General features: G+C 48.1%; 104 protein-coding genes, 2 pseudogenes and 1 other annotated feature (1 of these 107 only partly in view). Of the genes and pseudogenes, 48 read left to right on the plus strand and 58 right to left on the minus strand.

All coding sequences use genetic code 11. From position 1 onward, the window contains the following. The first annotated feature begins 536 nt into the window (after positions 1-536). The 18 genes from thrS to arnF all read left to right on the plus strand — a co-directional run bounded on the left by thrS (position 537) and on the right by arnF (position 17,777). Positions 537-2,474 (plus strand): threonine--tRNA ligase, encoded by a 1,938-nt coding sequence (gene thrS, locus CPY98_RS09830; protein WP_025801264.1) that lies wholly within the window; start codon positions 537-539, stop codon positions 2,472-2,474. Continuing rightward, positions 2,470-3,012 carry a translation initiation factor IF-3 gene (gene infC, locus CPY98_RS09835; protein WP_025801265.1) on the plus strand — a complete coding sequence of 181 codons (543 nt, stop codon included), beginning with the start codon at positions 2,470-2,472 and terminating at the stop codon, positions 3,010-3,012. The genes thrS and infC overlap by 5 nt, the downstream gene beginning before the upstream one ends. A gap of 98 nt (positions 3,013-3,110) precedes the next feature. Next, the gene (gene rpmI, locus CPY98_RS09840; protein WP_025801266.1) at positions 3,111-3,308 is read left to right on the plus strand and encodes a 50S ribosomal protein L35; all 198 of its coding nucleotides are present in this window, start codon (positions 3,111-3,113) and stop codon (positions 3,306-3,308) included. A gap of 42 nt (positions 3,309-3,350) precedes the next feature. After that, positions 3,351-3,707 carry a 50S ribosomal protein L20 gene (rplT, locus tag CPY98_RS09845; RefSeq protein ID WP_004089950.1) on the plus strand — a complete coding sequence of 119 codons (357 nt, stop codon included), beginning with the start codon at positions 3,351-3,353 and terminating at the stop codon, positions 3,705-3,707. A gap of 125 nt (positions 3,708-3,832) precedes the next feature. Beyond that, positions 3,833-3,957, plus strand: a sequence feature (Phe leader region). Then, the gene (gene pheM, locus CPY98_RS20845) at positions 3,838-3,882 is read left to right on the plus strand and encodes a pheST operon leader peptide PheM (protein ID WP_121626058.1); all 45 of its coding nucleotides are present in this window, start codon (positions 3,838-3,840) and stop codon (positions 3,880-3,882) included. It overlaps the preceding feature by 45 nt. Before the next feature lie 216 nt (positions 3,958-4,173). Continuing rightward, a complete protein-coding gene (gene pheS, locus CPY98_RS09850) occupies positions 4,174-5,157 on the plus strand; it encodes a phenylalanine--tRNA ligase subunit alpha (RefSeq protein ID WP_025801267.1) in 984 nt (327 codons plus the stop codon). Between the two features lie 14 nt (positions 5,158-5,171). After that, on the plus strand, positions 5,172-7,559 hold the full coding sequence (pheT, locus tag CPY98_RS09855; protein WP_096387509.1) for a phenylalanine--tRNA ligase subunit beta: 2,388 nt from the start codon (positions 5,172-5,174) through the stop codon (positions 7,557-7,559). A gap of 4 nt (positions 7,560-7,563) precedes the next feature. Next, a complete protein-coding gene (gene ihfA, locus CPY98_RS09860) occupies positions 7,564-7,860 on the plus strand; it encodes an integration host factor subunit alpha (protein ID WP_004089944.1) in 297 nt (98 codons plus the stop codon). 83 nt (positions 7,861-7,943) lie between these two features. Next, the gene (gene dsrB / locus CPY98_RS09865) at positions 7,944-8,141 is read left to right on the plus strand and encodes a protein DsrB (RefSeq protein WP_025801269.1); all 198 of its coding nucleotides are present in this window, start codon (positions 7,944-7,946) and stop codon (positions 8,139-8,141) included. 58 nt (positions 8,142-8,199) lie between these two features. Next, positions 8,200-9,225 carry a vitamin B12 ABC transporter permease BtuC gene (gene btuC / locus CPY98_RS09870; RefSeq protein WP_096387511.1) on the plus strand — a complete coding sequence of 342 codons (1,026 nt, stop codon included), beginning with the start codon at positions 8,200-8,202 and terminating at the stop codon, positions 9,223-9,225. Beyond that, positions 9,225-10,013 (plus strand): vitamin B12 ABC transporter ATP-binding protein BtuD, encoded by a 789-nt coding sequence (gene btuD, locus CPY98_RS09875; RefSeq protein WP_226929856.1) that lies wholly within the window; start codon positions 9,225-9,227, stop codon positions 10,011-10,013. The genes btuC and btuD overlap by 1 nt, the downstream gene beginning before the upstream one ends. A gap of 283 nt (positions 10,014-10,296) precedes the next feature. Next, the gene (gene arnB / locus CPY98_RS09880) at positions 10,297-11,445 is read left to right on the plus strand and encodes a UDP-4-amino-4-deoxy-L-arabinose aminotransferase (protein ID WP_025801272.1); all 1,149 of its coding nucleotides are present in this window, start codon (positions 10,297-10,299) and stop codon (positions 11,443-11,445) included. Beyond that, entirely contained in the window at positions 11,438-12,454 is a 1,017-nt protein-coding gene (gene arnC / locus CPY98_RS09885; RefSeq protein ID WP_046449407.1) for an undecaprenyl-phosphate 4-deoxy-4-formamido-L-arabinose transferase, read from the plus strand. The genes arnB and arnC overlap by 8 nt, the downstream gene beginning before the upstream one ends. Further along, a complete protein-coding gene (gene arnA / locus CPY98_RS09890; protein WP_096387513.1) occupies positions 12,454-14,436 on the plus strand; it encodes a bifunctional UDP-4-amino-4-deoxy-L-arabinose formyltransferase/UDP-glucuronic acid oxidase ArnA in 1,983 nt (660 codons plus the stop codon). The genes arnC and arnA overlap by 1 nt, the downstream gene beginning before the upstream one ends. Continuing rightward, a complete protein-coding gene (gene arnD, locus CPY98_RS09895; protein WP_096387515.1) occupies positions 14,433-15,353 on the plus strand; it encodes a 4-deoxy-4-formamido-L-arabinose-phosphoundecaprenol deformylase in 921 nt (306 codons plus the stop codon). The genes arnA and arnD overlap by 4 nt, the downstream gene beginning before the upstream one ends. Then, entirely contained in the window at positions 15,350-17,005 is a 1,656-nt protein-coding gene (gene arnT / locus CPY98_RS09900; protein WP_043493142.1) for a lipid IV(A) 4-amino-4-deoxy-L-arabinosyltransferase, read from the plus strand. Before arnD ends, arnT begins: the two co-directional genes overlap by 4 nt. After that, the gene (arnE, locus tag CPY98_RS09905) at positions 17,002-17,349 is read left to right on the plus strand and encodes a 4-amino-4-deoxy-L-arabinose-phosphoundecaprenol flippase subunit ArnE (protein ID WP_025801277.1); all 348 of its coding nucleotides are present in this window, start codon (positions 17,002-17,004) and stop codon (positions 17,347-17,349) included. The genes arnT and arnE overlap by 4 nt, the downstream gene beginning before the upstream one ends. Then, positions 17,349-17,777, plus strand: coding sequence for a 4-amino-4-deoxy-L-arabinose-phosphoundecaprenol flippase subunit ArnF (arnF, locus tag CPY98_RS09910; protein ID WP_025801278.1), 429 nt, complete (start codon positions 17,349-17,351; stop codon positions 17,775-17,777). Before arnE ends, arnF begins: the two co-directional genes overlap by 1 nt. On the opposite strand, the gene CPY98_RS09915 is transcribed toward arnF, so the two are convergent. Next, positions 17,774-18,037 carry a DUF3811 domain-containing protein gene (locus CPY98_RS09915; protein ID WP_025801279.1) on the minus strand — a complete coding sequence of 88 codons (264 nt, stop codon included), beginning with the start codon at positions 18,035-18,037 and terminating at the stop codon, positions 17,774-17,776. The genes arnF and CPY98_RS09915 overlap by 4 nt on opposite strands. 227 nt (positions 18,038-18,264) lie before the next feature. Here CPY98_RS09915 and CPY98_RS09920 point away from each other — a divergent pair, with 227 nt between their 5' ends. From CPY98_RS09920 to CPY98_RS09930, 3 genes are all read left to right on the plus strand, one after another. Beyond that, positions 18,265-18,729, plus strand: coding sequence for a C40 family peptidase (locus CPY98_RS09920; protein ID WP_025801280.1), 465 nt, complete (start codon positions 18,265-18,267; stop codon positions 18,727-18,729). Positions 18,730-18,893: 164 nt separating this feature from the next. Then, positions 18,894-19,910, plus strand: coding sequence for a lipoate--protein ligase A (locus CPY98_RS09925; RefSeq protein ID WP_096387517.1), 1,017 nt, complete (start codon positions 18,894-18,896; stop codon positions 19,908-19,910). A gap of 87 nt (positions 19,911-19,997) precedes the next feature. After that, the gene (locus tag CPY98_RS09930) at positions 19,998-21,440 is read left to right on the plus strand and encodes a YdiU family protein (RefSeq protein WP_096387519.1); all 1,443 of its coding nucleotides are present in this window, start codon (positions 19,998-20,000) and stop codon (positions 21,438-21,440) included. A gap of 164 nt (positions 21,441-21,604) precedes the next feature. Here CPY98_RS09930 and CPY98_RS09935 read toward each other — a convergent pair whose 3' ends face one another. From CPY98_RS09935 to CPY98_RS09980, 10 genes are all read right to left on the minus strand, one after another. Further along, positions 21,605-22,426, minus strand: a complete 822-nt coding sequence (locus CPY98_RS09935; protein ID WP_046449403.1) for a heme ABC transporter ATP-binding protein — start codon at positions 22,424-22,426, stop codon at positions 21,605-21,607. Continuing rightward, on the minus strand, positions 22,419-23,420 hold the full coding sequence (locus CPY98_RS09940; protein WP_096387521.1) for an iron ABC transporter permease: 1,002 nt from the start codon (positions 23,418-23,420) through the stop codon (positions 22,419-22,421). The genes CPY98_RS09935 and CPY98_RS09940 overlap by 8 nt, the downstream gene beginning before the upstream one ends. After that, positions 23,417-24,256, minus strand: coding sequence for a hemin ABC transporter substrate-binding protein (locus tag CPY98_RS09945; protein WP_096387522.1), 840 nt, complete (start codon positions 24,254-24,256; stop codon positions 23,417-23,419). The genes CPY98_RS09940 and CPY98_RS09945 overlap by 4 nt, the downstream gene beginning before the upstream one ends. Beyond that, positions 24,253-25,290, minus strand: a complete 1,038-nt coding sequence (locus CPY98_RS09950; protein WP_096387523.1) for a hemin-degrading factor — start codon at positions 25,288-25,290, stop codon at positions 24,253-24,255. Before CPY98_RS09950 ends, CPY98_RS09945 begins: the two co-directional genes overlap by 4 nt. A 119-nt stretch (positions 25,291-25,409) precedes the next feature. After that, positions 25,410-27,527, minus strand: a complete 2,118-nt coding sequence (locus CPY98_RS09955; RefSeq protein WP_046449400.1) for a TonB-dependent hemoglobin/transferrin/lactoferrin family receptor — start codon at positions 27,525-27,527, stop codon at positions 25,410-25,412. Positions 27,528-27,642: 115 nt separating this feature from the next. After that, positions 27,643-27,846, minus strand: a complete 204-nt coding sequence (gene hemP, locus CPY98_RS09960; protein WP_025801288.1) for a hemin uptake protein HemP — start codon at positions 27,844-27,846, stop codon at positions 27,643-27,645. A gap of 113 nt (positions 27,847-27,959) precedes the next feature. Then, positions 27,960-28,577 carry an NAD(P)H-binding protein gene (locus CPY98_RS09965; protein WP_096387524.1) on the minus strand — a complete coding sequence of 206 codons (618 nt, stop codon included), beginning with the start codon at positions 28,575-28,577 and terminating at the stop codon, positions 27,960-27,962. After that, positions 28,574-29,098 (minus strand): heme utilization cystosolic carrier protein HutX, encoded by a 525-nt coding sequence (hutX, locus tag CPY98_RS09970; RefSeq protein ID WP_096387526.1) that lies wholly within the window; start codon positions 29,096-29,098, stop codon positions 28,574-28,576. Before hutX ends, CPY98_RS09965 begins: the two co-directional genes overlap by 4 nt. After that, positions 29,095-30,432 carry a heme anaerobic degradation radical SAM methyltransferase ChuW/HutW gene (gene hutW / locus CPY98_RS09975; RefSeq protein ID WP_043493155.1) on the minus strand — a complete coding sequence of 446 codons (1,338 nt, stop codon included), beginning with the start codon at positions 30,430-30,432 and terminating at the stop codon, positions 29,095-29,097. The genes hutX and hutW overlap by 4 nt, the downstream gene beginning before the upstream one ends. Positions 30,433-30,609: 177 nt before the next feature. Then, the gene (locus CPY98_RS09980) at positions 30,610-31,656 is read right to left on the minus strand and encodes a 3-deoxy-7-phosphoheptulonate synthase (protein ID WP_043493365.1); all 1,047 of its coding nucleotides are present in this window, start codon (positions 31,654-31,656) and stop codon (positions 30,610-30,612) included. Between the two features lie 405 nt (positions 31,657-32,061). On the opposite strand from CPY98_RS09980, the gene CPY98_RS09985 reads away from it, so the two are divergent. Genes CPY98_RS09985 through pnuC form a run of 3 tightly spaced genes read left to right on the plus strand, consistent with a single transcriptional unit; the run spans position 32,062 to position 34,258 of the window. Beyond that, positions 32,062-32,763, plus strand: coding sequence for a Crp/Fnr family transcriptional regulator (locus tag CPY98_RS09985; RefSeq protein ID WP_096387528.1), 702 nt, complete (start codon positions 32,062-32,064; stop codon positions 32,761-32,763). A gap of 23 nt (positions 32,764-32,786) precedes the next feature. After that, the gene (locus CPY98_RS09990; protein WP_043493158.1) at positions 32,787-33,539 is read left to right on the plus strand and encodes a nucleoside phosphorylase; all 753 of its coding nucleotides are present in this window, start codon (positions 32,787-32,789) and stop codon (positions 33,537-33,539) included. Beyond that, positions 33,539-34,258 carry a nicotinamide riboside transporter PnuC gene (gene pnuC, locus CPY98_RS09995; protein ID WP_043493160.1) on the plus strand — a complete coding sequence of 240 codons (720 nt, stop codon included), beginning with the start codon at positions 33,539-33,541 and terminating at the stop codon, positions 34,256-34,258. The genes CPY98_RS09990 and pnuC overlap by 1 nt, the downstream gene beginning before the upstream one ends. A 184-nt stretch (positions 34,259-34,442) precedes the next feature. Here the strand turns inward: pnuC and CPY98_RS10000 are convergent, their stop codons facing one another. From CPY98_RS10000 to CPY98_RS10075, 17 genes and pseudogenes are all read right to left on the minus strand, one after another. After that, positions 34,443-34,742, minus strand: coding sequence for a hypothetical protein (locus CPY98_RS10000; protein WP_096387530.1), 300 nt, complete (start codon positions 34,740-34,742; stop codon positions 34,443-34,445). A gap of 266 nt (positions 34,743-35,008) precedes the next feature. Beyond that, positions 35,009-35,338 (minus strand): hypothetical protein, encoded by a 330-nt coding sequence (locus CPY98_RS10005; protein ID WP_096387532.1) that lies wholly within the window; start codon positions 35,336-35,338, stop codon positions 35,009-35,011. Next, a complete protein-coding gene (locus tag CPY98_RS10010) occupies positions 35,338-35,592 on the minus strand; it encodes a hypothetical protein (RefSeq protein WP_096387534.1) in 255 nt (84 codons plus the stop codon). The genes CPY98_RS10005 and CPY98_RS10010 overlap by 1 nt, the downstream gene beginning before the upstream one ends. 119 nt (positions 35,593-35,711) lie before the next feature. After that, positions 35,712-35,999, minus strand: a complete 288-nt coding sequence (locus CPY98_RS21095) for an RHS repeat-associated core domain-containing protein (RefSeq protein WP_096387536.1) — start codon at positions 35,997-35,999, stop codon at positions 35,712-35,714. Positions 36,000-36,047: 48 nt separating this feature from the next. Beyond that, positions 36,048-36,350 (minus strand): hypothetical protein, encoded by a 303-nt coding sequence (locus CPY98_RS10020; protein ID WP_096387538.1) that lies wholly within the window; start codon positions 36,348-36,350, stop codon positions 36,048-36,050. Then, positions 36,350-37,993, minus strand: coding sequence for an RHS repeat-associated core domain-containing protein (locus CPY98_RS10025; protein ID WP_096387540.1), 1,644 nt, complete (start codon positions 37,991-37,993; stop codon positions 36,350-36,352). Before CPY98_RS10025 ends, CPY98_RS10020 begins: the two co-directional genes overlap by 1 nt. Positions 37,994-37,996: 3 nt before the next feature. Beyond that, a pseudogene (locus CPY98_RS21100) lies at positions 37,997-38,101 on the minus strand (hypothetical protein); the annotation flags it as partial. Positions 38,102-38,190: 89 nt separating this feature from the next. Further along, complete coding sequence (locus tag CPY98_RS10030) at positions 38,191-38,409, minus strand: hypothetical protein (RefSeq protein ID WP_096387542.1); 219 nt, start codon at positions 38,407-38,409, stop codon at positions 38,191-38,193. A gap of 212 nt (positions 38,410-38,621) precedes the next feature. Next, on the minus strand, positions 38,622-38,951 hold the full coding sequence (locus CPY98_RS10035; RefSeq protein ID WP_231899457.1) for a hypothetical protein: 330 nt from the start codon (positions 38,949-38,951) through the stop codon (positions 38,622-38,624). Then, positions 38,948-42,865: an RHS repeat-associated core domain-containing protein gene (locus CPY98_RS10040; protein ID WP_096387546.1), complete on the minus strand. Its 3,918-nt coding sequence runs from the start codon at positions 42,863-42,865 to the stop codon at positions 38,948-38,950. The genes CPY98_RS10035 and CPY98_RS10040 overlap by 4 nt, the downstream gene beginning before the upstream one ends. Positions 42,866-42,933: 68 nt before the next feature. Then, positions 42,934-44,076, minus strand: coding sequence for a hypothetical protein (locus CPY98_RS10045; RefSeq protein ID WP_157743843.1), 1,143 nt, complete (start codon positions 44,074-44,076; stop codon positions 42,934-42,936). Between the two features lie 4 nt (positions 44,077-44,080). Next, positions 44,081-44,830 (minus strand): DUF4123 domain-containing protein, encoded by a 750-nt coding sequence (locus CPY98_RS10050; RefSeq protein ID WP_096387551.1) that lies wholly within the window; start codon positions 44,828-44,830, stop codon positions 44,081-44,083. Continuing rightward, on the minus strand, positions 44,831-47,206 hold the full coding sequence (locus tag CPY98_RS20945) for a type VI secretion system Vgr family protein (protein WP_197704305.1): 2,376 nt from the start codon (positions 47,204-47,206) through the stop codon (positions 44,831-44,833). A 266-nt stretch (positions 47,207-47,472) separates the two neighbouring features. After that, a complete protein-coding gene (locus CPY98_RS10060; protein ID WP_096387553.1) occupies positions 47,473-48,045 on the minus strand; it encodes a hypothetical protein in 573 nt (190 codons plus the stop codon). 100 nt (positions 48,046-48,145) lie between these two features. Then, a complete protein-coding gene (locus tag CPY98_RS10065) occupies positions 48,146-48,580 on the minus strand; it encodes a hypothetical protein (protein ID WP_096387555.1) in 435 nt (144 codons plus the stop codon). Between the two features lie 290 nt (positions 48,581-48,870). Next, positions 48,871-49,692, minus strand: a complete 822-nt coding sequence (locus tag CPY98_RS10070; protein ID WP_025801296.1) for a pyruvate, water dikinase regulatory protein — start codon at positions 49,690-49,692, stop codon at positions 48,871-48,873. 117 nt (positions 49,693-49,809) lie between these two features. Then, complete coding sequence (locus CPY98_RS10075; RefSeq protein ID WP_025801297.1) at positions 49,810-50,157, minus strand: DUF3024 domain-containing protein; 348 nt, start codon at positions 50,155-50,157, stop codon at positions 49,810-49,812. A gap of 528 nt (positions 50,158-50,685) precedes the next feature. On the opposite strand from CPY98_RS10075, the gene ppsA reads away from it, so the two are divergent. Continuing rightward, entirely contained in the window at positions 50,686-53,061 is a 2,376-nt protein-coding gene (gene ppsA / locus CPY98_RS10080; protein WP_096387557.1) for a phosphoenolpyruvate synthase, read from the plus strand. Positions 53,062-53,590: 529 nt separating this feature from the next. Here the strand turns inward: ppsA and ydiK are convergent. Next, complete coding sequence (gene ydiK, locus CPY98_RS10085) at positions 53,591-54,691, minus strand: AI-2E family transporter YdiK (RefSeq protein ID WP_025801299.1); 1,101 nt, start codon at positions 54,689-54,691, stop codon at positions 53,591-53,593. Between the two features lie 698 nt (positions 54,692-55,389). On the opposite strand from ydiK, the gene CPY98_RS10090 reads away from it, so the two are divergent. The 3 genes from CPY98_RS10090 (at position 55,390) to zntB (ending at position 60,004) form a co-directional block, all read left to right on the plus strand. After that, a complete protein-coding gene (locus CPY98_RS10090; protein ID WP_096387559.1) occupies positions 55,390-58,446 on the plus strand; it encodes an FAD-binding and (Fe-S)-binding domain-containing protein in 3,057 nt (1,018 codons plus the stop codon). Further along, entirely contained in the window at positions 58,443-58,862 is a 420-nt protein-coding gene (gene menI, locus CPY98_RS10095) for a 1,4-dihydroxy-2-naphthoyl-CoA hydrolase (RefSeq protein ID WP_025801301.1), read from the plus strand. Before CPY98_RS10090 ends, menI begins: the two co-directional genes overlap by 4 nt. Before the next feature lie 134 nt (positions 58,863-58,996). Then, on the plus strand, positions 58,997-60,004 hold the full coding sequence (gene zntB / locus CPY98_RS10100; protein WP_369828321.1) for a zinc transporter ZntB: 1,008 nt from the start codon (positions 58,997-58,999) through the stop codon (positions 60,002-60,004). Between the two features lie 384 nt (positions 60,005-60,388). Here zntB and ttcA read toward each other — a convergent pair whose 3' ends face one another. The 4 genes and pseudogenes from ttcA to CPY98_RS10115 all read right to left on the minus strand — a co-directional run bounded on the left by ttcA (position 60,389) and on the right by CPY98_RS10115 (position 63,632). After that, the gene (gene ttcA / locus CPY98_RS10105; protein ID WP_046459534.1) at positions 60,389-61,327 is read right to left on the minus strand and encodes a tRNA 2-thiocytidine(32) synthetase TtcA; all 939 of its coding nucleotides are present in this window, start codon (positions 61,325-61,327) and stop codon (positions 60,389-60,391) included. Positions 61,328-61,467: 140 nt separating this feature from the next. Next, positions 61,468-61,536 (minus strand): annotated as a pseudogene (locus CPY98_RS21000) (hypothetical protein); the annotation flags it as partial. A gap of 558 nt (positions 61,537-62,094) precedes the next feature. After that, the gene (locus CPY98_RS21105) at positions 62,095-62,352 is read right to left on the minus strand and encodes a DUF1883 domain-containing protein (protein ID WP_071842627.1); all 258 of its coding nucleotides are present in this window, start codon (positions 62,350-62,352) and stop codon (positions 62,095-62,097) included. A 1,025-nt stretch (positions 62,353-63,377) separates the two neighbouring features. After that, a complete protein-coding gene (locus CPY98_RS10115) occupies positions 63,378-63,632 on the minus strand; it encodes a CsbD family protein (RefSeq protein WP_227658299.1) in 255 nt (84 codons plus the stop codon). A 538-nt stretch (positions 63,633-64,170) separates the two neighbouring features. Here CPY98_RS10115 and CPY98_RS10120 point away from each other — a divergent pair. From CPY98_RS10120 to CPY98_RS10145, 7 genes are all read left to right on the plus strand, one after another. Then, positions 64,171-64,608: an isochorismatase family protein gene (locus tag CPY98_RS10120; RefSeq protein WP_096387563.1), complete on the plus strand. Its 438-nt coding sequence runs from the start codon at positions 64,171-64,173 to the stop codon at positions 64,606-64,608. A 23-nt stretch (positions 64,609-64,631) separates the two neighbouring features. Beyond that, positions 64,632-64,769, plus strand: coding sequence for a hypothetical protein (locus CPY98_RS20850; protein ID WP_155397554.1), 138 nt, complete (start codon positions 64,632-64,634; stop codon positions 64,767-64,769). A 401-nt stretch (positions 64,770-65,170) separates the two neighbouring features. After that, a complete protein-coding gene (locus tag CPY98_RS10125) occupies positions 65,171-65,581 on the plus strand; it encodes a hypothetical protein (protein ID WP_025801308.1) in 411 nt (136 codons plus the stop codon). 742 nt (positions 65,582-66,323) lie between these two features. After that, entirely contained in the window at positions 66,324-66,845 is a 522-nt protein-coding gene (locus tag CPY98_RS10130) for a GNAT family N-acetyltransferase (RefSeq protein ID WP_046449344.1), read from the plus strand. Between the two features lie 141 nt (positions 66,846-66,986). Next, entirely contained in the window at positions 66,987-67,748 is a 762-nt protein-coding gene (locus tag CPY98_RS10135) for a transcriptional regulator (protein ID WP_096388742.1), read from the plus strand. Further along, positions 67,748-68,548 carry a PhzF family phenazine biosynthesis protein gene (locus tag CPY98_RS10140; protein WP_046359087.1) on the plus strand — a complete coding sequence of 267 codons (801 nt, stop codon included), beginning with the start codon at positions 67,748-67,750 and terminating at the stop codon, positions 68,546-68,548. Before CPY98_RS10135 ends, CPY98_RS10140 begins: the two co-directional genes overlap by 1 nt. Positions 68,549-68,575: 27 nt before the next feature. Further along, the gene (locus CPY98_RS10145) at positions 68,576-68,950 is read left to right on the plus strand and encodes a RidA family protein (RefSeq protein WP_043493169.1); all 375 of its coding nucleotides are present in this window, start codon (positions 68,576-68,578) and stop codon (positions 68,948-68,950) included. A gap of 56 nt (positions 68,951-69,006) precedes the next feature. Here CPY98_RS10145 and CPY98_RS10150 read toward each other — a convergent pair whose 3' ends face one another. The 6 genes from CPY98_RS10150 to CPY98_RS10175 all read right to left on the minus strand — a co-directional run bounded on the left by CPY98_RS10150 (position 69,007) and on the right by CPY98_RS10175 (position 78,668). Next, positions 69,007-69,423 (minus strand): DUF2000 domain-containing protein, encoded by a 417-nt coding sequence (locus tag CPY98_RS10150; protein WP_096387565.1) that lies wholly within the window; start codon positions 69,421-69,423, stop codon positions 69,007-69,009. A 213-nt stretch (positions 69,424-69,636) separates the two neighbouring features. Then, positions 69,637-69,918 carry a hypothetical protein gene (locus CPY98_RS10155; RefSeq protein ID WP_046359089.1) on the minus strand — a complete coding sequence of 94 codons (282 nt, stop codon included), beginning with the start codon at positions 69,916-69,918 and terminating at the stop codon, positions 69,637-69,639. Positions 69,919-70,181: 263 nt separating this feature from the next. Continuing rightward, entirely contained in the window at positions 70,182-71,324 is a 1,143-nt protein-coding gene (gene ompC / locus CPY98_RS10160) for a porin OmpC (protein ID WP_096387567.1), read from the minus strand. A gap of 349 nt (positions 71,325-71,673) precedes the next feature. Beyond that, positions 71,674-73,725 carry a formate-dependent uric acid utilization protein AegA gene (gene aegA, locus CPY98_RS10165; protein ID WP_096387569.1) on the minus strand — a complete coding sequence of 684 codons (2,052 nt, stop codon included), beginning with the start codon at positions 73,723-73,725 and terminating at the stop codon, positions 71,674-71,676. Between the two features lie 434 nt (positions 73,726-74,159). Then, the gene (nifJ, locus tag CPY98_RS10170) at positions 74,160-77,693 is read right to left on the minus strand and encodes a pyruvate:ferredoxin (flavodoxin) oxidoreductase (protein WP_096387571.1); all 3,534 of its coding nucleotides are present in this window, start codon (positions 77,691-77,693) and stop codon (positions 74,160-74,162) included. 318 nt (positions 77,694-78,011) lie between these two features. Then, positions 78,012-78,668 (minus strand): MgtC/SapB family protein, encoded by a 657-nt coding sequence (locus CPY98_RS10175; protein ID WP_043493174.1) that lies wholly within the window; start codon positions 78,666-78,668, stop codon positions 78,012-78,014. Positions 78,669-78,974: 306 nt separating this feature from the next. Between CPY98_RS10175 and CPY98_RS10180 the strand changes: the two genes are divergently transcribed. After that, positions 78,975-79,238, plus strand: coding sequence for a DUF333 domain-containing protein (locus CPY98_RS10180; protein WP_040044979.1), 264 nt, complete (start codon positions 78,975-78,977; stop codon positions 79,236-79,238). Between the two features lie 88 nt (positions 79,239-79,326). Here CPY98_RS10180 and CPY98_RS10185 read toward each other — a convergent pair whose 3' ends face one another. Then, positions 79,327-79,755, minus strand: a complete 429-nt coding sequence (locus CPY98_RS10185) for an META domain-containing protein (protein WP_096387573.1) — start codon at positions 79,753-79,755, stop codon at positions 79,327-79,329. A gap of 248 nt (positions 79,756-80,003) precedes the next feature. Here CPY98_RS10185 and CPY98_RS10190 point away from each other — a divergent pair, with 248 nt between their 5' ends. Continuing rightward, positions 80,004-80,543 carry a GNAT family N-acetyltransferase gene (locus CPY98_RS10190; RefSeq protein WP_043493176.1) on the plus strand — a complete coding sequence of 180 codons (540 nt, stop codon included), beginning with the start codon at positions 80,004-80,006 and terminating at the stop codon, positions 80,541-80,543. A 107-nt stretch (positions 80,544-80,650) separates the two neighbouring features. Next, entirely contained in the window at positions 80,651-80,872 is a 222-nt protein-coding gene (locus tag CPY98_RS10195) for a glycogen synthase (protein WP_040044977.1), read from the plus strand. Positions 80,873-80,983: 111 nt separating this feature from the next. Here CPY98_RS10195 and CPY98_RS10200 read toward each other — a convergent pair whose 3' ends face one another. After that, positions 80,984-81,976, minus strand: coding sequence for a 2-hydroxyacid dehydrogenase (locus CPY98_RS10200; protein WP_043493177.1), 993 nt, complete (start codon positions 81,974-81,976; stop codon positions 80,984-80,986). A gap of 225 nt (positions 81,977-82,201) precedes the next feature. Between CPY98_RS10200 and CPY98_RS10205 the strand changes: the two genes are divergently transcribed. The 3 genes from CPY98_RS10205 to CPY98_RS10215 are packed head-to-tail and all read left to right on the plus strand — an operon-like array spanning position 82,202 to position 85,344. Beyond that, positions 82,202-84,826: a YdbH family protein gene (locus tag CPY98_RS10205; RefSeq protein ID WP_096387575.1), complete on the plus strand. Its 2,625-nt coding sequence runs from the start codon at positions 82,202-82,204 to the stop codon at positions 84,824-84,826. Then, positions 84,813-85,007: a YnbE family lipoprotein gene (locus tag CPY98_RS10210; RefSeq protein WP_025801325.1), complete on the plus strand. Its 195-nt coding sequence runs from the start codon at positions 84,813-84,815 to the stop codon at positions 85,005-85,007. The genes CPY98_RS10205 and CPY98_RS10210 overlap by 14 nt, the downstream gene beginning before the upstream one ends. Before the next feature lie 10 nt (positions 85,008-85,017). Beyond that, a complete protein-coding gene (locus CPY98_RS10215; protein ID WP_025801326.1) occupies positions 85,018-85,344 on the plus strand; it encodes a YdbL family protein in 327 nt (108 codons plus the stop codon). 122 nt (positions 85,345-85,466) lie between these two features. Here the strand turns inward: CPY98_RS10215 and CPY98_RS10220 are convergent, their stop codons facing one another. Next, positions 85,467-86,072, minus strand: a complete 606-nt coding sequence (locus tag CPY98_RS10220; RefSeq protein WP_043493181.1) for an FMN-dependent NADH-azoreductase — start codon at positions 86,070-86,072, stop codon at positions 85,467-85,469. A 353-nt stretch (positions 86,073-86,425) separates the two neighbouring features. On the opposite strand from CPY98_RS10220, the gene hrpA reads away from it, so the two are divergent. Next, on the plus strand, positions 86,426-90,313 hold the full coding sequence (gene hrpA, locus CPY98_RS10225) for an ATP-dependent RNA helicase HrpA (RefSeq protein WP_096387577.1): 3,888 nt from the start codon (positions 86,426-86,428) through the stop codon (positions 90,311-90,313). Here hrpA and CPY98_RS10230 read toward each other — a convergent pair. After that, positions 90,291-91,139: a serine protease gene (locus CPY98_RS10230; RefSeq protein ID WP_231899458.1), complete on the minus strand. Its 849-nt coding sequence runs from the start codon at positions 91,137-91,139 to the stop codon at positions 90,291-90,293. The genes hrpA and CPY98_RS10230 overlap by 23 nt on opposite strands. A gap of 449 nt (positions 91,140-91,588) precedes the next feature. On the opposite strand from CPY98_RS10230, the gene CPY98_RS10235 reads away from it, so the two are divergent. Then, positions 91,589-92,359 carry a class I SAM-dependent methyltransferase gene (locus CPY98_RS10235; RefSeq protein WP_096387579.1) on the plus strand — a complete coding sequence of 257 codons (771 nt, stop codon included), beginning with the start codon at positions 91,589-91,591 and terminating at the stop codon, positions 92,357-92,359. A 190-nt stretch (positions 92,360-92,549) separates the two neighbouring features. Here CPY98_RS10235 and CPY98_RS10240 read toward each other — a convergent pair whose 3' ends face one another. The 5 genes from CPY98_RS10240 to CPY98_RS10260 form a co-directional block, all read right to left on the minus strand. Further along, entirely contained in the window at positions 92,550-94,034 is a 1,485-nt protein-coding gene (locus CPY98_RS10240; protein ID WP_096387581.1) for a carboxypeptidase M32, read from the minus strand. 99 nt (positions 94,035-94,133) lie between these two features. Continuing rightward, positions 94,134-95,453: a two-component system sensor histidine kinase RstB gene (gene rstB, locus CPY98_RS10245; RefSeq protein WP_043493187.1), complete on the minus strand. Its 1,320-nt coding sequence runs from the start codon at positions 95,451-95,453 to the stop codon at positions 94,134-94,136. Positions 95,454-95,459: 6 nt separating this feature from the next. Beyond that, positions 95,460-96,173, minus strand: a complete 714-nt coding sequence (gene rstA / locus CPY98_RS10250; RefSeq protein ID WP_043493189.1) for a two-component system response regulator RstA — start codon at positions 96,171-96,173, stop codon at positions 95,460-95,462. 51 nt (positions 96,174-96,224) lie between these two features. Continuing rightward, a complete protein-coding gene (gene folM, locus CPY98_RS10255; RefSeq protein WP_096387583.1) occupies positions 96,225-96,947 on the minus strand; it encodes a dihydromonapterin reductase in 723 nt (240 codons plus the stop codon). 178 nt (positions 96,948-97,125) lie between these two features. Continuing rightward, the gene (locus tag CPY98_RS10260) at positions 97,126-98,103 is read right to left on the minus strand and encodes a nitronate monooxygenase family protein (protein ID WP_096387585.1); all 978 of its coding nucleotides are present in this window, start codon (positions 98,101-98,103) and stop codon (positions 97,126-97,128) included. A 176-nt stretch (positions 98,104-98,279) separates the two neighbouring features. Between CPY98_RS10260 and CPY98_RS10265 the strand changes: the two genes are divergently transcribed. Continuing rightward, entirely contained in the window at positions 98,280-99,173 is an 894-nt protein-coding gene (locus CPY98_RS10265; RefSeq protein ID WP_043493194.1) for a LysR family transcriptional regulator, read from the plus strand. A 614-nt stretch (positions 99,174-99,787) separates the two neighbouring features. Further along, the gene (locus CPY98_RS10270) at positions 99,788-100,207 is read left to right on the plus strand and encodes a hypothetical protein (protein WP_025801335.1); all 420 of its coding nucleotides are present in this window, start codon (positions 99,788-99,790) and stop codon (positions 100,205-100,207) included. 65 nt (positions 100,208-100,272) lie between these two features. On the opposite strand, the gene CPY98_RS10275 is transcribed toward CPY98_RS10270, so the two are convergent. Together CPY98_RS10275 and ydgH are read right to left on the minus strand one after the other, a co-directional pair. Then, complete coding sequence (locus tag CPY98_RS10275) at positions 100,273-101,664, minus strand: amino acid permease (RefSeq protein ID WP_025801336.1); 1,392 nt, start codon at positions 101,662-101,664, stop codon at positions 100,273-100,275. Between the two features lie 279 nt (positions 101,665-101,943). Then, positions 101,944-102,894, minus strand: a complete 951-nt coding sequence (gene ydgH / locus CPY98_RS10280; protein WP_096387587.1) for a DUF1471 family protein YdgH — start codon at positions 102,892-102,894, stop codon at positions 101,944-101,946. A 620-nt stretch (positions 102,895-103,514) separates the two neighbouring features. Between ydgH and pntA the strand changes: the two genes are divergently transcribed. Next, positions 103,515-105,044: a Re/Si-specific NAD(P)(+) transhydrogenase subunit alpha gene (gene pntA / locus CPY98_RS10285; protein WP_025801338.1), complete on the plus strand. Its 1,530-nt coding sequence runs from the start codon at positions 103,515-103,517 to the stop codon at positions 105,042-105,044. A 10-nt stretch (positions 105,045-105,054) separates the two neighbouring features. After that, positions 105,055-106,446, plus strand: coding sequence for a Re/Si-specific NAD(P)(+) transhydrogenase subunit beta (gene pntB / locus CPY98_RS10290; RefSeq protein ID WP_025801339.1), 1,392 nt, complete (start codon positions 105,055-105,057; stop codon positions 106,444-106,446). A 66-nt stretch (positions 106,447-106,512) separates the two neighbouring features. Here the strand turns inward: pntB and uspE are convergent, their stop codons facing one another. Both uspE and CPY98_RS10300 read right to left on the minus strand, forming a co-directional pair. Next, positions 106,513-107,472 carry a universal stress protein UspE gene (gene uspE / locus CPY98_RS10295; RefSeq protein WP_025801340.1) on the minus strand — a complete coding sequence of 320 codons (960 nt, stop codon included), beginning with the start codon at positions 107,470-107,472 and terminating at the stop codon, positions 106,513-106,515. Positions 107,473-107,661: 189 nt separating this feature from the next. Continuing rightward, a complete protein-coding gene (locus CPY98_RS10300) occupies positions 107,662-108,417 on the minus strand; it encodes an FNR family transcription factor (protein WP_038502821.1) in 756 nt (251 codons plus the stop codon). 562 nt (positions 108,418-108,979) lie between these two features. Here CPY98_RS10300 and cbl point away from each other — a divergent pair. Next, the gene (gene cbl, locus CPY98_RS10305; protein ID WP_096387589.1) at positions 108,980-109,930 is read left to right on the plus strand and encodes an HTH-type transcriptional regulator Cbl; all 951 of its coding nucleotides are present in this window, start codon (positions 108,980-108,982) and stop codon (positions 109,928-109,930) included. 81 nt (positions 109,931-110,011) lie between these two features. On the opposite strand, the gene CPY98_RS10310 is transcribed toward cbl, so the two are convergent. The 6 genes from CPY98_RS10310 to CPY98_RS10335 form a co-directional block, all read right to left on the minus strand. After that, the gene (locus CPY98_RS10310; RefSeq protein ID WP_040044957.1) at positions 110,012-110,662 is read right to left on the minus strand and encodes a methionine ABC transporter permease; all 651 of its coding nucleotides are present in this window, start codon (positions 110,660-110,662) and stop codon (positions 110,012-110,014) included. Beyond that, complete coding sequence (locus CPY98_RS10315; protein WP_231899459.1) at positions 110,646-111,821, minus strand: methionine ABC transporter ATP-binding protein; 1,176 nt, start codon at positions 111,819-111,821, stop codon at positions 110,646-110,648. Before CPY98_RS10315 ends, CPY98_RS10310 begins: the two co-directional genes overlap by 17 nt. Before the next feature lie 2 nt (positions 111,822-111,823). Continuing rightward, on the minus strand, positions 111,824-112,597 hold the full coding sequence (locus CPY98_RS10320) for a MetQ/NlpA family ABC transporter substrate-binding protein (RefSeq protein ID WP_096388745.1): 774 nt from the start codon (positions 112,595-112,597) through the stop codon (positions 111,824-111,826). A 78-nt stretch (positions 112,598-112,675) separates the two neighbouring features. Beyond that, positions 112,676-114,058, minus strand: a complete 1,383-nt coding sequence (locus CPY98_RS10325; RefSeq protein WP_043493197.1) for an LLM class flavin-dependent oxidoreductase — start codon at positions 114,056-114,058, stop codon at positions 112,676-112,678. Further along, entirely contained in the window at positions 114,058-115,263 is a 1,206-nt protein-coding gene (locus CPY98_RS10330) for an SfnB family sulfur acquisition oxidoreductase (protein WP_096387591.1), read from the minus strand. The genes CPY98_RS10325 and CPY98_RS10330 overlap by 1 nt, the downstream gene beginning before the upstream one ends. A 23-nt stretch (positions 115,264-115,286) precedes the next feature. After that, a protein-coding gene (locus tag CPY98_RS10335; RefSeq protein ID WP_096387593.1) for an SfnB family sulfur acquisition oxidoreductase crosses the window boundary here: on the minus strand, positions 115,287-115,343 show its end. 1,179 nt of this gene lie beyond the right edge of the window; only the last 57 of its 1,236 coding nucleotides appear in the window; the start codon falls outside the window, past its right edge; it ends in the stop codon at positions 115,287-115,289.

The raw sequence follows: 115,343 nt of genomic DNA on the forward strand, positions 1-115,343 counted from the left end.
TATCCCAAGGCTAATAAATACACAATTTCTCCGGTGTTATCTCATCGTATATATTACATACCCGTGCGTTATTTTTATTTGGCAGCATAAATATGCATCCAAGTTGCTACTGGTGCGTTAGTTTTCGGCCTATATGCAACTGTGCAACAGGCTTATCGGAATTTGATGGGGCTGTACGTACACAGTTGAACGGGGCGCTATCTACGTAAATTATCATGCGGTGTGATCTGTTTGAAAAATTTGGAAATGTCTTTTCTTTAACCGTCAGTTATTTGATCTAACGTAACATTTACCGGGGAGAGAGCAGGTAAGAATCGTTGGGTAGCCGTGTTTTTGTTTAACCCATTCTCTGTGGGTGTTAATATCGGCGGTAGTGGGTGTGAGTATTCAGGGGTGCATAGCGTTTTATGTATCACGCTGCGTACAGATCTTGCAAAGTACAGCAGGATGGCGCCCATAAAACGATGATTTTAAATACAAATTGTTTTCTATATGTGGCCTGTCGTGTGGGTCACCACTGTAGATAAGGAATATAAATGCCTGTTATTACACTTCCTGACGGTAGTCAGCGCCAGTTCGACAAACCTGTATCCGTAATGGATATTGCTATGGACATCGGACCTGGCTTGGCGAAAGCCTGCATTGCGGGTCGCGTTAACGGTGAGCTGGTTGATGCTTGCGATCCGATTACACAAGACGCCAATGTTTCCATCATTACCGCAAAAGATCAGGAAGGCTTGGAAATTATCCGCCATTCTTGCGCACATCTTTTGGGTCATGCGATCAAACAACTGTGGCCGAACACTAAGATGGCCATTGGCCCTGTGATCGACAACGGTTTCTACTACGATGTAGACCTTGACCATACCCTGACGCAGGAAGATCTTGAACTGCTCGACAAGCGCATGCATGAGCTGGCAGATAAAGATTACGACGTGATTAAGAAAAAAGTGAGCTGGCAAGAAGCCCGTGACGCTTTTGAAGCACGTCAGGAACCGTATAAAGTGGCGATTCTGGATGAGAACATCAGTCGCGATGACCAGCCAGGTCTGTATCACCACGAAGAATACATCGACATGTGCCGTGGACCGCACGTGCCGAATATGCGTTTCTGCCATCATTTCAAACTGCAGAAGTCGTCTGGTGCCTACTGGCGCGGCGATAGCAATAATACCGTTTTACAGCGTATCTACGGCACCGCATGGGCAGATAAAAAGCAGTTAAATGCTTACCTGCAACGTCTGGAAGAAGCCGCAAAACGCGACCATCGTAAGATCGGCAAGCAGCTCGACCTGTACCATATGCAGGAAGAAGCGCCGGGTATGGTGTTCTGGCATAACGACGGCTGGACAATCTTCCGTGAGTTGGAAGCGTTCGTACGCGTTAAACTGAAAGAATATGATTATCAGGAAGTAAAAGGTCCGTTCATGATGGACCGCGTACTGTGGGAAAAAACAGGACACTGGGAGAACTACAAAGATGCAATGTTCACCACGTCTTCTGAAAACCGCGAGTACTGCATCAAACCGATGAACTGCCCAGGTCACGTTCAGATCTTCAACCAAGGTCTGAAATCTTATCGTGATTTACCACTGCGTATGGGTGAGTTCGGTAGCTGTCATCGTAATGAGCCTTCGGGTTCACTGCATGGCCTGATGCGCGTGCGTGGATTCACTCAGGATGATGCGCATATTTTCTGTACTGAAGAGCAGATTCGCGATGAAGTTAACAGCTGTATCAAGATGGTATACGACATGTATAGCATCTTCGGCTTTGAAAAAATCGTGGTGAAACTGTCTACTCGTCCAGAAAAACGTATTGGCAGTGATGAAATTTGGGATCGTGCGGAAGAAGACTTGGCCGAAGCGCTGAAAGAAAACGGTATTCCGTTTGAATATCAGCCGGGTGAGGGCGCTTTCTACGGACCTAAGATTGAGTTTACTCTGCATGACTGTTTGGATCGTGCATGGCAATGTGGTACTGTGCAGCTCGACTTCTCGTTACCAGGCCGTTTAAACGCGTCTTATGTGGGTGAAAACAACGAACGTTTAGTTCCGGTGATGATTCACCGTGCTATTCTTGGTTCGATGGAACGCTTCATCGGTATCCTGACTGAAGAGTATGCTGGGTTCTACCCAACTTGGCTCGCACCAGTGCAGGTTCAGGTGATGAATATCACCGACGCACAGGCTGATTATGTCGATGAATTAACCAAAAAGCTGCAAGCTGCTGGTATTCGTGCAAAATCAGACTTGAGAAACGAGAAGATAGGCTTTAAAATCCGCGAACACACTTTACGTCGTGTCCCATACATGTTGGTTTGTGGCGACAAAGAGGTCGAATCTGGCAAAGTAGCCGTTCGTACCCGCCGCGGCAAAGACCTGGGAACCATGGATGTAAATGAAGTGATCGAAAAGCTGCAAAAAGAGATTCGCAGCCGTAGTCTTCACCAATTAGAGGAATCGAGTTATTAAAGGCGGAAAAAGAGTTCAACCGGCGCGTCCTAATCGCATCAACAGAGAAATTCGCGCCCAAGAGGTTCGCTTAACAGGCGTTGATGGCGAGCAGATTGGTATTGTCAGTCTGAATGAAGCTTTGGAAAAGGCTGAGGAAGCGGGTGTTGATTTAGTAGAAATCAGCCCAAATGCCGAGCCGCCAGTTTGCCGAATCATGGATTACGGCAAATTCCTCTATGAGAAGAGTAAGGCCACCAAAGAACAGAAGAAGAAGCAAAAGATTGTTCAGGTTAAGGAAATCAAATTCCGACCTGGAACCGACGATGGCGACTACCAGGTAAAACTCCGCAGCCTGGTTCGCTTTCTGGAAGATGGCGATAAAGCCAAAATCACTCTGCGTTTCCGTGGACGTGAAATGGCGCACCAACAGATCGGTATGGAAGTGCTTAACCGCGTGAAAGAAGATCTGAGTGAACTGGCAGTAGTCGAATCCTTCCCTACGAAGATCGAAGGCCGCCAGATGATCATGGTGCTCGCACCTAAGAAGAAACAGTAAGGCTCTCAAGTAATACTGCCAGCGATGGATTTCGGTCTGTCGCTGGCGTTATTCGCCTCACTGATTCATGTAATTAACAATGCGAAGTGGAAATCGAAATGCCAAAGATTAAAACTGTGCGTGGCGCTGCCAAGCGCTTCAAAAAGACCGCCGGTGGTGGTTTTAAGCGTAAACATGCTAACCTGCGTCATATTCTGACCAAAAAATCTACTAAGCGTAAGCGTCATCTGCGTCCAAAAGGTCTGGTTTCCAAAGGGGATCTGGGCTTGGTCGTAGCGTGCTTGCCGTACGCATAAGTAAACATTTTTTGAATCAAGATTAAGACTTAAGGAGAGCATATGGCTCGCGTAAAACGTGGTGTAATTGCACGCGCACGTCACAAAAAAGTAATGAAGCAGGCGAAAGGCTACTACGGTGCCCGTTCGCGCGTCTATCGTGTTGCCTTCCAGGCAGTAATCAAAGCAGGCCAGTACGCTTACCGTGACCGTCGTCAACGTAAACGTCAGTTCCGTCAGCTGTGGATTGCACGTATTAACGCTGCTGCACGTCAGAACGGCATCTCTTACAGCCGTTTCATCAATGGTCTGAAAAAGGCTTCTGTTGAAATCGACCGTAAGATCCTGGCTGACATCGCTGTATTCGACAAAGTAGCGTTTGCTGCTCTGGTAGAAAAAGCGAAATCTGCTCTGGCGTAAGCCATCAGATGAAAGAGGGAGCTTGCTCCCTCTTTTGCTTTTTGTTGTTTGACTTGTGTTTGGCTTGACATTCAGTCCGCTAAGTTTTTCAATAGAATCAGTTTTTTCACTTATTTAAGGTAATGCAAGCATGCACGCTGCTATTTTCCGTTTCTTTTTTTACTTTAGCGCCTGAATTCAGGAGGCTTTGCGCGTAAGAAAAGAAACGAAAAATAGCGCTGAAAGCCTCCCTCGTGGAGGCTTTTTTTTTGCTTTAACATGGTTTACCGATTCAGGTTTATTCATGAGCGCACTTAAGACGATCGATACCCCCAATGATTGAAGTTGCACCAGGGCAGCTTCAGGTATGAAGGGTATATACCCTGAGTATTTGAAGTGGCGGTTTCTACAGCGGCAACTTCAAGTGCGAAGGGGAGACTCTCAACATCGACAATCGGGCCTAACAGGCTGGAAGAAGAGGAAAGCAATGCCACATCTCGCAGAGTTGGTTGCCCAAGCAAAGGCAGCCGTAGAGAATGCTCAGGATATTGCCACGCTAGATAACGTGCGTGTTGAATATTTGGGTAAGAAAGGCCATTTGACGCTGCAGATGACGTCACTGCGCGAACTGCCAGCAGAAGAGCGTCCCGCTGCGGGTGCTGTGATTAACCAGGCTAAACAGGAAGTTCAGGAAGCTCTGAATGCCCGTAAATCAGATCTGGAATCAGCTGCGCTCAATGCCCGTCTGGCCGAAGAAACCATCGATGTGTCTATGCCAGGGCGTCGCATGGAAAACGGTGGTCTCCACCCAGTGACCCGCACGATTGAACGTATTGAAACGTTCTTTGGCGAATTGGGTTTTGCCGTTGAAACTGGCCCTGAAATCGAAGATGACTATCACAACTTCGACGCCTTAAATATTCCTGCTCATCATCCAGCGCGCGCAGATCACGATACTTTCTGGTTTGATGCAAAACGCCTGCTGCGCACCCAGACTTCGGGTGTGCAGATCCGCACGATGAAAGAGCAGCAGCCGCCAATCCGCATCATTGCGCCGGGCCGTGTCTATCGTAACGACTACGATCAGACCCACACGCCAATGTTCCATCAAATGGAAGGCCTGATTGTTGATAAAGATATTAGCTTTACCAACTTGAAAGGCACGCTGCACGATTTCCTGAATAACTTCTTTGAAGAAGACTTACAGATTCGTTTCCGTCCTTCTTACTTCCCGTTCACTGAGCCTTCCGCCGAAGTTGACGTGATGGGCAAAAACGGTAAATGGCTGGAAGTTTTGGGTTGCGGTATGGTGCATCCAAACGTGCTGCGTAACGTAGGTATCGATCCAGAAGTTTACTCTGGCTTCGCATTCGGGATGGGCATGGAGCGTTTAACCATGCTGCGCTATGGCGTAACCGATCTGCGTGCATTCTTCGAAAACGATCTGCGTTTCCTCAAACAGTTTAAGTAAGGCGGGATTATCACATGAAATTCAGTGAACTCTGGTTGCGCGAGTGGGTAAATCCTGCCATTAGCAGCGAAGCATTATCAGAACAAATTACTATGGCCGGTCTGGAAGTTGACGGTGTTGAACCGGTTGCTGGCGAATTTAACGGCGTTTTCGTGGGTGAAGTGGTTGAGTGTGGCCAGCATCCAAACGCCGACAAGTTGCGTGTCACTAAAGTTAACGTGGGCGGTGAGCGTCTGTTAGACATCGTTTGCGGTGCACCAAACTGCCGTAAGGGCCTGAAAGTCGCCGTTGCGACTATTGGCGCGGTATTGCCTGGCGATTTTAAAATCAAAGCGGCGAAACTGCGCGGTGAGCCTTCAGAAGGGATGCTGTGTTCGTTCTCTGAGCTGGGTATTTCCGAAGATCACGACGGCATCATTGAATTGCCAGTAGATGCGCCTATCGGCACCGATATCCGTGAATATCTGAAGCTGAATGATAACGCGATTGAAATTAGCGTAACGCCGAACCGTGCAGATTGCTTAGGGATTATTGGCGTTGCACGTGACGTTGCGGTGCTGAATAAGCTGACTCTGAACGTGCCAGCGATGGACGCGGTTCCTGCGGCAATTCATGACACTTTCCCAATTACGGTTGAAGCGACCGACGCTTGCCCACGCTATTTGGGCCGCGTGGTGAAAGGGATCAACGTTAAAGCCGCAACGCCATTGTGGATGCGTGAAAAACTGCGTCGCTGCGGTATTCGTTCTATCGACCCCGTCGTTGACGTAACCAACTATGTTCTGTTGGAGCTGGGTCAGCCGATGCATGCGTTCGATCTTAACCGCCTCGAAGGTGGCATCGTTGTGCGTATGGCGAAAGAGGGTGAAAAGCTGACTCTGCTGGACGGCAATGAAGCCACGCTGTCGGCTGATACCTTAGTGATTGCCGATCAGCAAAAAGCGCTGGCGATGGGCGGTATCTTCGGTGGTGAACACTCTGGCGTGAACGAAGAAACACAAGACGTTCTGCTGGAATGTGCGTACTTCAACCCGCTATCTATCACCGGTCGTGCACGCCGTCAGGGCCTGCATACCGATGCTTCTCACCGCTACGAACGCGGCGTGGATCCGGCATTGCAAGCTGCGGCGATGGAACGTGCGACGCGTTTGCTGATTGATATCTGCGGTGGTCAAGCAGGTCCAGTCATTGATGTCACCAACGAAGCAACGCTGCCTAAGCGCGCCACGATCACGCTGCGCCGTGAAAAACTGGATCGCTTAATTGGCCATCACGTTGAAGACTCACAGGTTACCGATATCCTTGAACGTTTAGGTTGCAAGGTTAGCTTTGCCAATGATACTTGGCAGGCTGTCGCGCCAAGCTGGCGTTTCGATATGGAAATCGAAGAAGACTTAGTGGAAGAAGTGGCCCGTGTTTATGGCTACAACAATATTCCTAACGTGCCGGTGAAAGCTGACCTGATCATGACGTCACACCGCGAAGCGAATTTGCCGCTTAAGCGCGTGAAAACAATGTTGGTCGATCGTGGCTATCAAGAAGCGATCACCTACAGCTTTGTAGATCCTAAGGTTCAGGCGCTGTTGCACCCGGCAGAAGAAGCGCTGATTTTGCCAAGCCCAATCTCGGTAGAAATGTCAGCGATGCGCCTGTCTCTGTGGAGCGGCTTGCTGTCTGCGGTGGTCTATAACCAGAACCGTCAGCAGTCACGTGTACGTTTGTTCGAAACGGGTCTACGCTTTGTTCCTGATACTGCTGCTAATCTGGGTATCCGTCAGGATGTCATGCTGGCCGGTGTGATCGCGGGTAACCGTTACGAAGAACACTGGAATTTGGAACGTCAGGTTGTTGATTTCTACGATCTGAAAGGTGATTTAGAAGCTATTTTAGATTTGACCGGTAAATTGGATGACGTCCAATTTAAAGCAGAAACTAACCCTGCTTTACATCCGGGGCAGAGTGCGGCAATTTATTTAGCAGGCAAACGCGTTGGTTTCATTGGTGTTGTTCACCCTGATCTGGAACGTAAACTGGATCTGAATGGCCGCACCGTGGTATTCGAAATCGAGTGGGAAGCCCTTGCAGAGCGCCGTATTCCGCAGGCTCGCGAGGTTTCACGCTATCCTGCAAACCGCCGTGATATCGCCGTTGTGGTGGCTGAAAATGTCCCTGCAGAAGATATTTTGGCAGAGTGTAAGAAAGTTGGCGTAAATCAGGTAGTTGGCGTAAACTTGTTTGACGTGTACCGTGGTAAGGGTGTTGCCGAGGGTTATAAGAGCCTCGCTATCAGTCTGGTATTGCAAGATACCACCCGTACACTGGAAGAAGAGGAGATTGCCGCTACCGTCGCAAAATGTGTAGAGGCATTAAAACAGCGATTCCAAGCATCCTTGAGGGATTGAACTTATGGCGCTTACTAAAGCTGAAATGTCTGAACACCTGTTTGAGAAGCTTGGGCTTAGCAAACGGGATGCCAAAGACCTCGTAGAAATATTTTTCGAAGAGGTTCGCCGCGCTCTGGAAAATGGTGAACAGGTTAAGTTGTCCGGTTTCGGTAACTTTGATCTGCGCGACAAAAACCAGAGACCGGGACGTAACCCGAAAACCGGGGAAGATATCCCGATTACGGCGCGCCGTGTTGTTACTTTCCGTCCGGGGCAGAAGCTCAAGAGCCGGGTCGAGAACGCGACACCGAAAGAGTAATACGCAAAACAAAAAGGCCGCCTGCGGGTGGCCTTTTTCTTATCTAACGTCCATCAACCCAAATATCGCGAGACAATGCATAGATGAAAGTGAATGACCTCGTTAGTGTTAAAACCGATGGTGGCCCACGCCGAATTGGTAAAATTGTTGAAGTTGAAGAATTTAGTGAAGGGGTGATGTATTTAGTCACGCTGGATGATTATCCTAATGGCGTATGGTTTTTTAACGAAATAGATAGCCATGATGGTACATTTGTTGAGCCTTATCACGGTGATGAATAGCCAAGCTTTATTATTGTACCCACACCTAATCTCTTATTAGATCTCTTCAATGAGTCTTATGCTAAACGCTGACACGTCAACACCTTCACATTTTTCCCTTTTGCAGCAGCGCCAGCAGCAGCGCGATCGCCGACGATTGTGGCTCCTGACGCTATTTTTGCTTTTTGCGGTGATAGTCAGTCTGTGTGCAGGCGATCTCTGGATGTGGCCCACGCAATGGTTGAGCGAAAGTGCCCAGCTTTTCGTGTGGCAACTCCGTTTGCCGCGGGTGTTAGCGGTGATGGCTGTCGGTGCTGCGCTGGCGATATCCGGTGCGGTGATGCAGGCTCTGTTTGATAATCAGCTGGCTGAACCGGGGCTTTTAGGGGTTTCTAACGGTGCGGGCGTGGCGTTAGTACTAGCGGTATTACTCGGCCAAAGTATGCTCCCCGTGTGGGTTCTCAGTACCTGTGCGATTATTGGTGCGCTGGCGATTACCGCTTTGCTGATGATATTTGCGCACCGTAAATCGCTGACAAATTCGCGGCTGTTATTAATTGGTGTTGCTCTAGGTATTGCCTGTAGCGCAGTGATGACGTGGGCGGTCTATTTTAGCTCCAGCTTAGATTTGCGCCAGCTGATGTATTGGCTGATGGGCGGATTTAGCGGCGTGGATTGGCGTCAAAAATGGTTGGTGCTAGCGCTCATCCCGGTATTTGTTTGGCTGTTGTATCAAGGTAAAGTGCTTAACCTGATGTCTCTGGGCGATATCCAAGCGCGCCAGCTCGGACTTTCGCTGGTGGTGTGGCGTAATTTACTTGTGGTGGCGATTGGCTGGCTGGTGGGGGTTAGTGTTGCGCTGGCCGGTGTGATTGGTTTTGTCGGATTAGTGGTGCCGCACATGCTGCGGCTGATGGGGATTACCGATCATCGTGCACTTTTGCCTGCCTGCGCGCTGGGCGGTGCCGGTGTATTGTTATTTGCCGATGTGGTGGCGCGCGTGGCGCTTTTCTCCGCTGAGTTGCCGATTGGTGTAGTGACATCCTCTCTCGGCGCGCCTGTTTTTATCTGGATGCTGTTACGGCCACGGAGTGTCAAAGCCTAATGATGAATCAAAACAGAGATTTTCTTGTGCAGAACTGCCTTTCGTTAAACAACGTTTCTGCAGGGACTCGTCTATTACCCTTTAGCGCACAGGTAAATCGTGGGGCGCTTATTCACATCATTGGTCCGAATGGCGCAGGTAAAAGCACGTTGCTATCGCGCATCGCCGGCATCTTACCCGGTGACGGCACGATTATGCTAAATCAGATCGATATTGAAAAACTCACTGCGACCGAGCTGGCACGCTATCGCGCCTATTTACATCAGCAACAACAGCCCAGCGCAGTGATGCCTGTTTTTCAGTTTCTTGCATTGCACCAACCTACAGGCTGTGATGTTGAGCTTGCTGATGGCGTGGTTGGCTATCTGGCAGAAACACTCAACTTAAGTGATAAACTTGCGCGGCCATTGACTCATCTTTCTGGCGGTGAGTGGCAGCGGGTGCGAATTGCCGCCGTGTGTTTGCAGGTATGGCCAACGTTAAATCCCCAGGCATCGCTTTTGTTGCTGGATGAGCCAATGAATAGTCTGGACATCAGCCAGCAGGCGGCTGTGGATCAGTTGCTCGGGCAGCTTACCCAGCTTGGGATTAGTGTCATCGTCAGTGCGCATGATTTGAATCATACGCAAAGACATGCGCAGCAGGTTTGGATGCTCAAGGCTGGGGTAGTTTCACAGCAAGGGGCCGCAAGGGACGTGATGACGGTGCAAAATCTCTCTACGTTGTTTGAAATAGATTTTCGTGAATTAGAAAGTGAGGGGCAGCGCTGGTTTGTATACCAGAGCTAATAATAAATATAGCCAAGAAAATTAATAGCAGGGTAATTAAATATTTAATAAACAATTTCGTTAAATTTTCGATTTAATTCACTTAAATCAATATTCCTTCAACCAATCCCAAACAAATTCGCCATCATCCGCTATGTTTAGACTGCGTTTATCTTAATGTTAAACTAAGCTTTTATACTTATTCTCAACATAGACAAGCGCAAGACACGCTTTGGTATTTGTAGTGACTTTGATTAGGTGCTTCAAATTGAATCATCAGCATAGAATAAATATAAGGTAACGGATGAAAGAGTTTCTCCCATTTTCTGTCCCCTCAATGGGGGAGGATGAAATCGCTGCGGTTGCTGAGGTATTACGTTCAGGATGGATCACCACGGGGCCTAAATGCCAGCAGCTCGAATCTGCTTTCAGTCAGTACGTTGGTGCGAAACACGCTATTGCCGTGAGCTCTGCAACCGGCGGAATGCACGTGACGTTAATGGCGCTGGGCATTGGTGCGGGCGATGAGGTGATTACACCATCTCAAACGTGGGTGTCGACGATCAACATTATTACTCTGCTGGGTGCGGAGCCGGTAATGGTTGACGTTGATCGGGATACCTTGATGGTTCAGCCAGCTCAGATTGAAGCGGCCATTACCGAAAAAACCAAGGCAATTATCCCGGTTCACTATGCGGGCGCACCTGCGGATTTAACGGCGTTAAGAGAGATTGCAGCGCGACATAATATCCCACTGATTGAAGATGCTGCCCACGCGGTAGGCACACGTTTTGGTGATGAAATGATTGGCTCGCAGGGAACCGCGATTTTCTCGTTCCACGCCATCAAAAATATGACCTGTGCCGAAGGTGGCATGGTGGTCACTGATGATGATGAGCTGGCGGATAAAGTGCGTTGTTTCAAGTTTCACGGGCTTGCGGTGGATGCCTTTGATCGCCAAGCGCTTGGGCGTAAACCTCAGGCTGAAGTTGTCGCTCCGGGCTATAAATACAACTTAGCGGATATCAATGCCGCGATTGCGTTAGTTCAGCTGGAAAAACTTCCTGCGATGAACGCGCGTCGCCAAGAGCTGGTTGCTCGTTATCGCAAGGCGCTTCAAGGTTCACCTTTGTTGCCGCTCACCGTTCCGGAATACCCGCATCATCATGCATGGCACCTGTTTATGGTGCGTGTGGATAAAGATCTGTGCGGTATCGATCGCAATACCATGATGGAAAAGCTGAAAGAGCATGGCATCGGCACCGGTCTGCATTTCCGCGCAGCACATACCCAAAAATATTATCGGGAAAAGTATCCCGATCTTCGTTTACCTAATACCGAATGGAACTCGGCGAGTTTGATGACCTTACCTTTGTTCCCTGATATGCAAGACAGCGATGTGGATCGCGTCGTGAAAGCAATATCTGACATTCTGGAGTCCTGTAGTGAGTAATAGTGAAGTGAATAAAAGTACGGATAACACAATAAAAAAAGTGTCCGTGGTTATTCCTGTTTTTAACGAGCAGGAAAGCTTGCCCATTTTAATTAAGCGTACCCATGCGGCCTGCGAGCTTTTAAATAAGCCGTATGAAATTATTTTGATTGATGACGGTAGTCATGATGCTTCTGCGGAAATATTAACTCAGGCAGCTGAGATCCCAGAAAACCATATTGTTGCTGTGCTTTTAAACCGTAACTATGGTCAACACTCAGCAATCATGGCGGGGTTCAATCAGGTTTCTGGCGATTTAATTATTACCCTTGATGCGGATTTACAAAATCCACCGGAAGAGATCCCGCGCTTGGTTGAAACGGCAGAACAGGGCTATGACGTGGTGGGCACCGTGCGTGCCAAACGTAAAGATACCTGGTTCCGTAAAACGGCCTCTAAGATGATCAACATGATGATCCAAAAGGCCACCGGCAAATCAATGGGAGATTACGGCTGTATGCTGCGTGCTTACCGTCGGCCCATCATTGAAGCCATGCTGCATTGCCATGAACGCAGCACTTTTATTCCTATTCTGGCTAATACCTTTGCGCGTCGAACCATTGAAATCGATGTTCGCCACGATGAGCGCGAGTTTGGGGAATCAAAGTACAGCTTCTTAAAACTCATCAATCTGATGTATGACCTCGTGACCTGTTTGACCACCACGCCATTGCGTCTTTTGAGTATTGTCGGCAGCGTGATTGCGCTTTCCGGTTTCACTCTGGCGGTCTTACTTATCGCGATGCGTTTGATTTTTGGTCCAACATGGGCCGCAGAAGGGGTATTCACGCTGTTTGCCGTGCTGTTTACCTTTATCGGCGCTCAGTTTGTTGGGCTGGGATTATTGGGCGAGTACATCGGACGTATCTATAACGATGTGCGCGCACGTCCTCGCTATTTTGTGCAAAAAATTGTCTCCGCAGACGCGTTGAAGACCCATGAATCTGTTGAACAACAGGAAGAAGAGTAATGAAAGCCATTGTATTTGCTTACCATGATATCGGCTGTGCAGGACTGAAAGCGCTGAAAGAGGCGGGTTATGAAATCTCCGCCGTATTTACCCACACTGACGAACCGGGTGAGAACCATTTCTATGGTTCAGTTGCGCGTGTTGCAGCCGAAATGGAGCTGCCTGTTTATGCACCAGATAATGTTAATCATCCACTGTGGATCGATCGCATTAAGGCGTTGAAGCCCGACGTTATTTTCTCATTCTACTACCGCAATATGCTGTGCCAGGACATTCTGGATATCGCGCCGCGCGGCAGTTGGAATCTGCATGGTTCACTGTTGCCTAAATATCGTGGCCGTGCACCGGTTAACTGGGCGCTGGTACACGGTGAAGCACAAACTGGTGTTACGCTGCATCAAATGACGCGTAAAGCGGATGCTGGTGATATCGCAGGGCAATTGGCGGTGGATATTGCTGCTGACGATACGGCGCTGACGCTGCACAGCAAAATTCGCGATGTTGCTGTGGCTTTGTTAGGCCAGCAGTTACCGTTAATCAAAACTGGTAATGTGAAAACCACGGCACAAGACGAGTCTCAGGCGACCTATTTTGGCCGTCGTACCGCGGCTGATGGCCTGATCGATTGGAACAAGCCCGCAACAGTGATTCACAATTTAGTACGTGCGGTAACCGAACCTTACCCAGGTGCATTTAGCTACCTAGGTGATAGAAAAATTACCGTATGGCGTAGCCGTGTGGTTGAAGACAAATCAGGCAGCAAGCCGGGTACGGTGCTGTCAGCCAAACCGCTGGTTATCGCTTGTGGTGAAAACGCGCTGGAAATCGTCACCGGTCAGAGCGATGCTGGTTTATATGCGCAGGGCTCTCAGCTGGCTAACGAGATGGGCATTGTGGCGAAAGTTCGCCTGTGGGATAAGCCGAACAGCCTGATCAAACGCCGCACGCGTGTACTGATTCTGGGCGTAAACGGCTTTATCGGTAACCATCTGACAGAACGTCTGTTGCAAGATGATAATTTTGATATCTATGGTTTGGATATCGGCTCTGATGCCATTGAGCGCTTTATCGGCAACCCGCGTTTCCACTTCGTTGAGGGCGATATCAGCATCCACAATGAGTGGATCGAATATCACATCAAAAAATGTGACGTGATCCTGCCGTTGGTTGCGATCGCTACGCCGATTGAATATACCCGCAATCCATTGAAAGTGTTCGAATTAGACTTCGAACAAAACCTGAAGATTGTGCGTGACTGCGTGAAATATCAAAAACGTATCGTGTTCCCATCCACTTCAGAAGTGTATGGCATGTGTAACGATAAAGACTTTGATGAAGATACCTCTAACCTGATTGTTGGCCCGATCAACAAACAGCGCTGGATTTACTCGGTGTCTAAGCAGCTGTTAGACCGCGTTATTTGGGCTTACGGTGCTAAGAATGAGCTTAACTTTACGCTGTTCCGTCCGTTTAACTGGATGGGGCCACGTTTAGATAACCTGAATGCCGCGCGTATCGGTAGCTCCCGTGCGATCACCCAGTTGATCCTGAATCTGGTTGAAGGTTCTCCGATTAAGCTGGTGGACGGCGGTGCGCAGAAACGTTGCTTTACTGATATCAGCGACGGTATCGAAGCACTGTTCAGAATTATTGAGAACAAAGACGACAACTGCAACGGGCAGATTATCAACATCGGTAATCCAGATAACGAAGCCAGTATTCGTGAGCTGGGTGAGATGCTGTTGGATTGCTTTGAACGTCATCCGCTGCGTTCTCACTTCCCGCCGTTTGCCGGTTTCAAAGAAATTGAAAGCAGCAGCTACTACGGTAAGGGTTATCAGGACGTTGAGCATCGTAAACCAAGCATAACCAACGCTAAGCGTCTGTTGCATTGGGCTCCAACGGTTGAAATGAAACAGACCGTTGAAGAAACGCTGGATTACTTCCTGCGTACCGTTGATCTCAGCGGTGAGGCACAATGAAACGGGTTGGCCTGAGAATTGACGTTGATACGTTTCGCGGTACCCGTGATGGGGTGCCGCAGTTATTAACCATGCTACAAAAGCATGATGTCTTAGGGAGCTTTTTCTTTAGCGTGGGGCCGGACAACATGGGACGCCATTTATGGCGTCTGCTGAAGCCGCGCTTTTTGTGGAAGATGCTTCGTTCTCAGGCCGCTTCGCTGTATGGATGGGATATTTTACTGGCCGGCACCTGCTGGCCAGGCAAATTAATTGGTAAACCTCACGAGCTTATCATTCGTCATACCGCGACGTCGGGGCATGAAGTGGGACTGCATTCATGGGATCATCACGGCTGGCAAAAGAACGTGGGTCGCTGGTCTGATGCTCGGCTCAAGCGTGAGTTTGAACGCGGTTTAGCGGAAATGCAGCGCATTTTAGGCTATGCGGTGGATTGCTCTGCGGTGGCAGGCTGGCGTGCCGATCAGCGCGTTGTGGATATGAAGCAATCTTACGGCATGCGCTACAACAGCGATTGTCGAGGAACGCAGCCGTTTATTCCTCAACTGAGTAACGGCCAATACGGCACGGTGCAAATCCCCGTTACGCTACCAACCTATGATGAAGCGGTAGGGACGTTAACTACTGACGCTCAGTTTAATGATTTCATCATTGATGCGTTCAAAAACGACAAAGGTACTCCGGTCTATACCATTCATGCCGAAGTTGAAGGGATCGTAAAAGCCGACATGTTTGAGCAGTTACTGATCCGATTAAAAGCCGAAAACATCGAATTTTGCCCGTTGTCTGCGCTGTTGCCAAACGATAGGGCACAGCTCCCAACGGGACGTATCGTTCGTTCATCATTTGAAGGGCGGGAGGGCTGGCTCGGTTGTCAGGCTCCTGCTGTAGAAAACCCAGCGGAGACGTCTTTGTGAGAGTGATTAAAACACTGTCCGGCTTATTGTTCGCCTTGCTGTACCTGTTACCTCTGAATTGGCGTCCACTTTGGCAGCCAGATGAAACCCGTTATGCAGAAATAAGCCGCGAGATGCTTGCTCGCGGCGATTGGACCGTGCCCCATTTACTGGGGCTTCGCTATTTTGAAAAGCCCGTTGCTGGGTATTGGATTAACAACATTAGTCAATGGCTATTTGGTGACAACAACTTTGCTGTGCGTTTCGGTTCAGTATTCTGTACCGCGCTAAGCACGCTGTTAGTCTATTGGCTGGCCATGCTGATTTGGAAAAACAGCCGCACGGCGATTTTGGCGGCGGTCATCTACTTCAGCATGTTCTTGGTATACGCGGTTGGCACCTATAGCGTGCTAGACCCGATGATCACGCTGTGGATGTCGGCGGCGATGGTGAGTTTCTATCTCACCTTGAAGGCAACGACGCCGAAAGCCAAAGTCGGTGCCTACGTGCTGCTCGGTATTGCCTGTGGCATGGGCTTTATGACCAAAGGGTTCTTAGCCTTAGCGTTGCCTGTTATCAGCGTTCTGCCGATTGTTATCCAACAAAAACGTGTAAAAGAGCTGTTTTTGTTTGGGCCCATTGCGGTGGTGGTGGCTGCGATCCTGAGTGCTCCGTGGGCGTGGAGTATTTATCTGCGCGAACCTGATTTCTGGAATTACTTCTTCTGGGTTGAGCATATCCAGCGTTTCGCCGAGTCTGATGCCCAGCACAAAGCGCCGTTCTGGTACTATTTACCGGTGCTGGTGGCCGGTGTAATGCCGTGGTTAGCGTTATTGCCGGGGGCTATTCGTCACGGCTGGCGCGGTTTCCATCCAGACCGATTCTTCCTGCTCAGCTGGCTGGTGATGCCGTTCCTGTTCTTTAGCATCGCGAAAGGCAAACTGCCGACGTATATTTTGCCTTGTATGGCTCCACTGGCGCTGTTGATGGCGCATTATGCTTCCGAATTGGTGGCGAAAGGACAATGGCGTACGTTTAAAGTCAACGCGGTGATTAACATCCTATTTGGCGTGGTGGGTGCAACAGCCGTATCGGTGATGGCGCTAGGCCACTTCGAATCGCCACTGTATGGAACCGGCGAGCAGGGTGAGTTAAGCACGATCTTAATCGGTGTAGTGTGCTTTGCCGGCTGGTCGCTCTTCGGCGTGATCGCGCTGGTTCGTGGTGGTAAAAACTGGCTATGGTCGGCGGTATGTCCGCTGGTGTTAGGATTGCTCATCGCGCAGGCGATTCCGCAGAAGATCGAAAACAGCAAAAACCCTCAGGCTTTTATTGAGGATGTGATGCCGCAGCTCGCAAACAGCCGCTATGTATTAAGCGATGAGGTGGGTATTGCCGCCGGTCTGGCGTGGGAACTCAAACGCAGTGATATTCTGATGTTTGATTATTCGGGTGAGTTGAGATACGGCTTAGGCTATCCTGATGCTAAAGGCCATCGCATCAATAAAGATGAATTTGCTGGATGGTTAGCCAACGCCCGCAAAGAGGGCAACGTGAGCTTGATGATCCATCTCTCCAGAGATGAAACTCTTGACCATGAAGGCTTACCTAAGGCCGATAGCGTTGAACAACGAGGTCGTTACGTCGTGCTGTTCTACAAGAAAAGCGAATAATGAGTTACTTGCTCCTTCTGCTCGCCAGCGTTTTTACCTGCGGCGGGCAACTTTGCCAAAAACAAGCGGTGGTGTGCTGGCAACAGCGCCCACCGTCTTCACGCTTAGCCACAACGTTACGCTGGTTACTCGCCGCCTGTTGTTCGCTTGGCATTGCAATGCTGCTCTGGCTGCTGGTTTTGCAGCGACTACCGCTGGGCATTGCCTATCCGATGCTGAGTATTAACTTTGTTCTGATCACGCTGTGCGCGCACTATTGGTTTGGTGAGAAAGCGGGTGTGCGGCATTGGTGCGGGGTGGCGTTAATTATGCTGGGTATTTATCTAATGAGTCGTGGACTGTGATGAAAAAAGGCTATGTTTGGGCCGCGTGCAGCATTGTTTTAGTGAGTGTGGCACAGGTGCTGATGAAGTCTGGTATGGCAGATATTCCGATTATTTCGTCGCTAGAGATTGAGCCGCTGACGTTGCTGATAGCCTATGCGGCACCGTTATTGGTGGTCAGTCTCGGGATCTTGGGCTATGTGCTGTCGATGGTGTGCTGGTTTTGTGCTCTGCGCTATTTACCGCTCAGCCGAGCGTATCCGCTGTTAAGTTTAAGCTATGCGTTGGTTTATGTGGCGGCTATTGCATTACCGTGGCTGAATGAAACGGTGAGCTGGACTAAAACGGCTGGCGTGATCGCCATATTAGCAGGCGTTTGGTTAATTACGAGTGGTAAACAGGACACTCCCCACCCACAAGAGCAGGGAGTTGAGGCGAAAGGGGATTAGCGTAAACCACGCGTGTGGTTGTTTTTAGACCAGCTAAAAGTTTCATCGCTAGGAACCACTTTTTGCTTTTTCTTCTCAGCGCGTACTTTCTTGGCTTCTTTATCCATCTCTAACGCAATTTCTTTCAGCATCTCATCTTTGATTTTGCCTTTTTCGGCATTGGTTAGCGGGCGATCTAAACTTTTTCTGGCCTGAGCCTGTTTTACTTGTACTCGCTGTAGCTGGCTTTCATTCAGGTCTTTTAAAGTCAGTTTTTTCATCGTGCGCACCTTGAGTCAGATTTCATTAGCGTCAGTATTACACAGACATGCCCATTTACAGTTAATAAATACGGATATTCTAAAATTCCCGCTGACGTAGCAAAAAAATCACGCTAAATTTGCATAATTCTGAGTTAGCACGTAAATATGTAGATAATTCGTACAATTTACCAATGAGAAAGAACCTAGGTTATGGCTAGGTAAATAAGATAAGCAAAAGGGAAATTATGCGTCTTGGTTTTTTAGTGGTAGTGGCAAGTTTGGTGTTGGCAGGCTGTAGCCATAATGCGCCGCCGCCAAGCGGAAAATTATCTGATTCAATCGCCGTGGTGGCGCAGTTGAACGATCAGCTACGCCAATGGCACGGTGCGCCTTACCGTTACGGTGGCTTAGAACGTAACGGCGTTGACTGCTCAGGCTTTGTCTATCGCACTTTCCGCGACCGTTTCGAAATGCAATTGCCTCGTACCACCAAGCAGCAAACGTCGCTGGGGACGAAGGTCGACCGTGACGAACTGATGCCGGGCGATTTGGTCTTTTTCAAAACCGGCGGCGGTGAAAACGGTTTGCACGTGGGTATTTACGATACCGATGAAACCTTTATTCATGCCTCAACCAGTAAGGGCGTGACCCGTTCTTCATTAGATAATGTCTATTGGCGTAAAGTCTATTGGCAGGCACGACGGTTATAGTTATTAGCCATCTAGTTTTTTAGTTATAATCCTAATTATTCAAAACGCCCTTAACGTGGGCGTTTTTTTATACGGATATAACGCCAAAATAGCCCATTCTTGCCGCAGTCAGCGCGGCGAAATGTTATTATATTCCCTATGCAAAGAATAACCGGAATTGACGAATGACCACCTTACGCTTATTGATTTCAGACTCTTATGATCCTTGGTTTAATTTGGCCGTGGAGGAGTGCATATTTCGTCAAATGGCACCCACGCAGCGAGTGTTATTTTTGTGGCGTAATAACGATACCGTGGTGATTGGGCGAGCGCAAAATCCGTGGAAAGAGTGTAATACTCGACGCATGAGCGAGGATGGCGTGAAATTAGCCCGCCGAAGCAGCGGCGGCGGCGCGGTATTCCACGATTTAGGTAATACCTGCTTTACCTTTATGGCCGGTAAGCCTGAATACGATAAAACAATTTCAACCGGCATTATTCTTAATGCGTTGCGCAGTCTGGGTCTTGTTGCCGATGCCTCGGGTCGCAATGATTTAGTGGTCACCACCGCCGATGGCGAGCGCAAAGTTTCCGGTTCAGCGTATCGTGAAACCATGGACCGCGGCTTTCATCATGGCACACTGCTGCTGAATGCCGATCTGAGTCGTTTGGCTAATTACCTGCATCCCGATCCGAAGAAATTACAGGCGAAAGGGATTACGTCGGTGCGTTCCCGCGTGGCAAATCTGGTGGAACTGATGCCTGATATTACTCATGAGAAAATCTGCACGGCGATCACCGAGGCATTCTTCGAACACTATGGCGAGCGCGTTGAGGCTGAACATATTTCCCCGCGCTATGAGCCTGACATGCCGAATTTCAGCGAGCAGTTCCTAAAGCAAAGCAGTTGGGCATGGAACTTTGGTCAAGCGCCATCGTTCACGCATCAACTGGATGAACGCTTTGTGTGGGGCGGCGTTGAGCTGCACTTTGATATTGAACGCGGGCTAATTACGCGCGCTCAGATGTTTACCGACAGTTTAAACCCTGCACCGCTTGAAATGCTTGCCGAGCGTTTGCATCTGGTGGCTTATCGTAGCGATGAAATTGGCGCAATAGTGGAACAACTCGTGCAGGAATTCCCTGAACAACAAGCAGAACTGCATGAACTGAAGCAGTGGCTATCGCAGCAAGTGAAATAAACCCGCCATACCCGCACAGAGTGCCGGTGTTTATATCGAGCCATGCCCTCTACACTGTCATCAAATGCGGTGAAAACAAGAGGGCACATGACTCAGTTTATTAATAGTTATCACGATGAGCTTGCGGGTTTTTATACCGAGCTAAAGCCAACGCCGCTTAAAGATGCGCGTTTACTGTATTACAGCCAGCCCTTAGCCGATGATTTAGGCCTGAGCCCTGACTTTTTTACCGGTGAATCGGCCGCCGTTTTGCGCGGCGAAGCGCTATTACCGGGAATGAATCCTCTCGCTCAGGTTTACAGTGGGCACCAATTTGGGGTTTGGGCGGGGCAGTTGGGCGATGGTCGCGGTATTTTGCTCGGCGAACAACAGCTACCCGACGGGCGCAAATATGACTGGCATCTCAAAGGTGCAGGTCCAACGCCCTATTCAAGAATGGGTGATGGCCGCGCGGTATTGCGATCGGTGATCCGCGAATTTCTGGCCTCCGAAGCCCTGCACCATCTCGGCATTCCGACGACCAGAGCACTGAGTATAGTCACCAGCCAGCAGCCTGTTTTCCGCGAGCAGCCTGAGCGCGGTGCGATGCTGATGCGCGTCGCTGAAAGCCACCTGCGCTTTGGCCATTTCGAGCACTTCTATTACCGCGAGCAACCTGATGAAGTTCGAAAGCTGGCGGACTACGCGATTCGCCATCATTGGCCACATCTGGTGGGTGAAAAAGATCGTTACGTACTTTGGCTGCGCGATATCGCTGAGCGAACCGCGCGCCTGATCGCACTGTGGCAAGCGCAAGGGTTTGCGCACGGGGTGATGAATACCGACAACATGTCGATTCTGGGGCTGACCATCGATTTTGGCCCCTATGCCTTCCTCGACGATTACCAACTCAGTTTTATCTGTAACCACTCTGACTATCAAGGACGCTATGCGTTTGATAACCAGCCTGCGGTGGCTTATTGGAATCTGCATCGTCTGGGGCAGGCGCTTTCTGGCCTGATGACTGCCGACCAAATTCGTGGTGCGCTTGATGCCTATGAGCCTGCGCTGATGGTGGCTTTTGGCGAGCAAATGCGTAAGAAACTGGGGTTCTTTAGCCGAGATAATCAAGATAACGATCTGCTGACCGAGCTACTTAGCCTGATGGCCAAAGAAGGGCGAGACTATACGCGCACTTTTCGTCAGTTAAGTTACGTAGAAGTGGCTGAAAACCACATGGCCCTGCGCGATGATTTTCTCGATCGTGACGCCTTTGATGCATGGCACCGCAAGTGGCGCTTACGTTTGCAACAGGACAACGTGGACGACGCAACGCGCCAAACGCAGATGAAATCGGTAAACCCTAAACGGATCCTACGCAACTATTTGGCACAAAACGCGATTGAAGCTGCGGAAAAGGATGACATCAGCGTGCTCACCCGTCTGCATCAAGGGCTATTAAACCCTTATGAAGACGATGCCGCTTTCGATGATTTAAGTGCGTTGCCGCCGGACTGGGGTAAGACGTTGGAGATATCGTGTTCGAGTTAGGCGGGAGATGTTAGTGCAGCAGACCCCGCCCTAACCCTCCCCTTGTCAGGGGAGGGAACTGTTCAGCGATGTTTATAAGAGCTTAGATCTGCTCTACTAAACAGTTTGGAGAGGTTTGAGAGAATCTCGATCTGCTCCTCCCCCTGCGAAGGGGGACAAACTCCCTACCGCCGTAAAAATACCTGCGGTTCCCCGCACTCGGGATGCGGCATAACGCCCAAATCAGCATGATACCAACGGGTTAGCGTTTCACCGTTTAACACCTCTTGTGGTGTGCCTTGTGCCACCAACTGGCCTTGATGTAGCAGCAGGATTCTATCGGCATACAGCGCGGCCAAATTTAAATCGTGCAGAATACAACAAACGCCAAGTGGTTCGCTTCGGGTCAGCGACTTCAGCAGTCTCAGCGTTTGCTGTTGATGATAGAGATCGAGCGCCGAGGTGGGTTCATCTAAGAACAGCCAGCGCGGTTGCGGCTCGGGCTGCCAAAGCTGGGCTAATACGCGAGCCAGTTGAACGCGCTGCTGTTCGCCGCCGGAGAGTGCGCGGTAATCGCGATCGGCTAATACATCACAGCCGGTTTGCGCCATCACATGTTCAACCGCACGCTGATTATGCTCGCCTTCGCGTCCTTGGTTTGGATAGGGGGAACGGCCCATCGCAACCACTTCTCGCACGCTGAAAGCAAAAGCGAGATCGCTATGCTGACGCATAACGGCACGGGTGCGCGCTAACTGGCGCGGGCTCCATTCTACCAACGGCTGACCCTGTAATTCACAGAGGCCTTCGCTCGGTGGCAAAAAACCGGTCAGCAAGCGCATCAGCGTCGATTTGCCTGCGCCGTTAGGGCCGATAATCGCCACCATTTCGCCGCTCTGTAAAGAGAGCGAAACCTGCTTGATCAGCCGACGCTGACCCAGATGGTAACTGATGTTGTGCGCCTGTAGCGCTGCGGGGGTAAGACGGATTTCAGATTGCTTATCCAACGCTAAACTCCTTTTGACGTAGAATCAGCCATAAAAAGTAAGGACCGCCGATCAAGCTGGTCAGCATGCCAACGGGCATTTCTGCGGGTGACACCAGCGTACGCGCCAGCGTGTCTGCGGTTAATAATAAACAGGCTCCGCCCAACGCCGAGCAGGGAAGCAACCAGCGATGATCGGCACCTAAACGCATACGTACCAAATGGGGGATCACCAAGCCGATAAAACCAATCACGCCGCTGACCGCCACGGCTGCGCCCACTAAGACCGCGCTCAGTAGCAGAAGCTGGCGCTTAGTTTTAGGTACGTTAATCCCTAGATAATGAGCTTCTTCATCGCCAAGCTGTAAAAGATTCAGGCGGCGAGCCATCAGCAAGGCGGCAATGCTGGCAGGGAGGATCAACGAGGAGGCCGCGAGCAGCGTTCCCCATTGCGCTTGCCCTAAACTGCCCATGCTCCAGAGAGAGAACTGACGCAGTTGCTGGTCATTGCTGATGTAGCTAAGAACGCCCACCAAGGCAAAGCAGAGCGCATTGATGGCGATGCCGGCTAACAATAAGCGAGACAGCGAACCGTGTCCGCCACGACTGAGGCCGTAAATGAGCAGGGAAATAAACAGGCTGCCGCCAAAGGCCGCCAGCATATGACTATAAAGTGTCAACGTAGGCGCCAGCGTCATTGGCATCACAATCACTAGGGCAACGCACAATGATGCACCGCTGCTGATACCTAATAAGGTAGGATCGGCGAGCGGATTGCGAAACAGGCCTTGCATGATGGCACCGGACACCGCCAGCGCAATGCCGACTACCGTGGCGAGTAATACGCGCGGCAGACGAATATTCAGCCAAACCTGCCACATCGCATCATCTAGCGGTGTTTCCCACAGAGTATGAAATGAAAGGCGTAGAGCACCTAAGTTGGCGGAGCCTAAACCCAGCGCCAGCAACAGGACGATGAGTACGCTGAATGCAATGCGTGGCGATACTTTTGTCATCTCTGTGCTCGCTCCGCCGCTTCACGCAGCGCCGCTAGTGCAGATGGTGTCTCTAAGCTAAATCCAAGCAGCGCCATATCGTCAACCACCAGAATTTGTTTGTTTTTAGCCGCAGGGGTCAATGCCATGCCCGGCAGCGCCCAAACTTTATCCACGGTGCCCAAGGTTTTGAAACCATCGCTGGTGATCAGAACAAGGTCCGGCGCACTGGCCACGACGCCTTCTTGCGACAGTGGACGATAGCGAGAGAAACCTTGCATCGCGTTTTGCGCGCCGCTGGCTTTGATGATTGAATCGGCAGCGGTATCTTGACCGGCGGCCATTGGCGTCATGCCGCCGTGGCTAAGGATAAACAGCACCTTAGTTTTAAGCGGGGTACGTGGCACGGCTGCCAGCTGTTGCTCATATTTTTGCGTGACCGCCGCGCCTTGCTTTTCTAGATTAAGCGCGCTGGCGACCTGCTGAATTTTGTGCGGTACGTTGTCGAGTGAGGCCTCGCCGCTGACGGGAACCACTTTCACACCCACATCCGCGATTTGACGCAGCACCAGAGAAGGCTCCGCCAGTTCGCTGGCTAACACCATGGTTGGTTTTAGGGAAAGAATGCCTTCAGCGTTGAGCTGGCGCATATAGCCTACGTCAGGCAGATTTTTGGCAGCGGGAAGGGTACTTGTTGTATCTCTGGCAACCAGACTATCGCCTGCGCCAAGCGCATAAACAATTTCGGTGACGTCACCGCCGACGCTAACGATGCGGTCGGCTGCGACGGCGTTCAGAGAGAATACAACCATCAGCGGTGCAGAAAGCACCGCCGCAAAGCGGCGGGCTAATGTCATGCGGCAACTCCATTCAGACGTGGCAGGCCATCAATCTGGGTGCGCCACTGTTCTTGTTCTGGCTGGCCTTCGGTACGTTGGCCGAACAGTTGGGCGATCTGAGTGCCATCTTCGGCAAACAGTTCCAGACTGGTAACAAATCCGTCTTTGGTTGGTTTACGGGTGATCCAGCTTTCTGCAATCGCGGTTTCGATTAAGTGCAGTGTGAAGCGGGAGTTAAAGATATTGATCCACTCGTGATGTGGCACCACGCGTTCGATTTTTCCGGTGAAAATCTGCACACAGCCACGGTTGCCCACGAAAACCATAATCTCGTTTTGGTCTTCTTTAGCGGTGTTCAGTAGGTGGGTCAGCGCGCTGTTATCTACGCGATACGCGAGATCGTCACCGACGGCGGCAAAGGCCTGCTGGCGAGACAGATTGTGGCGGCCCAGCAGTTGGAAGAATTGGTGAACATCGGTCATGGCGCGCCATTCAGCGTCGATAGCCTGATTATCCACGTGGCTATTTTGGGCTTCGGAGGACGCAGGTACGATCGTTAACGCAGGATTCTCATCGCTAACAAAACGGCCAATCAGATCGTTCCAAGCGGCAATGTCGGTGTTCGGCGTGGTGTAGACTTTATGCAGCGCATCGCCCTGAGCATCAAAGAACTGGATGCAGTGGCGCTCGCCGTTGCGGCTCTCTTCGGTCAGCGTAAAGGCACTGGTCCAATGCTGTAAGAATAAGCGCAGATCGATGCTGCCTGGATTGAGGATCAAACCCGCATGGCCGTATAGATGCTGGTTTTCATAGCTGCCAAGCTGTTCGTGAACGGCATATTCGTTACGCGTAATCGCTTTAACTTCGCCCACGGCTTCAAGCGCCGCCAGTAACGTGCGGGCATCCGCATTTAAACGACGTGCATCATGCCCCACGCGTGCATGAGTTAATTCGGCTTCGCTCACATTCAAGATCGCAGCCAGATCGCGGGCATATTTTCCACTGTTCTGCTCTTTGGCAGCCAGGTATTGCTCATATAGTGCAGGTTTCATCTTCTCTTCCTTTATAGGGATAGGGTGCTTAAATAAATCAATCAAACGGGTAGTGCCTATTTTATATGTGCTAAACCTCCCCCAAATTGGGGGAGGTTTTTATCGCTGCGATGCGCTCATTACCACTGATAGCTAACCAGTACCTTGCCGTTGATACCGTCCTGAATAACGCCTTGTGATGTGTAATATTCTTTGTCGAAGGCGTTGCCCAGCACGACGCTGGTGGTCATACCGTTGAACGAATCTTTACCTTTGTAGCTGACGTAGAAATCATTCACGCCATAGCCAGCCTGTGGTGCAGTACCGGCGTTGACCTGATTGTTACGATCGGCGAAGGTGCCGACCCAGCCCACTGAGAAACCAGTATTGCTGATAGGTACATTCAGCTGGCTGGTGACGGTGTCTGGGTTGATGTTGTCGAGCCATTCGCCGGTTTTCTGATCTTTACCGCGAGTACGGTTGTAGGCCAGATTCCAACCGAACCAATCGGTTTGGTATTCCAAGGCGGCATCCCAACCCCAGATTTTGGCGCGGTCGATGTTGGTTGACGTTGTGCTACAGTCGATACAGCCAAAACGACCGTTGACGAAGCCCATATCCATGGTGACTTGTGTTTTGATGTAGTCTTTGGCTTTGGTGCCGAAGTAGCTGGATTTGAATTTCAGGGAGTCATTCGCCATCAACACGTCATCAAAGCGCAGACCGAAACCAACCTCTTGGGTTTCATTGGTTTCTGGTTTCAGATTTGGGTTTGGCTTCCAGTAGTTCGCCATACCTGGGCCCATCTGGAAGTGCAGGGAGTCGTTATACATCTCGCCCATGGTGGGGGCGCGGAACGCCTGCGCGTAGCTACCAAATACCATCAGCCAATCAGTCGGGTTAATGGTCATGGCCGCACGGGATGACCATTTGTCAGCGTTGACGTCGTCGTAGCCGTCGCTGCTGCCTTTGTAGTTGTCGTAACGGGTACCGGCAACGATATCGACAGGCAGATCGCGCAGGGTGATTTCATCCTGTAACCAGCCAGACGCAAATTTGATGTCAGCCTGTGGGAAGCCGGTGGTCGCGCCGCCTGGGGTTTGTTTCTGCTTGTACGCTTCGGTGCCGTAAGTCAGCAGGTGAGACGCAAAGCTGTCAGCAAATAAACGGCTGCGGTTTTCTAATTTAGCACCGTTGGTGGTTTGCTTACGTTTTTCATAAGACGAGCCGGTTGGGCTGGCGTTGATTTTGACTTCGGAGGTATAGCCGGTCAGCTTGGCATCGAGCCAATCCTGTCCAACCGGTTTTAAGCTGTAGCTCGCCTGCGCATCACGCTGAATGGTGGAGCGGTCGGTCATCACGTTACCGGTGCCCGCGTCTTCAGTCTGTGGGTTTTTAGGCTCGCGTGCGGCGTTGTTGTAGTAACGCAGATCGCCAGATAATGACTGGTTTTCATCGATGGTCCACGTGCCTTTAGTCAGCACGTTGCTGATGGTTTCGTCGTTAGGAGAATCAAAACCGTTGCTCATGCGCAGATTGCCGCGATCGCGGGTGCTAAATGAGATGATGCCGTCTAAGTCATCGGTTTTGCCGTAGGCGCTCGCGCCCATACCTAGGCTGTGATCCTGTGTGCCTGCGGTGCCAAACACGCGATAACCGGTGTTTTTGCCCGGCATTAGCAGGTCTGCGGCATCAACGGTTTCATAAGAGATCACACCGCCTAATGCGCCGCTTCCATACAGCATTGCTCCGGGGCCACGTACCACTTCAACGCGTTTGATCAATGCGGGATCGAGGAACGTGCCGTTGAGGTGACCGGTGTCAGTGCCTTGGCGAACGCCATCGACCAGAACCAAAACGCCACGGCGATCGTAGCCACGCATGCTGATGTCTTGTCCGTTTGCACGGCTGCCACCGGAAATGGTTACGCCTGGAATATGGCGCAGCATATCGGGCGCTGAGCTAGCGGTCAGGGTTTCTGGATCGTTGTTTTCGAGAACGGATACCATCATCGGCGCTTCGAAGCTGTCGCGTTCGTTACCCGTGGCGGTGACGGTCATCGTGTTTTGCTGTTTGCTGTCTTTGCCACCGGCTGGAGTATTTCCCGTGTAGGCAATTTCTTGCGATGTTGATCCTGAAGTTGTATCAACCAAGGCTTCAGCATGCGCAAAGAGCGGTAGGGCGCAAGCAACGGCAATGCTTAAGCGAGAAGGGCTAAAGGTTGAACGAGCCAGCCTGGCGCGGGTGGAACAAGACATGGGGCAACACTCCGTATGTACGAAAACATAGCATCAGGGTTGCTGGCTGCCTTGCCTCAATGAGGCTGGGTGGCTGGCAAAGTTAATGTTTAAATTAAAATGAATGATGTACTGATTATTTGGTCAGGATCAGCTTGCCTGATTTTGTTTGGCGCAGTTGGTACTGTTCTCCTTGATGCTGAATAATGACTTTTCCTTCATCACCTAGGAGTGTGTGGCTATCGATCACTGCCGCAGCCGAGGTAAAAAACGTGGGGCTTTGGTGGGTCGATAAACTCAACAGGTCAACAGATTGAGGATCAATATTCGGCTTTTCCATGTGCGCTCTTTCTTACGAAAAGTAAGTGAATGTTAATTGTTATCACAATGAGAATCATTATCATGAAATGTGCATAGCACGGCAAGATAATTTTTCAAAAAATGTGAACCTTTTTACGGTTTGAGCATCGGGTCAACCAGCGCGAAGGTTTTCCCGTATGAATTTTCGTCATCGATGAGTTTTTGAATTGTCAGAGCCACATCGGCGCGGCGAATTAAACCGTGGGCTTCGCCTTGAATACACTGTGCATTTCCGGTTGAATCACCGTTGAAAAGCCCTCCAGGGCGTAAAATACAGCTGCGAAGCTGGCTGGTTTGCAGCCAGCTTTCCGCTAGCGATTTCTCGCGCACGGCTTGGCCAAAGGCTTTTTTCGCGCGTTCTGATAGCGTCGGCCAGCTGTCACCGCAGCCGATAGAGGTGACCAAAACCATATGCGTGAGGCCGCAATGCTCAGCGGTGTCGATGATGAGGCGATTGCCTCGGTAATCACCTTCGCGGCCACCAAGCGTTGAAACGATGCGGGCATGATCACCGGCTAAACGGCAAACCTGTTCAACTTTTTCCGCATCGAGAGCATCGCCCTCAATAACCTGCACGCCTTTTTCGCGTAATGCTTGCGCTTGTTCAGGGTTTCTCACCAGTGCAAAAAGCGGGCGTTTCTCACGCAGGCCTAATGTGATTAATTCCGCACCAACGCCGCTACCGGCACCAAAAATTAACCATGGAGTCATGCGATGGTCTCCTGTTGAGCGGTCATTTTGCTCGGTAAAGCGCGGAAAGCAGCTAACTGATCGGCAAGCAGTACACGATGGCTATCGCGGCCGACAAAGATTTTCATCATCGCGCGACCGGCGGCATTGATGAACCAAACGGAAGCGGTGTCCATGCCCATAAATTGGCGTTCAACTAGCGCAATATGCACGCAGTGGGTGGCGCGAATATGGCCGCTCAGGCCTTTTTTACCGCGCAGGTTGAAGAAGCCATGACGGTGAGTTCCGCTCGGTAATTCACCTTGGAATTCAAGGATCAGGTCTTCGTTATTCACCAGCGTAGTGACATCGCCCCACTGGGTAATATCATCCCAAACCGTATCAAACTGTGCGCCATCAAAAACCTGCGCGGTGGGAATTAAACGGATAACTTCCAAAGGCGTTACGTCATAGCGCTTGGCGATATCTTCGACCGTACCGTCTGGGTTTGTGCTCAGAAAGGCAATCAGGTCGTGCTGCTGTGCGGAAGAAGTATGGCTCATGGTGTTGGCTCCAGTTGAATAGGTTGAGTTAGCTGAGTTTCTAGCAGTTGTGGAACGAGCGTTTGTAGCGCCTGCATGATATTGCTCGCCCAAAAACGGCCAGCCGGTGTGAGGCGGAAACGAGAACCGTTTACGGTCATCAATCCGCATGTTTGCCACTGCTGCAACAACGGCTCCAGCGGAGCTGGGTTGGCAAGAACGCGCGCCAGATCGAAATATCCCACTTCGATACCGCCCTGCAAGGTGAGCCGCCAGCGATACTGATCGCTACGCGAGGTCATCATCATGATCGGCTTGCGTCCTTCATCCAATTTTTGGTAATAGCGCTCAAGGCTACGTTCCATCATGTATGACTGGCCGTTTAAGTTACCGCCTGCGCAACTACCAAAGGCTAAGCAGTCTGCGCCTTGTTTGATCAGCAGGTTATATAGATTACGTTCACGCGTGGTGCGAGCCCAGTGGCTGTTGCTGAGCTGGCGCCAGCCTTCGTCGGCTAAGAATGCTTCGCCGGTCAGATAGAAATCTCTGCGCTGGGTAACATCGGGTAGGGTGACGCGTTTGTTTTCGACGGCTTTGCCGAGCGGGGTAGATGGCAAAAGATTAAGCGCGTAGAGATCGACGCCGTCTAAAGGCAAATCGCTGACGATATCGAGGTCGGTTTGCCAATCCTGCATGGTTTGGTCGGGTAAACCAAACATCAAATCGCACACGACGGCGGCACGATCGCGCTCGGCCAGCTGACGCATGAAGGAAACGGCTTCTTCGCGGGTTGCGCGACGGCCCATACGCTGACGAATGCGGGTGTTAAAGGTTTGAATGCCGATCGAGAAACGGTTAGCACCCGCTTCCAGACACGCATCGACGCGCTCATCGTCAAAATTAAGAATGCGGCCTTCAACCGTAATTTCGCAGTCTGGTGCCAACGGCAGCAGGCGTTTTAACGCGCTGATAATTCGATGCAACTGAACGGCGGACAGTGCAGTCGGTGTGCCGCCGCCAAAATAAACGGCGTGAATTGGCGATGATTGGTGCAGCGGGCTGGATGCCTCCATCTCGATCTCGCGCACTAGGTAGTCGCAGTACTCTTCGGTTGCTTCTGCTTCCAGTTTGTTTTGATAAAAACCGCAGAATTTGCAGTGCGTAGCGCAAAATGGAATGTGTAGATAGAGCAGACGCTTGTTGCCGCTAACGCGACTGTTAAGAATGCTTTGCCAGTGTTGGTCAACGCTTTCTGGGGCGACTGGCTTTTGGTTTCGCCACGGCATAGTGGCCCATCGGTCACGGAAAGGGATGCCTTCTTCCGCGGCGAAATAGGGCGCTAGATCCAAATTCATGCGCAAATTTCCTTGGTGACTTTTTGATAAAGGCCAACATTAAATGATAATCATAATCATTTAATCAACAAAGAAATTACGATTGGATGATCTGAATCAAAACGAAATGATAATTAATACAAATAAATGGCTAAAAAAAAGCCGACTCTAAGGTCGGCATTTTTTGCATGTATGAGACTACAATCGTGAGCTTACCGCATCGGCAAGTAGCTCGAGTAGGGTTTCAGTATCCTTCCAGCTTAGGCACGGATCGGTAATCGATTGGCCGTAGGTCAACGCTTGTCCCGGGATGTTTTTCTGTGTGCCTTCAACCAAGAAGCTTTCGGCCATGATCCCCACAATTGCATTGGAACCATCACGTATTTGTTGCCCAACATTGGCCGCAACATCAAGCTGGCGACGATGCATTTTCTGGCAATTGCCGTGGCTGAAGTCGATAACCAGATGCTCAGGCAAATCAAATTCACGCAGGCTGTCGCAGGCGCTGGCGATATCATCGGCATGATAGTTCGGTGTTTTACCCCCGCGCATGATGATATGACCGTAAGGGTTACCGCTGGTTTGGTAAATTGTCATCTGACCATGTTTATCGGGCGAAAGGAACATGTGGCTTGAGCGCGCAGCTCGAATGGCATCAATCGCGATGCGCGTATTGCCATCGGTGCCATTTTTAAAGCCTACCGGACAGGAAAGCGCCGATGCCATTTCGCGATGGATCTGGCTTTCCGTGGTGCGCGCGCCGATAGCGCCCCAACTGATCAGATCGGCGATATATTGACCGGTCACCATATCTAAAAACTCGGTTGCCGTCGGCACGCCCAGTTCGTTCACTTTCAGCAAAAGTTCACGCGCCAAGCGGATACCGTGGTTAACCCGATATGAACCATTGAGATCGGGATCGGAGATCAGTCCCTTCCAACCAATCACGGTGCGCGGTTTTTCAAAGTAGGTGCGCATGACAATTTCCAAGCGATTTTGGTATTTGTCGCGCATGGTGGCTAAGCGCTGAGCGTAGTCAACGGCAGCATCAATATCATGGATAGAGCAGGGACCAACGATAACCAGCAGGCGTTTATCATCACCACTCAGAATTCTTTCGATTCGCTTACGTGACGCCGTCACGTTTTCTGCAACCGTCGATCCAACAGGCAGTTGTTGCGCCAGTTCTTCAGGCGTAACAAGGGTGTCGATGCGCGCGGTTCGCAATTCATCGGTCTTGTGCATAACCATCTCTAAATCTGTTCTTCGCTACGGCAGGAGTACCGGGAAGTGATGACGATCACAATAAAGCAATTGACGGACAAATCAAGAGTGTGTTGTTCGTTTTATGTACAAATGACGTACTTTTTTACTAGTACATGTGTACAAGGTGATTTCTATCATGCTTGAGTGTCGATTTTATCGACAAAATCACGCCGTAATGTTCTGCTGACAATCTGATTTCTTTGCGAGTTGCTGCCGCGAAAAATGCGTTTCATCCGTCAACAACACGAGCTTCAGCGCGCTGAGGATAAATGTCCAATACGGTATTCTATTATTAGAGGTTGTTGGCAGTTTGCGCTGCAATGAGTACCGGCTTCAGGACATGTGTCCTGTCTTTAGTCAATGAGAGGAAATATAGTTATCACCATGAAAAGCGAGAATAAAAACAGTCAGTGGCTGAGCGTTATTGAGCTGGTAACAAGCGACCAAACGCTTTACTCATTGCTGAAGTATTGTCCATTGGAAATTTTGCGTTGCTGGCAATTAAGCCAATTTTCTGCGGGTGAGTTGGTTTGTCGGCAGGGGGATATTTGCGAAGAGTTTCATCTGATCGTGCAGGGGGAGGTAGATGTATTTACCACCGCTGATGATGGCCGCAAATACTCACAGGCTCGGTATAACAAAGGCGATATGTTGGGCGAATTAGAAATATTTGAGCAACGCCCTTATATCTGTTCTGTAGAAGCGCTTGGCAATGTGACCTTGCTAACGCTAACTCGAGAGGAGTTTTGTAGCTGGCTGGCGTTGGATAACTATTTTAATCAAAAAATCTTGCAGTTATTTAGCCGTCAATACTACCAACTGTCTAAAAAGGCCGGTGAAGATACGCTTTATTCGTTACACCAACGTATTTGTTTAGATTTACTACAACGGTTCCAGCACCAGGGATCCGATAGCAGCAAATGGATGTTATTCAATAAACAAAAGCTGAGCGAACAATTTGCGGTTGCACCGCGTAGCATTAACCGCATTTTATTCGAACTCCGCGAGAAAAATATTATCGCGATTAACGGTGAGCAGCTTCAGATTATCGATCCTCAACGCTTACTAAAACAGTCAGAACAATAACGAGTGATTCATAGGGATATATTATGACTCAGCGACAACCCCATATTCAGCTAAGCCAAAGTATGACGCAGGCGCGTTATGCATTATTGCCTGGAGATCCAAAACGCGTAGAACACGCAGCGCAATTTTTAGAGAACGTTGAGGCGTTGGGCTGTCATCGAGAATACCGCGCATTGCGTGGTTGGTTTCGAGGAGTGGAAGTGCTGGTGATGTCAACCGGCATGGGCGGGCCCTCGACGGCGATTGCCGTTGAAGAGCTCAACCAAATCGGTGTGACAAATTTAATTCGCATCGGAAGCTGCGGCGCGATGCAAGATCACATGCGTCTTGGTGATTTAGTTATCGCTCACGCGGCGGTGCGCGATGAAGGCACCAGTGATGCCTATGTTAAAACCGCGTATCCCGCCTGCGCAGATATGAGCTTGGTTAGTACGCTGGTTCAGCAGGCCAAGCGGTTGGAATATACCGCCCACTGCGGCTATGTGCGCAGTCATGATAGTTTTTATACCGATCATGAGCAGGAAATAGATCATTATTGGTCAAATAAAGGTATCTTAGCCGCTGATATGGAAACTGCCGCGCTGATGGTTGTTGGCGCGCTGCGCCATATGCGAACGGCATCGATCCTGAATGTGGTTGTTGAGCATAATGCCTGCCTGACTGAAGGGATTAATGATTACCAGCAACAAGAAAAATCAGCACAGCAAGGTGAATCTCGCGAGATCCTTCTTGCGTTAGAAACTGTGTATCAAGATAGTCTCGAAGGGAGGCAATAATGGATTTTTTTAGTATCACAAATGTGATGGTTAATATCCCGCTGGGCGAGGGCGGCTATGCGCTCTCATGGATTGAAGCTATCGGTACTATATTTGGTTTGCTATGTATCTGGTTTGCTAGTAAAGAAAAAATCATTAACTATTTATTTGGGTTAATTAACGTTACGTTATTTGCCGCAATCTTTTTCCAAATTCAGCTATACGCAAGCTTATTGCTTCAGGTTTTCTTCTTTGCCGCCAATCTTTATGGTTGGTACGCATGGAGCCGTCAGAACGAGGCTAATGAAGCCGCTTTAAAAATCCGCTGGTTGCCACGTAATAAAGCCATAACGCTGGCGTTGGTGTGCATCGTCGCTATTGCATTGATGACGTTCTTTATCGATCCGGTATTTGCGGTACTAACTCGTATTGCAATAAGCCTAATGCAATTCTTAGGTCTTTCCGTGGTGATGCCAGAACTCCAGCCGGATGCCTTCCCGCTGTGGGATTCCGCGATGCTGATCCTCTCTATCGCCGCAATGGTATTGATGACGCGGAAATACGTTGAGAACTGGCTGCTATGGGTGCTCATTGACGTGATTAGCGTAGTGATTTACGCCATCCAAGGCGTCTACGCGATGTCGTTGGAATATATTCTATTGACCGCCATCGCCATTATGGGCTCAGTAGCTTGGATTAAGAGCGCCAAAGCACATGGCTCTTCGCCATTGAGTTCTTAGGCGATTAAATTGAATTAATTAAAGTTAATCTTAGTGAAAAGGCTCTATGGGAATAGGGCCTTTTTTGTTGTATTTATTTTAGTCTTCTGTCCTCAGGACAGACCTTAATTTGATCTTTTATAGCGGCATTCCGCCATTATTAAAACTGAGCGGGAGTTTTTTACCCCTGCTAACTTTCAGGTTTTTATTTTACAACTTCTATTGTAAATTTCGTCATGAATTTTTCTGCAGTAACGATTCTAGATATGATTTCATCTTTTTCCTTTTTTGAAATAACAACTTTCTTCATATTTTCATCAAAAATATCAGATGAATAAATACTTTCATATCCTGACTTTGTTTTTGGATCCCATCCCAGTTCTCTTAAAACTCTATAGCTTTTGTTGTCGTCTTTATACCCAATATGTTCTCGCCCAGCAGAAAATACATGATATCCTGATTCATGCATAACCTCCTGTGCATCTATTTTAATAAAACCATCCATTATTCACCTCCTGTAATAGTATTTTTAATATTAGTATTCAGTTTTAAATCCGGAAGTTCTGATGAATTAAAATAGAAGTGGGTCTTGGGTTATTTAATATCCCAATCGCCATGCCAGAGGAATGTTCAGCATATCTTCAATCTCTTTGTCTTAAAACTCCAGACGTCTAGTCAATTGCCACCATATATTGATTCTAAAATCATCTTTCACGAATGATTCATTATCTTCTCTGACACCTTTATCAGAGTAAAATCATACTCTTTTCATTACTCGCTGAGTGTTGTTCTGTTACCATTCCGATCAGAAAGAATAATTATAAAGTCAATTAGAAAACTTGCACCTAGTGCGACTCTATTTACGATGGTTTTTCTTTCCTCTTCATTTGTTTGTATTTCTTTTTCATTTTCATCATATAAAGTGGATGTATATATGCATAGTGCATCCTCATTTTTATCAGTAATTAGTATGTGTTCACAATAAACTTTATAAATTTCATCTAACTCTTTGTAAGCTAAAAAATATCGCCCAGACCAAAAAACACTGTAGCCAGATTTATGTCTTGCTGTTTGCGTTCCAATGCGAATAAAATCTGTCATTACATTCCTCCAGTGATCACATTTGTAGTGTTTACATTCAATAGAAGTGCAGGAAACTCAACCTTATTAAATATAGACTCTGGGTTCGGATTATTTAATACTCCAATAGATACACCTGATGCTTCTTTTGCATATCTTTCAGATGTTCGTTTCCATATACTATAGGCATCATTTGGATTTACTCCTTTAACTCCATCATCAAACAACTTCAAATCATCCAACCACTTACCACCGGGCGTTGATTCTAACGTCATCTTACCATTCTGTTGTGCGAATATTTCAGCGTCTTCTCTAGCGCCTTTACCTGAGTAAAAAACTGCGCCATTTTCTGGTGTGGATACATTCAGTTGTTCAACGGTGTCTTGTATGTATTTTAGCCGTTGGTTTCAGGTAAGGCATTAATTTGATCTTTTGAGAGCGGCGTTCCGCCATTATTCAAAACTGAGTGAGGGTTATCTAACCCAGCTAACAGTCCCAGCGGATCTGTACAGGTTATGGGATTAGCCGCCACATATAAATAAAAATTCAACCCAGCCGCAAGCTTTAGCGGATCCTGCGTCAAATACCGCTTCATGGTGGGGTCGTAATAGCGGTTTAGATTGTAAAAGAGCTCTGTTTCCCTGTCGTGATACTGTCCGGCAAAGCGTAGGGGATTGTCAATGCCGGCACCGTTGTTGGCTTTTAGCTATTATAAAGACAAAGTTATTGATTATTCATCAACTATCTCAATTGGATAAGTAGTGAGAAATTTAGCTGCCTTAATGACCTTTGAAAAAATATTTTTTTTTTCGATTTCACTAACGATAACTACTTGATCATATTTATTGTATAAATGTGCTGTGAAAATATACATTTTTATGTTGTTTTTTTCTAGCCCACCTCCGAATTCACTATGTATTTTATAAGTTACATCGGAGTCTTTATATTCCAGAAATTCTCGTCCTACAGAGTAAACTCTATATCCAGTTTTATGTTTAACTTCTTGTGAATTCACTCGAATAAATTCGCACATTATTTTCCTCCAGTAATAACGTTGGTTATTTTTGAATTAAGTTGAAGAGCTGGGAATTCTATTTTATTAAATATTGACTCTATCCATGGATTATTTAGCACACCAATTGATACACCTGATGCTTCTTCGGCATATCTTTGTGATATTCTGCCCCAGACTTCATAAGCATCTTGTCTCTCGACGCCCTTAACTCCACCATCAAACAACTTCAAATCATCCAACCACTTACCACCGGGTGTTGATTCTAACGTCATCTTACCATTCTGTTGTGCGAATATTTCAGCGTCTTCTCTAGCACCTTTACCTGAGTAAAAAACTGCGCCATTTTCAGGTGTGGATACATTCAGCTGTTCAACGGTGTCTTGTATGTATTTTAGCCGTTGGTCTTCAGGTAAGGCATTAATTTGATCTTTTGAGAGCGGTGTTCCGCCATTATTCAAAACTGAGTGAGGGTTATCTAACCCTGCTAACAGTCCCAGCGGATCTGTACAGGTAATGGGGTTAGCCGCCACATATAAATAAAAATTCAACCCAGCCGCCAGCTTTAGCGGATCCTGCGTCAAATACCGCTTCATGGTGGGGTCGTAATAGCGGTTTAGATTGTAAAAGAGCCCGGTTTCCCTGTCGTGATACTGTCCGGCAAAGCGTAGGGGATTGTCAATGCCGGCGCCGTTGTTGGCCTCGGTTTTTATGCTGCCGAATGCGAGGTAACTGCTTTTCCAAACCGCTTGTCCGTGGGCGTCGGTCAAGCAGTGCGGCGTGCCGAGGTGGTCATTTTGATACCAGTATATTTCCGGCTTTTGTCTCACTGGCAGGGTGCGGTCAGTGTGGCGGTGTTCTTGATAATAGTCGTATTCGAAGCTGTGATGGCGAGTCAGCGCCAACGGTTCGAAGCTGTTAGGGCGATAAATATAGTTACGGTAGTTTTCGCGGTCGCCTTCCATTTGCGCGGCTAATCGATGGCCGCGCCAGATGAATAGGGTGGTGACGTTGTTAACGGTTTTGCTCAGGCGTCGATTGAACGCATCGTAGGTGTAGCGGGCGACGGTGCCATCGGGCATCTCGGCTTTGATTAATCGATGCTGGCAGTCGTAGTTAAAGCGCTTAACCAGCAACAACCCCGCATGTTTTTCCACGCTTTCGCTGGTGAGATTACCAAAACGGTCATATTCAAAGTGTTTGCCGCTGTAGTGGGCCAAGCGGTTGCCCGGTGCTACATTTTGGGCATCGGTACGAAACGCGCCATACACGGGGTTTCCTGCTGCATCCCAGCGGAAAGTTTCTGAGTTGTAGGCGTTGGGTTCACCGTTGGGGGCGTCAACCGCGCTGACTCGGCTTAGCGAGTCATACTGATATTGCCGCGCTTCATTGCCCGTCGTTTCTTGCAGATTGCCCTGTGAAGCGTAGCGATAACGCTGTTCCCAAAGGGCGACGTTAGGCTGTTCGCTGCGGTAGATTTTATGCAGATTACGCTGCCCGCGCGGGTTGTAGCCATAGCGGTTGATCAGGCCGTTGCCTTGATGGTATTCGCTCAGGCGCTGCTGTGGGTTATAGCGGAAATGCGCCAACGGTTGCTGATTGAGCGTGATCTCCGCCAGTTGTTGGTTCTGATAGTGATATTCCAGCCACTGGAAATCGGGCAACTGTGTGCCAACCAGCCTGCCGCACTCATCATAACGATAGCGCTGTGTATGACCGTTCTGATGCTCGGCGCTCAGGCGGCCAACGGTGTCATATTCGTAATACAGCAGCGTAGTGCCTTCTTCTACGCTGACTAACTGGCCTTGTGGGTTGTATTGATAGGTGACCGTATGCCCATCGGGAAGGGTTTAGAAAATATTTAATATGATGGAGCTATCCTATTTGTTATCTCAAACTTATCTAAGTCAACCTCGAACTGCCAATCATAAAAGTTATCTACTTTTTCTTTATAGCCAGCAACAACAGTTACACCTGATTTTACATGTTTGTTTTTTGATAAATAACTATATAAAACAATGTCACTTTTATGTTGGGAGATCTGAGATACTAATTCCCCATTTAATTTATAAGCCTTCATGTCAAGTCCTTTAATGTCATAATTTATTACGATTATTAGATTGTAAAAATTACTGTATATGGCTCGAGCATTGATAATAAAATGGATGAAAATAAACCTCTATTACACCCCCGCTTAAAGCCAAGTTTATCCTTGTTTATTAAACGTGTTTTTTATTACCAAAGCCATTTTTAATGGTTTTTTTACTTTCCATATAATTTATCTCGCATGTGTTAATGCTCTCTGATGATATAATCTTGTGGGGATGACCATGATATAGATTTATATTTTTCTATATTGTATCCATTAGCTTTATAGTATTCTATTAATTCTGATGGGTACCATCCAATTCCGTATAAAAATAGAGCATTATTAGCTATCAGTAAGTTGATTAGATCAATTTTTTCAGCGAGTGTCTCGACTGTTTTTGACATAAGTGTTTCACTGGTAGGTGAAAACCCCATTTTAGTGAGTTGCTCTAGGTAACAACTACTCGCTTTTATTTTTATGTCATTGCCCGCCATGTCGACTACAATCATATGGTTTTCTGGGTATTTATTCACTTTACATTCACTCTAAGCATTATTGGTGATTTTGTCGAAATAGATGTGATGACTAATTCTGGGGCTCCACCAGGAAGGTGCTGGCCAGGTCCTCGAAAGTAGTCATTTCCATTTAGTGGACTACGGGGAGACATTTGGCTTATGCCATCGATTTTTCTGATATTAAAGCCGTCTTGTAATGAACCGGGCATTAATCCCATATCCTCCTCGATGATTCTAGCTTGGTCTGGTGTAATAGTGGTCATGTCAGAAGATATGCCATCAAAGTATTTCAATGTCCCATTCTTGTCAGTAACAAATGTTCCATCTCTCCCTATCGTTGGATATTGTTCCCAGCTTGTAGGGCTAATGTTATAACCAAGGTTATCTTGTAGCATTTTCTCTTGCCGTTCTCTTGCTAATTCCTCTTGAGATTTTTGGGCTCCGTTGGCTTTTGGTAAATAAGGAGTTAATCCTATAGGATCTGTCCCTACAATTGGATTAGCCGCCACATATAAATAAAAATTCAACCCAGCCGCCAGCTTTAGCGGATCCTGCGTCAAATACCGCTTCATGGTGGGGTCGTAATAGCGGTTTAGATTGTAAAAGAGCCCGGTTTCCCTGTCGTGATACTGTCCGGCAAAGCGTAGGGGATTGTCAATGCCGACACCGTTGTTGGCCTCAGTTTTTATGCTGCCGAAGGCGAGGTAACTGCTTTTCCACACTGCTTGTCCGTGGACGTCGGTGAGGCAATGAGGGGTACCGAGATGGTCGTTTTGATACCAGTATATTTCCGGCTTTTGTTTAACCGGCAGCGTGCGGTCGGTGTGGCGATGTTCTTGATAATAGTCGTATTCGAAGCTGTGATGGCGGGTCATCGCCAACGGTTCGAAGCTGTTGGGGCGATAAATATAGTTGCGGTAGTTTTCGCGGTCGCCTTCCATTTGCGCGGCTAATCGATGGCCGCGCCAGATGAACAGGGTGGTGACGTTGTTAACGGTTTTACTTAGGCGTCGATTGAACGCATCGTAGGTGTAGCGGGCGACGGTGCCATCGGGCATCTCGGCTTTGATTAATCGATGCTGGCAGTCGTAGTTAAAGCGCTTAACCAGCAACAACCCCGCATGTTTTTCCACGCTTTCGCTGATGAGGTTACCAAACCGGTCATACTCAAAACGTTTGCCGCTGTAGTGGGTCAAGCGGTTGCCCGGTGCCACATTTTGCGCATCGGTACGAAACGCGCCATACACGGGGTTTCCTTCTGCATCCCAGCGGAAAGTTTCTGAGTTATAGGCGTTGGGCTCACCGTTGGGGGCGTCAACTGCGCTGAGTCGGCTTAGCGAGTCATACTGATAGTGTCGAGCTTCGTTTCCCGCCGTTTCTTGCAGATTGCCCTGCGAAGCGTAGCGATAACGCTGTTCCCAAAGGGCGACGTTAGGCTGTTCGCTGCGGTAGATTTTATGCAGATTACGCTGCCCGCGCGGGCTGTAGCCATAGCGGTTGACCAGACCGTTGCCTTGATGGTATTCGCTCAGGCGCTGCTGTGGGTTATAGCGGAAATTCGCCAACGGTTGCTGATTGAGCGTGATCTCCGCCAGCTGTTGGTTTTGATAGTGATATTCCAACCACTGGAAATCGGGCAACTGAGTGCCAACCAGCCTGCCGCACTCATCATAACGATAGCGCTGTGTATGACCGTTCTGATGCTCGGCGCTCAGGCGGCCAACGGTGTCATATTCGTAATAAAGCAGCGTAGTGCCTTCTTCTACGCTGACTAACTGGCCTTGTGGGTTGTATTGATAGGTGACCGTATGCCCATCGGGAAGGGTTTTAAGCAACAGCTGCCCTTTGGGATCTCGCTGGTAGGCGGTGATAAACGGCGGTTCATTATGCTGATTACCGAACTCTTGCTTTTCAATCAGATGGCCATTGGCATCGTGCTGATAGGTGGTTTTAAGATTATCAAATCCAATTTCTTCACATAGCCTGCCATCGGCGTCGTAGCGCAGTTGGTAATGCTCGCCTTTGGCATTGGTGATCTCGCTGACCTGCAAGTGCACGTTGTCATAACGATAGGCAAGGGTATCGCCATTTGGCAGAATTTTGCGGGTGAGCAGATGCAGCGGAGCGGCATATTCGTAGCGCGTTTCATGGCCCTGCTCATCGATAAAGCGAGTGACTTTGCCGTAGGCGTTATATTCATAGCGCTGCGGTTTTTCATCGTCCTGCTGACAGAACACCATTCTACCTAGCGCATCGTATTGATAGCGGCTAACTGTCCCTAAGTCGCTACGGATCGTTTCAGGATGGCTAATGAGACCGGAGTAGGTGTATGCACGTTGGCTGCCCGAATGAGATTCAGCCACCATGCGCCCCAGCGCGTCATAGCTGTATTGCTGAGTTTGTCCGTCAGGCTCAGTGACGGTGGCAACTTTGCCTTGCGAGTAATAGGTGAAGGTTGTAATCAGGCCGCTGGGGTCGGTGGCTTTCAGCACGTCACCTTGTGGGTTGCGCTCATAGCGCCATACTTGCTGATGCGGAGGTGCACCGCGTCTCTCTTCGAACAAATGACCCGCTAACCAGCGGTATTGGGTCATGACTTGGCCGGGTTCAGCTTTGGTAACAAGTTGGCCGTTATCGTTGTAGAAATAGCGTGTGACCTGACCCAATCCATCGGTGTAACCGACGCACAGCCCAGTGTCATTGTATTGCCAGCGCTGCTCAATACCCGCTGCGCTTTTACTGTATATCAGACGAGCGCCGTCGTTATGCTGGTATACCAGCTGGCTACCGTCCATACGCGTCACGGTGACCTGCTGTTGCTCGGTACTCCAGCGGTAGCGGTTGTCGAGTTGACCGAAATTACCAAACTGGCGTATGCAACGCAGATGGTCATCTACCTGCGCCCATTCCCAATTAAACTCAGCGCCACCGGCTAGCTGACGCTGGGTGATGACATGATCGTCACGATAGCGATAGTGTTCACGTTCGCCTAAGGCGTTAGTGGCTGCAATGAGCTCGCCTGCGGAATTGTACTCATAGCGCATCAAGGTGCGGAACGTGTTCCAAACTTGCTGGATCCGATCTCTTTGCTGTAAATGTACGGCGCTGATATGCGTTGCCGTTGAGGGCGAGTATTCGAAGCTGAGGCGTGCTTGCGCGGTATCAGACAGCGAAATTAGCCGATTTTGTTTATCGTAGAACAGGGTTAACGTGTTGCCATAGGCATCACTGATGCCGATAAGCTTGGCGCGATCGCCTTCGCGATAAAACTGATACTGGCCTTGCCCGTTAGCGAAGGTTAGGGTATAGCCATTGGCGATGATATTGCCATTCAATCTGGCGATGGAAAGAGTCGCCGCGCCGGCAACGTTGACGACTAACGGGGCATCAGGATGAGGCAATGGGAAAGTGGTGGTACGATGCTCATCGTCGTGCCAAATGACTTTTTCACCTTCAAAGGTGAGTGAATGAGAGAGGCTATGACGCCACCCAAAGCCTAAATCATGGGCGCTGTTTGCCGCACTGCTGCGATAGCAACGCTGCCAGGTAAAGGGCAACCAGCCGGGAAGTGTACCGTCGACGAGCGTCAATAGCTCTTCGCCGCTCATCAAGGAAACCGGATCGCCATCGGTGGTGGTATCTCCGCTAGCTTGTGAACGATTGCCATCAGGCCCTAAGCCACCGTCACCGCCAAGTGGAACCTTCTCTTCGATCTCTATTTGATGCGTGTTGGCGTAATCACGATTAAGTGACACATTGTTAAGCCGTTCAGGGCTTTGCACGCTATGCCCCGTGGCTTTTAAGTGACTAGCCGCACTGAGCTTTTTTATCTCATCGAGATGTTTGCTTTCTTCAACGGCTTGTTTCATTACCTTCAGCAGGTCTTTGACATCACTCATTACCTTGCTACCGGCACCCATTCCTTTTGCCACGTGAAGTTCCTTCTTATCACTTAAATTTATTAGTCAATATTGTCGTAGCTATTTGCACCGTAGCGGTGTTAACCGATGACGCCGCTAGCGGTATCAAGCACATCCAATAGCTGAGTAGCCAATCCACCGGGCAGGGCCAAATACAACGCACTCATAACCAGCATTTGGCCAAAGGCTTCGCCAAGCGCATTGGTGATTTGCTGCGGTGTTAACAGTGAGATATAGCAATAGAGGGTATTGACGAGGATATAGAGCATAATTTCGTCGCTCAGCAGCGTGAGTGTATCGGCGATCTCTTTACCACCGGCTTCGAATTTGGCTTTGAACTGTTCAAGACCCTCAACGGAGAAATATTTTCCAAGCTCGGTGAGATTGCACTCGCTCACCCAGCCCCAGACCTTTTTCAACGTGTCGTACAGGGTTTTTAGCTGACCGAAGATGCCTGTGATGACGTGACTCATCACTTCAACGCTATCAATTTTCCCGTCATTTTTGGCAAATTTGGCCCATTCAGCTTGCAATGAGGTTGTCCACTGCGTTGTTAGCCACGTAATGCATTTATCAACAAATCCCTGATAGGCAGTGACCAGTGAGCTTCGTAGGCTATCTGTGATGTCGGGGGATACGGCTAACACGTAGTAATAGCCTGCTTCGCAGGCCGGAATGGTGACGGTCGCTTTGCCTTGCTCGTCAAATTGACCAGAGCTGATGACGTCACCGCCTTGTAGGTTGGCATTATGCCAATCGGTAAAACCCGTGGTGGATACATCTTGAATCAAGGCGCCGCGAAGCCGATAGGGCGTGATCGTATCGTTCTCGCTGTAAGTTCCTTTATGTTTGAAAAGCTTGAAGGGCGAGTTGGGAATCGGGATAAATTTGACCGACTCGAATGCATGCGTGAGGGTAATGGTTTTTTCCACGTCCTTAGAGCATTGCATAAAGAGCGGTAGGCCTTTACTGTCTATGCTGCCCGTGGCTAACGTCATATCACCAGACTTAATCTGCTGATCCATATTCAGCAGACTGCCCCAAAAACGATCTTGGTTATTGGCGATATAGCTTTGCACCGTTCTGCCCATATCCGCCATAACCTTGAGATAGTTAGCCTCAGCATCGGCGATTATTTTAGCCGGATCAGGCCTGTACATTTTGCAGGCTGCCATGGACTTCCATGGGTATACATCACAGGATGCCTCAAAATCATCTGACATCGTTTTATCCCTTTTCTAGTTCAGTGATGATACGTTGAATAAAATCAGCACGTTGGCGACGTTCTGGCGTGATCAGCAGGTTCAAACGTTGGCGCAGCACAGGTTCTGCCCAGCGCGCATAAATCATGGGATGCTCTTCGCGCAGCATTTGTAGAAGATTATTGACCTGTGGTTCGGGATTTTTGTCGGCCATTTTTTCGATCAGTTCTGGCGGAATATGCCACCACGGAGAACTGGGAATATCGGCATCATTGTCGATTGAGCAGGTGAAAGTCTTTCCATCCACCCAGTAGTCTGAGAATACGGGGAGGACGGTATGCCATTTATCACCGATGAATTCGAGATGTTGCTTAAAATAGCGGCCGTCCCAGTAGCGAAAAAACACGGCTTGCCCATTGGGCATGAACACCTGTGTTAACCCCGCAAGATGTTGGGTGATCACCGACTCAGGAAGCGGAGAGCGTGCGAGCCAACCCCATGCAGGCGTGGCATGCTCTTCTACCCAGGTTAAAAAGGGGCTATAGGGGGAAAGCTCAACCAGCATTGGCATAACTGGATACCAGTTAGCATAAGGTGTATCGGCATAAAGGCCCTGCGGTGTGTGTTTCCCATCCAGCGCGTAATAGGCCTTGAGAGCTGCGCCACCATTGGTGCTGGCTAAAATGGCATAGAGTCGAGACTCACTGGTTTCAGTATTTTTTATCCAGCGCGAAACACTAACCACGTCTTTTTCGGATGAACGATCGGTATTCATTTACCAGTAGCCCCCTGGTTTTAGCATATCGCCAATAGACGGTGGTTTATTGCCGGAGCTAATACCGGATCCAGAATTGCCGGATATGAATCCCGGAGTTGCGCCATTTGGGCTATTTTTATCTGAGCCACCCATTCCACCGCTAGAACTACTACCGGAACCAGAGTTGCCAGAGCTTCCAAAGCAGCCATCAGGGCCGGAGTTATGCCCGTTGCCTCCAGAGTTGTTGCCTGCGCCGCCGTTATCATTTCCACTGTTGCCGCTTCCGCCGCTTCCGCCGCTTCCGCCGCTTCCGCCGCTTCCGCCGCTTCCGCCGCTTCCGCCGCTTCCGCCGCTTCCGCCGCTTCCACCTCCGGATCCTCCGTCATCACCAAACCCACAGCCGCCGTCTTTGCATTTTTCACACTCTTCGCAATAGGGGGCTTCGGCTTCAAAAGTTTCTAATTGGGCTGGCGTTAGCGGTGGTGGAACGGCTAATTCCAGTGCTTCAAGAGGAGATTTTATAGACAGCGCTGAGCCGCTTCCCGCTGAGCCTGAGCCAATGTGCACGCCCGCAGACATATAAATCCCTGACGGATTAAGCGTGATAAATTTTCCACCGGCTTTGAGGGTTAACTCGGTTCCTGCATCGATCACCACTTTGCTGCCTGCGCTGTAGTGAATTTCTTTACTGGCCTTCACGATGTGTGATTTGCCAATTTGTTGTTGCAGACTTGCCCCCATCTCAAGCGAAACATCCCCGCTGATTTTGCTGCGCATTTCCCCTTGAATAATTTCGTGCCGATCGCGGGTTAATTCAGTGATTTGGTCCCGTTCTATTTTGTGGTGCTGGTCGCGCAAAACTTGCCATTGGGCGTCGTTTTCAACCCGTGCGTGAAAGTCTTTTTGAGCGCGTAAATAGAGCTCTTCTTTCCCTGAGGTATCTTCGAACGAGAGCTCGTTATAGCCTTGGCCTTTCAGGGTTTTACTGCGTAAAACTGTTTTGGTTTTATTGGCCGGCAAGGCATACGGGGGATGATTAAGTGCGTTGTAGGTCATTCCGGTGACGATAGGACGATCGACGTCACCGTTAAGGTAAGAAACGATCACCTCTTGCCCAATGCGTGGGATGGCCATCATGCCGAAGCCGCTGCCGTTCCAGCCTTGCGATACCCGTATCCAACACGAGGCTTTTTCATCTGCAGGATTGTAGCGATCCCAATGAAAATGCACGCGAATGCAGCCATCTTCATTCACGTAGATCTCTTCACCGGCTGGCCCCACCACGGTGGCCACTTCGTCGCCGTCGGCGGTGGGTTTATAGCGATAGGGTGCACGCCAATCAGTTTTCCCCGGAATGAAGCGAAATTGATTTGTCAGCGTGGTTCCCTGATGATGCTCGCCGTTATCTTGCTCAAGCGCTTCAGGCATTTTTCCATGATGTTCAATGGCGATGATTTGCCATTTGTCGTTCATGGCGGCAACGGGGTGTTCGGTGAGCGTAAAGATCTCGCCCGGCATCAAGGCGGCACAGTTAGACTGACCAGTTCCTGTGCGGCTGTCGGCTTGCAGTTGTTCAATGCGATACTTGGTTAATGGAGTTGCTTCGCCGTCGTTTTGAAAACGGCCATAGCTTTCAAAGACAGAAAAGGAAGTCGGTTTACGCGCACTGCCGTTAGGCCAACCATCGAGCTGTAAACGGTCGGCAGGATTAAGGTAGTTGCGGTCTTTTTGCACGGTTTTTTGCGGGCGCATGTGCGCCCCAAAGCGCCATTGAGAAACAATATCGCCAGAAACAGCACCTTTGGGGTGCGGGTTATAGGTTAGGGTACTGCCCGTTACCATACCTAAATAGCTGTCGCTGTAGCACAATCCTTTGGGTTCAAACCAAAAGACAAAACCTTCTTCGGCCGCCATGCGGGTGAAGAATTCGAAGCCTGACTCACGTTTTTGTGTCACATACTCATGCGCTGGATGGGTATCCTTCATCATGACGCAACTGCCCTGAACGCAATGCTGCTTAAGTAACTCCGTTAGCAGGTCAGGCACGGACTTTTGGTGATAAATACGGCTGTCTTGATCAAGCGTCATTACCCACATGGCGGGGCGCACGGTGAGATAATAATAGGTGCGGCGAAAGCCGGAATCGCCCTGTTCGGCGCTGGTAACGACGCCGGTGACGATGCGTTTAACATCGCCATCAACGGTAATGGTCAAAACGGCGCTTTGTAGCAGCTGTGACTGCATATCGATGCTATCTGACGTGCTGACCAACGTGAGGGTGAGCGTGAATAACTCGGATAATCCTTCGCTTAAATTGAATTCAGTGACATCAAATGCCTCAATCGGTAGGGTACCGATTTGACAAGAAAAATAGAGACCAGTATCCATTGGCATGGTGCAACGTTCCTTATAGAAGCTCTATTGGGGAAGTAGAAAATCATGAGGGAAAAATATCGTGCTTGATGGGCTTTGTATGCAGTTAATTAATTCTGTAAATTAGTCTAACTATTTGATTAGAATGTATATTAATGATTGTTTAATGCAGATTTAATGATAGGAATAGCAAAGGCATAAACGCCGAGCAGTCAGCGTCGGCGTTTTTTAACCGGATAGATGAACTAATACATCCGTCGGCTTAACACGAGTGTATCTAGGGTTCCTTACTCTGCACTATAAACATAATCAGGACAGTTGGGAGTAACCTCATAGCCAAGGCTATAGTAAATGTGCTGAGACAATTTAGAATTATTTAATGTATACAAGTGTATTCCTTCTTGGCTTAGGAAAAAATAAATATCAATCGAATTTTTACCCGAGGCTTTAAGGCGCCGCTTGTTTAGTGTTCGGCTGATGTTATTATGGAGCGCTTCATTTCCAATATACGTCATTCCAATAAAATTAATATTTTTAAGCGGTGTAACCTTTTTTATATCGTACGAGTAAACAGGTTTATTAAGAAGTACATCAGTTGCAGCGTTAAAAAGCTGCTTTTTACCTATCTGAGTGATATCTATTCTTATGCAGCATTGTATCTTATTATTTGAGACATATTCTGAGGTGATAATGTCATGTTTTGTTATAGTTTCTTTAGTGGTTATCAATGATTGTTTATCATTTTCGATAATGAGCAATCCCTCACTACCGGTATCCACCCCTGCTAGAGATTGTAATGACAGTGCCCATAAGAAGAAAGGTATGAAAGTTTGTTGTTTCAGTTTAATCAATACATTCATTTTCTGACCATTTTTTTGATATGTGTAGGGAGATTTTTAAGTATTATTGAACACTAAAAATGAAGTCTAAAAATAATATTACCCATCTGATAATGACAGATTACTTGAGGTTGTCCTTTGAGGGTTCACGTATAAAAACAAACTTCACCCATAGAAAAATTAATGGTGTTATCAACCAACTCCAAAATAAAGTCATTTGGTCTAATATAAAATAAAAAAGCCCATAACGATCAAATGTATTCATGTATAGCATTCTCCAACGTGGGAAATGAGAGAGTGACAAGGTAATAGATATCAAAGAAAGAATTCCCCCTAGTATTATTCCTATGATAATTAGCTTGATGTTATGCTTATCAAAAACAGCCTCTTTAAATAATATCACTGAGAATATAAGCAATGAAAACCAATATAGATGATAAACGGAAGTAAATTGTGTGGTTTTTGTTGCCATATAAATAAAAATGCCATTAATAGAAATAACAATCAGGATCAAAAGTGTAAAAACTACATCGCTAGCTTTCTTGAGCTTCATCATTTTTGCTTCTCTTTTCTATCAATATTATCTGCAGTGTGTTGGGTTTTTTAACTAGAATTTCAAACTTCATCCAAAGAAATAATAAAACAGCTATTACGGAAGTAGAAAGCCGCGAGGAAAAAATATCGTGCTTGATGGGCTTTGTATGCAGTTAATTAATTCTGTAAATTAGTCTAACTATTTGATTGGAATGTATATTAATGATTGTTTAATGCAGATTTAATGATAGGAATAGCAAAGGCATAAACGCCGAGCAGTCAGCGTCGGCGTTTTTTAACCGGATAGATGAACTAATACATCCGCCGACTCAGGCCGAGTGTATCAAGGATCTTGGTAGCAATCTCTTCGACCGAGTGATTGGTGGTGTTGAGATAGCGGATTTGATTTTTGCGGTATAAGGCTTCAACTTCGGCCAGCTCCAGTCGGCACTGACGCATCGAGGCATAACGGCTGTTTTCTCGACGTCCTTCGCGAATCGCGGCAAGTCGGTCAGGGTTTATCGTTAGGCCAAAAAGCTTATGCTGATAGGCTTTAATCGCGGGCGGCAGTTGGAGGTTATCCATGTCATCGGCGGTAAAAGGGTAGTTCGCGGCGCGGATACCGAACTGCATGGCGAGATAAAGGCTAGTGGGGGTTTTTCCACAGCGAGAAACGCCGAGTAAGATAACCTGCGCCTGATCGAGATTACGCAGAGAAATGCCATCATCGTGCGCCAAGGTGTAATCAATAGCGGCGATACGGGCATCATACTTTAGTAGGTTATGTTCAGTCAGACCGTGGGTGAGATTGGCGACGTGAACTGGATTCATACCTAATTCATCCTGCAACGGTGCCACCAGCGCCCGAACGATGTCCTGACAAAACCCTTCGCTGCTGTGAATAATTTCGCGAATTTTTGGCGAGACAATGGAATAGAACACCAGCGGACGTGATCCAGTACGTTGATAGATGTCGTTAATTTGCTGGCACACGGCTTCGGCGCGAGTTTCAGTTTCTACAAAGGGTAGGGTGAATGAGGTGATGTCGACGGGAAATTGTGACAGTACCGCGTGGCCGAGAACCTCGGCGGTAATTGCCGTGCCATCTGAAATATAAAATACGCTTCTTTCCACTCCGCGCTCCTATAGGGGCTTTTCTGACGTAGCTCCTACTCTAGCGCACTCACATTTTATTTACATATTTTATATTTCAAACTGCGGATTACGAAAACAAGTTCGAGCGAAAGGCTCTTATCCGAAGAAGCAGCCAAACTCATCGCGATCGACAATACGCATCGCAATGCTGAAAGAGGGAACTGCATCATCTTGATAGAGATGCCATTCGGCATTAGGCCGCATCCAATAGAGGGTCCATTGCTTAGTGTCTTCTACATAGGTCACTTTTATAGAAGGTTGTTCAACCATTTTGGGCTTCTTACCTTCATCTGAGGCGTGTAGCTCAAAAATGTCGATGTCATGGCCCGTAATTCGATATGAAAGGTCATTTTCATGGCGTAGGTTTTCGGCAGGGCGACGCTTCGATAAAAATAAATCCATACAACGTTTAATATCTTGGAGCTCTAAATCGGTAAAAATCATGGCAATAACCTTAAATGTAAAATCTTTTGCTGTGATGTTTAAACAACTAACTCGATAGAACGGGATAAAAACAGATACGCGTGGTGACGGATTGATCAGCCAGGAGGATAACGTTTGAGGGGAAAACGTGTCAGGAACTTATTCACTCGTGATAATTATTGAATGCGTTTAATTACCGAAATTGACTAATCACGCAGTAAACTAACACTAAAATTGATTAATAGCTATTCAAAGCCTTCAGCCCGCTGGTTTTTCAGCTTTATCTGTTTGGATATGGACTTATTAACCAAGGGAATCGTTTGCTTGTATCAAACCGATTGTCCTTCAGCTTTTTATGGTTTTTTGCTGACGGATTTCAGCAGCTCTGAGTAAAAAAGTGCGGTTTGAAGAAAATTCATGATATTCACCAATAGGTGGATCGATTCACCTGTCTTGGCGAAACCTCACATTGTGCTAGTCTGAAAACGCCGGATTTACGGCCACAATTATTTTCTGTACCCATCTTTGAATGTGAAAAGGATTGTCTCGATGTCTAGTAATGACCCTGACTTGCATAACGTGCTTTGGTACAACCAGCTCGGCATGCACGATGTTGATCGGGTGGGGGGCAAGAATGCCTCTCTGGGAGAAATGATCACCAACCTGTCTGAGCTTGGTGTTTCGGTGCCTAATGGTTTTGCTACTACCGCACAGGCATTCAATGATTTTCTGGAACAAAGCGGCGTTAACCAGCGTATTTATGATTTGCTGGATAAGACAGATATTGATGACGTAACACAATTGGCCAAAGCGGGCGCACAGATCCGTCAGTGGGTCGTTGAAACGCCATTTACTCCAGCATTAGAGCGTGACATTCGTAGTGCTTATCAACAACTGGCACAAGACAATGCCGATGCATCCTTCGCCGTGCGTTCATCCGCAACGGCAGAAGATATGCCTGACGCATCATTTGCCGGTCAGCAAGAAACTTTCCTCAACGTTCAAGGTATCGACGCGGTGATGGTGGCGGTGAAGCATGTTTTTGCCTCGCTGTTTAACGATCGCGCCATTTCTTATCGTGTGCATCAAGGCTATGACCACCGTGGCGTGGCACTCTCTGCGGGCGTGCAACTGATGGTGCGCTCTGATTTAGCTGCCGCGGGGGTGATGTTCACCATTGATACCGAGTCGGGCTTCGATCAGGTTGTTTTCATTACTTCAGCCTACGGCCTGGGTGAAATGGTGGTGCAGGGTGCGGTAAACCCTGATGAGTTTTACGTTCACAAACCGACGCTGCAAAAAGGCAAGCCTGCGATTGTGCGCCGCACCATGGGTTCGAAGAAAATCCGAATGGTGTATGCCGAAAGCCAAGAGCACGGCAAACAGGTTCGTATTGAAGATGTTGAAGATGACGCACGCAATCGCTTTAGTTTGAACGATCATGAAGTGGAGCAGTTGGCACATCAGGCGCTGATGATTGAGCAACACTATGGTCGCCCAATGGATATCGAGTGGGCGAAAGATGGGCACACCGGTAAGCTGTTTATCGTTCAGGCGCGTCCAGAAACCGTTCGTTCCAATGAGCAAGTGATGGAGCGCTACCAGCTAACGGGCCACAGCGAAGTGCTGACCGAAGGACGCGCCATCGGTCATCGCATCGGTGCAGGGCCGGTAAAAGTCATCCATGACATCAGCGAAATGAACCGCATTGAACCGGGTGATGTGCTGGTGACGGATATGACCGATCCCGATTGGGAACCGATCATGAAGAAAGCATCGGCCATTGTCACCAACCGAGGTGGACGTACTTGTCACGCGGCTATTATCGCGCGTGAACTGGGTATTCCTGCGGTGGTAGGCTGCGGTGATGCCACGGAACATTTGCGTGACGGTCAGAAAGTCACGGTTTCCTGTGCCGAAGGCGATACCGGTTATGTTTACAGCGATATGCTGGACTTTACGGTGCATAGCTCTCAGGTTTCGACCATGCCTGACCTACCGTTGAAGATCATGATGAATATCGGTAATCCCGATCGCGCCTTTGACTTTGCTCGCCTGCCTAACGAGGGCGTAGGTCTTGCGCGCTTGGAGTTCATCATCAACCGCATGATTGGCGTGCATCCACGTGCGCTGCTGGAGTTTGACCAGCAAGATGCTGAGACTCAGGCTGAGATTAAGCAGATGATGCAAGGCTATGACAGCCCAGTTGAGTTTTACATCGGCCGCTTAACGGAAGGGATCGCCACGCTGGCGGCTGCATTCTGGCCAAAACGCGTTATCGTGCGTCTGTCTGACTTTAAGTCCAATGAGTATGCCAATCTGGTTGGCGGTGAGCGCTATGAGCCACATGAAGAGAACCCAATGCTGGGCTTCCGTGGTGCGGGCCGTTACGTTGCAGACAGCTTTAAAGATTGCTTTGCACTGGAATGTGCCGCAGTAAAACGCGTGCGTAATGATATGGGGCTGACTAACGTTGAAGTGATGATCCCATTTGTTCGTACGGTTGCTCAGGCTGAAGCGGTGGTTAAGCAGCTGGCATCGGAAGGGCTGAAACGCGGTGAGAACGATCTTAAGGTCATTATGATGTGTGAAATTCCATCAAACGCCCTGTTGGCCGATCAGTTCCTTGAACATTTCGATGGTTTCTCCATTGGTTCAAACGATATGACTCAGCTAACGTTGGGCTTGGATCGTGATTCAGGTGTGGTTTCTGAGCTGTTTGATGAGCGCAATGAGGCCGTTAAGGCACTGCTTTCTATGGCGATCAGAGCGGCTAAGGCTCAAGGAAAATACGTGGGTATTTGCGGGCAGGGCCCTTCAGATCACGAAGATTTTGCACGCTGGTTGATGGATGAAGGTATTGATAGCTTATCCTTAAATCCAGATACGGTAGTTCAAACGTGGATTAATTTGTCAGAAAAATAGATTCGGCTATAAACTAAACGAATCTTAAATCGAGCGACTGTTATTTACAGTCGCTTTTTTTATAATTTAAAATATTTTCGATGGTTTATTAGGCTGGAAAAATAATAAAAAAAAAGCCCATCATAGGGAGATGGGCAAAGACTACACACAGCAATTCGGTAAGAAGTTACGCTTAAACAAAGCGGCTCCTTTAGGGGTACTTAGCAATCTAAGTTACTGAACATGATAGGTATGCTGGCTTAGATCGTCTTTAAGAATCATCTGAATCAGAATAGGTTATATTATATAACCCATTTTTAGTTATTACGATAGTTTGTTTTCAGCATATTTAAGAATAATCTTTAATGGTTGGATAATTAACCACAAATAAAAAAGCTAAGTATTTATTTATGATTAAATTAAGAAAAAACTTAAGGATATTCTTAATTGTGTCGCTTGCTTATTGAATAAAGACTGAGAGTTGTGAATAGTCTTAATTAAGAACGGGGCCATTGGCCCCGTGATGATATATCAATGTTTTTGATTCTGCTTAGAGCTGATCTAATTCGCGCGCGACTTGCTCAACGTCTTTCACCGGTTCAGGTGCTTCATGGACCCACGCAGAGACTAAGCGATAAGAAACGGCCAGTACGACTGGACCGATAAATAGACCTATCATACCGAAGGCCAACAGGCCGCCGATAACGCCTGACAGAATGAGTATCATCGGTAAGTCAGCCCCCATGCGAATGAGTGCAGGACGCAGGAAGTTATCCAATGTCCCCACCACACAGCTCCACACTAACAGCACCGTTCCCCATGTTGTGTCACCACTCCAATACAGCCAGATGATGGCGGGAACCAGTACTAGCAATGGTCCAAGCTGCGCCAGACAACAAATGAACATGAGTACCGTAAGCAGAGTAGCGTAGCCAATCCCGCTAATCGCCAGACCAATACCGCCGAGAACCGATTGAACAAGCGCGGTAACCACCACACCGAGCGCAACGGCGCGAATAGCTTGAGCAGCAAGAACCACCGCCGCATCGCCACGTTCTGAGCCTAGACGAACAGCAAAGTGACGGATACCTAAGGCGACATCTTCGCCGCGGCTATATAGCAGCGCGCTAAATAGCAGCATCAGGGAACAGTGCAACACGAATGAACCGACATGCGCGGCTTGAGCAACAAACCAGGTGATGGTTTGACCAATATAGGGCTGTATTTTGGCAATAATAATGCTGCCGCCACCGGCTAACATTGAATGCCAGCTGTTATACAGTTTGTGCCCAACGGCAGGAATGCTTTTTAACCAAAGCAGATCGGGAATAGACCAGTTTTTAGCCGATGATGCCCACTCAAGAACGGGGCCACTATTATCAATCAGGCTACCTATCACTAAAGCAATAGGAATAATGAAGAGTAGCAGCAGTAATAATGTCATGAGTAACACGGCAATCCAGCGCTTACCCCAAAATATCTTCTGCAATTTAATGAGCACAGGCCAAGTTGCGATAACAATCATGCTGGCCCATGCGAATCCAAGAATAAATGGTCGTACTACCCAAAGACAGGCGACAATCATCAACGATACAAACAAAACCCCGAACATGATGCGGGGGAGATCGTATTTGTGCTGCGGTTTATACATTTGAAATCCATCCTAAAATAGAACATTGAGTTCCCTATGCCTATGATGACCTATCATGGGTAAAAACCCTAGCGTCACTATGTAAGAAAGCATAGCAGGTGGATGTTATTTCAGCGTGAATACTCAATCTAATAAATCGGTATCTCAAGGCGGCTAAATATCGGTGGTGATAAGGCTTGCGGCGATACCACCTAGTTACTGGTGAAATAATGAACGACAAAAGCCACGATGGTGACTGCTGCAAATAATTGAGCACAAAATTCCACAGAGGTTTTAGGGAAATAGGACATGAAATATACCTAATGAAATAATTAGATTTGCAGTATCTCTTTCGAACCTTAAAGAAACATTAAGAAAACTGAGATTCTGATTTTTATAGGCAAAGTGAGAAGGCGTGAGTGCTCAGTAGAATGTTCGACTCACACCGCGTTTTGCCAGCGGTATATTTGGTGTAGTTGCAATCGCATTGTTATCAAAGGGTAAATTTTGTTGCCGCTGACATCGGCATCTATGCTTTTTTTGTGATAGCTTCTTAGGTTCATGCTTTGCACATAAGCCATTCAGCGAAGCGCATGACTAATAATAAAGGGTGGATCTGCCTTTCAGATTCAGGCACTGCGCATAGATGCAGACAGTTTCGATGTGAGCACGCTTTGATAAGCCTTATTTGATAAGCAACCATGACAGGGTTGAGACGGATGATCCCACAAATTTCTCAGGCACCAGGACTCGTTCAACTGGTGCTGGACTTCTTGCAATCGCTGAAAAGTAACGGTTTTACCGGCGATATGGATACCAGCTATGCGGCGCGCCTAACCATGGCCACCGACAACAGTATTTATCAATTATTACCGGATGCGGTGCTGTTCCCTCGTTCCACGCCCGATGTGGCATTGATTGCTCGCGTAGCAAGTGAAGAGCGCTATCGCTCGCTGGTGTTTACTCCGCGCGGCGGCGGCACCGGGACGAACGGACAATCGCTAAACCGCGGAATTGTGGTGGATATGTCCCGCCACATGAATCGTATTCTGGAGATTAACCCAGAAGAAGGCTGGGTAAGGGTTGAAGCTGGGGTTATCAAAGATCAGCTAAATCAATATCTAAAGCCTTTCGGCTATTTTTTTGCACCAGAACTTTCCACCAGTAATCGGGCCACGCTTGGTGGGATGATAAACACCGATGCTTCAGGGCAAGGTTCACTGGTGTATGGCAAAACGTCTGATCATGTATTAGGGCTGCGAACTGTTTTGCTGGGCGGTGAGCTTCTGGATACCGCTCCTGTCCCGATTGAGCTGGCGGAGAAGCTTGCGCAAAGCGGCTCACTGGGAGGAAAAATCTATCGCGCAGTGGTGGATTCCTGCCGAAATAACCGCACGCTGATTATTGATAAATTCCCCGCGTTAAACCGTTTTCTAACCGGCTATGATTTGCGCCACGTGTTTAGCGATGATATGCAAACGTTTGACCTGACGCGCATTATCACCGGCTCCGAAGGGACACTGGCGTTCGTGACCGAGGCCAAACTCGATATTACTCCGATCCCGAAAGTGCGGCGGTTGGTGAATATTAAATATGACTCCTTTGATTCTGCGCTGCGTAACGCGCCTTATATGGTTGAGGCAAAGGCGTTGTCGGTGGAAACCGTGGATTCACGGGTCCTTAATCTTGCGCGTGAAGACATTGTTTGGCATTCCGTTAGCGACATGATTTTAGATGTTCCCGATAAAGAGATGCTGGGGCTCAACATCGTTGAGTTTGCCGGTGACGATCTGGCGTTGATTGATGCGCGTGTTGCTTCATTATGCCAACGCATGGACGAGCTGATAGCGGCGCAGCAAGCCGGGGTGATCGGCTATCAAGTTTGCGAAGATCTCTCGGGTATTGAACGCATCTATGCGATGCGCAAAAAAGCGGTGGGGCTACTGGGTAATGCGAAGGGGCAGGCTAAGCCGATTCCTTTCGTGGAGGATACTTGCGTACCACCACAGCACTTGGCCGATTATATTGCTGAGTTTCGCGCGTTGCTCGATAGCCACAATTTAACCTATGGCATGTTTGGGCACGTAGATGCGGGCGTTTTGCATGTGCGACCTGCCTTAGATATGTGCGATCCTCAGCAGGAAATGCTGATGAAAACGCTATCCGATAAAGTGGTTGAACTCACCGCCAAGTACGGTGGCTTGCTGTGGGGAGAGCATGGTAAAGGTTTTCGTGCTCAATATAGCCCTGAATTCTTTGGTGACGCGTTGTTTACCGAATTGCGCCGCATCAAAGCCGCGTTTGATCCTGACAATCGCCTGAATCCGGGAAAAATTTGTTCTCCACTCGATTGCGATGAGCCGATGATGCAGGTCGATGCCCAAAAGCGTGGAACCTTTGACAGACGCATTCCGCTTCAGGTACGAACAGAATATCGTGGTGCGATGGAGTGCAACGGCAATGGCTTGTGCTTTAACTTTGATGTGCGCAGCCCCATGTGTCCGTCGATGAAAATTACCGGCGATAGAATTCATTCGCCTAAAGGCCGAGCGACGCTGGTGCGTGAATGGCTACGATTGCTTTCTGAGCAGGGAGTCGACCCGCTAACGCTTGAGCAAAAATTGGGTGAACGATCAACCGTGCGCGGAATGATTGAGAAAACGCGTAATTCCTGGCACGCCAAAAAAGGCGAATATGATTTCTCGCACGAGGTCAAAGACGCCATGTCAGGCTGTTTGGCCTGCAAAGCCTGTTCGACCCAATGCCCGATCAAAATTGATGTTCCCGATTTTCGGGCCAAGTTTTTACAGCTATATCACACGCGTTATCTGCGGCCGGTACGTGACTATCTGGTCGCAGGCGTTGAAAGCTATACCCCATTGATGGCGAAGGCACCTAAGGTATTTAACTTCTTCTTCAGTCAGCCGTGGTTGCGCAGTATGAGCGAAAAACGTATTGGCATGGTGGACTTACCTTTACTGTCTACGCCGACGCTTAAACAGTCGCTAGCCGGGCACAGCGCCTACCAAACCACGTTGGAACAGCTCGAAAAACTGGGTGAGCAAGATCGCCAGCGCCATGTGTTGATCGTACAAGATCCTTTTACGACATACTATGATGCTCAGGTAGTGGCAGATTTTGTCCGTTTGGTTGAGCGCTTAGGGTTTCAGCCAGTATTGCTGCCATTCTCACCCAATGGTAAGGCACAGCATATTAAAGGCTTTCTCACTCGCTTTGCCAAAACTGCCCAAAAAACGGCAGACTTCCTCAATCGCGTTGCGCGTTTGGGAATGCCAATGGTGGGGGTCGACCCTGCTTTAGTGCTGTGCTATCGCGATGAGTATCGTGAAGTTTTAGGTGAGCAGCGTGGGGATTTCAGCGTGCAGCTGGTTCACGAGTGGCTGCAAAAAGCATTGCCTCAGCCGCAGGAGACACCGCCACAAACGGGGGAGTCATGGTACTTGTTTGGGCACTGCACTGAAACGACGGCCTTGCCTGCCAGCACGCAGCAATGGCAGAAAATATTTGCCCGCTATGGTGCTACCTTAGAAAATGTCAGCGTTGGATGCTGTGGAATGGCTGGAACTTATGGCCATGAGAGTAAGAACCTTGCTAACTCGCTGGGCATTTATGAGCTATCGTGGCATCAGGCACTGCAACGCTTGCCGCGTCAGCGTTGTCTTGCTCCCGGCTATTCTTGCCGCAGCCAGGTTAAACGCATTGAAGGAAACGGATTACGCCATCCACTACAGGCACTTTTGGAGATTGTTCGATGATTTGGAAACGTGCGGCAACGCTTGAGCAGCTTAATCAAACCGGTGCCGATTGTATGGTCGGTCATCTTGATATCCAAATTACCCGTATGGGTGATAATGAACTCGAAGGGACGATGCCGGTCGATCGTCGCACGACGCAGCCTTTCGGCCTGCTGCATGGTGGGGCTTCGGTGGTATTAGCCGAAACGCTAGGCTCGCTGGCTGGCTATCTGTGCAGTGAAGGCAAGCAGCAGGTGGTTGGCTTAGAAATTAATGCTAATCACATTCGCGCGGTGCGTGAAGGACGAGTTCGAGGCGTGTGCAAGGCAATACACGTTGGGCGCCGCCATCAGGTGTGGCAGATAGAAATTTTTGATCAGCAAAATCGCTTATGCTGCACCTCTCGGCTAACGACCGCGGTGATTGATCCTGCTTAAATCACGCGACTTATCGTTACGCCCTTTAGCCAATCTGAAGGGCGTATTTATTTACGCCATATACTGAGTGAAATTTCCCTGAAGGTTTAAATTTCAAAACGTTAAGGCTAGTATTAGATATCGTTTTTTTGCGACTGAAAGAGGATGCCGTGACTGATACTAATGTCATTTCGGGTGAACAGTTAAAAATTCAGGATGCTGTTTATGCTTTGCAGCTCGACGGCAAAGGCGGAAGCATTCCGGTTACGGATCTCACGCAGGCGACCTGCGAGCATCCTTGCTGGCTGCATTTGGACTATGCTCGCGAAGAAACACAACGCTGGCTGACAAGCTCTGTGCTGTTACCTGACTCCGTTCGCGAATGTCTGGCAGGGGAAAGCATGCGTCCGCGGGTGACTCGCTTGGGCGATGGCACCATGATTACGCTGCGTAGCATTAACTTTAATAATGACTCACGTCCCGACCAATTAGTGGTGATACGTCTCTATATGACGGGCAAGCTGGTGGTGTCGACGCGCCATCGTAAAGTGTATGCCATTGACGAAGTGCTGACCGATCTGCAAAACGGCACTGGTCCAGTAAGCAGTGGTGATTTATTAGTACAGGTCGCGGATGCGTTAACTGACCATGCCAGCGAATTCATTGAAGACCTGCATGACAAAATTATCGATCTTGAAGATAATCTGCTCGACCAACAGGTTCCTGAGCGTGGACAGCTTGCGCTAATTCGCAAACAGCTGATTGTGCTACGTCGCTATATGGCTCCACAGCGTGATGTTTTTGCCCGCTTGGCCAGTGAGCGTTTACCGTGGATGACCGATGACGATCGTCGCCGCATGCAGGATATTTCAGATCGTCTAGGCCGTGGCTTGGATGACTTAGACGGCAGCATTGCGCGTACTGCTATTCTGGCTGATGAAATTTCAAACCTGATGGCGGATGCCATGAACCGCCGTACCTATACGATGTCGTTGCTGGCCATGCTTTTCCTGCCAACGACGTTTTTAACTGGGCTGTTTGGGGTGAACTTAGGTGGTATTCCTGGCAATACGTCGCCGGTTGCGTTTGCCACGTTCTGCTTTTTGCTAGTTTTATTGTGTATTTTCGTTGTGGTCTGGTTAAAACGCAGTAAATGGTTGTAAAAGCTCACGGCGAAATTTTTGTGGCAAATCAAAGAAATCGGTATGAATAGCCAAAACAGCCCGCGATATTGAGCCATATCAACATTTATCCTTTAGAGGTAGGGCAAACTTCATTTCGCAGGTGAATGCAACGCCAAGCGATGGGCGTTGCGCTCCATATTGTCTTACTTCCTAATTTTTTGAATTATTGCATAGCACATTTAATTCGTAACATGCCGACTTTTAGTCGGCATTTTTTTGTCTGTAATATGATAACTGTATATAAAAACAGGTCATCGATACAAAGAGACTAATGGCGCTAATTAGGCTCTTTTATATTCAGGATCTGAATTTTCGGTATAAAAAAACGCCGCTTTACGCGGCGTTTAATCTATCTATGAACCATCATTTCACTTCAACGACGTCCAAACGTACCGCGTTATCGAAGTTTGGTGCATCTTCATCATCAGCCAATCCGACGGGGATTAGCGGCAACTCTTCGCGGTCAAAAGCCAAATCACCGCCGTCGACAACTTCGCCACCGTGCTGAATGCCTTTAAAATCAAACAGATTAATATCAGCAAGATGCGAAGGTACTACGTTCTGCATTGCGCTAAACATGGTTTCGATGCGGCCTGGATGACGACGATCCCAATCACGCAGCATATCTTTGATGACCTGACGCTGTAAGTTCGGCTGTGAGCCACACAGGTTGCACGGGATGATTGGGAAAGCGCGTGCCTCAGCGAAACGTTCAATATCTTTTTCGCGGCAGTAAGCCAGCGGACGAATGACGATGTGCTTGCCGTCATCACTCATCAATTTAGGTGGCATACCTTTCAGCTTGCCGCCGTAGAACATGTTTAAGAACAGCGTTTGCAGCATGTCATCACGATGATGGCCTAATGCAATCTTAGTGGCGCCCAGTTCGGTCGCGGTGCGGTACAAGATCCCACGACGTAGACGAGAGCAGAGCGAGCAGGTAGTTTTGCCTTCTGGAATCTTTTCTTTAACTATGCCATAGGTATTTTCTTCTACGATTTTATATTCCACGCCGATGCTGTCTAAATAGGCAGGCAGGATATCTTCGGGGAAACCAGGCTGTTTCTGATCCAGATTCACGGCGACCAAGCTGAAATTGATAGGTGCACTTTGTTGCAGGTTGCGCAGGATTTCCAGCATGGTGTAGCTGTCTTTGCCACCGGATAAGCAAACCATAATACGGTCGCCTTCTTCGATCATGTTGTAATCGACGATGGCTTCACCCACGTTGCGGCGCAGGCGTTTTTGTAGCTTGTTGAGATTGTATTGTTCTTTCTTGTTGATGGTTTGTTCTTCTGACATTGAATATGTATCCGGTGTTATGAGGCTCGCAGGGTTAGGCACCCAACGTGCAATAATCATTTTCTGATCTGGCAGACTATCAGGCCTGATGGGCAAGGCCAACTGCATCTAACCTACGCGGCTATCGCCAGTTCTGCTTCGTGGCGTGTATGGTACGGATTACGGCGACGAATTCCAGCGAGTTTTACAGCTTTGTTCCACATTGCCCCGAAATGACGGTAGTCTTTTCTTTAAGCATAAGCGCAGAGTGCTTCGTAGAGTTTATTATTTCGTTTTTATAGATAAATAATAGACAGTTCAAACGGTTGTATCGCGAAAAAGCTATTTCTAATAATTTTTGTATGATGAATTTTACTGTCGTATGTAAATTGTTTATCTTGGTAATTGTATGGTTTAAGTCAAATAACTGACTTTTTTAACTTAAATGAAGAAATTTGCATGTGTAATCTGCTGTTCAGCGATTCTTTTTATCGGTTTTGTTGCAACAATGCTGATGATGGTGCTCCTCGTTAAAATTATCATATGGGCTGTCCCAATACTTTTTAACGATCACCACAACTATATTTTCTTAAAGGAAGATATTGAATTACATCGTTTAGAGCATTTATTTAAAACAGTTTCATTCAATCTTGGAGACTCATTGATTAATTCAGCTTGAGATGCTTATTTTGAGCAGTTCATGCTAGGCCCCATGCTAAATCAATCATCAACAGGCGCTATCTGACGATTTTTGTTGGTTGTATTTAGCTCGGGGCTAACGGTTAAAACTATTGAACATTGAGACTATACGTTAATTTTGAGCCTGTTTGGTAGTGCGCTGGTTCTATAACGACGTTCCATATTCCTTCCAGAGGAATGTCAATATTTGCTGGGAAGTTACAAAAATACCCTCCGAAGTAGCTAGCCCCATCTCCATCATTGTATGAGTGATAATTACGCTCATCCATGAGCAAAACCATCGCTGGCTGCGAGCAGGTTACAAGTAAGAGCGAATTTTGCTGTAGAAACAGTTTTCTGTGTGGCATAGAAAAAACCTATAAAAGAGAAAAGGCCCTTGCATCCGAATTCAAGCAAGGGTGCCAAAAAGCTAAATAGGGAAATGTTAAATTGATAAGCAGCACTTGATAAACAATGTGATGGCGAATCGGATTATGAGTGCTCGAACACGTTTGCGCAATAAAAATGGAACTAAAAAGAAACTTTATTTTAACAAGTATGCAGTTTTTCTAATGTAACAAGAGAGGTGTTAGAAAGGTAATGTCTCAAAGTTTCAGTCGATGCATGCCTGCAGGCTGATATGGGTATCAGCCTGAGCTACATTGCCGAACTTGGTGCTAATTAGACGGGGTGGTTAGCAGATGCAAAAACTAAGAATACGGCTTTGAAGTGCTAGCTAGCGGGTGATTGAGTCATTTTTAAGCCAAACCACAAGTTTTCTTAGTGCTTCATCAAAAAACAAGAGGGGGTACTTCCGCACTTCAATTTCTCTCTAACCTCTAATCTCTTGTACATAGATTTAAGTGTGTTCTTGTTTTCTTTAAGAATGCCCATATCGCAGTTAGAAACTGAAAAAGCGAGTATCACTGAAGCTGCAGTGAGAACAGCATTGTTCAATGTTTTGCCCTCGTTGAGATATTTATACAAATAATAGCATTCCTAAATATTTGTTAAACAAATCGCAGATAATTATTTTGTCTCACACTGTTAGGAATTCTCCACATAGGTATTTAACCGTAGATAACGAACCCCGTACTCATGCACAAAAGAGTCTTAAGGATATTATTAGCATGAATATAATTTCAATCATTTGCGTTTGTTGTGAGGGGAGAGGGAATGTAGTTTTGAACGTTATTACTTTAGATGATAATTACAATTATCTATCGATGTAAAAACCAATTAGCAGAGGACAGCAGCACATGAGTTACACAGATACCATGCTTACCGAAATGTTGAACACGACGAATGAAGGGAAATGCTAACAATATAAAATTACTAACTTAATTTATTATCAACGATGTAAAACTAAAGCCCCTAAATTAGGGGCGAAAGATTATTTTCTACCCAGCAAATAGCCTATAATTAGGCCAATACTGGCTGAGATAGCCACCGAGGCAAGAGGATTTGTTTCTACTTGCTGTTTTGCTGTATCCATCGCGTCAGAGGCTGCACCTAGACCTTTGCCGTAAATTTGTCTGGCTTGTCCTTCTAATCGATGTTGGTGTGAATTGGTCGCTTCGCCATAGGATTCTTCTACTTGACCAGCTGCTTCATTTGCCACGCCTTTCGCTTTCTCGAACATACCCATAAATTAGCTCCTTATTAAACAAAACGACTTATTCAGTATAGAAGAGAATTTTGAATCCTGCTGGCTATAAGACTATAGCAATATCAATTTTTGTTTTAAGTTATTGATTTTATTTGGTTTAATGATTAAATCTCTTTAGTGGTTCTGTTCGTTATCATAAAACCGCGCCCGCGGTTTGTACTGGTTATTCGCGAGCGGCTACATCGGGTTCCAACGTTCGAGCTATTTCTATTTATATAGGTATTTATATAGGTATGCCTGTTCAGGTATTTGATAAGTTTTATGCCAGTCCGTATGCAAGCGCCTGCTCTATTTGGTCAAAAAAATTTGCTAGGTGTATTAAAAAGATAGAGTGAGTAGGGGCTTATTTGTCCGTGACTAAAATAGTTGGAGCAGAAATTTTTATCTAGTTCAATGAATAGTTATACTCAAAATTATATCGGTGTTGTTTAAAAAATATTGTTTTCATTGCCGATACTGATGACCCATTATCGCTTCGTAACTAGATTATTACTTGACTAAATTAAAAGGAAATAAAATGAAGCGTGAAAAATATGAGTTGTTAACTGCTGATAATGCGATGCTTTTATTAGTAGATCATCAGGACGGCACGATGAGTTGGACAAATACTCTTCCATTACGTGATCTGAAGAGAAATACCTTATTGCTGACTAAAGCCGCAAAAGCAATAGGTATGCCAATGATTATGACAACTAGTATGGAAACTGAAGCTCAGGGGACATTGATGCATGAGTTGCGGGATATTGCCCCAGATATTTATGACAATCGAATCAAACGTGAAGGCATTGTCGATGCATTTATGGATCCTGCTTTTGAAAAAGAAGTTAAAAATACAAAACGCCGCCGTATTATTATTGCGAGAATTACGACTGAGGTATGTGTAACGTTTCCTACCATCAGGGCACTTCGTGAAGGTTATGATGTGTTTGTTGTTCAGGATGCATCTGGGCGGTAACAAAAATAGCAGAAGACGCAGCTATGCGCCGTATGGAGGCTGAAGGTGCCGTTCCTGTCTCTACGTTGCAGATTGTTGCTGAATTAGCAAAAAGCTGGGCTTCTGACGAGGGTAAAATTCTGAATAAATATCTTTTTGAAGATTTGTTTTCAAAATTATAATCGTTAAAATTCACTTTTATTGACTAACACACATCTCGAAATCAAGTACCCATGGAGCCGGGGGCATTGACGCGAATATACTAAAGCACACGTGAAATTAGTAGCGCGTGAAACATAAACTTATGCAAAAAAGTTTATGGTGTTTTACCGTGTATTCTACAAAGTATTGATGGACGAAATGTTGTGTTTATTACGAATTTGCGCCGGTGTATAATACATATACCGGCGTATCTATAATAAGAATCGAACCTGAGTAAGCCTCAGTTAGAATGTATTAAAATCAACCTGAACGAATAAATGCTGTACTTCCTCGTTCGTTCACACTAAATCAAAAATGATTTACAGAAAAAGTGCATACAAAAAATGTATAATCTGTCTAATAGCAATTGCACGGTTGTCATATGAATATGAATTGTAGGTTCTTTGTTATTTTATTAGCATCATTCACACTCAGTGCATGTATCGTACAAGAGCCCAAAGATATTTCTTTGGACGATGCTGCAACAATGATTAATGACAATGATACGCAAAATAGCAGTGTGGTTAAAAGTAAATTTGGTGTAACAACGGGAGCTGGGTGCCTAGAAGCATTAAGCTTTCTGATGAAAGAAGATCCTACTAAGTATAACGATCTTGCCGCTGCGTATCATGACATCGCAGAGGGATATCGATTTTTGGATGAAAATAGCAACATCATGGAACCTGATGCGCGTGAAATGTACTCGATGTCGCTTAGTATGAGAAACGATGTGCTTTGCTCCAAGCTTAAGTTTGCAGGTTTTCAACTTCTAAAAGATAAAATGAATTTTTAGCAAAATATTAGATGTTCTTTCAATTTATATGACAGCTGGAAATATTCCTAGCTAGGTCTGATAGGTTATTAGTTAGATGCAAAAATCCGGCGCTAGCGTAGTTCTTCATGACTTATGCCCAAGAGGGAGAACTGGCTACCGGGCAGCGTTGAATTCTGATAAAAATTTTATTCTAGATTTTTCTTCAGCGAAACAGAGAGTCTCATCTATCAAAAAGGCGTATTTATGCTAAGCAAAATACCCGCCTTTATGATGAGAACCTGTGCCATCGTAAGGATGTTCACCTTTGGGGCATACAATTGTAGATATAGAAGTGGTTCCAAACATTGTCACAATCAATAATACTATAATCTTTTTCATTAATGCGCCCTTAATTAATATCGAATTTATATGTAATGGATATGTATCGCCACAACGATTAATATCCACGCAATGAGTGTATAGGCTTATTGCTCAGCATTCGATTGGAATTAAATAAACAATTAATAATTTCCCTTCCATTCAAAGTGCGAGGCTATTTTGCTGTTGTGAATTAATCTCCGAGGGAAATATCCCGCCATGCTAATTAATATAAAATGAACTAGTCGTAATAGTCAGTGCGGGCTAAGTGTTTTGCTGCACAAGTTTTTAAGCAGCAGCGAGGAGAATATGACGATTGATTGTGAAAATGAATGACTGTCTTAAAAAATTAAATGTATAATTTTAACAATCTTTATGCAATTTATAGTTGGGAAACACACCAATGACCATAACGCTTCGTCATGAAACACCGCAGGATATCGATACCATAGAATCAGTTACCGCTAGCGCATTTTTAAATGCGGAACATACCGATCATAACGAGCATTTGATCGTTAACGCGCTCAGAGATGCCGGAGCACTCACTCTTTCGCTGGTGGCGTTGGATACTCAATGCCTCGGTGATCAACACATCGTGGGGCACGCTTCTATTTCGCCTGTCACCATTAGCAGCGGTGAGTCAGGTTGGTATGGTTTAGCCCCGGTTTCCGTTATTCCTGATTTCCAAGGAAAAGGGATTGGTTCTATGTTAGTTAAACAAATTCTTACTGAATTAAAATCTCTCGGTGCAGCAGGGTGCGTCGTGCTCGGCGAGCCGGGCTTCTATGCCCGCTTTGGATTTGTTGCCGACGATTCGCTGGTTTTGCTAGGGGTTCCGGCTGAATATTTTCAGACCTTGGCATTTAAAGGACATGTTCCAGTGGGTACCGTTGAGTTTCATGCCGCATTTAGCGTAACGAGCTAGGTTTATCCGCACTTACGAGCCGTAAAGTCCAAACTGTGGCTTTACCTATTTTTCAACATAATGTTGAAAAAGTGATTTTTCGTTGATATTGTATCCTCCATTCTCTGCATGCGCTTCTGCGCCATCTGGTATTCAGCCTCTATGAAGACTTCGGTAACCGATCCTTGTATTTCTGATGTCACTGATCCGGCCATCATCAGTGAACGTACATTAGTTGTTAAAGTATTACGCAGCGCGCTGCAAATGCTGGGTTGCGTTGTAGGACGTAATACCGAAGTCGTATTGCATGATCTAACTAATCCTCAGAACTCAATATTGGCAATCGCGAATGGACATGTTTCTGGACGCCAAGTGGGCAGCTCTGTTTTAGCGGGGCCGCAAAATGATAGGGGCTTTTCTGCTGTGATGCAGGAGATCCAAGACGTTTCAAGCGATGAACCTTCTGTGGTGGGGGGTTATGAGACGTTGACTCGCTCGGGCAAAAAGCTGCGCAGTGCGACAGTGGTATACCGTGACGCTCAGGGACATCCGTTTGCCAGTTTATGTGTTAACTCTGACGTTAGCGGTATTGAGGCTGCTCAGGCGTGTTTAGCTCAGCTTTTGGCGACGGGCGCGCAGCACGAAAATCAGGCATCAGAGCCGCCCGATATGGAATATCTGATGACGGAAATTATTCAGGGCGCAATGCAGCAAAGCGGCACGAAAAACGGTGCCATGAATAAGAAGGCTAAGCTAGAGGCTGTACGTCAGATGCAGGATCGCGGCATATTTATTGTGAAAGGCGGAGTGGAGAAGGCCGCGAAGGCGCTGGGTGTCACTCGCTATACGATTTATAACTATCTGGAAGAAATCAGACAGAGCCAAACTATCGTCAAAGCTCAGACATCATCGAGGAAAAAATAATGCAAATTGAAATCTTTCAGGTAGATGCTTTTACTGCTCGTGCATTTGGCGGTAATCCTGCAGCCGTATGTCCGCTAGACGAATGGCTTGATGACAGCACTTTGCAGCAGATTGCGACGGAAAATAACTTGTCTGAAACCGCATTTTTTGTGCGTAATGGCGAAATGATAGAGCTGCGTTGGTTTACTCCGCTGGTTGAAGTTGATCTTTGTGGCCACGCCACGTTAGCCACAGCATGGGTGTTGTTCAACCATTTCAATGAAAAAAGCCGGGTGTTGAATTTTTCAACACGTAGCGGTGTGCTGAGTGTAACGCGCGACGGCGATTTTTTGGCAATGAACTTTCCTGCCAAAAATCCCGTTCAGGTTGATATTCCGGATGGGTTGGCTCAGGCGCTCAATCTATCAGTGCCTATTCGTGAAGTTTATAAGGCCGATGATTATATTGTGCTGGTAGATTCGCCTGACGATATCGAAAACCTTGAGCCAGATTTTTCTCTGCTAGCTAACTATCCCGTGCGCGGCGTAGTCGTTACGGCTGCAGGGAGTCAGTTTGATTTTGTTTCACGCTGGTTTGGCCCCAACGTTGGCGTGAATGAAGATCCTGTCACAGGATCTGCACATACCTGTCTGGCTCCAATTTGGGCAGAGAAAATGGGTAAGAGCATTCTTACCGCTCAGCAAGGTGGAAAACGGAAAGGGCAGTTACGTTGCCAATTGCATACTCACGCCAGCGGAGAGTCGCGCGTGATTATCAGCGGGCAAGCGGTGCTTTATCTCCACGGGACGATAACGGTTTAATTTCTAACTTACCTAAAGGTGAAAATAATGACGATAAATATTCATCGATTTGCCAGTGAATTACCTTTTCCGTTTGCTAAAGCCGTACAAGCTGGCGATTTTCTGTTTTTATCAGGACAGGTTTCAATGTCTGCAGAAGGTAAGCCGATTTACGGCAGCGTTGCGGAGCAAACTGAAAATATCATGCAAAGCATCGCGAAAACATTAAGCGACTGCGGCTCTGATTTAGATTCAGTGGTTAAAGTGACAGTCTGGCTATCGGACATGAAACATTTCGCAGAATTTAACCAAGTCTATGCAACCTATTTCAAGCAAGGTTTTCCTGCGAGATCGGCAATTAGCTGTGATCTTGTGATGGGATTAGATGTTGAGGTTGAAGTGCAGGCCGTCATCAAAAAATAATCAATATTTATAATAAAAAGGCCTGCAAATTTGCAGGCCTTTTTATATTTGAAATTCTATTTATACACTGAAAACTTCTTGGTAATCGGTTTTAGTGCTTCAGAATCGCCAAACAATGCAATAGCAATAAAGTCTAGCTTATCGAGTTCGGTATTTAGCGTGTCTGAAATTTGCTGTTCAGCGCAATGAGAAAGCATTGTACTCGTAAAGAAATTATAAGTAATACCCGCTTCATTAGCTTTCTTAGTCGCCGTGGCCAGTTGACTACTATTTTTAGCCTGTAATACAACGACAGGATAGTGGCTCAAGTTGGCTTTTAATCCACTGCTGGCATTTTGATATTCATCAAACACGTTTCCTTCGGCACAGACTGTAATTCCAGAACTAAGATGGCAGGCTGCATTCATCAGCGTACTGACTTCATGATTTCGATTAAGAATAACATAAAGTTTCTTTTCGTTATCTTCGTACATTTTATTTTCTCATTTAGATATATGTATTTAAATATATACAATCAAATGAATTGATTCAATTATTATATTAAAATTATTATCGATGATGTTTTTATTTGGATGAAAAAATGAGTGTTTAAAAAAAGATATCAGTTTTTATTTCGAATGTTAGTGGGAGAGTGTTGCGGTGTGTAAAAAAAGAAAGCCGCAACAAATATATGTTGCGGCATAACATTAGCCTTGATGTGGCATCAAAGAAGGGTCCGCAACCACGGCGGGTTTGTGGCTAACAAGGGCCTGTTCATCTTGAGAAATGCTTCCGCTGTTGTCAGCCCAAGTGCCTTCCATTGTTTTTGTAACTTTCTGATGTTGATAGTTTAAATCTTGATTTTGAGCTGCAATGTGCGTGCTTTCTGTACCGCCGCTATTGTCGGCCCATGGGATCTGCATGTCTGCGGCGAACGCAGTACTGGCTGTTACTGTAGCGAATAGTACGGATAAAATTAGCTTTTTCATATAATGCCTTATGATGAGATTAAAATATGGGTAAGGCATCCATTGCGGTATCGATAATTTCCATATTTGATGTTCGCATTGTCGCGCTTATCGACTATGAATAAAATCCATTAAGTGTAGCCTTATGTATGCATTGGTTTCATTTATGACATAAATACAAATATTGTATTTTTGAATCTAAAATACATACGATTTTTTTGTTAATAACAATGAGGAAAGAAAAAGCCACCCGAAGGTGGCTTGAAATAGAAAACGAAAAAAGATTAGAACTGATAAACTAAACCAACAGCGACTACGTCATCGGTAGAGATGCCGTTCTCTTTATAGAAGCTATCATCGTTGTCTAACAGGTTAATTTTATAATCAACATAGGTAGACATATTTTTGTTGAAGTAATAGGTTGTACCCACAGAAACGTATTTAACTAAATCTTTGTCACCAATGCTATTTGCTGATGTTTGCGCGTTAGCGGTGTAAAGATCTTTGCCTTTAGACTGCAGGTAGGAAACTTCTGGACGCAGGCCAAAATCGAACTGGTATTGTGCTGTGACTTCAAAGTTTTGAGTTTTATTCGCAATCTGATTGCTATCACCATCACCATATGGCGTCATGTTGTTAGTTTCAGCATACATAGTCGCTAAATAGACGTTGTTAGCATCATATTTCAGACCAACAGTCCATGCGTCAGCTTTGTCGCCGCGAGCGGTAGATAGATTGGTTTGTTGGTCGGTACGATCGGAAGAAGCATAGCTTGCACCAGCGCTAATACCCATGCCGAAGTCATAAGTCGTCGATAATCCGTAGCCGTCACCGTTCTGATGCTGAACGTCACGTGAGTTATTGCTCAGTTTTTCATTGTCATTATTGGTGCCGTCATTTTTACCTTGATACTGTACTGCAACGTTCAGACCATCAACTAAACCAAAGAAACCAGTATTACGGTAAGTTGCCACGCCGTTTGCACGGCCGGTCATGAAGTTATCAGCCTGAGTATAAGAGTCGCCCCCAAACTCTGGCAGCATATCGGTCCAGCCTTCAACGTCGTACAGCACGCCGTAGTTACGGCCATAGTCGAATGAACCGTAGTCGCCGAACTTCAGGCCAGCAAAGCCCAAACGAGTGAAGTTACCGTCGCTGCCATTACCTTCAGTGTTATTTACCTGAACGTTATATTCCCACTGGCCGTAACCGGTCAGTTGGTCTGTAATCTGAGTTTCACCCTTGAAACCAACACGCACGTAAGACTGGTCGCCATCTTTGCTTGAGTCGTCAGAAAAATAATGCAGGCCATCAACTTTGCCATACAAATCTAATTTGTTGCCATCTTTATTATAAACTTCAGCTGAGTGAGCTGCGCCTGCTGCCAACAGAGCGGGAATAACCATCGCCAATACTTTTCTTTTCATGATAAAATCCTTGTTATTTTTCGTGTGAATAAAAAACACTTAATCATAGGTTTTAATTAATCATTACAGCCATTAGATGCTAACGATTAAGTTCCATTTATCTGTAAATGTAATTTGTAATAAGATGACTGGAATTAATAATAAAAATGTCATTGGTTACCTTGATTGAATCAATGAATGCTTTAGCTATGATTAATCAATTGGTAATTTTCAGTTAATTCAATGTGGGTTATTTTTTAATTGCAAATGGTTTACTTCTTATTTTGTATTGTCGGTCACACTTTGTTTTCTCTTTTGATAATAAAAAAGCAGACCGAAGTCTGCTTTTATTTATAATTTGAATGTATGTTTAAGCCGCATTTTCTGGGGTGATAATAGGGCGCTGAATGGGAACGTTGAGATACGTCATAATGCCGTCGGCGGCATGTCTTCCCTCGGCAATGGCTGTTACAACTAGGTCTGCACCGCGCACTGCATCACCACCGGCAAATATTTTTTTATTGCTGGTTTGATAAGGAATAGCCGTCTCGACGCTGGCGACAATTCGGCCCCATTGATCCAGTTTTACGTTTTCTGCTTCGAGCCAAGGCATCTTATGTGGGTTAAAACCAAAGGCGATGACCACGGCATCGGCAGGCATGACGAACTCGGAGCCGGGAACCGGTTTAGGTCGACGGCGTCCTGCGGCATCAGGTTCACCCATAACGGTTCTTAGCATGCGAATGCCGGTAACGCGCCCATCATTATCGATTTCAATACTTAGCGGCTGCACGTTAAATTCAAATTCAACGCCTTCTTCACGGGCATTTTTAACCTCTTTCTTCGAGCCTGGCATATTGGCTTCATCGCGACGATAGGCGCAGGTTACCGTTTCTGCACCGTGGCGAATGGAGGTGCGTACGCAGTCCATTGCGGTGTCTCCGCCGCCCAGCACCACAACACGTTTGTTTGCCATATTGATGTAGGGTTCTTCTGGGAGTTCCGGCAATCCCATTACCTGCTTGGTATTTGCAATCAAGAAAGGTAGGGCATCGTACACGCCTTCAGCGTCCTCGTTTTCTAAACCGGCTTTCATTGATTGGTAGGTGCCTGCACCGACAAATACCGCATCGTAGCTCTCAAGTAATTCATTAAGCGTAATGTCACGGCCGATTTCAGTGTTTAAATGGAACTCAATGCCCATCGCAGTAAATATTTCTCGGCGATGTGCCAGAATAGATTTATCCAGTTTGAACGAAGGAATACCAAAGGTCAGCAGCCCGCCGATTTCAGGGTGACGATCATAAACGACGGCTTTAATCCCGTTGCGCGCCAGAATATCCGCGCAGCCTAATCCCGCAGGGCCTGCACCGATAATCGCAACGCGTTTATCTACCGGTTTCACATATGAAAGATCGGGTGTCCATCCCATTTCAAAGGCCTTGTCTGATATGAAACGTTCGATATTGCCCACGGTGACAGCGCCGAACTCTTTACCCAGTGTGCATGAGCCTTCACACAGACGATCTTGTGGACACACTCGTCCGGTGACTTCTGGCAGACAGTTTGTTTGATGCGAAAGCTCAACGGCTTCCAGAATTCGGCCTTCTTTGACCAGTTTTACCCAATGCGGTATCCGGTTGTGTAATGGGCATGTCCATTCACACACGCTGTGGCTTCCGCAAGATAGACAACGGCTGGCTTGCCCGCTGGCTTCTTCCTCACTGAAGGTGGGATAGATCTCAACGAATGTAGCCTTGCGAATTGCAATCGGCTTTTTCACCGGGTCATGCCGCGCAGGGGTGCTCAGCATCTGCGGTACTTTACTTGGCTTCGCGGAGCGATTCGGCATCACGATAGGCGCTGCTGATTGGAGTACCTTGCTGGCGCTGCCGTCAAAGAGTAAGCCTGAGTTATCGTTCATCATGGCGCGCAGCTGACGCTGGCGACGCAGGTTATTCAGCGTTTCATCGTCGATCAGTTTTAATGCATTGCTTGGGCAACTGGTGACGCAGGATGGGGCATCGGCGACGCCTGCGCACAGATCACATTTGTGGGCGTTAGCGATAACACCGTCAGGCAATGTTTCGGTGGGCGCTGGCTGGGTAATCACTTCCATAGCGCCAAAAGGGCAGGCCACGACGCAGGTTTTACAGCCAATGCATTTCTCTTGAATAACTTGAATACTGTTGTCACGTTTTTCGATCGCGTGGTTAGGGCACACGTTGGCGCAAGGTGCATCTTCACAGTGACGGCATAACACCGCCGTGTGTTTGTGCTCAAGTTTGAGCACGTGAATTCTTGGCTGGAATTGTGCAGGGGTTAGCACATGTTCGCCGTGATTATGTGCCATCACACAGGCAACTTCACAGGCCCGGCAACCGATGCAGTTTTTAGCATCAGCAATAACAAATCGATTCATAACGACCTCACCCACGTCCGGTTAAAATTATTAGTTTTGTTCCGGTGATGCACATAGCATGCAAAGATTAGGGAAAATGACTTATTGAAGGCTAAGGAATTAGCCAATTGTGCAACGTATCACATTTACCCCATGGTTATTGCTCAAAAGAGCAGCAATAACAAAGCTAAGATGCGCTGAATCAATTTTCAATCGTCATAGATTTTGGATTTGTTTATTCGCGATATCAAAATGACACATGAATGTTATTTGATATGTAGTTATTGATAATCAAAACAGATAATTAATTATTTCAGACTGAAACCTTTCAGCCTTGAAATAGTAAATAAGAATATTAGGAAATTTGGCGCTGGCTTATTTAATCACCTTTATGGAGGTAATAAAAAAGCGATGCCAAAATGACATCGCTTTTAGGGTTACTCGCTAATGAATGCTTATTCGTCGCTATCGGTAATCGGTTTACCCGCCATTTGGCTTAAGAACTCAAAGCGTTTTTTCAGATCGGCAGCAGCATCACGATACAACTGCTGAGCGACTTCGGGTTCTTGCGTATTCAAGCGGCGGAAACGCTGTTCCTTGAGCAAGGTATCTGCCAGATCGATGGACGGCGGACGAGAGTCCAGCGCCAACGGCAGTTTGCCTTCATCACTGCGGCGCGGATCAAAGCGATAGAGCGGCCAGAATCCGGTGGCAGTGAGCTGTTTCATTTGTTCATGGCTGTAGGCCAGATCGTAGCCGTGCTCTTCACAAGGACTGTATGCAATGATTAGGGATGGTCCAGGATAGGCCTCAGCTTCTTGAATGGCTTTCACCGTTTGGTTAAGCTGCGCCCCCAAAGAAATTTGTGCAACGTATACGTGACCATACATCATCATGCTGACGCCTAAATCTTTGCGCGCCTTACGTTTCCCATGCTCACCAAATTTCGTCACCGCGCCCAATGGCGTAGCCTTGGATTGCTGACCGCCGGTATTGGAGTAGCACTGGGTATCCAGCACTAATACGTTGATGTTTTCGGTCAGGCTCAAGACATGATCGAGCCCTCCGAAACCAATATCGTAGGCCCAGCCATCACCACCGATAAGCCAAACCGATTTATCAACCAGATAGTCGGCGTCGGTGATTAACTGACGAGCGTCGCCAGAGTCGATTTTCTGCAATTCTGTACGCAGTTTTTCAACCTGAATACGACGTTCTTCGATCGGCAAGTCGGGCTGATGAAGCTCATTAAGCAACTCTGGCGGCAACTGCTCAGCTAAGCTGTCTAACAGGCGGTTAACGCGCTGGCGATGCTGATCGATGGTTAAACGGAAGCCAAGACCAAACTCAGCGTTGTCTTCAAACAGCGAGTTGGCCCAAGCAGGACCACGGCCATCTGCGTTAGTGGTGTACGGTGTGGTCGGTAAATTACCGCCATAAATCGATGAACAACCCGTTGCGTTAGCAATCAGGAGGCGATCACCATACAGCTGAGTTAGCAGCTTAATGTAAGGCGTTTCACCACAGCCGGAACAGGCACCCGAGTACTCGAACAGCGGTGAAATCAGCTGTGAAGTACGGATATCAATACGCTCGATTTTACTGCGTTCGATCTCTGGCAGTTCTAAGAAGAAGTCAAAATTCGCTTTCTCTTCGGCCAAATGCTCTAAGCGCGGCTTCATGTTAATCGCTTTAATTTCAGGATTTTGGCGATCTTTCGCTGGGCACACTTCAACGCACAGATTACAGCCGGTGCAGTCTTCAGGCGCAACCTGCAACACGTATTTCTGTCCACGCATGTCACGCGCTTTGACGTCCAACGAATTCAGTGATTCAGGTGCATTTTCCATCTCGTCAGGGGAAACGACTTTGGCACGAATTGCAGAATGCGGGCAGGCAGCAACGCAGTGGTTACATTGGGTACACAGCGGTGCTTCCCAAATTGGGATCTCTTCGGCGATGTTGCGTTTTTCCCAACGGGTGGTGCCCGTTGGCCAAGTGCCATCCGGCGGGAAGGCCGACACGGGTAAAGCATCGCCCAAGCCAGCTAGCATGGCGGCGGTAACGGTTTTCACAAAATCAGGCGCTTCATCGGAGACTACCGGTGGGCGCATGGCGCTGGTGTCATCAATAGGCTGTAGCGGAATGGCCGTTAATGCGGTACGTGAAACCGCCAGAGCCTGCCAGTTGCGCTCAACGATTTCATTGCCTTTGCTGCTATAGCTGCGCGTGATGGCATCTTGCAGCAGTTTAAGGGCATCGTCGCTCGGTAACACGTTGGTCAGATGGAAGAATGCCATCTGCATAACGGTATTGATGCGGGCACCGAGTTTGCATTCACGGGCAATTTTCGCCGCATTGATAATGTATACCTTGGCCTGACGCTGATGCAGCAACGCTTGCACATCTTTAGGCAGGTTATGCCAGATCTCATCGGCGCTGTAAGGCGTATTGATGAGGAAAACGCCGCCTGGTTTCAGACGTTCGACCATTTGGTATTTTTCAATGAACTGCCACTGATGGCAGCCAATGAAATCAGCTTGGCTAATTAGGTAGGCTGAATTGATCGGGTTATCGCTCACGCGTAGGTGAGAGACCGTCAAGCCGCCGGCTTTTTTGGAGTCGTAAACAAAATAGCCTTGGGCATAAAGCGGAGTACTGTTACCAATGATCTTGATGTTGTTCTTGGTGGCAGACACCGTGCCGTCGCTGCCTAAACCATAGAAGAGCGCTTCCAAACGTGTGCGCTGCGGCAGAAGTTCGTCGCTCAGCGGCAGAGATAGTCCGGTCACATCATCAAAGATGCCCACGGTAAAGCGTGGACGAGGATTATCAAGTTTCAGTTCGTTAAATACGGCTAGCGCGCAGTCAGGGCCAAATTCCTTGGAGGAGAGTCCGTAGCGCCCGCCGATAACGCGAGGCAATGTGTTGCGCTCGCCCCGGCTAAATGATTCAGCCAAGGCAGTCATTACATCAAGATACAGCGGCTCAGCTAACGCGCCCGGTTCTTTGGTTCGATCCAATACTGCAATGCGTGTTGCGGTGCTTGGCATCACTTTCAGCAGATGTTCGGCAGAGAAAGGGCGGAACAAACGCACTTTCAGCACGCCGACTTTTTCATCTCGGCTGAGAAGGGTATCAACGACTTCTTCACAGGTGCCAATAGCGGAGCCCATCAGGATCACAACACGCTCAGCTTCTGGGTGACCGTAATATTCAAATGGCTGATAGTGACGACCGGTCACCTCACCAAATGCCTGCATGGCATCGGCGACGTGCTGATAGGTTTCTTGGTAATAAGGATTGGTGGCTTCGCGTGACTGGAAATAAGTATCAGGGTTAGCTGAGGTTCCGCGGATCACCGGATGATCTGGCGTTAAAGCGCGTGCACGGTGCGCATCGATGGCGTCTTGCGGCATCAATGACTTAATGGTGTCGTCCGAAAGCGGAACGATTTTATTGATTTCATGAGATGTACGAAAACCATCAAAGAAATGAATAAAAGGAACGCGACTGTTAAGCGTCGCTATATGGGAAATCAGCGCGAAATCTTGTGCTTCCTGCACGCTATTGGCGCACAGCATGGCGCACCCTGTTTGGCGAACCGCCATGACGTCTGAATGGTCGCCAAAAATAGACAATGCGTGTGTTGCAACGGTTCGCGCCGCAACGTGCAGGACGAAGGGAATTAGCTGGCCTGCAACTTTGTACAGGTTGGGTATCATCAGCAGCAATCCCTGCGATGATGTAAACGATGTCGCCAAAGCGCCCGTTTGCAATGCGCCATGAACGGTGGCTATCGCCCCGCCTTCAGACTGCATTTCAACGACGCGTGGGATGTCGCCCCAGATATTGCGGCGTCCATCGCCTGACCAAGAATCTGCTTGTTCCGCCATGGTTGAGCTTGGCGTAATAGGGTATATAGCGATAACTTCACTGGCTCGAAAAGCCACTGAAGCCACTGCGTTATTACCATCAGTGGTGATCATTAAATGTACCTTTTGTTGCTCACAACGTAATACCGTCGGTCATTCAAATGGCAAGCGCAGGCTGCTCTTGAACTCTCTAAGATATATTGCACCGGACGCAGCAATGACAATCGAGCCACGTCTCATCATGGCATGATGATAGCAAAACATAATTAGCGGGCTTGTCAGTTTCATGGCATCGCAATGGATGCTGTGTAACAAAAAATAGAGGAAAGGAGGGCAGGATTAATATTAATTTACATTCTGTCATGTTCTCCAATAAGGTGATTAAAAAATGCTTATTGGAGAACGAAATAACGCCGCGTGATGAGATGTCTATTAGCGAATATCTATAAAATGTACGCCTTCGACCTGCTGTAAATTCTGATAGACCTCGCTGATATCCTGTTTTGGCCGTAGCGTGACATCGAGTGACATTTCGCACAGTTCGGTATCAACATCGTGCTGGTTAACGGTTAAATAGCCCGGTTTAAGCCGCATTTGTTGTAACGCTAATAAAATGCCGGACACGCTGGCAGGTACCAATTGAATAATGATGGAGTGGTGATGACCGATCAGGCGATTGCTCAACTGGCGGAAAACTTCGAGCACAATTAATGTCATTAGCGTGCCATAGATGCCAATCGCATACATGCCGCTGCCAATTACCAAGCCGATGGCGGCGGTTACCCAAAGCCCGGCCGCAGTGGTTAGCCCGCGCACGACCTGTTTTTGGATCATAATGGTGCCTGCACCGAGGAAGCCCATTCCGCTGACCACCTGAGCCGCAATACGACTCGGGTCTAATCCAACGTGTGATTCCATCAGGATGTCGTTAAAACCATACTTAGAGACAATCATAAACATGGCGCTGCCGATACCGACCAATACGTGCGTACGCAATCCGGCCTCTTTAGCCCGCAGTTGGCGTTCAATGCCAATGAGGCCGCCAAGAAATCCGGCTAATACGACGCGTAGCAATAAATCAGTAATCATTTGTTCCTCTCGCTGTAATTTTATTGTTTTGCAGAACGATTAAGCGTAAAAACGAATAATTATTTCACAGTACGCCCAGCTTTACGTAGCCGGCAATTTTATCTTAACCAGCCTACGGGAAAAACAGGCTAAAAGGCCTTATTTTCGTGCTATTAGCTTTTTGTAGCGATTTAGTTGATACATTAAGTTGGCATAGGGGCGTTATGTGTGAAAAATGTACCTAAGAGCCAGCCAATTAAGTACTAGCCAATATTGATCAACAAATAAAAAACTTTGAATAAAACACGGCGAGAGGAGTGAGTGGAAATGATAGCAAAGTTAAGTTTAGCGCTTGCGGTAGGTATTTTGCTCTCGGGATGTAGCAGTGAGCCTGAACAGCAGGCAACCAGTGCTAACGTTCATCAGCGTATCGGGATGTCAAACGCGGCGGCTGAAAATTGCGCGCTGGCGGGGGGCACTCTGGCACTTTCAAGCCAGCTCGATGGGAGTTCGGTCGGGATGTGCCAATTACCTGATGGTAAACGCTGTGGCGAATCTGCATTAATCCGTGGTGCCTGTCCCGCCAACTAATCTTGCTGTATTCTTCCGCTATCAATCATTGGGATAGCCAAACGATGATGCCGGCTATGACTCCAGCCGGCAGGGCGCATTGTCGAAATTACATCCAATCACGCTGCTGATAAACCAGTGTATGCTTGGCATTTTTCAAGATGAGTTGGCCCTTCACTAAAGAAATATCCGCGCCTTTGCTCAACACATCGCTGATGATCGGATCTAATTCCGCACGCGCGGGATCGATACACGCCATACGAGTCGAGGCTAAATTCTCTACCTTCAATGTATTATTGTTCAGCTCGCCTTGACCCATAAAGCGGTTACACATCGCTCCAGAAACATGCATTTTTTCGCCAAACTCAATACCGGGCTCCATACGCGTTTTCGCACCGGTGATAACTTTGCCATCTACGCTTTGCAGGACAAAATGGCGATGCAAGAGATCGCTTTGTTGCAACGGCTGCTGAGCCTGAGTCGTACACGCGGCAAGTAAAACCGAGCCTAATGCCAGAGTTAGCGTTTTAAATTTCATTGTATTGCCTCTATCTATTTCTACAGAATAATCGACGGCTTACACCGTAAACCTAAGCCTATTCTACTCGTTTACCCCAACTGATACATACCTTACTAAAAGCAGATTTTTCTTTTGCTTCACAAAAGCACCTTGGCGATAGGTTTTTTGTTTGCCTGTTTTGTTTCTTTCGGTTTATAAATCAACAGAAGTAAAAATGAAAATATCCCACGAATAAGATATTGAAAGATAAACACACAGAGGATGTTATGGTGCTGGATACGCCGGTCTTAATGACCGAACGACTGGTTTTACGGACCCACCGGCTTGAGGATTTTCCTGACCTTTGCGCCATGTGGTCAGATCCTGAGATTGTGAAGTTTATTGGTGGTTCTCCACAAACTCCCGAGCAAGTTTGGCAGCGTCTGTTACGCTATACAGGTAACTGGGCACTTTTCAATTATGGCTATTGGGCCGTTTTTGATAAGAGCACACAGCAATACATTGGCAATATTGGTCTCGCCGAAAATCATCGTGAAATTGAACCTAGCCTACGCTATCCCGAAATGGGATGGACGTTTATTCCTTCATTTCATGGTAAAGGCTACGCGTTAGAAGCTGCAAAGTGCGTTCTTGCCTGGGCGGATGAGGTGCTAAAAAAGCCGGTGTGTTGCATCATCGATGAAGAAAATGTTCGTTCGGTTCGTTTAGCTGAAAAATGTGGCTTCACGTTACGTAAAGAGACGGGTTACCACGGCAACATGATTTATATCATGGAGCGTAATAATGTGATCTCCAACACGGTCTAGGTCAAAAAACAAGCACGCAGTGTTTAGTCTCTAGCCACGGTGTAGGGGATACTAAGTCAACGCAGCATATTAACCTTTTTTCAAAATCAGAAAGAGGAGTGTGCCAGATGGTGAAGACTACCGCACAGCGTGTTTCAACGAGTGATGGAAACAATTTTGGCGAAAATAATATGGATTTTTTAGCCAGCAGCATTGCGTTAATGGAGTCGCAAGGACGTGAGATGGATGCCAGCAAGGTGTGTGGCAACATGTCGGCAAAGCAGCGTGAGCTGTTTAATCAGCGTTTAGCACATTATCGTCAGGCATTGCTGGTGGAGCATATCGCCTAAATTCGACGAGGGTTTTATCGCACTTTTAGTGCGAAGCTTTCAACACATAACCTCAAACAGAAAACCCCAGTTTGCACTGGGGTTTTGTTTTGGTATCGCTGAAACCAGAACTTAGGCGCTAATTACATTTTCACAGTGTTCACCGTTGACCAGCGTACGAATGTTATTGAGCGTGGTTTCAGAAATACTGGTCAGCGCTTCTTCGGTCAAGAATGCCTGATGCCCGGTAAACAACACGTTATGACAGGCTGACAGGCGACGGAATACGTCGTCTTGGATCACGTCGTTAGATTTATCTTCAAAGAACAGATCGCGTTCGTTTTCATAAACGTCCATTCCCAGCGAACCAATTTTCTGCTGTTTCAACGCTTCAATTGCCGCATCTGAATCGATCAGGCCGCCACGACTGGTGTTGATGATCATCACACCGTTCTTCATCTGGCCAAACGCAGACGCATCCAAAAGATGGTGATTTTCTGGCGTTAATGGACAGTGCAGGGTGATCACGTCAGATTTTTCATACAGCGTTTTCAAATCCACATATTCCGCGCCTAATTCCAACGCCTGTGGGTTTGGGTATGGATCATAGGCCAGCAGCTTCATGCCGAAGCCTTTCAGGATGCGCATGGTAGCCACGCCGATTTTACCGGTACCGATAACGCCCGCGGTGCGGTTATGCATATTAAAGCCAATCAATCCTTCCAGCGAGAAGTTGGCGTCGCGGGTACGTTGATAGGCGCGATGAATGCGGCGGTTAAGGCTCATCATCAAGCCTACGGCATGTTCGGCAACCGCTTCCGGTGAATAGGCCGGTACGCGAACCACCTCTAAGCCAAGCTCTTTGGCGGCTTGAAGATCAACGTTATTAAAGCCAGCGCAGCGCAGTGCGATAATTTTAACGCCGAGCGCTGCCAGTTCGGTTAGCACTTCACGGCTCGCATCGTCGTTGACAAAGATACACACCGCTTCACAGCCCTGTGCAACTTTTGCCGTTTTAGGGCTTAACAGAAAGTCAAAAAACTCCAGCTCGAAACCGAATTCTTTATTTACTAGTTCAAGATATTTGCGGTCATACTGTTTAGTACTATAAATCGCGAGCTTCATAGGGGTTTCTCCACCAGAAAAGTGTGATCATGATAGCAAAAATGAACAAAACAGACAAAGCGAACGACATTTAGTATGACAAATAAGCTGATGGCCTCAACGTGCACTTTTGCTGAACTAAAATTCAACACAACGGCTAGATTTATCTAGGATTTTGCCCGATTCGTTCAGATGTATCCATTATTATGATATGTTGCGGCAGATTATTAAAAAGCAAGGCGAATTATGATCAAGTGGCTCAAAAGGTTATTTGCAGCGCTGATCGCCATATTTTTGGCATTAACGTTTCTCTGGTTAACGGTGGCACATTGGCTACCGTGGGTAATAAAACAGTGGCTTCCTGCCGGAACGCGTGTGGAGTTTAGCGCTCGTCCGTATTGGTCGAACGGTGCATTGCATCTGCCGGGGCTAAGCTATCTAGCGGAGGATTGTCGTTTGGGCGATCTGTCTGCGGCACGTTTGCGCTATCAGCAAGGCCGCTGGCAAATGCTGGCAGACACGCTTGACGTAAATACCCAGTGTTTGGAAAAGCTCCCATCATCCGATACTCCCTCTGCACCGCTTGAGCTGGATAAAATTCAGCGCTCTTTACCGCTGTTTGACGTGGCGATAAATCATCTTGTCGTGAGCCCGTGGCAGGACTATGCCGGCGCCATCAGCGTGGTCAATAACGCCGATGGGCAGACGGTTCGCTACCGTAGCGATCGCCTTAGCCTTGATGCGCGTCTTGATGACAAACAAAAGCTGACGGTTAAAAAGCTTTCACTAAAAGTCCCTCAAACAGATCAACCGATTGAGCTGGACGGTGAGCTACAAATACCGCTGGATCTGGCGTCACTGCCGCGCAGTGGCAATATGCAGGCCCAGCTCAAAACGCCGTTTGTTGAGCAACCGCTGTTGCTGATTTCTGAATGGAAGAACAAACAAGGTAATTTGAAGATTGTTGCTAAGGGCGATAAAACGCCGTTGGCCGATTTGCCGTGGACGGTGAGCCGTCATGAGATCCACGTGAATAAAGGGCAGTGGCGTTGGCCTTATGCGCAGCAACCGTTGCAGGGCGGTATCGATCTCACCCTGACCAACTGGGATAAAAATTACCAGCAAACGCAAATTGAAGCGCGAATGAACGTGCTCACGCAGGGTAATCACGGCAAAGGTAACGTGGTCGTGAATCTTGGCCCAGGCAAACTCAGCGTGATCGATAGCAGTATGGCATTCCGCGTTACCGGTCTTGTGAATAGTCAAAACCTTTCTTTAACGGCGTCGATCCCCGGTTTACTGACCGGCAGCGTATTGAATCCTTTGCTGACGCTGGATAGTGGTTCACTGCTGCGGGCATGGGGGCGTTTAGACGATCAAACCACGCTGCAAGAAGCGCGTTGGCCGCTGGCAGGCATTAAGCTCAACGCGGAAGGTGTGACTGGTCGTTTGCAGGCGATCATGAAAGTCAAAGACAGCTACTGGGGTAATTTCAAATTGCACCTAGACGGTCAGGCGCAGCAATTCATGCCTGATAAAGGCCAATGGCAGTGGCAATATTGGGGTAACGGCGATTTACCACCGTTGGCAGCGAAATGGGACGTGGGTGGTCGTGGCGAATGGCTAGGAAATACCATCCGCCTGAATCAGCTCTCGACCGGATTTAATAAAATTCACTATGGCATGATGACGGTGGTCAAGCCGCGTTTAACCATTGGTCAGCCGATCGTTTGGGTTCGGGATGAAAAACAGCCGAAATTTACCGGTGCGTTCATGCTTGATACCCAAAAGGTGGAGCTGGAAAACGGCGGTTATCTCCCGCATGCCATTTTGAACCTTGCTGCTATCGGGACAGCACCGGATCAGTTCTTATTAAAGGGCGATCTTCACGCAGAACGCATTGGCCCTATTAAGCTAAATGGGCGCTGGGACGGGGAAAGACTGCGTGGTGAAGCCTGGTGGGCAAAACAACCCACGGCGGTATTCCAACCGCTGTTATCGCCCGATCTAAATATCACGCTGCGCGACGGTGATTTTTACGCACAGGCGGCATTCTCGGCCGCGCGAGAACAGGGCTTCGAGGCAGGCGGACACATGGTGGTGAAAAATGCCGGTATGTGGCTGAAAGACGGAGAGATGAGTGGATTAGATTTCATCATGGCCTATCGTCTGAAAAATGAGGTATGGCAGTTGGGAGCTAAACAGCCGATTAGCCTGCGGATTAAACACCTGTCTAACCTGTTTGAAATGAGCAATATTTCGGCTGACCTACAGGGCTACTATCCGTATAGCGATCGCGCTCCGTTGGTACTGTCAAACGTCGGTGTCGATATGCTGAAAGGCCACATTGGTTTTGATGCGCTGCGTCTTCCGCAACCGGCGTCAACGGTCTTGAGATTGAAAGATATCGATCTCAGCGTGCTGTTCACCGCGCTAAAACCAAAACAGTTTGCGATGTCAGGTCGGGTAGACGGTGAGCTGCCGCTGTATCTGAAAGATGCACAATGGCTTATTCGCAACGGCTGGATTGATAATGCGTCTATGCTGACGCTGCGTCTCGACCCTGATATGGCTGATGCGATGGCCGCTAACAACATGGCGGCAGGCGCTGCAATCGAATGGCTGCGTTATATGGAGATCAGCCGTTCGCGAGCCGAAGTTAATTTAAGTAATTTAGGGGTACTCACCATGGCGGCGACGATCCGTGGCGTGAATCCTCAGCAAAGCGCACACCGTGAGGTCGTGCTTAACTATCATCATGAAGAAAATATTTTCGAGCTTTGGCGGAGTTTACGTTTTGGCGATAATTTACAGGAGTGGCTGGAGCAAAGCCTCTCAACCCCTGCGAGGAGTGAGCATGAGCAACCTTAAGGTTTGGCTACTGGCGACGGCAGTCTGTGTACCATTGACGGGATGCATCCCCCGCATTGAGGTAGCCGCGCCAAAAGAGCCGATTACCATCAATATGAACGTCAAAATTGAACACGAAATTCATATCAAAGTAGATAAAGACGTCGAGAATTTATTGAAAACCCAGTCGGGGCTGTTCTAAGGAGAATCCGATGAGAAAGTCGTTAATCGCTCTGTTGGGTGCCGGTTTACTGTTTAGCAGCGCCGTTTTTGCGCTCACGCTCGATCAGGCCAAGCAGCAAGGCCGCGTGGGTGAAACCTTGAGTGGCTACATTGTGGCTATTAAACAGGACAAAGAAACACTGGCTCTGGTGCAACAAATCAATACTGGGCGTGCCGAGAAATATCAGGAAGTGGCGAACAATAACCATATCAGCCGGGAAGATGTCGCCAAAATGGCAGGGCAGAAGCTGGTGGAACGCGCTGCCTCTGGTGAGTATGTACGCGGTATCAATGGACAGTGGCTGCGAAAGCCCTAGTTTGAGTGACAGAAATACAGCCACAAAAAACGCGCTTCTGATCAAACAGAGCGCGTTTTTTATTTCTTGCTTACGACGTTATCCAGACACAGGCGTTAGAGGGTAAGCAATACTGAGAATACTTAAGCTGTAGCCAACTGATTAATCAGTGCTTTAGCATCTTGCTGCGCTTTGGTTGCCATCTCTGGGCCGTAAGCGATCCCTTCTTCAAACACGAATTCAACGTCGGTCAAACCAATAAAGCCCAAGAATACGCGCAGGTAAGGCGTTACCAAGTCGGTATTGGTATCTTTATGGATACCGCCGCGGCTGGTCAGCACATAAACTTTTTTGCCTTTCAGCAAGCCTTCAGGGCCTGCTTCGGTGTAGCGGAAGGTCACACCGGCACGCGCTACTAGGTCAAAATAGTTCTTCAACTGGGTTGGAATGTTGAAGTTATACATTGGCGCGGTAATCACGATAACGTCAGACGCTTTCAGCTCTTCAATCAGCGTATTGGATAATTCCAATGCTTCCTGCTGGCGTGGCGTTAATGGCGCATCAGAAGGTCGCAGCGCACCGACTAATTCACCGTCCAACACAGGAATTGGGTCTGCGGCCAGGTCGCGTACCTGAATTTTGTCGTCGCTGTGCTGCTGGCGCCATTGGTCAACAAAGTAATCAGCCAGAACGTTAGACTGAGAGTAGTTAGCCAGAATGCTAGATTTAAGAACCAATACGTTGCTCATGGTGATTTCCTTGTGACCTAATCGCTTAGGCTGTTTCAGACTATTTGTTGATATCAGGACGTGGTGTCCATCGCATGGAAGACACTTTATTCATAAAACCCCACCAGTGATAGCGCAATAATTCGAGCTCTTTGTTCAGTTTTATTGAATGTGATTAAGCGAGGCATCATTCACAGGAGTAGGGGACGTACGCGGTGACGAGAGAATACGTGGCTCAGGCTGCTGACAAACGCAGGCCTGTGATACAATTACAGATAGAATCCGTCATTAGAATGACGTTATTAAAAACAACAAATAACGATGGTTTTACATTTTCACCTGTTGTTCGCCATCCGTTTCAAGGAATATTGATTGTGACATCCCCGCTAAGCGCCATCGCCTCGCAGCTTGATGAATTGATGCTGCGCGATAAACAGCGTCTGATGCGCCGCATACAGGGCGCCAAAAAGGTCAAAAAATCCGAAAGCCAACAGGCTATTGCCGATACCTTGGCTATCGATCTTGCTAACGCCATGCAGCGCGTTGAAGCGCGTCGCGCTGCCTGTCCTAAAATTACCTATCCCGAAAGTTTACCGGTTAGCCAGAAAAAAGATGACATCCTCGCCGCTATTCGCGACCACCAAGTGGTTATCGTGGCGGGTGAAACCGGTTCGGGGAAAACCACCCAGCTACCAAAAATTTGTCTGGAATTAGGGCGCGGAATTAAAGGGCTGATTGGCCATACTCAGCCGCGCCGTCTGGCTGCACGCTCGGTCGGCGATCGTATTGCCCATGAGCTAGACACGTCGCTCGGCGGTGCCGTTGGCTATAAAGTTCGTTTCAACGATCAGGTAAGTGACACCACGCTGGTTAAGCTGATGACAGACGGTATTTTGCTGGCTGAAATTCAGCAAGACCGCATGCTGATGCAATATGACACGCTGATTATCGATGAGGCGCATGAACGCAGCCTGAATATCGATTTCATCCTCGGCTATCTGCGTCAGCTTTTGCCTAAACGTCCCGATCTGAAAGTGATCATTACGTCGGCGACGATCGATCCCCAGCGTTTTTCTCGTCATTTTAATAACGCGCCGATTATTGAAGTTTCAGGCCGTACCTATCCGGTAGAAGTGCGCTATCGCCCGGTGGTTGATGATGCTGACGATGTAGACCGTGACCAGCTTCAGGCTATTTTTGATGCCGTGGATGAGCTGGGACGTGAGAGCCCCGGTGACATTCTGATCTTTATGAGTGGTGAACGTGAAATTCGCGATACGGCCGATGCGCTGACTAAGCTAAACCTGCCGCATACCGAGATTTTACCGCTCTATGCGCGCTTATCGGCCAGTGAACAAAACCGCGTTTTCCAAAGCCATCACGGGCGCCGCATCGTGCTGGCCACCAACGTGGCGGAAACGTCGCTAACCGTACCGGGGATAAAATATGTTATCGATCCGGGAACGGCGCGTATTAGTCGATACAGTTTTAGAACCAAGGTTCAGCGCTTGCCGATTGAGCCTATTTCTCAAGCCTCGGCGAATCAGCGTAAAGGCCGCTGTGGACGTGTTTCTGAAGGTATCTGTATTCGGCTATACAGCGAACAAGATTTCCTTTCACGGCCAGAATTTACCGACCCAGAGATCCTTCGTACCAACTTAGCCTCGGTCATTTTACAAATGACGTCGCTGGGACTCGGCGATATCGCCGCTTTCCCATTTGTGGAAGCGCCGGATAAACGCAATATTCTTGACGGTGTTCGTCTGCTGGAAGAGCTTGGTGCGGTAACCACTTCGGAGCAGGGGCATCAGCAGCTGACGCCAATGGGCCGTCAGTTGGCTCAACTGCCAATCGATCCCCGCTTAGCGCGTATGGTGCTGGAGTCACAGAAACATGGCGCGGTACGAGAAGTGATGATTATCACCGCGGGGCTGTCGATTCAAGATCCGCGTGAGCGCCCGAGTGACAAGAAGCAGGCCTCGGATGAAAAACATCGTCGTTTTGCCGACAAAGAGAGTGATTTTCTATCGCTGGTGAACCTGTGGGATCACCTAAAAGAGCAACAAAAAGAGCTCTCGGCCAACCAATTCCGTCGCCAGTGCAAAACCGACTACCTGAATTATCTGCGGGTGCGTGAATGGCAGGATATTTACACCCAACTTCGGCAGGTGGTTAAAGAGCTACGTATACCGATTAACTCGGTACCGGGTGATTTTCGCGGTATTCACTGCTCGTTGCTTAGCGGTCTGCTCTCGCATATTGGGCAAAAAGATGCAGATAAGCAGGAATTCACCGGCGCGCGTAATGCCCGCTTTGCGATTTTCCCCGGTTCGGCATTATTCAAGAAACCGCCAAAATGGACCATGGTGGCGGAGTTAGTGGAAACCTCCCGTTTGTGGGGGCGAATTGCTGCACGTATCGATCCCGAATGGATCGAACCTCTTGCACAACACCTGATTAAGAAAAGCTATAGCGAGCCGCATTGGGAGAAAGCCCAAGGTGCGGTGATGGCGACAGAAAAAGTCACGCTTTACGGGCTGCCGATTGTAGCTGCGCGTAAGGTGAACTATGGCAGCATCGATCCGCAGGTCAGTCGTGAGCTGTTCATTCGTCATGCGCTGGTGGAAGGTGATTGGCAAACGCGTCATGCCTTTTTCCGTGCGAATCAGCGCCTGCGTTCAGAGGTGGAAGAGCTTGAACATAAATCGCGTCGCCGCGATATTTTGGTCGATGACGAAACGTTGTTTAGTTTCTACGATCAGCGCATTGGTCATGATGTAGTTTCTGCTCGTCATTTCGATAGCTGGTGGAAAAAAGCCAGCCGCGAAGAGCCTGAGCTGCTCAATTTTGAAAAATCGATGCTGATTAAAGACGGTGCGCAAGGCGTTAGCGCACTCGATTACCCTAATTTCTGGCATCAAGGTTCATTCAAACTGCGTCTTTCCTACCAGTTTGAGCCGGGCACTGACGCCGATGGGGTGACGGTACATATTCCATTGGCGATCTTAAACCAGATTGAAGAGTCAGGCTTTGATTGGCAAATTCCGGGTATTCGCCGTGAGTTGGTGATTGCGCTCATTAAGTCATTACCCAAACCGATTCGACGCAATTTCGTGCCAGCGCCGAACTATGCCGAGGCTTTCTTAGCAAGGGCGACACCGCTTGAAATGCCGTTACTCGAGTCGATGGAGCGAGAACTGCGTCGCATGACCGGTGTGACAGTGTCACGTGAAGAGTGGCAACTCGATCAGGTTCCCGATCATCTGCGTATGACGTTCCGCGTTATTGACGACAAGAAGAAAACGTTGGCGGAAGGCAAGTCGCTGGAGGCGTTGAAAATCGAGCTCAAAGGACAGGTACAGCAGACGCTATCGGAAGTTGCAGATGATGGCCTTGAGCAACAAGGTTTGCACGTATGGAGTTTTGGCTCGCTTCCGCAAAGCTACGAGCAAAAGCGTGGCGGCTACTCGATGAAGGCGTTCCCCGCGTTGGTGGATGAAAAAGACAGCGTCGCTATTCGTCTCTTTGAAACTGAACAGGAGCAGCAGCAGGCCATGTGGCAGGGTTCGCGCCGCTTATTACTGCTGAACATTCCATCTCCGATCAAATATTTACATGAAAAATTGCCGAACAAAGCCAAGTTAGGCCTGTATTTTAACCCTTACGGCAAAGTGTTGGATTTGATTGATGACTGTATCGCCTGTGGAATTGACTCGTTGATTGCCAAGCATGGCGGACCTGCATGGAGTGAAGTAGGGTTTACCCAACTTCATGAACAGGTGCGTGCGGAACTCAACGATGAAGTGGTTTCTATTGCGCGACAGGTCGAGCAAATCTTGACGACGGCAAACGGCATTAATAAGCGCCTAAAAGGGCGCGTTGACATATCGCTGGCGTTAGCGCTGTCTGATATTAAAAGTCAGGTCGGCAATCTTATCTATCGTGGTTTTGTTACGGCAACGGGGGCAGCGCGTTTACCGGATGTAGAACGCTACCTGCATGCGATTGAACGACGCTTAGAGAAACTGGCGATTGACCCACATCGGGATCGTGCGCAAATGTTGAAAGTGGAACAGGTGCAACAGGCATGGCAGCAGATGCTTAACAAGCTACCGCCGCCGCGCGCCAACGAGCCTGAAGTGAAAGAGATCCGCTGGATGATTGAAGAACTGCGAGTGAGCTATTTTGCGCAGCAATTGGGTACACCGTACCCAATTTCAGAAAAGCGCATTATGCAGGCTATCGATCAGATTCTGGCTTAGCATTTTGTTGCATCAGGCGTTTAAGGCCGTCACTGAACGCGGTGACGGCCACCGCGCGATTATCGGCCAAATCACGATTCTCAGCGGCCGGTGCCGAACTTTGAATGGCTATCAGCCGCCAACCTGCATCCGTTGCCATCAGCAGCGGAGAACCGCTATCGCCAGGCAACGTATCACACTGATGGCTCAGCACGCCTGTTTGCGCCCAGCCCGTCACCAAGCAATTCTCATGGCTATACAAATCATCCAGATGATCCTGCGGGTATCCGGCCTGCGTCACTAAGCGTTTGTTCGCCTTCAATGCCGCCGTCAGCTGTTTGCTTGTACCTTGCCATAACGGCAGCGGCTCAATCGCCGGTAACCGATCGCTTTCGATTTCAACTAAACCATAATCTTGCTGAGCAGCGGAGGAGGGAACAATCCATCCCTCGCCGTCGGCTTTAAGCCGTTTGCCCAATTTGGGGTCAACCAGGGTGCGCAGCTGGGTAATTTCGTAGCGCCATTTCTGATTATGAGAGGAAAAACGTAGCGCGATTGCAGGATCAACTTTTCCCGGCGGCGCTAATAAACAATGTCCCGCCGTTAGAACTAAGCGTGATGTAATTAGCGTGGCGGTGCATAAATTCCCGCTCTCGGTTTCGATTTGCCCAATAGCATCCCACGGAGCTTGGGTCACATTGGTAATTTTGACGCGGTCATCTTTGCCATAGAAAAGCTGAATTTGCTGCGCGGGGGTCAGAACCTCATCATCAGCGACGGCAGGTTGGGTGGTAATGGCACAATATAAAACCGGAGCGCATAACGTAACGGTACGTAGTAATCGCATAGAGCGGAACCTAATTGCAGTCATCCATTTACTCTGTAGTTTAACCAAATGATTGATTACGGCGAGAAATATTTGCGTAACAGAAGTGAAATTCAGTTTTTTTCATGCACGCCCGTCTACAAATAGAAGCATGCCGTGATGATTCCGCACAGAATCAGGGATATCAGAAGAAGTTCAAAACCATAGCGTCGAAACATATGCCATCTCCGAACCCTTCGTGGCCGCTGAACCCTATGTTCTTAACGGTGTGTGCGGCTGAATTATTCTCAAATTCAATAGATGATTAATCTTAGTGGATAGCGTTTATAACGGCTGTGAGTGATTGGTTTCGGCATGTAACGCTTTGTACTCTGGATGAAAATAATTCAATAGTGCGCTATTGAATCACCCTAGATGCCTGACTATAGTGGAAAAAATGCCTAATTAACCCGTGAACAGCAGGAGAGTGCATGAGCAATCAGCAGAGTCATCATAATGCCGTCGATCGTCAATTTGCCGATCAGGCTAACGCTTATCTCAGCAGTGCCGTACATGCGCAGGGCAACGATTTAAAACGCCTTGCGCATCTGCTCAGCGGTGAAGACTTTGCGAGCGTACTCGATCTTGGTTGTGGAGCCGGTCATGCAAGCTTTGCCGTGGCGGCACAAGTTAACGACGTTGTAGCTTATGATCTCTCCGAAAAAATGCTCGCGGTGGTAAAACAGGCGGCAAGTGATAAAGGACTGACTAATCTGAGTACCGCGCAGGGCGTTGCTGAATCGCTACCGTTCGAGAATGAATCCTTTGATGTGGTTATCAGTCGTTATTCGGCGCATCACTGGTACGATGTTGGTAAGGCCTTACGCGAGGTTAAGCGCGTGCTTAAACCAGGGGGAAGGGCGATCTTTATGGACGTTGTGTCGCCTGGTCACTCTGTTTTAGATGTACATCTGCAAACGGTGGAGATTCTGCGCGATACGTCGCACGTGCGAGATTATGCGCCTGGCGAATGGTTAACGTTTTTCACCGAGGCGGGGCTACAAATCCAAACCGTTACGTCTGACCGTCTACACCTTGAGTTTGCTAGTTGGATTAGCCGCATGCGTACGCCAGAACCGCTGGTTACCGCGATTAGAATGATACAAGAAAGTGCTTCGGAAGAGGTTAAACAACATTTTGAAGTTCAGGCTGATGGCTCATTTACCAGTGATATCATGATGTTTGAAGTCGTTAAGGCTTGAAAATAGGCCGGAGTAAGTCTCCGGCTTAATTACACATCAACTTAGTTACAACATACATTGTAAGTTCTGTTAATACACACATGAAACCTCAGTGCAGCAATTGAATTTAGTGGAATATGAACGTACGCACGCCTAGCAAAACAATAGGCCCCTCATAAACAACGGATTCTGTTCTGAGAGGCCTTAGTGGTTAGCCTAAATAACGCTGCTCTAAATGACGACGGAAGAAGCTTGGGTTGAGTGTTTCCCCGCTGGCATTTCGGATCAGCGTATCGGTATCAAAGCGTGAACCATGCTGCCAGATATTCTGGCGTAACCAACCGGAGAGCGCAGAGAGATCGCCGCGCAGGATATGTTGGTCAAGGTCAGGGAGGGCATTTTTGGCGGAGGCGAACAGCTGAGCCGCATACATCGCACCTAAGGTATAGGTGGGGAAATAACCAAAGGCACCGTCGGTCCAATGGATATCCTGCATGCAACCATCTCGGAAATTACCCTGTGTGTTTAAGCCGAGGTAAGAGTGCATTTTTTCATTCCACAGTTCTGGAATATGCCGCACTTCAATCTCACCCTCAATCAGCGCGCGCTCAATTTCATAACGCAAAATGACATGGGCGGGGTAGCTAACCTCATCGGCATCGATACGAATAAAACCGGCCTCTACGCGCTGGTTCATGCGCAAAAAGTTACCTTGTTCAAAAGCAGATTGATCGCCGAAGGCTTTTTGCACATAAGGGCGTAAAAACTCAAGGAACGGTTCGCTGCGCGCCAGCTGCATTTCAAAAAATAAGCTTTGAGACTCATGGATTGCCGTTGAGCGAGCTTCGCCAATCGGCTGTCCAGCCCACTGTTTTGGCAAATTTTGCTCATAGCGGGCGTGACCTGTTTCATGCACGATGCCTAGCAACGCACTGAGAAAATCATCTTCGGTATAGCGTGTGGTAATACGCACATCTTCCGGTACGCCGCCGCAGAAAGGATGAGCACTCACGTCTAATCGGCCGTGATTAAAATCAAACCCGAGTACCTGCATGATTTCTATACCCAGAGCGCGCTGTTTATCAATTGCAAAAGGGCCCTGCGCGGTGAGTGTAGACTCCGTTTTCTGTTTTTCGACGATGTTTTTTAATAAATCAGGCAACCAGCTTTTTACATCAGCGAAGATCGTATCGAGGCGCGCGCTGTTCATGCCCGGCTCATAGAGGTCGAGCAACGCGTCGTAGCGGCTGACATTGGTTTTTTCAGCACGGATTTGCGCTTCTTCTCGGCTTAATTCCACAACCGGAGCAAAGTTTTTGACGAATCCAGCCCAATCATTTTCTGGACGCTGAGTGCGCCACGCGTGCTCGCATTGCATACCGGCTAATGATTTTGCCGAAACAAACTTTTCCGGCAAGATCACGGCCTGCTGATAGCGACGTGCAATTTCAGCAAGATTGGCCTGTTGTTCTGGGGTTAAATCTTCACTTTTCGCCTGTTCGATCCAGTCTGCAATCTGCGGCGCAGTTAACGTTTGGTGCATCAAAACGCTGAGTTCCGCTAGTGCTTCTGCTCGCGCCTGACTGCCACCGGCAGGCATTTGTGTTTGCATATCCCAACCGGTGATGGCTGAAAGATGCGAGAAGCGAGACAGGCGAGTAAACGTGTCGCGAAGATGCTGGTAGGCGTTTGTCATCGTAGGCTCCAAATGGGGTCTATACTCGTCAAACATAAAGCGCGGTATCTCTGCAGATGCACCGCCAATTATTGGGGAGTATAGAGGCAATAAAAATTATCAGCGGTTATCACTTTGTACATTGATAACTGGCACGGTATCAGCCTGACGGCGTGGCCAGGTAAAGAGCATGGAAGCGCCGCCCAGCGAGCTACCATTGGCAGAAATAGTCCCTTGGTAGGCTTGAGCAATGCTGTACACAATGGCGAGTCCAAGCCCGCAGCCACCGGTTGCCCGATCGCGGCTTGGGTCTAAGCGAACAAAGGGCTCAAAGACTCTTTCGCGTTCCTCTGGCGGAATCCCTGGGCCATCATCGTCAACCTGTAAACAGGCAATGTCACCATCCAACCACAGCCCAATGCGGAGTTTTTTCTGACTGTAGCGTAGGGCATTGTTCACTAAATTATCTAATACGCGTTCCATCAGCCGTAGATCGACCGCGCCAAAATCACCGACGTGAGGAATATCGAGCGTAATTTCATGCTCAGGATGAATCATCTGAAAATCTGCGATGCGTTCGGCTAGCCACTTAGGCAAATCAATGGCCTCTAGATTGGTTTCCACCTGAGGGCGGTCAAGGCGAGCGTAGGTCAGCAGCTCATCTATCAGTCCTTCGAGCTGCGCAATATCACGATTTAAAGCGGTTTGCTCTGATTCAGACAGATTTTCACTCATGGCTAAACGGTAGCGTAATCGAACCAATGGCGTACGCAGTTCGTGGGCTATGCCATCTATCAGCTGTTTTTTGCTGATGATGAGTGTGTTGATATTGTCGGCCATTTGATTAAAAGCCACGCCGAGCCGGTGCAGGCTCGACGTGGGCTCGAAATGCGTTCGCTCTTCAAGATGACCTTCACCCAAGCGCTGAGCCGCATTCTCTAATTTCAATAAATCCTGCCAATGTGGGCGCATCCAGAGAAAAACCGGTAGCGCTAAAGACAGCCCGATGAACAGCAACAGAGCCAAATCAAGCAGGCGCATTTCATGCAGATAGAAAAGGTACGGAATCGGGCCGACGGCTAAAACGTAGTGGCTACGTGGGATGCGTTGGATAAATGAATATTCACTATCCAAAGCCACAATTTCGCCATTTCTCAGTTTTTTTTCTAAATCAGAAGGGAGCTGACGTTTACCCAATGGCTCAATATGGAATTTAAACGAGAGATTCCAATCGAGTTTGTTAATGGTTTTATTCCAGTCTCGCGGGGGAATTTCGCGCAGCTCACTGCGGATAAGATAGAGCGAACTTTTCATCAGATCATCCATTGATTGGCGTCCGGCACGCTCGGCGGTGACCTTATAAACTAATCCAACCAGCATGGCCATCACCAGAAAGCAGACGAACAACAACAGATAAAACTGAACAAAAAGCTTTCTCATTGAAAATTATTCCCACGCATTCGGCGCAAATAGGTAACCTTTATTTCGCACGGTTTTAATACGGAACGGGTCGATTGCGTTGTCATCCAGTTTACGACGCAGGCGAGAAATCGCCACGTCGATGCTGCGATCCATGCCGTCATAGCTCACGCCGCGCAGGGTGAGCAGCAGGGCATCGCGATCCATAATGGTGCCTGCGTGGGTGGCCAGTTCCCACAGCAGATCGAAATCGGAGGTTGAGAGGTTAATATTCTTATCTTTCAACGTGACCTGACGATTTACAGGGTCAATACGCAACTGCCCAAAATGAATGCCGTTACGGGTATTCACCGGCGTCGCTTCGCTTTCTATTGCCTGTGGTTGATGCTGGCGTAAATGCAAACGCAAGCGCGCTAGCAATACCGCCGGCGGCGTCGTTTTTAGAATATAGTCATTGGCGCCCATTTCGAGCGACAAAATATGATTCATATCGCTGTCGAGTGAGGTGAGCAGCACGATGGGGCCTTTATACACGGGGCGTAAATCGCGGCATAACGTCATACCGTCTTTGCCAGGCAGCATAATATCCAGCAAAACCAAATCAGGGTTAAGGCGAGTAATCGTTTCCATTGCCGTATCACCGCGCGGCTCGATGGTGACATCGAGGTCGTGCTTGCCAAGGTATGCGGCAATAAGCTGTCCAACCTCTTGATCATCTTCAACAAATACAATGTTGTTCATAACGATTTCTATGCCTTCGCGTGGTAAAACGATTTTATATGAGTTTGCAAACTAACGCAGTGGACGCCCACCATCCACACTAATAGTACGACCAGTCACGAACCGACTGTTCAACAGAAACTCAATGGTATTCACTATTTCATGTTCACCCGGCGCTATTTTCATCAATGATTTGTCGAGCGCCTTTTGACGATACTCATCATCATCCAATGAATTAAACATGATTAGCGCGGGAGCAATGGCATTCACTTTAACTTCTGGCGCCAATTTCGCCGCAAAAGAGCGGGTCATGTTATCTAGCGCTGCTTTGCTTGCCGCGTAAGCGATATGCTTGGCACTGCCGCGTTCCACCACATAATCGGTGATATGGACAATGTCGGCTCCCGCTTCGCCTTGCCCAACCAGCAATGGCTCCAACAGTTGATTAAGAAGATAGGGGGTATAGACATGAATTTGCAGCATGGCGGCCAACGTTTGCTCGGGCGCGGTCTCTGGTGATTCAGCCAACCATGCACTGGCGTTATGAATAACCGCACGCAGTTTGGGCGTGTGAGCTTTAACCAGTTCGGCAAAACGATAGATTTCGTCAGTTTGGGTGAAATCACCTTGAATGCAAACCGCACCCGCGTTGCGTAATCCTTCTAACGCTGGGTATTCGCTGCGATAGGCCACAATCACAGCGGTTCCCTGTGACAACAATGCATGCGCTAATGCCAGCCCGATTCTGCGGGCACCTCCAGTGATTAAGACGGGGGAGGAGTAAGCATTGGTCATGTATTCAGTCCCTATGTTTAGTGGCTTTGGCATAATGCAAATGTTGCCGCAGATTATGCCACTTGTTGTAGTTGTTAGCACATAGAGAAACGTATCGGAATGACTAATTGGATAAGGGAGTCGCGTTGCTTTAGAGCATCAGCGATCCCGCCATCAACGGCGGGAAACGGTGATATGTCTATACGGTTAATTCATTAACCACGTCGGCCACGCTTTTCACTTCTCGGATACTGCCGATACCGGTACCCAGCGAGATATAACCTTCATCGGTATTGCCCTCAAGCATGCCAATTCGTAAACCGCGCAAGCCGCCCATCACTTTACCGATCTCTTCGTTACTGGCACCCGCTTTATCCATCGCCACCAGTTTTTCTGTCAGCTTGCCGGGCAGGGAGCGATAGTAGGCGGGTTGAGTGCGGAAAAGCTGCATATCCAATCCGTCAGAATGGATAATTTTATCTTTTACCGACTGGGGAAAACGGCTTTCCTCGGTGCTGATAAATACTGAACCCGCAAAGACGCCGCTAGCGCCAAGGGCGTGTGCGGCTTTAGCCGTTCGGCTATCGGTGATGCCGCCAGCCGCCAAAACAGGCACGTTTTTTACCGCATCGGCAATGAGCGGTACCACGGAGAATGTGCCTAAGGCTTTGCCGGGTAACGTTCCGCCTTCATCAAAACCGGTTGCCACAATAATATCTGCACCGGCGGCTTCAGCAATACGGGTATTTTCTGGCGTTGGGTTGAGGTCGCGATAGATGATCGCAATACCGGCGGCTTTTAATTCGTTAAACAGCGCGGGGATGACTGCACCTTCGCCATACGCGGTATAAACCACGACTTTTACGCCTTCTTCTTTAATAACCTGCAGGATAGGCGGCGTCCAAATGTCATTCTCAGGAGAGGGGATCAGGTTAACGCCAAACGGTTTTTCAGTCAGCGCTTTAGTTTTTCGAATCTCTTCGCGCATTTTTTCAGCCGTTTCATGCGGCGTAGATACCGCCGTTTCAGCCGTTAAACCCGCATTGAGGCCTAATACACCCAGGCCTCCTGCGTTGCTGACCGCCGCAACTAAACGGCCGTCGGTAAGCCAAGATAGCGGCCCCTGAATCACAGGTTTTTCTATACCTAAGATTTGGCAGATACGATTATTTTGCATAACACAATGTCCTTCTGAAGAACGCTTCAGACTGGTTTTTAAGAGTGGGGCAAGTCTAGTGAGTTTTATTGTTGAGAAAAATAGCAATACTGATACATCACTATTATTAAATATGTAACAATAAACCTATCAATACTCGCGTTCCGCGATTGACCTCACAGCGAATAAAGCGTGCTATGCAAATTAATCTTTTTGAATTAATTAAAATTTTTATCGAGATCGTTGAGTCTGGCAGTTTTACCCGCGCGGCAGAAAACCTACAAATTCACCGTCCCGCGGTGACTAAAGCTTTGCAGCAATTAGAGCAACACAGCGGCGTGCGCCTGTTACAGCGCACGACACGCCAGATAAACCTGACGCCCGAAGGTGAAGATTTTTATCAACGCAGCAAGCCATTATTGGCGCAGGCGGATGATTTACTTGAATCCTTTGCACCAGATCGCCCTTTATCTGGGCAGCTACGCGTGGATATGCCGATCTCATTTGCCGCCTTGCGCGTAGTACCTAATTTGCCGGACTTTTATCGTATGCACCCCAATATCGAAATTATTCTCAGCTGCTCCGATCGTCGCCGAAATATGCTTCGTGAAGGTTTGGACTGCGTCTTGCGAATGGGAGAGCTAGAAGACGGCGACTATATCTCACGCCCGCTGGGCAATATTGACATGCTCACCTGCGCCAGTCCCGCCTATCTCGCCGCGCACGGTAGGTTAGATACCCTCGAAGACCTACAGCATCATCAGGCCGTTAACTGGGTGAATAGCAGTAGTCGTCAGTCAATGCCGTGGATATTCAAAACAGAGACAGGAACGACAGAAATTCACCCGCCGGGTAAACTGGTCATGGATAATTCTGAAGCCTACATCGTTGCAGGCCTTGCTGGCTTAGGGCTTTTACAGGGCATGCGCTTTTTTCTACAGCCTTATCTCGACAGTGGGCGACTGGTCGAGGTGTTGCCTAACTATCCAGTCCCGCACCGCAAGCTGTCGCTACTTTATCCACACCGCCACCTTTCAAGAAAGGTACGCGCATTTGCTGAATGGCTTGAGGCATTGTTGCGGAAAAGTTAATTTGGATTAATTTCCCGCCAAAAATAAAATACTGTACATCCGGATTTAGAATTTATAGAACGAAGTCATTAGGTATTGAATCTAGTGATATCCACTTTTAAAAAATATTCTGACGGATGAGTATAGCGTCACTTAAATATAAGTTAGATGAATTAAAAGAAACGTTTTATTAGGTTGAATAAAATCGCTGAGCTTAAAATTTATTTTATCCCCTGAGTAGTTACTTCACGTTATAAAAAAAGAAACGCAACAGGGCAGTGGAGTGCGGCTAAGGGCAGCCAGCGCCCAGTGCAGCACGGAGAAGGCTGTCAGCGTTACCCATAACATCCGCAATTCACTGGTACTATGAAGGTAATATATTAAGTGTTAATAATGTAAAATCAAATTAACAAATAAGTTAAATTTTTAATGAGACGATAAAATAATGAAACAGCGATGATGATATTTATATTTATTATATTAAGTTTCATTTTTCATATGGTTTTCTATTTCAGAAAATGCCATTATGGGTTGGACGTTAAAATATAATTATGACTGATTGCGTCTGCATTTTTAATCATTAAATTATTCTTTGTGTGTATGTGTCGCTGTCTTACAGAGGGGAGGCTAAGGAAATGTCCGGTATTCATTCGACCGTCGGTGATAGAGAAACACTTTGTTTTGATTACACGCGGTTTCTGTCAGCTTCCTGTGACAAGCACTGGAGTTTCTTAGACGCAATCTACGGCGTGATGCCATTATTTGGTATGGTGACGCGTTCCCAGAATCGCTGCTCAGAATTCAAATCGATTGAAAATCTTAATGTGCAGATCCGCCAGCTCGCGATGCAGGTGCTTTCTACTCAGGTCAGTGATGAAACGAATATTATCCGTCTCATTGAATTGGTGAAAAGCCAAGGATTGCAGGAGCTAGATATCCAGCTGCCTTATGCGCTCGAAGATGAACAGTTAAAGGTGATTAAGGCCGAATGTCGTAATGCGGTTAGCATGACTCAAGATGACGAGCGTTTACACGTTGTTATTGCGCCCAAATGATCTAACAAAATAACGTATCCAAAATTGAAAAGGTGGCCTGAGCCACCTTTTTGCGTTTCTACAGACTAGCCAAACATAAACCATGCAGCTGGGAAGGTTGCAAGCAGCAGCAGGAAGATGCCCATGCGCTCCATTCCGCACAGATCTTTTTTGCTCTCTAAACCACGACGAGCAAACATAAAGACCAACAGACCGGGCGCATACAGCATGACAGACATCAGCAGATGTGTGATGCCGGAAGCATAAATCAGCCATAGACCATAAGCACAGGCGCCGTAGGCGGCAAACATAATTCGTTTGTCTTGCTTCTGACGACCCACTTTTAACAGGAACGCGCCGACTAAGAAATAAGGCACCAAGATCATCTCTGAAGCGATTGTCAGCAAGTTATTGTAGTTTGCTCCCGTCAGCCAGATGATAATCAGCGTAACTTGAACCGCACCATTGGTTAGCCAAAGCGATGACGCAGGGGCTTCCTTGCTATTTTGTTTACCGAAAATCTTAGGGAATGCGCCTTGCTGAGAGGCGAGGAAGGGCACTTCCGCAGCCATAATCGTCCAGCTCAAGTAGGCACCGCACACTGATACAATCAGCCCGGCGGCAATAATAATCTCACCGATTGGCCCCATCATATTCACCATCAAACCGGCCATGGATGGATTGCGGATTTCAGCCAGTTCAGCGCGAGGCATCACACCCAGTGAAAGCAGGGTGATGAGCAGGTAAACCACTAACGCCGAAATTACGGCCAGCATGGTGGCTAAGCCAACATCTTTCTTATGCTTGGCGCGTGCAGAAACCACCACCGCACCCTCGACGCCGATGAATACCCATAGCGTGTAGAGCATCGTGTCTTTTACCTGTTCCCAAACAGGAACACCCAGTTTGATGCCGGTAAAATCAATCTTGAAAGTATCAAGCTTGAACGCCATCGCGGCGAGAACCACAAACAGCCCCAGAGGCAATAGCTTAGCCAGCGTCGCGGCTAGGTTGATGCCCGCTGCCGTTTTCACCCCGCGTAGGATCAGGAAGTGAACCACCCAAAGCAAAATAGACTCGCCGACGATAGCCTGCCACGTATTACCGTCGCCAAAGACAGTATGACCCGCCGAATCAGTGAAGAAACTCAGGGCAGCAAAAACGATCACCAGATATGACACGTTCGCAATAACCGCGCATAGCCAATATCCCCAGGCTGAGCAAAAACCGATCAGCTCACCGAACCCTTCTTTGGCGTAAGTAAAAATACCGCCGTCTAAGTCAGGGCGAAGTCTGGTCAGTAACAGCATAGCGAAGGCGAGGAACAAAATGCCAACGCCGGTGATAGTCCAACCGATCAGCAATGCGGCGGGACTGGCTACGGCGGCCATATTTTGCGGCAGACTAAAAACGCCAGCCCCTAGCATAGAGCTGAGTACCAGAGCCGTTAGGGCGGTGAGTCCGAGTTTTTTATCCAATGCGAAGTCCTGAAGCCAGTATGATTAACTGTTTGATAACATATGATTAGTTTAAATACGGTTATGCGTTCAAATACGCAAAACATTAAACCGTAAAAGTGGCGCAGATTGTACGAGTTGAGGGATGGGGGTGCAATGGATGAATATGCGTTTTATGCAAAAAAGTATGCAATTGTTAGCTGATGTTTTCTGCAGATACGTTTCGTTGCCGTGACACAAATAATTACGCCAATAAGAAAGGGCAGCCAATGGCTGCCCTTAAGACATAAGACAGTGCGATTATTTGAACAGATCGGCACTGATGGTGAGGTTACCACCGCTCTTATTCTGCCACTGACGCGTAATGTGGTAGTACTTCGCACCTTTCTTCGCTGCGCGTTTAGCCACTTCAGAAGACACATCGGTCATGCTGTTGAAATGCCCAGTGAAGGTGACTGAGTCAAATGGAACCATTTGAGCCGCGGTAGTGTTGTTCACTTCCTGAATCTGCGTACCATCTAGCAGCGTAACGGTATAGCGCTTGCCGGTAGACGACTGGGTTTCGAAGAAGCGGCCTACGCCAGTGCTTGGTGTGCCTGATGAAGCTACGCCAGGGATCTCAACGTTGGCAGCGGCTGCGCCACCGGCAGCCAGTGCGGCTTTACCTGCTTCAGAATCGGCAGGGATCGCATCTGGACTCTGAACCTGACGTTTCGGCGCATCAGCTTTATAGATGTAGGCTGTAATATATTGGTTGCCGCCGCTGTTGGCATCAATTTGGCGCACGATAAAGTAGGAATCTGCGCCTTTCTTGGCCGCTGCACGGCTAATCGCATCGGTCACATCAGGCTGACTGCGGAAGAAACCGCTGACGGTAACGGTGTCATAAGGCTGTAACAGATAAGCCTCTGTCTTAGGCAGCTCTTTAACACCGTTGAATACGCGATAGTTTGTGGTTTGTTTCACGGTTTCAGCGTCTTTCTTATACACATCTGCCGTTACGCGCCAGTTACCGCCGTTATTGCTGTTATTGATGTCCTGAATATAGAAATAGTCTGCGCCCATGCTATCAGCCCGACGAGACACCGCGCTTGCCGCATCGTTGATCGCATTAAAGCGGCCGCTAATGGTTACTCGTTCAAATGGCTTCAGTTCGGAGGCTTTCTCTGGTGTGAGTTCCTGTGCGGCCTGAACAGACAGCGCAGTAAGAGACAATAACGCTGATGCAATAATGGTGGTTTTCAGCTTCATAAAAAATCCTTTACGCCTTTTTGCATTGACGAGTATTGCAGGCAGAACCGTTTCGTCTTTTAACAGTTGTTTCTGCTGATGCTCAACTTATCGTAGTGACAATGTATGTAAAAAATAATGGGGCAGATTATTACATGTAATAAGTTGTCATGCCTCAGTAATTTATGCGTACTCAGTGATATGGTTACCAAATCGCATTTTTGCTTCATTCTAGATTACGCGCAAGAAATCCGCGCAGCGCCCAGAATAGCATTCAAGTGTTAAGTTTGTGTTAACGTAAGATTCAAGTTCATGATTAAAAGGCTCCATGCTAATAGTCTGGCTAATATCTACCCACTCTTTTGACCGTGAAATCAAGATATTAAGACCCGTTTTCACAATCTTTCTACTAATCCTGAACATAAAGCGATAAATTTTATTAAATATGGCCTGCAAACGCATGGGAACAGTGGATCATCAGTTATATTTTCAGTAGGTTATAGGTAGCTATGTATACCTAAAGTAGCGAGAGTTTCGACTCTGTGTAAAAAAGGTATAGCAAACACTGAGCTGTAAGGCTCTGACGGTCATCGCTATCTCAGGATGACGCTCATCTTATTGACAGGTGAAAAGGGAAGATTATGCGTATTGGTATACCCAGAGAGCGGTTGGCCAATGAAGCCCGTGTAGCAGCCACGCCGAAAACGGTAGAGCAGCTACTGAAATTGGGTTTTACCGTGGCGATCGAAAACGGTGCTGGCAAATTAGCGAGCTTCGATGATGCGGCATTCCAGCAGGCTGGAGCCGAAATTGTTGGTTATGAAGATATTTGGCAATCTGACGTCATTTTAAAAGTGAATGCGCCAGAGGATGAAGAAATTGCTCTGATGAATCCGGGCAGTACTTTAATCAGCTTCATTTGGCCTGCGCAAAACCAAGATCTACTACAAAAATTGGCAGAGCGTCAGGTTACCGTCATGGCGATGGATTCCGTGCCGCGTATTTCTCGCGCCCAATCCCTCGACGCCCTGAGCTCCATGGCAAACATCGCGGGTTATCGTGCCATTGTTGAAGCCGCGCACGAATTCGGGCGCTTCTTTACCGGACAGATCACCGCCGCAGGTAAAGTTCCTCCTGCCAAAGTGATGGTCATCGGTGCTGGCGTGGCTGGTTTAGCTGCGATCGGTGCAGCGGGAAGCCTAGGTGCCATAGTTCGCGCCTTCGATACACGCCCTGAAGTGAAAGAGCAGGTGCAAAGCATGGGCGCTGAGTTCCTTGAGTTAGACTTCGAGGAAGAGGCTGGCAGCGGCGATGGCTACGCTAAGGTGATGTCTCCGGCATTCATTAAAGCCGAGATGGAACTGTTCGCCGCTCAGGCGAAAGACGTGGATATTATCGTTACCACGGCGCTGATTCCGGGTAAACCTGCTCCACGCTTGATTACCAAAGAAATGGTTGAATCCATGAAGCCGGGCAGCGTGATTGTCGATTTGGCGGCGCAAACCGGTGGTAACTGCGAATTGACCGTCGCGGACACGGTAACCGAAACGCCAAACGGCGTGAAAATCATCGGCTATACCGATCTGCCAAGCCGGTTGCCAACGCAGTCTTCTCAGCTTTATGCCACCAACTTGGTAAACCTGTTAAAACTGCTGTGCAAAGAGAAAGACGGCACGCTTAACGTTGATTTCGACGATACCGTTATTCGCGGTGTTACCGTCGTTAAAACCGGTGAAGTGACGTGGCCAGCACCGCCAATTCAGGTTTCTGCTCAGCCAAAAGCGAAAGCAGCTGAACCTGTTGCGGCCAAAGAGCCAGAGAAACCGGCTTCTCCATTCAAAAAATATATCATTCTTGCCGTCGCCATTATCCTGTTTGGTTGGCTGGCGAATGTCGCACCAAAAGAGTTTCTTTCGCACTTTACCGTTTTCGCGCTTTCGTGCGTGGTCGGTTATTACGTTGTGTGGAATGTCAGTCACGCACTGCATACGCCATTAATGTCGGTAACCAACGCGATTTCAGGGATTATCGTTGTGGGGGCGGTGCTGCAAATTGGCCACGGCGGCTGGATCACTTTCTTTGCTTTTATCGCCGTGCTGATTGCCAGCATTAACATTTTTGGTGGATTCACCGTGACTCAGCGCATGCTGAAAATGTTCCGCAAGAACTAAGGGGTAACACATGTCTGGAGGATTAGTTACTGCAGCATACATTGTTGCCGCAATCCTGTTTATTTTTAGTCTGGCGGGTCTGTCTAAACACGAAACGTCCAAGCAGGGTAATATTTTTGGCGTAGTCGGGATGGCCATTGCGTTGATCGCAACCATCTTTGGCCCCGATTCCAGCAACGTTGGCTGGATCATCGTTGCCATGGTGATCGGTGGTGCCATTGGTATCTATCTGGCGAAGAAAGTCGAAATGACCGAAATGCCAGAGCTGGTTGCCGTATTGCACAGCTTCGTGGGTTTAGCGGCCGTACTGGTCGGCTTTAACAGCTTTATCGAGCACCAGCCGGGTTCAATGGAACATGTGATGGAAAACATCCATCTGACCGAAGTGTTCCTCGGCATCTTCATCGGTGCGGTCACCTTCACCGGTTCTATCGTCGCATTTGGTAAACTGCGTGGCACGATTTCATCTAAGCCACTGATGTTACCAAGCCGTCACAAGCTGAACTTGGCTGCGCTGGTAGTCTCTTTCCTGCTGATGGTATGGTTCGTTAATACCGGTAGCACCAGCGTTCAGGTCATGTGCGTACTGCTGATGACAATCATTGCGCTGGCGTTTGGTTGGCATTTGGTGGCCTCAATTGGCGGCGCAGACATGCCGGTTGTGGTTTCTATGCTGAACTCCTATTCCGGTTGGGCCGCAGCGGCTGCGGGCTTCATGCTCAGCAACGATTTGCTGATTGTAACCGGTGCGTTGGTGGGGTCTTCCGGTGCCATCCTGTCTTACATTATGTGTAAGGCGATGAACCGCTCGTTCTTCAGCGTTATTGCCGGTGGTTTTGGTACCGATGGTTCATCCACGGGTGAAGATCAGGAAATGGGTGAGTACCGTGAAACCACGGCTGAGGAAGTGGCTGAGCAGTTGAAAGGCTCTTCATCTGTGATTATCACCCCAGGCTACGGTATGGCCGTGGCTCAGGCGCAGTATCCGGTGGCAGAAATCACCGCGAAGCTGCGTGCCATGGGCGTAAAAGTTCGCTTTGGTATTCATCCCGTTGCCGGTCGTTTGCCTGGTCACATGAACGTATTGCTGGCAGAAGCAAAAGTCCCGTATGACATCGTGCTAGAAATGGACGAGATAAACGACGACTTTGCTGATACCGATACCGTTCTGGTTATTGGCGCGAACGACACGGTAAACCCAGCGGCAATGGAAGATCCACGTAGCCCAATCGCCGGTATGCCGGTGTTGGAAGTGTGGAAAGCGCAGAATGTTATCGTCTTCAAGCGCTCAATGAATACCGGCTATGCTGGCGTTCAAAACCCATTGTTCTTCAAAGACAATACCCAAATGCTGTTTGGTGATGCGAAAGCCAGCGTAGAAGCGATCCTTCGCGCGCTGTAATTGCCTGTAATAAAACACAAGGGCCGCAATAGCGGCCCTTTTTACATCTATCGTCTAGCGGCTTAGTTATTCGTCATCATGTTCATCGTCGTCATCTAATTCAACGGGCGACTGGAAACCATCAGGCTTAATGGCCAGCAGGTCACATTTCAGATGGTCGATCACATGTTCTGCGGTATTGCCAATAAATGCCGCGGAGATGCCGGTTCGCCCTAGCGTACCAAGCACCACAACGCCCGCGTTCAAATGGTCGGCAACGTCAGGGATCACTTCTTCAGGCAGGCCTTTTTCGACATGCGTACATTCTTCTTTCATGCCAAATTTCTGCCGCAACGCTTTCATCGCCAGCAGATGCTGTCCGCGAATCGCATCGTTATAAATACTCGGATCAAAGTCCGGCAGTTCGATGGCGATATTAATTGGCGTAACCGGGTAGGCACCAACCAAGTGCAGAGAAGTATGGTCCACGTGCTCCGCCAGTTCGAGCGACTCTTTCACTAATTTAATGTTTAGCGGGTCATGATAGGGCTCTTCGCTCGACAGATTGACCGCCACCAGCGCTGTACCGTGCTGCGGCCATGGCTGGTCTTTGACCATCCACACAGGGCAAGGACATTTACGTAATAAATGCCAATCGGTAGGGGTGAAAATAACGGACTCCAAGCGATCGTGCTGATGTGCCATCTTGAGCAGCAAATCGTATTTACCGCTGATGACTTCCTGAATAATCGCTTCAAAAGGACGGTTATGCCAAACCACCTTGATATCAATTGGCACGCCAGCTTCCAAATAATAGCGACACTGCTCTTTGATCCACGCCGAACGCTGGCTGATAACGCCCTGACGCATAGAGGTGCGCTCATTTGGCGACAACAGCGTTGTCATTTCGTAGGAAAAATCATAGATAGACAGGAACGCAGTAATGCGCCCACCGTTTCGTTGGACCAGATAAACAGCACGACGTAACGCCGGTTGATCATCCTGATTGGGGTCAATAGCCACCAGAAGATTCTGATACTTCGCCATACCGCCTCCTCGCTAACCCAAAAAATGTGCGCATGGCACTGTTTTATCGTCCAAGGGACAAAACCATACAATAGGCCTTACTCGTTAAGAGTAAACCATGATGCGCAAACAAAGTAGGGGAAGGAAGAGAACCGGATCAACTAATCAGAAAAAATGCTTTCAGAATAATGATCCGGTTGGATATGAAGATTACTCGTTGGTTGAGCGAGGGTTGCCTGCCAACAGCGAAAGGGCGTCTACGTCTTGAATGGTGATGTATTTGCCCTTAACGCTTAAAATTTCACTCTTCTGGAAACGACCCAGCAGACGGCTGATGGTTTCAACGGTCAGACCCAGATAGTTACCGATGTCGCCACGCGTCATGGTCAAACGGAACTCACGCGGTGAGAAGCCACGCTGGGCAAAGCGGCGAGAGAGGTTATAGATGAAGGCTGCCAAACGTTCTTCGGCATTTTTCTTCGACAGCAACAGGATCATGTCCTGATCGCCTTTGATTTCACCGCTCATTAAACGCATCATCTGCTGACGCAGGCTCGGCATTTTACCTGAGAGATCGTCCAGTGTTTCGAATGGGATCTCACAAACCATTGAGGTTTCAAGTGCCTGAGCAAAACTTGGATGTTGCTGGGTACCGATAGCATCAAAACCCACCAGATCGCCCGCAAGATGGAATGCGGTAATCTGTTCATCACCTTGTTCGGTAATGGTGTAGCTCTTGATGGTTCCGGAGCGAATGGCATACAGCGATTTCAGCTCGTCACCGGCTTTAAACAACGCCTGACCTTTCTGAATCGGCTTTTTACGCTCAATGATATTGTCAAGCTGATCCAGCTCGTGCTCATTAAGAGTAAAAGGAATGCACAGCTGGCTAATGCTGCAATCCTGACAATGGATCGCACAACCGCCAGACTGGATACGACGAATGACGCGCTTTTCCGGAATCATAGGTAATGCCCAAGCAATATTGATATTGGTCAATTTTAACATCTTTTAGGGCAGAGAATAAACCCTGTTGTTGATCCAAACGATAATTCCACGATTAAGTCAGCCTAAATTTAAGAAATGTGACCGAAATTAAGTTCTTTTTATGTGACAACGTCACTCAATAAGCGTGAATTTGTTGTTATGTTGTGAGTGAATTATTTTCAGTGTTAAATTTTAGCAAAGAAAATAACCATTTAGTTTTCTGCATGAAGTCGAAGTTTCATCGATAAAAGTCAATGGCGGTGCGGTTTTGAGCGTAGCATGTAAACCTTGAAGGTTAATAATTTGTCTCTATTCGTGAAATAACGGTAGCGCAGCCTAAATGAAGTTTAAATAATTTCTCTCAATGAATATTTTTTTCCTTTTTTGCGAACTCACGACAAAAATGAGCAAAAGAGAAACAGAAAATACCAGCATGCAGCTCACTTAGTTCAATAAGCTATATCAGACCATTTTTGATTATTTGGCCCGTACAGCAAAACGCTTTAAAAATGGCGGATGTTTTCTTGTTTAAAGAAAGGCCATGAACTTCCAACAACTGAAGATCATCCGCGAGTCTGCGCGTTGCAACTTCAATCTCACAGAAGTCGCTAACATGCTCTATACCTCTCAGTCGGGAGTTAGTCGCCATATCCGTGAGCTAGAGGATGAGCTGGGGCTGGAGATTTTCGTGCGCCACGGCAAGCGCATTCTGGGGCTTACAGAACCGGGGAAGGCGCTGCTGACGGTCGTTGAACGAACATTGGACGAGGCTAGCAATATTCGGCGCATTGCAGAGGACTTCACCCAGCAATCGTCAGGTATTCTGGTCATCGCCACCACACACACCCAAGCGCGTTACAGCCTGCCTCCGGTATTGAAAAATTTTCGTCAGCGATTTCCACAGGTGCGCTTAGTGCTCAATCAAGGCTCGCCGCAGGAAATTCGCGCCATGCTACATAACGGCGATGCCGATATTGGTATCGCCAGTGAGTGTTTAACGGAGTCGCCTGCCATTGCCGCTTTTCCGTGGTTTAACTGGCAACATGCGCTTTTAGTTCCACGAACTCATCCGTTGGTTGAATTGCCGATTACGCTGGAGAGCGTGAGCCAATTTCCGTTAATAACCTATCGGCAAGGCATCACTGGGCGCTCACGTATCGATCAGGCGTTTAGCGCGGCGGGGCTAGCGCCTGATATCGTGCTTAGCGCTCAGGATTCGGACGTGGTCAAAACCTACGTTGAACTGGGTTTTGGCGTTGGGATACTGGCTGAACAGGCGTGTCAGCAGGGGGCGACTCAGCAACTGGTCACGCTTGATGCAAGCGCTCTTTTTGCGCCAAATACGGCGTGGATTGGGGTGAGGAAAGGGCAGATTCAGCGTGATTATGTCTGGCAGCTCATTGAATTATGTAATCCAGCATTAACTCCTGCGCAAATAAAAACGCAGGTGATGCAGTTTGAAGACCCATCGATTATTGATTATCAAATTTGATTTCAGCCATTGAACATTACGGTGGTGATAGCCCCGTATAAAGCGTGAGCTATCACCACACTTGCCGAATTTCAAAAACCGCTAGCGATGATTTAACCGCTTTGACAGCTTGTCTCCGCTGAACTGCAACACGGTAACCAATGCAACCAGCGCCACAATCACCGTAAACATAACCTGCGTATCAAAGCGCTGATAACCGTAGCGATAGGCTAAATCACCCAGCCCACCGGCACCGATGGCACCGGCCATGGCGGAGGCGTTGATCATGGTCACCAACGTGATGGTGAAACCACTGACAATGCCCGGTAATGCCTCGGGCAGTAAAACGTGCCAAATGATGTGCAGTCGCTTGCAGCCCATCGCCTGTGCAGCCTCCACTAAACCATGATCAACTTCCCGCAGGCTTACTTCTGCGATACGCGCAAAGAAGGGCGTTGCGGCCACGGTCAACGGCACCACGGCGGCCCAAACACCGTAGGTCGTTCCGACAATTAATCGCGTAAAAGGGATCAGCGCAACCATCAGAATTAAGAAAGGCACGGAGCGAAATAAATTCACAAACCAGCCCAATACCTGTTGTATCCGCGGCGCTTCATAGAGTCCGTTACGGCTGCACACCACCAAAATCACAGCCAGTGGGAGGCCAATCAGCAGCGCCAGCAGTGATGAAACGCCCACCATCAATAGCGTATCAATAAATCCTTGCCACAAACGATCAAGCTGAATAGACATAGCCTAATGCCTCCACGCGGGTAGCGACTTTTTGCGCTTTGTTTATCAGCGCAGTAGCACCGAATTGGGGAATAGCGGTCAGTAAAACGCTGCCTACAGTACGCTGTTGGATGACATCCAGAGAGCTGCTGATAATCTGCACGTCATGGCCTAAGGCCTTCACCAAGGCACTGAGGTTTGGGCGGCTGGCTTCAAATCCACTGTAGCTGAGCCGTAACAACAGCGCATCACGTGCAGATTTTGGGTGCGGATGTAGTTGAGCTTGGATATTTTCCGGCAGATTCTGCCTCGTCGGGGTAAGCAATGTTTGCGTGACCTCATGTTGAGGCTCACCAAAAACCTGCCAGACATCGCCGGATTCAATCATTTCGCCGTGTTCGAGGACGACTACGCGGTCGCAGATTTCACGGATCACTTCCATCTCGTGGGTAATCAGTACAATCGTGAGCTTTAACGCTTGGTTGATGCTTTTAAGCAATGCCAGAATAGAATGCGTAGTCTCAGGATCGAGCGCCGAAGTGGCTTCATCGCACAGCAAAATCTCGGGATCATGCACTAAGGCTCGAGCAATACCCACGCGCTGTTTTTGTCCCCCTGAAAGCTGCGCTGGATAAGCATTGTGTCGCACCTCTAAACCTACCAACTTCAGCAGGCTATCGACCTTTAATTTTCTTGCCGCTGCGCTTACGCCCGCGACCTTGAGCGGCAACTCGATATTTTCACGTACGGTTTTGGCCGAAAGTAAGTTGAAGTGCTGAAAAATCATGCCGGTACGGCGTCGAAAGGCAACCAGCTCATCTTCATTCAATGCGCCAATATTGACACCGTTCACAGCCACCGTTCCCGATGACGGATTTTCTAAGCGATTTAGCGTGCGAATCAGGGATGATTTTCCTGCGCCACTGCGGCCGATAATGCCAAATATTTCACCGCGCTGGATAGTCAGATTAATGTCTTTGAGCGCCTTCACGCCGTTGGCGTAGGTTTTGTTCAGATCCGTTAACACAATATGATTGTTGAGAACGTCAGGCACATTTTCGGTTTCTTGAATTTCTTGCTGTTCTAGCACCGCTGGCTCCCGCAGGCTTTCTGCCAGCATAGCGGTGTTGAACATCGAGAGTTGAAGCGCCGATAGGCGAAGCATAGAAAGATTCATCATGGTTATGCGCTCCAGCCAGGCTGATACAGCTTGCCGTAAAATGCGTCCAGCTTGGCGCGGACAACCGGAGAGTGCTGATAGATATCAACAAACTTACGCAGTCTAGGATCGGCTTGATGCCCATCGCGGATCACGAATTGAATGATGTACTGTGGATGGTCAATGCCGTCAAACAGCAAAGCGCTTTCCGGTGCCACGGTATTGGCCTGACGCAGATAGCTTGGGTAGCCCTGAGCTAAGTCCACGTCGTCGAAGGAACGAGAAAGTTGCACGGCTTCAATTTCTATAATCTGAATTTTCTTGGGATTGCTGATGATGTCATCTTGGGTCGCTTTGTAATCCACGCCGGGTTTCAGCGTAATTAATCCCGCTTTTTGTAACAGCAATAACCCGCGTCCGGCATTTATCGGATCGTTGGCGATAGCGACTTTCGCACCGACCGGGAGATCGGAAATCTTGCTGTATTTTTTTGAATACAGGCCGACATTGTTAATGATGGCGGGCGCGTATGGCACGAGATGCAAACCACCTTGCTGATTGGCATTTTCCAAGAAGGGCTTGTGCTGGAAAAGATTAACGTCAATATCACCATTTTCTAGGCTCACGTTGGGCGCGATCCAATCACTGAACTCGATCAGCTCAACGTTCAAACCCTGTTTTTTCGCTTCGGCAACGGCCACCTCAAGCGGCGGTGCGAATGCTGCCGTGGTGCCTAGTTTTAACGGCCCTTCGAACTGCGCGGCGGCGAATACGCTCTGAACACTCAACAACAGCATAATGGCCAAAGTTCCGAGTTTTATGTGCGCTAACTTCATGGTTCCACCCCTGTAAATAGCAAAATTAAGATGCTTGTTTTAACCTGCAAAAGCTTGCAAAGGCTGCGGTTGATAACGTCGTTTAGCGGCTGGGTGCAACGCAGTAAGCTGTGCGCCTTGGCCAAAAAGTTTGTGCCGCAGCGCGCCTTCGGCGTACTCGGTTTTGTAGACGCCGCGTGATTGCAGTTCAGGCACCACTAAATCGATGAAGTCGCGGTAGCTGCCTGGATTTACGATGCGCGTGAGGTTAAATCCATCCACGTCGGCTTCATCAATCCACACTTGTAGCGCATCCGCGACCTGCGACGGTGACCCGACAATCACCGGATAACGCGCGCCCAACGCATGCTGTTCAAGGAGGCGGCGTTTAGTCCAGCCGCTGAAAGCCTTGGTTACGGATTCAATCGCCTCAACTTTTCCCGCCACGATAGGTTCATCCAAATCAAACGAAGCCAAATCGATCCCGGTTGAGCTGGAGAAATGTGCCAATCCGGCTTCAGGGCTGGCATAGCGCAGATACTCGTGATGCTTTTCTTTCGCCTCAGCTTCGGTTTTAGCCACAATAACGCCCACGCCCATGAACACTTTGAGCGAATCGGCACGACGACCCGCGGCGACGGCAGCCTGACGCAGCGTATTGACCTGAGCTTTCATGGCCTGCGGCGTAGCGCCATTCACAAAGGTGCATTCTGCATGGCGAGCCGCGAATTGAATGCCGCGTTTGGAACTTCCCGCCTGATAAAGCAGCGGGGTGCGCTGCGGTGATGGAGAGGTGAGGTGATAGCCTTCCACGTCGAAGAATTCACCATGATGTTGAATAGAATGAATTTTAGTACTGTCTGCATAGATTCGGTTTTGACGATCGGCCAGCAGCGCATCCTCTTGCCAACTACCTTCCCAAAGCTGGTAAAGCACATCAAGATATTCGTCAGCCATGTCGTAGCGGCGGTCATGCGGGATCTGCTGAGTTTGTCCCATCGCTCGCGCAGCGCTGTCGAGATAACCGGTCACAATGTTCCATCCGGCGCGCCCTTGAGTCAGGTGGTCAAGCGTAGACATCCGGCGTGCAAACAAATAAGGCTGTTCGTAGCTAAGATTGGCGGTAACACCAAACCCTAAATGTTGTGTAACGCTCGCCATGGCGGGTACCAGCAGCATCGGATCATTCACGGGAAGTTGAATCGACTCCCGCGCCGTTAGACCAATGCCTTGCTGGTATACGTCGTAAACGCCCACGATATCGGCAATAAACAGGCCGTCAAACAAACCGCGTTCGAGCAGTTTCGCCAAATCGAGCCAATAGTTCAGGCTATTAAAATCCGTCGAGCGATCCTCGGGATGCGTCCACATACCGTGATGGATATGCCCAACGCAGTTCATGTTGAAGGCATTCATCAAGATCTGTTTTTTCTGCTGGCTCATCAGATCGTCCCTCGGCGCGGCGGGCGTTGCCCATTGAGGTAAAAATTCCCAACCGCATGATATTTCCAGCGAACTGGATCGTGCAGGGTATGGGTACGCGCATTGCGCCAATGGCGATCGAGGTTATATTCACGCAGCGTGGAACGGCTCCCGCCCAGTTCAAAAAGAAGGTTACCGGCTGCCAGCGCTACCTCGGTGGTATGCGCGCGCGCCTGTGCAACATCAATAGAGGCCTGCGCCACGCTATCCGCCGTTGGGTTATGTTGCGCGGTATCAACCGATAAACCGGCGATTTCCAGCAGCGCATCACCCGCACTCAGGCGTGCGGAAATGCGTCCGATTCGTTCCAGCGTCAAAGGATCGTCAGTGGCGGCACTCACGCCGGAGTCTATCCACGGGCGCCCATGCTCACGCACAAATGCCAGCATATCTTCGTAGGCCGCGCGCGCGATGCCTTGATCGATGGCGGCATGCAACAGCTGTGCAAAGGGGCCAACGGTGGTTGGACGCTCAAATGCGGTGTGGAAAGGCACGACGTCATCAATATCAACTTCACAATTATTGAGTAACACCGTGCCGCTGCCGGTGGTGCGCTGACCAAAACCTGACCAGTCATCAATAATGGTCAGCCCTTCAGTCTGTCTAGGTAAGAAAATCAGCACTTCGTTGCCGTCTTCTCCCAGTGCCAGAACCGGAATGCGCTGGGCATAAATCGCGCCGGTGGCATAAAATTTACGGCCGGAAAGTAGCAGTTTATCGTCGCTGCGATACAGATGAGTGCGGCGTGTATGGGCATTCGGTGTGCCGAACTCAGCCAATGCATTACCCAGATGCACGCCGTCTAAGACCTCCTGATATAGCCGTTGCTGTTGCGCCTGAGTGCCATTGATACGCAAAACTTCCAAGGCATAAAAATGATTTTGCGGCACCTGACCAATAGAGCCGTCAGCCTGAGCCAAACGGCTCACCACCTGTGCCAACGTGGCGCAGGACACATCGGCACCGCCGAATTGCGCCGGAACGGTGATACCCCCTAAACCACTGCTGAACAGCGTATGCAGTTCAGTGTCAGGCAAGCGTCGCTCTCGGTCACGCAGCGCCGATTCGAGGGAGAATGCCTCGGCTAAACGTTGTGTCAGCGCTAATATTTGGTCTGTCGTTTCTAATCTGGCCGCAGGCGTTTGCGGGCGAACCTGTGTTGTCATAGCAAAATCATCCTGTGGTTGAATTAAATCCAAGAGTGGCGGGCAGGAAATATGCCATTAAGGCGATACTGGCCGATGGC

Origin of the sequence: Hafnia sp. CBA7124 (genome assembly GCF_002355555.1) — a bacterium.
GTDB lineage: Bacteria > Pseudomonadota > Gammaproteobacteria > Enterobacterales > Enterobacteriaceae > Hafnia > Hafnia alvei.

Excerpts from the sequence above, each read along its gene's own strand:
- thrS (WP_025801264.1), top strand. The coding sequence starts at position 537 with ATGCCTGTTATTACACTTCCTGACGGTAGTCAGCGCCAGTTCGACAAA.
- rpmI (WP_025801266.1), top strand. The coding sequence starts at position 3,111 with ATGCCAAAGATTAAAACTGTGCGTGGCGCTGCCAAGCGCTTCAAAAAG.
- rplT (WP_004089950.1), top strand. The coding sequence starts at position 3,351 with ATGGCTCGCGTAAAACGTGGTGTAATTGCACGCGCACGTCACAAAAAA.
- pheS (WP_025801267.1), top strand. The coding sequence starts at position 4,174 with ATGCCACATCTCGCAGAGTTGGTTGCCCAAGCAAAGGCAGCCGTAGAG.
- pheT (WP_096387509.1), top strand. The coding sequence starts at position 5,172 with ATGAAATTCAGTGAACTCTGGTTGCGCGAGTGGGTAAATCCTGCCATT.
- ihfA (WP_004089944.1), top strand. The coding sequence starts at position 7,564 with ATGGCGCTTACTAAAGCTGAAATGTCTGAACACCTGTTTGAGAAGCTT.
- dsrB (WP_025801269.1), top strand. The coding sequence starts at position 7,944 with ATGAAAGTGAATGACCTCGTTAGTGTTAAAACCGATGGTGGCCCACGC.
- btuC (WP_096387511.1), top strand. The coding sequence starts at position 8,200 with ATGCTAAACGCTGACACGTCAACACCTTCACATTTTTCCCTTTTGCAG.
- btuD (WP_226929856.1), top strand. The coding sequence starts at position 9,225 with ATGATGAATCAAAACAGAGATTTTCTTGTGCAGAACTGCCTTTCGTTA.
- arnB (WP_025801272.1), top strand. The coding sequence starts at position 10,297 with ATGAAAGAGTTTCTCCCATTTTCTGTCCCCTCAATGGGGGAGGATGAA.
- arnA (WP_096387513.1), top strand. The coding sequence starts at position 12,454 with ATGAAAGCCATTGTATTTGCTTACCATGATATCGGCTGTGCAGGACTG.
- arnD (WP_096387515.1), top strand. The coding sequence starts at position 14,433 with ATGAAACGGGTTGGCCTGAGAATTGACGTTGATACGTTTCGCGGTACC.
- arnF (WP_025801278.1), top strand. The coding sequence starts at position 17,349 with ATGAAAAAAGGCTATGTTTGGGCCGCGTGCAGCATTGTTTTAGTGAGT.
- CPY98_RS09915 (WP_025801279.1), bottom strand. The coding sequence starts at position 18,037 with ATGAAAAAACTGACTTTAAAAGACCTGAATGAAAGCCAGCTACAGCGA.
- CPY98_RS09920 (WP_025801280.1), top strand. The coding sequence starts at position 18,265 with ATGCGTCTTGGTTTTTTAGTGGTAGTGGCAAGTTTGGTGTTGGCAGGC.
- CPY98_RS09925 (WP_096387517.1), top strand. The coding sequence starts at position 18,894 with ATGACCACCTTACGCTTATTGATTTCAGACTCTTATGATCCTTGGTTT.
- CPY98_RS09930 (WP_096387519.1), top strand. The coding sequence starts at position 19,998 with ATGACTCAGTTTATTAATAGTTATCACGATGAGCTTGCGGGTTTTTAT.
- CPY98_RS09940 (WP_096387521.1), bottom strand. The coding sequence starts at position 23,420 with ATGACAAAAGTATCGCCACGCATTGCATTCAGCGTACTCATCGTCCTG.
- CPY98_RS09945 (WP_096387522.1), bottom strand. The coding sequence starts at position 24,256 with ATGACATTAGCCCGCCGCTTTGCGGCGGTGCTTTCTGCACCGCTGATG.
- CPY98_RS09950 (WP_096387523.1), bottom strand. The coding sequence starts at position 25,290 with ATGAAACCTGCACTATATGAGCAATACCTGGCTGCCAAAGAGCAGAAC.
- CPY98_RS09955 (WP_046449400.1), bottom strand. The coding sequence starts at position 27,527 with ATGTCTTGTTCCACCCGCGCCAGGCTGGCTCGTTCAACCTTTAGCCCT.
- hemP (WP_025801288.1), bottom strand. The coding sequence starts at position 27,846 with ATGGAAAAGCCGAATATTGATCCTCAATCTGTTGACCTGTTGAGTTTA.
- CPY98_RS09965 (WP_096387524.1), bottom strand. The coding sequence starts at position 28,577 with ATGACTCCATGGTTAATTTTTGGTGCCGGTAGCGGCGTTGGTGCGGAA.
- hutX (WP_096387526.1), bottom strand. The coding sequence starts at position 29,098 with ATGAGCCATACTTCTTCCGCACAGCAGCACGACCTGATTGCCTTTCTG.
- hutW (WP_043493155.1), bottom strand. The coding sequence starts at position 30,432 with ATGAATTTGGATCTAGCGCCCTATTTCGCCGCGGAAGAAGGCATCCCT.
- CPY98_RS09980 (WP_043493365.1), bottom strand. The coding sequence starts at position 31,656 with ATGCACAAGACCGATGAATTGCGAACCGCGCGCATCGACACCCTTGTT.
- CPY98_RS09985 (WP_096387528.1), top strand. The coding sequence starts at position 32,062 with ATGAAAAGCGAGAATAAAAACAGTCAGTGGCTGAGCGTTATTGAGCTG.
- CPY98_RS09990 (WP_043493158.1), top strand. The coding sequence starts at position 32,787 with ATGACTCAGCGACAACCCCATATTCAGCTAAGCCAAAGTATGACGCAG.
- pnuC (WP_043493160.1), top strand. The coding sequence starts at position 33,539 with ATGGATTTTTTTAGTATCACAAATGTGATGGTTAATATCCCGCTGGGC.
- CPY98_RS10000 (WP_096387530.1), bottom strand. The coding sequence starts at position 34,742 with ATGGATGGTTTTATTAAAATAGATGCACAGGAGGTTATGCATGAATCA.
- CPY98_RS10005 (WP_096387532.1), bottom strand. The coding sequence starts at position 35,338 with ATGACAGATTTTATTCGCATTGGAACGCAAACAGCAAGACATAAATCT.
- CPY98_RS10010 (WP_096387534.1), bottom strand. The coding sequence starts at position 35,592 with ATGACGTTAGAATCAACGCCCGGTGGTAAGTGGTTGGATGATTTGAAG.
- CPY98_RS10020 (WP_096387538.1), bottom strand. The coding sequence starts at position 36,350 with ATGTGCGAATTTATTCGAGTGAATTCACAAGAAGTTAAACATAAAACT.
- CPY98_RS10030 (WP_096387542.1), bottom strand. The coding sequence starts at position 38,409 with ATGAAGGCTTATAAATTAAATGGGGAATTAGTATCTCAGATCTCCCAA.
- CPY98_RS10045 (WP_157743843.1), bottom strand. The coding sequence starts at position 44,076 with ATGTCAGATGATTTTGAGGCATCCTGTGATGTATACCCATGGAAGTCC.
- CPY98_RS10050 (WP_096387551.1), bottom strand. The coding sequence starts at position 44,830 with ATGAATACCGATCGTTCATCCGAAAAAGACGTGGTTAGTGTTTCGCGC.
- CPY98_RS20945 (WP_197704305.1), bottom strand. The coding sequence starts at position 47,206 with ATGCCAATGGATACTGGTCTCTATTTTTCTTGTCAAATCGGTACCCTA.
- CPY98_RS10060 (WP_096387553.1), bottom strand. The coding sequence starts at position 48,045 with ATGAATGTATTGATTAAACTGAAACAACAAACTTTCATACCTTTCTTC.
- CPY98_RS10065 (WP_096387555.1), bottom strand. The coding sequence starts at position 48,580 with ATGATGAAGCTCAAGAAAGCTAGCGATGTAGTTTTTACACTTTTGATC.
- CPY98_RS10075 (WP_025801297.1), bottom strand. The coding sequence starts at position 50,157 with ATGATTTTTACCGATTTAGAGCTCCAAGATATTAAACGTTGTATGGAT.
- ppsA (WP_096387557.1), top strand. The coding sequence starts at position 50,686 with ATGTCTAGTAATGACCCTGACTTGCATAACGTGCTTTGGTACAACCAG.
- ydiK (WP_025801299.1), bottom strand. The coding sequence starts at position 54,691 with ATGTATAAACCGCAGCACAAATACGATCTCCCCCGCATCATGTTCGGG.
- CPY98_RS10090 (WP_096387559.1), top strand. The coding sequence starts at position 55,390 with ATGATCCCACAAATTTCTCAGGCACCAGGACTCGTTCAACTGGTGCTG.
- menI (WP_025801301.1), top strand. The coding sequence starts at position 58,443 with ATGATTTGGAAACGTGCGGCAACGCTTGAGCAGCTTAATCAAACCGGT.
- ttcA (WP_046459534.1), bottom strand. The coding sequence starts at position 61,327 with ATGTCAGAAGAACAAACCATCAACAAGAAAGAACAATACAATCTCAAC.
- CPY98_RS21105 (WP_071842627.1), bottom strand. The coding sequence starts at position 62,352 with ATGCCACACAGAAAACTGTTTCTACAGCAAAATTCGCTCTTACTTGTA.
- CPY98_RS10115 (WP_227658299.1), bottom strand. The coding sequence starts at position 63,632 with ATGGGTATGTTCGAGAAAGCGAAAGGCGTGGCAAATGAAGCAGCTGGT.
- CPY98_RS10120 (WP_096387563.1), top strand. The coding sequence starts at position 64,171 with ATGAAGCGTGAAAAATATGAGTTGTTAACTGCTGATAATGCGATGCTT.
- CPY98_RS20850 (WP_155397554.1), top strand. The coding sequence starts at position 64,632 with ATGCGCCGTATGGAGGCTGAAGGTGCCGTTCCTGTCTCTACGTTGCAG.
- CPY98_RS10125 (WP_025801308.1), top strand. The coding sequence starts at position 65,171 with ATGAATATGAATTGTAGGTTCTTTGTTATTTTATTAGCATCATTCACA.
- CPY98_RS10130 (WP_046449344.1), top strand. The coding sequence starts at position 66,324 with ATGACCATAACGCTTCGTCATGAAACACCGCAGGATATCGATACCATA.
- CPY98_RS10135 (WP_096388742.1), top strand. The coding sequence starts at position 66,987 with ATGAAGACTTCGGTAACCGATCCTTGTATTTCTGATGTCACTGATCCG.
- CPY98_RS10140 (WP_046359087.1), top strand. The coding sequence starts at position 67,748 with ATGCAAATTGAAATCTTTCAGGTAGATGCTTTTACTGCTCGTGCATTT.
- CPY98_RS10145 (WP_043493169.1), top strand. The coding sequence starts at position 68,576 with ATGACGATAAATATTCATCGATTTGCCAGTGAATTACCTTTTCCGTTT.
- CPY98_RS10150 (WP_096387565.1), bottom strand. The coding sequence starts at position 69,423 with ATGTACGAAGATAACGAAAAGAAACTTTATGTTATTCTTAATCGAAAT.
- CPY98_RS10155 (WP_046359089.1), bottom strand. The coding sequence starts at position 69,918 with ATGAAAAAGCTAATTTTATCCGTACTATTCGCTACAGTAACAGCCAGT.
- ompC (WP_096387567.1), bottom strand. The coding sequence starts at position 71,324 with ATGAAAAGAAAAGTATTGGCGATGGTTATTCCCGCTCTGTTGGCAGCA.
- aegA (WP_096387569.1), bottom strand. The coding sequence starts at position 73,725 with ATGAATCGATTTGTTATTGCTGATGCTAAAAACTGCATCGGTTGCCGG.
- nifJ (WP_096387571.1), bottom strand. The coding sequence starts at position 77,693 with ATGATCACCACTGATGGTAATAACGCAGTGGCTTCAGTGGCTTTTCGA.
- CPY98_RS10175 (WP_043493174.1), bottom strand. The coding sequence starts at position 78,668 with ATGATTACTGATTTATTGCTACGCGTCGTATTAGCCGGATTTCTTGGC.
- CPY98_RS10180 (WP_040044979.1), top strand. The coding sequence starts at position 78,975 with ATGATAGCAAAGTTAAGTTTAGCGCTTGCGGTAGGTATTTTGCTCTCG.
- CPY98_RS10185 (WP_096387573.1), bottom strand. The coding sequence starts at position 79,755 with ATGAAATTTAAAACGCTAACTCTGGCATTAGGCTCGGTTTTACTTGCC.
- CPY98_RS10190 (WP_043493176.1), top strand. The coding sequence starts at position 80,004 with ATGGTGCTGGATACGCCGGTCTTAATGACCGAACGACTGGTTTTACGG.
- CPY98_RS10195 (WP_040044977.1), top strand. The coding sequence starts at position 80,651 with ATGGTGAAGACTACCGCACAGCGTGTTTCAACGAGTGATGGAAACAAT.
- CPY98_RS10200 (WP_043493177.1), bottom strand. The coding sequence starts at position 81,976 with ATGAAGCTCGCGATTTATAGTACTAAACAGTATGACCGCAAATATCTT.
- CPY98_RS10205 (WP_096387575.1), top strand. The coding sequence starts at position 82,202 with ATGATCAAGTGGCTCAAAAGGTTATTTGCAGCGCTGATCGCCATATTT.
- CPY98_RS10210 (WP_025801325.1), top strand. The coding sequence starts at position 84,813 with ATGAGCAACCTTAAGGTTTGGCTACTGGCGACGGCAGTCTGTGTACCA.
- CPY98_RS10215 (WP_025801326.1), top strand. The coding sequence starts at position 85,018 with ATGAGAAAGTCGTTAATCGCTCTGTTGGGTGCCGGTTTACTGTTTAGC.
- CPY98_RS10220 (WP_043493181.1), bottom strand. The coding sequence starts at position 86,072 with ATGAGCAACGTATTGGTTCTTAAATCTAGCATTCTGGCTAACTACTCT.
- CPY98_RS10230 (WP_231899458.1), bottom strand. The coding sequence starts at position 91,139 with ATGCGATTACTACGTACCGTTACGTTATGCGCTCCGGTTTTATATTGT.
- CPY98_RS10235 (WP_096387579.1), top strand. The coding sequence starts at position 91,589 with ATGAGCAATCAGCAGAGTCATCATAATGCCGTCGATCGTCAATTTGCC.
- CPY98_RS10240 (WP_096387581.1), bottom strand. The coding sequence starts at position 94,034 with ATGACAAACGCCTACCAGCATCTTCGCGACACGTTTACTCGCCTGTCT.
- rstB (WP_043493187.1), bottom strand. The coding sequence starts at position 95,453 with ATGAGAAAGCTTTTTGTTCAGTTTTATCTGTTGTTGTTCGTCTGCTTT.
- rstA (WP_043493189.1), bottom strand. The coding sequence starts at position 96,173 with ATGAACAACATTGTATTTGTTGAAGATGATCAAGAGGTTGGACAGCTT.
- folM (WP_096387583.1), bottom strand. The coding sequence starts at position 96,947 with ATGACCAATGCTTACTCCTCCCCCGTCTTAATCACTGGAGGTGCCCGC.
- CPY98_RS10260 (WP_096387585.1), bottom strand. The coding sequence starts at position 98,103 with ATGCAAAATAATCGTATCTGCCAAATCTTAGGTATAGAAAAACCTGTG.
- CPY98_RS10265 (WP_043493194.1), top strand. The coding sequence starts at position 98,280 with ATGCAAATTAATCTTTTTGAATTAATTAAAATTTTTATCGAGATCGTT.
- CPY98_RS10270 (WP_025801335.1), top strand. The coding sequence starts at position 99,788 with ATGTCCGGTATTCATTCGACCGTCGGTGATAGAGAAACACTTTGTTTT.
- ydgH (WP_096387587.1), bottom strand. The coding sequence starts at position 102,894 with ATGAAGCTGAAAACCACCATTATTGCATCAGCGTTATTGTCTCTTACT.
- pntA (WP_025801338.1), top strand. The coding sequence starts at position 103,515 with ATGCGTATTGGTATACCCAGAGAGCGGTTGGCCAATGAAGCCCGTGTA.
- pntB (WP_025801339.1), top strand. The coding sequence starts at position 105,055 with ATGTCTGGAGGATTAGTTACTGCAGCATACATTGTTGCCGCAATCCTG.
- uspE (WP_025801340.1), bottom strand. The coding sequence starts at position 107,472 with ATGGCGAAGTATCAGAATCTTCTGGTGGCTATTGACCCCAATCAGGAT.
- CPY98_RS10300 (WP_038502821.1), bottom strand. The coding sequence starts at position 108,417 with ATGATTCCGGAAAAGCGCGTCATTCGTCGTATCCAGTCTGGCGGTTGT.
- cbl (WP_096387589.1), top strand. The coding sequence starts at position 108,980 with ATGAACTTCCAACAACTGAAGATCATCCGCGAGTCTGCGCGTTGCAAC.
- CPY98_RS10310 (WP_040044957.1), bottom strand. The coding sequence starts at position 110,662 with ATGTCTATTCAGCTTGATCGTTTGTGGCAAGGATTTATTGATACGCTA.
- CPY98_RS10315 (WP_231899459.1), bottom strand. The coding sequence starts at position 111,821 with ATGATGAATCTTTCTATGCTTCGCCTATCGGCGCTTCAACTCTCGATG.
- CPY98_RS10320 (WP_096388745.1), bottom strand. The coding sequence starts at position 112,597 with ATGCTGTTGTTGAGTGTTCAGAGCGTATTCGCCGCCGCGCAGTTCGAA.
- CPY98_RS10325 (WP_043493197.1), bottom strand. The coding sequence starts at position 114,058 with ATGAGCCAGCAGAAAAAACAGATCTTGATGAATGCCTTCAACATGAAC.
- CPY98_RS10330 (WP_096387591.1), bottom strand. The coding sequence starts at position 115,263 with ATGACAACACAGGTTCGCCCGCAAACGCCTGCGGCCAGATTAGAAACG.